General features: G+C 67.1%; 105 protein-coding genes, 13 tRNA genes, 1 other RNA gene and 1 pseudogene (2 of these 120 only partly in view). 45 read left to right on the top strand and 75 right to left on the bottom strand.

Features of this window, described 5'->3' with window-relative positions; translation table 11 throughout:
- The 4 genes from FHY09_RS02710 to otsA all read left to right on the top strand — a co-directional run.
- A protein-coding gene (locus tag FHY09_RS02710; RefSeq protein ID WP_166923862.1) for a TonB-dependent receptor crosses the window boundary here: on the top strand, positions 1–1,549 show its 3' portion. Its footprint begins 887 nt before the window's first position; the window shows 1,549 of its 2,436 coding nt (coding positions 888–2,436); its start codon lies beyond the left edge, outside the window; the stop codon is at positions 1,547–1,549.
- Positions 1,550–1,656: 107 nt separating this feature from the next.
- Positions 1,657–2,415 carry a trehalose-phosphatase gene (gene otsB, locus FHY09_RS02705; protein ID WP_166923859.1) on the top strand — a complete coding sequence of 253 codons (759 nt, stop codon included), beginning with the start codon at positions 1,657–1,659 and terminating at the stop codon, positions 2,413–2,415.
- A 35-nt stretch (positions 2,416–2,450) separates the two neighbouring features.
- Positions 2,451–4,232: a glycoside hydrolase family 15 protein gene (locus FHY09_RS02700; protein ID WP_166923857.1), complete on the top strand. Its 1,782-nt coding sequence runs from the start codon at positions 2,451–2,453 to the stop codon at positions 4,230–4,232.
- Entirely contained in the window at positions 4,229–5,593 is a 1,365-nt protein-coding gene (otsA, locus tag FHY09_RS02695; RefSeq protein ID WP_166923855.1) for an alpha,alpha-trehalose-phosphate synthase (UDP-forming), read from the top strand. The genes FHY09_RS02700 and otsA overlap by 4 nt, the downstream gene beginning before the upstream one ends.
- Positions 5,594–5,630: 37 nt before the next feature.
- Here the strand turns inward: otsA and pgeF are convergent, their stop codons facing one another.
- Together pgeF and rluD are read right to left on the bottom strand one after the other, a co-directional pair.
- Positions 5,631–6,401, bottom strand: coding sequence for a peptidoglycan editing factor PgeF (pgeF, locus tag FHY09_RS02690; RefSeq protein ID WP_166923853.1), 771 nt, complete (start codon positions 6,399–6,401; stop codon positions 5,631–5,633).
- Positions 6,398–7,387 carry a 23S rRNA pseudouridine(1911/1915/1917) synthase RluD gene (gene rluD, locus FHY09_RS02685; RefSeq protein ID WP_166923851.1) on the bottom strand — a complete coding sequence of 330 codons (990 nt, stop codon included), beginning with the start codon at positions 7,385–7,387 and terminating at the stop codon, positions 6,398–6,400. Before rluD ends, pgeF begins: the two co-directional genes overlap by 4 nt.
- Positions 7,388–7,503: 116 nt before the next feature.
- Between rluD and FHY09_RS02680 the strand changes: the two genes are divergently transcribed.
- Complete coding sequence (locus FHY09_RS02680; RefSeq protein ID WP_166923849.1) at positions 7,504–8,388, top strand: outer membrane protein assembly factor BamD; 885 nt, start codon at positions 7,504–7,506, stop codon at positions 8,386–8,388.
- 77 nt (positions 8,389–8,465) lie between these two features.
- Here the strand turns inward: FHY09_RS02680 and FHY09_RS02675 are convergent, their stop codons facing one another.
- From FHY09_RS02675 to sucC, 4 genes are all read right to left on the bottom strand, one after another.
- Positions 8,466–9,380 (bottom strand): hypothetical protein, encoded by a 915-nt coding sequence (locus FHY09_RS02675; protein ID WP_166923847.1) that lies wholly within the window; start codon positions 9,378–9,380, stop codon positions 8,466–8,468.
- 141 nt (positions 9,381–9,521) lie between these two features.
- Positions 9,522–11,156, bottom strand: coding sequence for an NAD+ synthase (locus FHY09_RS02670; RefSeq protein ID WP_166923846.1), 1,635 nt, complete (start codon positions 11,154–11,156; stop codon positions 9,522–9,524).
- A gap of 145 nt (positions 11,157–11,301) precedes the next feature.
- On the bottom strand, positions 11,302–12,177 hold the full coding sequence (gene sucD / locus FHY09_RS02665) for a succinate--CoA ligase subunit alpha (RefSeq protein WP_166923845.1): 876 nt from the start codon (positions 12,175–12,177) through the stop codon (positions 11,302–11,304).
- Between the two features lie 21 nt (positions 12,178–12,198).
- The gene (gene sucC, locus FHY09_RS02660) at positions 12,199–13,368 is read right to left on the bottom strand and encodes an ADP-forming succinate--CoA ligase subunit beta (RefSeq protein ID WP_166923844.1); all 1,170 of its coding nucleotides are present in this window, start codon (positions 13,366–13,368) and stop codon (positions 12,199–12,201) included.
- 306 nt (positions 13,369–13,674) lie between these two features.
- On the opposite strand from sucC, the gene FHY09_RS02655 reads away from it, so the two are divergent.
- Positions 13,675–15,288 carry an ATP-binding protein gene (locus FHY09_RS02655; RefSeq protein ID WP_166923843.1) on the top strand — a complete coding sequence of 538 codons (1,614 nt, stop codon included), beginning with the start codon at positions 13,675–13,677 and terminating at the stop codon, positions 15,286–15,288.
- 66 nt (positions 15,289–15,354) lie between these two features.
- Entirely contained in the window at positions 15,355–16,737 is a 1,383-nt protein-coding gene (locus tag FHY09_RS02650) for a sigma-54-dependent transcriptional regulator (RefSeq protein ID WP_166923842.1), read from the top strand.
- A 28-nt stretch (positions 16,738–16,765) separates the two neighbouring features.
- Here FHY09_RS02650 and FHY09_RS02645 read toward each other — a convergent pair whose 3' ends face one another.
- Together FHY09_RS02645 and FHY09_RS02640 are read right to left on the bottom strand one after the other, a co-directional pair.
- A complete protein-coding gene (locus FHY09_RS02645; RefSeq protein WP_456362682.1) occupies positions 16,766–17,929 on the bottom strand; it encodes a PilT/PilU family type 4a pilus ATPase in 1,164 nt (387 codons plus the stop codon).
- Positions 17,930–18,019: 90 nt separating this feature from the next.
- Positions 18,020–19,057, bottom strand: a complete 1,038-nt coding sequence (locus tag FHY09_RS02640) for a type IV pilus twitching motility protein PilT (RefSeq protein WP_166923841.1) — start codon at positions 19,055–19,057, stop codon at positions 18,020–18,022.
- An 87-nt stretch (positions 19,058–19,144) separates the two neighbouring features.
- Here FHY09_RS02640 and FHY09_RS02635 point away from each other — a divergent pair, with 87 nt between their 5' ends.
- Both FHY09_RS02635 and proC read left to right on the top strand, forming a co-directional pair.
- A complete protein-coding gene (locus tag FHY09_RS02635; protein ID WP_166923839.1) occupies positions 19,145–19,840 on the top strand; it encodes a YggS family pyridoxal phosphate-dependent enzyme in 696 nt (231 codons plus the stop codon).
- Complete coding sequence (gene proC, locus FHY09_RS02630; RefSeq protein WP_166923837.1) at positions 19,837–20,670, top strand: pyrroline-5-carboxylate reductase; 834 nt, start codon at positions 19,837–19,839, stop codon at positions 20,668–20,670. The genes FHY09_RS02635 and proC overlap by 4 nt, the downstream gene beginning before the upstream one ends.
- Here proC and FHY09_RS16410 read toward each other — a convergent pair whose 3' ends face one another.
- Both FHY09_RS16410 and FHY09_RS16405 read right to left on the bottom strand, forming a co-directional pair.
- Positions 20,671–21,075 (bottom strand): LysR substrate-binding domain-containing protein, encoded by a 405-nt coding sequence (locus FHY09_RS16410; protein ID WP_456362681.1) that lies wholly within the window; start codon positions 21,073–21,075, stop codon positions 20,671–20,673.
- Positions 21,076–21,134: 59 nt separating this feature from the next.
- A pseudogene (locus FHY09_RS16405) lies at positions 21,135–21,551 on the bottom strand (LysR family transcriptional regulator); the annotation flags it as partial.
- A gap of 114 nt (positions 21,552–21,665) precedes the next feature.
- Between FHY09_RS16405 and FHY09_RS02620 the strand changes: the two are divergent.
- On the top strand, positions 21,666–22,268 hold the full coding sequence (locus FHY09_RS02620; RefSeq protein ID WP_166923835.1) for a short chain dehydrogenase: 603 nt from the start codon (positions 21,666–21,668) through the stop codon (positions 22,266–22,268).
- A 21-nt stretch (positions 22,269–22,289) separates the two neighbouring features.
- Here the strand turns inward: FHY09_RS02620 and soxR are convergent, their stop codons facing one another.
- A complete protein-coding gene (soxR, locus tag FHY09_RS02615) occupies positions 22,290–22,724 on the bottom strand; it encodes a redox-sensitive transcriptional activator SoxR (protein ID WP_166923833.1) in 435 nt (144 codons plus the stop codon).
- A gap of 73 nt (positions 22,725–22,797) precedes the next feature.
- Here soxR and FHY09_RS02610 point away from each other — a divergent pair, with 73 nt between their 5' ends.
- Positions 22,798–24,162 carry an MFS transporter gene (locus tag FHY09_RS02610; protein ID WP_166923831.1) on the top strand — a complete coding sequence of 455 codons (1,365 nt, stop codon included), beginning with the start codon at positions 22,798–22,800 and terminating at the stop codon, positions 24,160–24,162.
- A gap of 13 nt (positions 24,163–24,175) precedes the next feature.
- On the opposite strand, the gene FHY09_RS02605 is transcribed toward FHY09_RS02610, so the two are convergent.
- The 3 genes from FHY09_RS02605 to FHY09_RS02595 form a co-directional block, all read right to left on the bottom strand.
- On the bottom strand, positions 24,176–26,161 hold the full coding sequence (locus FHY09_RS02605) for an alpha/beta fold hydrolase (RefSeq protein WP_166923829.1): 1,986 nt from the start codon (positions 26,159–26,161) through the stop codon (positions 24,176–24,178).
- A complete protein-coding gene (locus FHY09_RS02600) occupies positions 26,158–27,138 on the bottom strand; it encodes an Lnb N-terminal periplasmic domain-containing protein (protein ID WP_166924361.1) in 981 nt (326 codons plus the stop codon). The genes FHY09_RS02605 and FHY09_RS02600 overlap by 4 nt, the downstream gene beginning before the upstream one ends.
- Positions 27,139–27,291: 153 nt before the next feature.
- Positions 27,292–27,474 (bottom strand): hypothetical protein, encoded by a 183-nt coding sequence (locus FHY09_RS02595; RefSeq protein WP_166923827.1) that lies wholly within the window; start codon positions 27,472–27,474, stop codon positions 27,292–27,294.
- Between the two features lie 271 nt (positions 27,475–27,745).
- On the opposite strand from FHY09_RS02595, the gene FHY09_RS02590 reads away from it, so the two are divergent.
- Both FHY09_RS02590 and FHY09_RS02585 read left to right on the top strand, forming a co-directional pair.
- Positions 27,746–28,885 (top strand): PepSY-associated TM helix domain-containing protein, encoded by a 1,140-nt coding sequence (locus FHY09_RS02590; protein WP_166923825.1) that lies wholly within the window; start codon positions 27,746–27,748, stop codon positions 28,883–28,885.
- Complete coding sequence (locus FHY09_RS02585) at positions 28,882–29,091, top strand: hypothetical protein (RefSeq protein WP_166922928.1); 210 nt, start codon at positions 28,882–28,884, stop codon at positions 29,089–29,091. Before FHY09_RS02590 ends, FHY09_RS02585 begins: the two co-directional genes overlap by 4 nt.
- 16 nt (positions 29,092–29,107) lie before the next feature.
- Here the strand turns inward: FHY09_RS02585 and FHY09_RS02580 are convergent, their stop codons facing one another.
- Positions 29,108–29,839 carry a class I SAM-dependent methyltransferase gene (locus FHY09_RS02580; RefSeq protein WP_166923823.1) on the bottom strand — a complete coding sequence of 244 codons (732 nt, stop codon included), beginning with the start codon at positions 29,837–29,839 and terminating at the stop codon, positions 29,108–29,110.
- Between the two features lie 416 nt (positions 29,840–30,255).
- Here FHY09_RS02580 and FHY09_RS02575 point away from each other — a divergent pair, with 416 nt between their 5' ends.
- The gene (locus FHY09_RS02575) at positions 30,256–31,788 is read left to right on the top strand and encodes a M4 family metallopeptidase (RefSeq protein ID WP_166923821.1); all 1,533 of its coding nucleotides are present in this window, start codon (positions 30,256–30,258) and stop codon (positions 31,786–31,788) included.
- 87 nt (positions 31,789–31,875) lie between these two features.
- Here the strand turns inward: FHY09_RS02575 and FHY09_RS02570 are convergent, their stop codons facing one another.
- From FHY09_RS02570 to FHY09_RS02500, 15 genes are all read right to left on the bottom strand, one after another.
- Positions 31,876–32,043, bottom strand: a complete 168-nt coding sequence (locus tag FHY09_RS02570) for a hypothetical protein (protein WP_166923819.1) — start codon at positions 32,041–32,043, stop codon at positions 31,876–31,878.
- Between the two features lie 241 nt (positions 32,044–32,284).
- A tRNA-Val gene (locus FHY09_RS02565) sits at positions 32,285–32,359 on the bottom strand.
- A gap of 66 nt (positions 32,360–32,425) precedes the next feature.
- Positions 32,426–32,779, bottom strand: coding sequence for a PilZ domain-containing protein (locus FHY09_RS02560; protein ID WP_166923817.1), 354 nt, complete (start codon positions 32,777–32,779; stop codon positions 32,426–32,428).
- Positions 32,776–33,741: a DNA polymerase III subunit delta' gene (locus FHY09_RS02555; RefSeq protein ID WP_166923815.1), complete on the bottom strand. Its 966-nt coding sequence runs from the start codon at positions 33,739–33,741 to the stop codon at positions 32,776–32,778. The genes FHY09_RS02560 and FHY09_RS02555 overlap by 4 nt, the downstream gene beginning before the upstream one ends.
- Positions 33,738–34,403 carry a dTMP kinase gene (gene tmk, locus FHY09_RS02550; protein WP_166923812.1) on the bottom strand — a complete coding sequence of 222 codons (666 nt, stop codon included), beginning with the start codon at positions 34,401–34,403 and terminating at the stop codon, positions 33,738–33,740. Before tmk ends, FHY09_RS02555 begins: the two co-directional genes overlap by 4 nt.
- A complete protein-coding gene (gene mltG, locus FHY09_RS02545) occupies positions 34,400–35,461 on the bottom strand; it encodes an endolytic transglycosylase MltG (protein ID WP_166923810.1) in 1,062 nt (353 codons plus the stop codon). The genes tmk and mltG overlap by 4 nt, the downstream gene beginning before the upstream one ends.
- 84 nt (positions 35,462–35,545) lie before the next feature.
- Positions 35,546–36,907, bottom strand: coding sequence for an aminodeoxychorismate synthase component I (locus FHY09_RS02540; protein ID WP_166923808.1), 1,362 nt, complete (start codon positions 36,905–36,907; stop codon positions 35,546–35,548).
- 95 nt (positions 36,908–37,002) lie between these two features.
- Positions 37,003–38,265, bottom strand: a complete 1,263-nt coding sequence (fabF, locus tag FHY09_RS02535; protein WP_166923806.1) for a beta-ketoacyl-ACP synthase II — start codon at positions 38,263–38,265, stop codon at positions 37,003–37,005.
- Positions 38,266–38,411: 146 nt separating this feature from the next.
- Positions 38,412–38,651: an acyl carrier protein gene (acpP, locus tag FHY09_RS02530; protein WP_166923804.1), complete on the bottom strand. Its 240-nt coding sequence runs from the start codon at positions 38,649–38,651 to the stop codon at positions 38,412–38,414.
- 151 nt (positions 38,652–38,802) lie between these two features.
- The gene (gene fabG, locus FHY09_RS02525; RefSeq protein WP_166923802.1) at positions 38,803–39,546 is read right to left on the bottom strand and encodes a 3-oxoacyl-ACP reductase FabG; all 744 of its coding nucleotides are present in this window, start codon (positions 39,544–39,546) and stop codon (positions 38,803–38,805) included.
- 82 nt (positions 39,547–39,628) lie between these two features.
- Positions 39,629–40,573 carry an ACP S-malonyltransferase gene (gene fabD, locus FHY09_RS02520; protein ID WP_166923800.1) on the bottom strand — a complete coding sequence of 315 codons (945 nt, stop codon included), beginning with the start codon at positions 40,571–40,573 and terminating at the stop codon, positions 39,629–39,631.
- A 129-nt stretch (positions 40,574–40,702) separates the two neighbouring features.
- Positions 40,703–41,485 carry a protein kinase family protein gene (locus tag FHY09_RS02515; RefSeq protein ID WP_166923798.1) on the bottom strand — a complete coding sequence of 261 codons (783 nt, stop codon included), beginning with the start codon at positions 41,483–41,485 and terminating at the stop codon, positions 40,703–40,705.
- 70 nt (positions 41,486–41,555) lie between these two features.
- Positions 41,556–42,533, bottom strand: a complete 978-nt coding sequence (locus FHY09_RS02510; protein ID WP_166923796.1) for a beta-ketoacyl-ACP synthase III — start codon at positions 42,531–42,533, stop codon at positions 41,556–41,558.
- 90 nt (positions 42,534–42,623) lie between these two features.
- Positions 42,624–42,818, bottom strand: coding sequence for a 50S ribosomal protein L32 (gene rpmF, locus FHY09_RS02505; RefSeq protein WP_042613380.1), 195 nt, complete (start codon positions 42,816–42,818; stop codon positions 42,624–42,626).
- A gap of 117 nt (positions 42,819–42,935) precedes the next feature.
- On the bottom strand, positions 42,936–43,448 hold the full coding sequence (locus FHY09_RS02500) for a YceD family protein (RefSeq protein WP_166923793.1): 513 nt from the start codon (positions 43,446–43,448) through the stop codon (positions 42,936–42,938).
- Between the two features lie 115 nt (positions 43,449–43,563).
- Here FHY09_RS02500 and FHY09_RS02495 point away from each other — a divergent pair, with 115 nt between their 5' ends.
- Positions 43,564–44,136, top strand: a complete 573-nt coding sequence (locus FHY09_RS02495; RefSeq protein ID WP_166923791.1) for a Maf family nucleotide pyrophosphatase — start codon at positions 43,564–43,566, stop codon at positions 44,134–44,136.
- 70 nt (positions 44,137–44,206) lie between these two features.
- Here the strand turns inward: FHY09_RS02495 and FHY09_RS02490 are convergent, their stop codons facing one another.
- Positions 44,207–46,048 carry a glycosyltransferase family 39 protein gene (locus tag FHY09_RS02490; RefSeq protein ID WP_166923789.1) on the bottom strand — a complete coding sequence of 614 codons (1,842 nt, stop codon included), beginning with the start codon at positions 46,046–46,048 and terminating at the stop codon, positions 44,207–44,209.
- A gap of 58 nt (positions 46,049–46,106) precedes the next feature.
- Here FHY09_RS02490 and FHY09_RS02485 point away from each other — a divergent pair, with 58 nt between their 5' ends.
- Genes FHY09_RS02485 through FHY09_RS02470 form a run of 4 tightly spaced genes read left to right on the top strand, consistent with a single transcriptional unit; the run spans position 46,107 to position 50,450 of the window.
- Positions 46,107–47,042, top strand: coding sequence for an AAA family ATPase (locus tag FHY09_RS02485; protein WP_456362680.1), 936 nt, complete (start codon positions 46,107–46,109; stop codon positions 47,040–47,042).
- A gap of 3 nt (positions 47,043–47,045) precedes the next feature.
- Positions 47,046–47,996, top strand: coding sequence for a DUF58 domain-containing protein (locus tag FHY09_RS02480; protein ID WP_166923785.1), 951 nt, complete (start codon positions 47,046–47,048; stop codon positions 47,994–47,996).
- Positions 47,989–49,932: a DUF3488 and transglutaminase-like domain-containing protein gene (locus FHY09_RS02475; RefSeq protein WP_166923783.1), complete on the top strand. Its 1,944-nt coding sequence runs from the start codon at positions 47,989–47,991 to the stop codon at positions 49,930–49,932. The genes FHY09_RS02480 and FHY09_RS02475 overlap by 8 nt, the downstream gene beginning before the upstream one ends.
- The gene (locus tag FHY09_RS02470; protein ID WP_166923781.1) at positions 49,929–50,450 is read left to right on the top strand and encodes a Slp family lipoprotein; all 522 of its coding nucleotides are present in this window, start codon (positions 49,929–49,931) and stop codon (positions 50,448–50,450) included. The genes FHY09_RS02475 and FHY09_RS02470 overlap by 4 nt, the downstream gene beginning before the upstream one ends.
- 60 nt (positions 50,451–50,510) lie before the next feature.
- Here FHY09_RS02470 and FHY09_RS02465 read toward each other — a convergent pair whose 3' ends face one another.
- From FHY09_RS02465 to dnaX, 4 genes are all read right to left on the bottom strand, one after another.
- Positions 50,511–50,867, bottom strand: coding sequence for a histidine triad nucleotide-binding protein (locus FHY09_RS02465; RefSeq protein ID WP_166923779.1), 357 nt, complete (start codon positions 50,865–50,867; stop codon positions 50,511–50,513).
- Between the two features lie 55 nt (positions 50,868–50,922).
- A complete protein-coding gene (gene recR / locus FHY09_RS02460) occupies positions 50,923–51,522 on the bottom strand; it encodes a recombination mediator RecR (RefSeq protein WP_166923777.1) in 600 nt (199 codons plus the stop codon).
- 110 nt (positions 51,523–51,632) lie between these two features.
- Complete coding sequence (locus tag FHY09_RS02455) at positions 51,633–51,953, bottom strand: YbaB/EbfC family nucleoid-associated protein (protein ID WP_166923775.1); 321 nt, start codon at positions 51,951–51,953, stop codon at positions 51,633–51,635.
- Between the two features lie 7 nt (positions 51,954–51,960).
- A complete protein-coding gene (gene dnaX, locus FHY09_RS02450) occupies positions 51,961–54,048 on the bottom strand; it encodes a DNA polymerase III subunit gamma/tau (RefSeq protein WP_166923773.1) in 2,088 nt (695 codons plus the stop codon).
- 139 nt (positions 54,049–54,187) lie between these two features.
- Here dnaX and FHY09_RS02445 point away from each other — a divergent pair.
- A tRNA-Ser gene (locus FHY09_RS02445) sits at positions 54,188–54,280 on the top strand.
- 111 nt (positions 54,281–54,391) lie between these two features.
- Here the strand turns inward: FHY09_RS02445 and FHY09_RS02440 are convergent.
- Entirely contained in the window at positions 54,392–54,703 is a 312-nt protein-coding gene (locus tag FHY09_RS02440) for a hypothetical protein (RefSeq protein ID WP_166922926.1), read from the bottom strand.
- A gap of 70 nt (positions 54,704–54,773) precedes the next feature.
- A complete protein-coding gene (locus FHY09_RS02435; RefSeq protein ID WP_166923771.1) occupies positions 54,774–55,091 on the bottom strand; it encodes a DMT family transporter in 318 nt (105 codons plus the stop codon).
- A 168-nt stretch (positions 55,092–55,259) separates the two neighbouring features.
- Here FHY09_RS02435 and FHY09_RS02430 point away from each other — a divergent pair, with 168 nt between their 5' ends.
- From FHY09_RS02430 to ffs, 3 genes are all read left to right on the top strand, one after another.
- Positions 55,260–55,856, top strand: a complete 597-nt coding sequence (locus FHY09_RS02430; protein ID WP_166923769.1) for an NAD(P)H-dependent oxidoreductase — start codon at positions 55,260–55,262, stop codon at positions 55,854–55,856.
- 43 nt (positions 55,857–55,899) lie between these two features.
- Complete coding sequence (locus FHY09_RS02425; protein WP_166924359.1) at positions 55,900–56,463, top strand: TetR/AcrR family transcriptional regulator; 564 nt, start codon at positions 55,900–55,902, stop codon at positions 56,461–56,463.
- A gap of 188 nt (positions 56,464–56,651) precedes the next feature.
- Positions 56,652–56,748, top strand: an RNA gene (ffs, locus tag FHY09_RS02420) — signal recognition particle sRNA small type.
- A gap of 61 nt (positions 56,749–56,809) precedes the next feature.
- Here ffs and FHY09_RS02415 read toward each other — a convergent pair.
- Positions 56,810–57,562, bottom strand: coding sequence for an MBL fold metallo-hydrolase (locus tag FHY09_RS02415; RefSeq protein WP_166923767.1), 753 nt, complete (start codon positions 57,560–57,562; stop codon positions 56,810–56,812).
- Positions 57,562–58,311: a 3-deoxy-D-manno-octulosonic acid kinase gene (locus FHY09_RS02410; protein WP_166923765.1), complete on the bottom strand. Its 750-nt coding sequence runs from the start codon at positions 58,309–58,311 to the stop codon at positions 57,562–57,564. Before FHY09_RS02410 ends, FHY09_RS02415 begins: the two co-directional genes overlap by 1 nt.
- A 20-nt stretch (positions 58,312–58,331) precedes the next feature.
- On the opposite strand from FHY09_RS02410, the gene FHY09_RS02405 reads away from it, so the two are divergent.
- Positions 58,332–59,375 carry a glycosyltransferase family 9 protein gene (locus tag FHY09_RS02405; RefSeq protein WP_166923763.1) on the top strand — a complete coding sequence of 348 codons (1,044 nt, stop codon included), beginning with the start codon at positions 58,332–58,334 and terminating at the stop codon, positions 59,373–59,375.
- Between the two features lie 15 nt (positions 59,376–59,390).
- On the opposite strand, the gene FHY09_RS02400 is transcribed toward FHY09_RS02405, so the two are convergent.
- Positions 59,391–59,792, bottom strand: a complete 402-nt coding sequence (locus FHY09_RS02400; RefSeq protein ID WP_166923761.1) for a DUF6165 family protein — start codon at positions 59,790–59,792, stop codon at positions 59,391–59,393.
- A gap of 439 nt (positions 59,793–60,231) precedes the next feature.
- On the opposite strand from FHY09_RS02400, the gene FHY09_RS02395 reads away from it, so the two are divergent.
- Positions 60,232–61,140, top strand: a complete 909-nt coding sequence (locus FHY09_RS02395) for a hypothetical protein (protein ID WP_166923759.1) — start codon at positions 60,232–60,234, stop codon at positions 61,138–61,140.
- A gap of 405 nt (positions 61,141–61,545) precedes the next feature.
- On the opposite strand, the gene FHY09_RS02390 is transcribed toward FHY09_RS02395, so the two are convergent.
- A tRNA-Ser gene (locus tag FHY09_RS02390) sits at positions 61,546–61,636 on the bottom strand.
- A 164-nt stretch (positions 61,637–61,800) separates the two neighbouring features.
- Here FHY09_RS02390 and FHY09_RS02385 point away from each other — a divergent pair.
- Entirely contained in the window at positions 61,801–62,505 is a 705-nt protein-coding gene (locus FHY09_RS02385) for a protein phosphatase 2C domain-containing protein (protein WP_166924357.1), read from the top strand.
- A gap of 41 nt (positions 62,506–62,546) precedes the next feature.
- Here the strand turns inward: FHY09_RS02385 and dnaQ are convergent, their stop codons facing one another.
- Genes dnaQ through FHY09_RS02370 form a run of 3 tightly spaced genes read right to left on the bottom strand, consistent with a single transcriptional unit; the run spans position 62,547 to position 64,405 of the window.
- Positions 62,547–63,275: a DNA polymerase III subunit epsilon gene (dnaQ, locus tag FHY09_RS02380; RefSeq protein ID WP_166923757.1), complete on the bottom strand. Its 729-nt coding sequence runs from the start codon at positions 63,273–63,275 to the stop codon at positions 62,547–62,549.
- A gap of 4 nt (positions 63,276–63,279) precedes the next feature.
- Positions 63,280–63,735: a ribonuclease HI gene (rnhA, locus tag FHY09_RS02375; RefSeq protein ID WP_166923755.1), complete on the bottom strand. Its 456-nt coding sequence runs from the start codon at positions 63,733–63,735 to the stop codon at positions 63,280–63,282.
- Positions 63,722–64,405 (bottom strand): methyltransferase domain-containing protein, encoded by a 684-nt coding sequence (locus tag FHY09_RS02370; RefSeq protein WP_166923753.1) that lies wholly within the window; start codon positions 64,403–64,405, stop codon positions 63,722–63,724. The genes rnhA and FHY09_RS02370 overlap by 14 nt, the downstream gene beginning before the upstream one ends.
- 12 nt (positions 64,406–64,417) lie before the next feature.
- Between FHY09_RS02370 and gloB the strand changes: the two genes are divergently transcribed.
- Positions 64,418–65,182, top strand: a complete 765-nt coding sequence (gene gloB, locus FHY09_RS02365; RefSeq protein ID WP_166923751.1) for a hydroxyacylglutathione hydrolase — start codon at positions 64,418–64,420, stop codon at positions 65,180–65,182.
- Positions 65,179–66,411, top strand: a complete 1,233-nt coding sequence (locus tag FHY09_RS02360; protein ID WP_166923749.1) for a lytic transglycosylase domain-containing protein — start codon at positions 65,179–65,181, stop codon at positions 66,409–66,411. Before gloB ends, FHY09_RS02360 begins: the two co-directional genes overlap by 4 nt.
- 177 nt (positions 66,412–66,588) lie before the next feature.
- Here the strand turns inward: FHY09_RS02360 and FHY09_RS02355 are convergent, their stop codons facing one another.
- The 14 genes from FHY09_RS02355 to FHY09_RS02290 all read right to left on the bottom strand — a co-directional run bounded on the left by FHY09_RS02355 (position 66,589) and on the right by FHY09_RS02290 (position 76,554).
- Positions 66,589–68,547, bottom strand: a complete 1,959-nt coding sequence (locus tag FHY09_RS02355) for a peptidyl-prolyl cis-trans isomerase (protein WP_166923747.1) — start codon at positions 68,545–68,547, stop codon at positions 66,589–66,591.
- Between the two features lie 178 nt (positions 68,548–68,725).
- Positions 68,726–68,802 (bottom strand) — tRNA-Asp (locus tag FHY09_RS02350).
- 105 nt (positions 68,803–68,907) lie between these two features.
- Positions 68,908–68,984: transfer RNA gene (locus FHY09_RS02345), tRNA-Asp, on the bottom strand.
- 83 nt (positions 68,985–69,067) lie between these two features.
- Positions 69,068–69,144: transfer RNA gene (locus FHY09_RS02340), tRNA-Asp, on the bottom strand.
- A gap of 27 nt (positions 69,145–69,171) precedes the next feature.
- A tRNA-Val gene (locus FHY09_RS02335) sits at positions 69,172–69,246 on the bottom strand.
- 11 nt (positions 69,247–69,257) lie between these two features.
- Positions 69,258–69,530: an HU family DNA-binding protein gene (locus tag FHY09_RS02330; RefSeq protein WP_166923745.1), complete on the bottom strand. Its 273-nt coding sequence runs from the start codon at positions 69,528–69,530 to the stop codon at positions 69,258–69,260.
- A 205-nt stretch (positions 69,531–69,735) separates the two neighbouring features.
- Positions 69,736–72,198: an endopeptidase La gene (gene lon / locus FHY09_RS02325; protein ID WP_166923743.1), complete on the bottom strand. Its 2,463-nt coding sequence runs from the start codon at positions 72,196–72,198 to the stop codon at positions 69,736–69,738.
- Positions 72,199–72,339: 141 nt separating this feature from the next.
- Positions 72,340–73,629: an ATP-dependent Clp protease ATP-binding subunit ClpX gene (gene clpX, locus FHY09_RS02320; RefSeq protein WP_166923741.1), complete on the bottom strand. Its 1,290-nt coding sequence runs from the start codon at positions 73,627–73,629 to the stop codon at positions 72,340–72,342.
- Between the two features lie 125 nt (positions 73,630–73,754).
- Positions 73,755–74,381, bottom strand: coding sequence for an ATP-dependent Clp endopeptidase proteolytic subunit ClpP (gene clpP / locus FHY09_RS02315; protein WP_166923739.1), 627 nt, complete (start codon positions 74,379–74,381; stop codon positions 73,755–73,757).
- A gap of 73 nt (positions 74,382–74,454) precedes the next feature.
- Positions 74,455–75,750, bottom strand: a complete 1,296-nt coding sequence (gene tig / locus FHY09_RS02310) for a trigger factor (protein WP_166923737.1) — start codon at positions 75,748–75,750, stop codon at positions 74,455–74,457.
- 155 nt (positions 75,751–75,905) lie between these two features.
- A tRNA-Leu gene (locus FHY09_RS02305) sits at positions 75,906–75,990 on the bottom strand.
- A 141-nt stretch (positions 75,991–76,131) separates the two neighbouring features.
- A tRNA-Lys gene (locus tag FHY09_RS02300) sits at positions 76,132–76,207 on the bottom strand.
- Positions 76,208–76,321: 114 nt separating this feature from the next.
- Positions 76,322–76,397 (bottom strand) — tRNA-Lys (locus FHY09_RS02295).
- Between the two features lie 80 nt (positions 76,398–76,477).
- Positions 76,478–76,554: transfer RNA gene (locus tag FHY09_RS02290), tRNA-His, on the bottom strand.
- Between the two features lie 444 nt (positions 76,555–76,998).
- Between FHY09_RS02290 and FHY09_RS02285 the strand changes: the two genes are divergently transcribed.
- From FHY09_RS02285 to FHY09_RS02275, 3 genes are all read left to right on the top strand, one after another.
- Positions 76,999–77,427 carry a hypothetical protein gene (locus tag FHY09_RS02285; RefSeq protein WP_166923735.1) on the top strand — a complete coding sequence of 143 codons (429 nt, stop codon included), beginning with the start codon at positions 76,999–77,001 and terminating at the stop codon, positions 77,425–77,427.
- A 298-nt stretch (positions 77,428–77,725) separates the two neighbouring features.
- A complete protein-coding gene (locus FHY09_RS02280; protein WP_166923733.1) occupies positions 77,726–78,448 on the top strand; it encodes a S24 family peptidase in 723 nt (240 codons plus the stop codon).
- A gap of 103 nt (positions 78,449–78,551) precedes the next feature.
- A complete protein-coding gene (locus FHY09_RS02275) occupies positions 78,552–78,809 on the top strand; it encodes a hypothetical protein (protein ID WP_166923731.1) in 258 nt (85 codons plus the stop codon).
- A 15-nt stretch (positions 78,810–78,824) separates the two neighbouring features.
- Here the strand turns inward: FHY09_RS02275 and FHY09_RS02270 are convergent, their stop codons facing one another.
- The gene (locus tag FHY09_RS02270) at positions 78,825–79,289 is read right to left on the bottom strand and encodes an ATP-binding protein (RefSeq protein ID WP_166923729.1); all 465 of its coding nucleotides are present in this window, start codon (positions 79,287–79,289) and stop codon (positions 78,825–78,827) included.
- 5 nt (positions 79,290–79,294) lie between these two features.
- Positions 79,295–80,137: a PAS domain-containing protein gene (locus FHY09_RS02265; protein WP_166923727.1), complete on the bottom strand. Its 843-nt coding sequence runs from the start codon at positions 80,135–80,137 to the stop codon at positions 79,295–79,297.
- 173 nt (positions 80,138–80,310) lie between these two features.
- Between FHY09_RS02265 and FHY09_RS02260 the strand changes: the two genes are divergently transcribed.
- Positions 80,311–80,646: a hypothetical protein gene (locus FHY09_RS02260; RefSeq protein ID WP_166923725.1), complete on the top strand. Its 336-nt coding sequence runs from the start codon at positions 80,311–80,313 to the stop codon at positions 80,644–80,646.
- Positions 80,647–80,694: 48 nt separating this feature from the next.
- On the opposite strand, the gene FHY09_RS02255 is transcribed toward FHY09_RS02260, so the two are convergent.
- Positions 80,695–80,771: transfer RNA gene (locus FHY09_RS02255), tRNA-Arg, on the bottom strand.
- 36 nt (positions 80,772–80,807) lie between these two features.
- Positions 80,808–80,884: transfer RNA gene (locus FHY09_RS02250), tRNA-Pro, on the bottom strand.
- 155 nt (positions 80,885–81,039) lie between these two features.
- On the opposite strand from FHY09_RS02250, the gene FHY09_RS02245 reads away from it, so the two are divergent.
- The gene (locus FHY09_RS02245; RefSeq protein ID WP_166923723.1) at positions 81,040–81,798 is read left to right on the top strand and encodes a Bax inhibitor-1/YccA family protein; all 759 of its coding nucleotides are present in this window, start codon (positions 81,040–81,042) and stop codon (positions 81,796–81,798) included.
- Positions 81,799–81,941: 143 nt separating this feature from the next.
- Here the strand turns inward: FHY09_RS02245 and FHY09_RS02240 are convergent, their stop codons facing one another.
- The 3 genes from FHY09_RS02240 to grxC all read right to left on the bottom strand — a co-directional run bounded on the left by FHY09_RS02240 (position 81,942) and on the right by grxC (position 83,784).
- On the bottom strand, positions 81,942–82,946 hold the full coding sequence (locus FHY09_RS02240) for an isocitrate dehydrogenase (RefSeq protein ID WP_166923721.1): 1,005 nt from the start codon (positions 82,944–82,946) through the stop codon (positions 81,942–81,944).
- A 155-nt stretch (positions 82,947–83,101) separates the two neighbouring features.
- On the bottom strand, positions 83,102–83,491 hold the full coding sequence (locus FHY09_RS02235) for a carboxymuconolactone decarboxylase family protein (protein WP_166923719.1): 390 nt from the start codon (positions 83,489–83,491) through the stop codon (positions 83,102–83,104).
- Entirely contained in the window at positions 83,488–83,784 is a 297-nt protein-coding gene (gene grxC, locus FHY09_RS02230; protein WP_166923716.1) for a glutaredoxin 3, read from the bottom strand. The genes FHY09_RS02235 and grxC overlap by 4 nt, the downstream gene beginning before the upstream one ends.
- Before the next feature lie 140 nt (positions 83,785–83,924).
- Between grxC and FHY09_RS02225 the strand changes: the two genes are divergently transcribed.
- The 7 genes from FHY09_RS02225 (at position 83,925) to FHY09_RS02195 (ending at position 93,236) form a co-directional block, all read left to right on the top strand.
- Complete coding sequence (locus tag FHY09_RS02225) at positions 83,925–85,568, top strand: M48 family metalloprotease (RefSeq protein WP_166923714.1); 1,644 nt, start codon at positions 83,925–83,927, stop codon at positions 85,566–85,568.
- A 124-nt stretch (positions 85,569–85,692) separates the two neighbouring features.
- Complete coding sequence (gene phoB, locus FHY09_RS02220; RefSeq protein ID WP_166923712.1) at positions 85,693–86,382, top strand: phosphate regulon transcriptional regulator PhoB; 690 nt, start codon at positions 85,693–85,695, stop codon at positions 86,380–86,382.
- Between the two features lie 102 nt (positions 86,383–86,484).
- The gene (phoR, locus tag FHY09_RS02215) at positions 86,485–87,822 is read left to right on the top strand and encodes a phosphate regulon sensor histidine kinase PhoR (RefSeq protein ID WP_166923710.1); all 1,338 of its coding nucleotides are present in this window, start codon (positions 86,485–86,487) and stop codon (positions 87,820–87,822) included.
- Complete coding sequence (ppk1, locus tag FHY09_RS02210) at positions 87,819–89,906, top strand: polyphosphate kinase 1 (protein WP_166923708.1); 2,088 nt, start codon at positions 87,819–87,821, stop codon at positions 89,904–89,906. Before phoR ends, ppk1 begins: the two co-directional genes overlap by 4 nt.
- Positions 89,907–89,942: 36 nt before the next feature.
- Positions 89,943–91,466 (top strand): exopolyphosphatase, encoded by a 1,524-nt coding sequence (gene ppx, locus FHY09_RS02205; RefSeq protein ID WP_166923706.1) that lies wholly within the window; start codon positions 89,943–89,945, stop codon positions 91,464–91,466.
- A 119-nt stretch (positions 91,467–91,585) separates the two neighbouring features.
- Entirely contained in the window at positions 91,586–92,725 is a 1,140-nt protein-coding gene (locus FHY09_RS02200; RefSeq protein ID WP_166923704.1) for a glycosyltransferase family 4 protein, read from the top strand.
- Positions 92,706–93,236: a phosphatase PAP2 family protein gene (locus FHY09_RS02195; RefSeq protein ID WP_166923702.1), complete on the top strand. Its 531-nt coding sequence runs from the start codon at positions 92,706–92,708 to the stop codon at positions 93,234–93,236. The genes FHY09_RS02200 and FHY09_RS02195 overlap by 20 nt, the downstream gene beginning before the upstream one ends.
- 75 nt (positions 93,237–93,311) lie before the next feature.
- Here FHY09_RS02195 and FHY09_RS02190 read toward each other — a convergent pair whose 3' ends face one another.
- Complete coding sequence (locus tag FHY09_RS02190; protein WP_166923700.1) at positions 93,312–94,526, bottom strand: M12 family metallo-peptidase; 1,215 nt, start codon at positions 94,524–94,526, stop codon at positions 93,312–93,314.
- Positions 94,527–94,619: 93 nt separating this feature from the next.
- On the opposite strand from FHY09_RS02190, the gene lpxH reads away from it, so the two are divergent.
- The gene (gene lpxH / locus FHY09_RS02185) at positions 94,620–95,357 is read left to right on the top strand and encodes a UDP-2,3-diacylglucosamine diphosphatase (RefSeq protein WP_166923698.1); all 738 of its coding nucleotides are present in this window, start codon (positions 94,620–94,622) and stop codon (positions 95,355–95,357) included.
- Between the two features lie 7 nt (positions 95,358–95,364).
- Here lpxH and FHY09_RS02180 read toward each other — a convergent pair whose 3' ends face one another.
- Positions 95,365–96,576 (bottom strand): M12 family metallo-peptidase, encoded by a 1,212-nt coding sequence (locus tag FHY09_RS02180; protein ID WP_166923696.1) that lies wholly within the window; start codon positions 96,574–96,576, stop codon positions 95,365–95,367.
- Between the two features lie 180 nt (positions 96,577–96,756).
- Here FHY09_RS02180 and FHY09_RS02175 point away from each other — a divergent pair, with 180 nt between their 5' ends.
- Positions 96,757–98,244, top strand: coding sequence for a DUF2235 domain-containing protein (locus FHY09_RS02175; RefSeq protein ID WP_166923694.1), 1,488 nt, complete (start codon positions 96,757–96,759; stop codon positions 98,242–98,244).
- 35 nt (positions 98,245–98,279) lie between these two features.
- On the opposite strand, the gene FHY09_RS02170 is transcribed toward FHY09_RS02175, so the two are convergent.
- The 7 genes from FHY09_RS02170 to FHY09_RS02140 form a co-directional block, all read right to left on the bottom strand.
- Positions 98,280–99,050, bottom strand: a complete 771-nt coding sequence (locus FHY09_RS02170; protein WP_166924355.1) for a ferritin-like domain-containing protein — start codon at positions 99,048–99,050, stop codon at positions 98,280–98,282.
- Between the two features lie 62 nt (positions 99,051–99,112).
- Positions 99,113–100,579, bottom strand: coding sequence for an amidophosphoribosyltransferase (gene purF, locus FHY09_RS02165; RefSeq protein ID WP_166923692.1), 1,467 nt, complete (start codon positions 100,577–100,579; stop codon positions 99,113–99,115).
- A gap of 69 nt (positions 100,580–100,648) precedes the next feature.
- Positions 100,649–101,410: a CvpA family protein gene (locus FHY09_RS02160; protein ID WP_166923690.1), complete on the bottom strand. Its 762-nt coding sequence runs from the start codon at positions 101,408–101,410 to the stop codon at positions 100,649–100,651.
- 40 nt (positions 101,411–101,450) lie between these two features.
- Positions 101,451–102,476, bottom strand: coding sequence for an SPOR domain-containing protein (locus tag FHY09_RS02155; protein ID WP_166923688.1), 1,026 nt, complete (start codon positions 102,474–102,476; stop codon positions 101,451–101,453).
- A 103-nt stretch (positions 102,477–102,579) separates the two neighbouring features.
- Positions 102,580–103,845 carry a bifunctional tetrahydrofolate synthase/dihydrofolate synthase gene (folC, locus tag FHY09_RS02150; protein WP_166924352.1) on the bottom strand — a complete coding sequence of 422 codons (1,266 nt, stop codon included), beginning with the start codon at positions 103,843–103,845 and terminating at the stop codon, positions 102,580–102,582.
- A 52-nt stretch (positions 103,846–103,897) separates the two neighbouring features.
- Positions 103,898–104,542 carry a histidine phosphatase family protein gene (locus FHY09_RS02145; protein WP_166923686.1) on the bottom strand — a complete coding sequence of 215 codons (645 nt, stop codon included), beginning with the start codon at positions 104,540–104,542 and terminating at the stop codon, positions 103,898–103,900.
- Between the two features lie 186 nt (positions 104,543–104,728).
- On the bottom strand, positions 104,729–106,891 hold the full coding sequence (locus tag FHY09_RS02140; protein ID WP_166923684.1) for a S46 family peptidase: 2,163 nt from the start codon (positions 106,889–106,891) through the stop codon (positions 104,729–104,731).
- 287 nt (positions 106,892–107,178) lie between these two features.
- Here FHY09_RS02140 and FHY09_RS02135 point away from each other — a divergent pair, with 287 nt between their 5' ends.
- Together FHY09_RS02135 and tdh are read left to right on the top strand one after the other, a co-directional pair.
- Entirely contained in the window at positions 107,179–108,504 is a 1,326-nt protein-coding gene (locus FHY09_RS02135) for a hypothetical protein (protein WP_166923682.1), read from the top strand.
- Between the two features lie 180 nt (positions 108,505–108,684).
- Entirely contained in the window at positions 108,685–109,719 is a 1,035-nt protein-coding gene (gene tdh / locus FHY09_RS02130) for an L-threonine 3-dehydrogenase (RefSeq protein ID WP_166923680.1), read from the top strand.
- 109 nt (positions 109,720–109,828) lie between these two features.
- Here tdh and FHY09_RS02125 read toward each other — a convergent pair whose 3' ends face one another.
- A complete protein-coding gene (locus FHY09_RS02125) occupies positions 109,829–110,521 on the bottom strand; it encodes a TorF family putative porin (protein WP_166923678.1) in 693 nt (230 codons plus the stop codon).
- A gap of 183 nt (positions 110,522–110,704) precedes the next feature.
- Here FHY09_RS02125 and kbl point away from each other — a divergent pair, with 183 nt between their 5' ends.
- Positions 110,705–111,603 carry the 5' portion of a glycine C-acetyltransferase gene (kbl, locus tag FHY09_RS02120; RefSeq protein WP_166923676.1) on the top strand. It continues 307 nt past the right edge of the window, so 899 of the gene's 1,206 nt are visible here — the first part of the coding sequence; it begins with the start codon at positions 110,705–110,707; the stop codon falls past the right edge of the window.

Below are 111,603 nucleotides of genomic sequence, written 5' to 3'. Positions count from 1 at the left end.
CAACCAGCGCGACACCGAGGGCGCTAACTACTTCCGTTACCCGGACGGGGAAGCCAACTGGAGCGAGGTCTATCCGAACGGGTACCGGCCGGTCTCGCTCGGTGAAAACCGGGATGTGCAGGCCGTGGCCGGCGCGCGCGGCCAATGGGGGGAGTGGTCATACGATGGCAGCGTGGACTTCGGACAGAACGACTTCACCTACCGCCTGCGTGATTCGCTGAACGCCTCGCTGGGCCCCACCAGCCCGACGCGTTTCAAGACCGGCGATTACCGGTTCGCACAGACCGTGGGCAACCTGGATCTCTCGCGCGTGCTGCAGCAGTCCGAGAGCGTTTCGCACACGCTGGGCCTGGGCGCTGAAGTGCGCCATGAGACCTACGAAACCCGCCCGGGCGATCCGGCAAGTTATGCCGCCGGCCCGTTCACCGACCGTCCCACCGGCTCCCAGGCCGGCGGCGGCCTAACGCCGCAGGATGCGGCCGATCTGGCGCGCGATGTCACCAGCGCGTATGCCAGCCTTTCCAGCCAGTTCGGCGAACACTTCTCCACCGACCTGGCCGCACGCTACGAGCATGACGATGATTTTGGCGGGGAACTGACCGGCAAGCTCGGCCTGCGTTACGCGTTCACCCCGGCCTTCGCGCTGCGCGGCGCGGTGTCCAACAACTTCCGTGCGCCGTCGCTGGCGCAGATCGGCTACGAATCCACCTCCACCGGCTACAACGCCGCAGGCCAGCTGGTACAGGGCCGGCTGCTGTCGGTCAACAACCCCATCGCGCGCGGGCTCGGTGCGCAGGACCTGAAGCCGGAGAAATCGCTCAACACCAGCCTCGGTTTCACCAGCCGCATCGGCGAGAGCTTCGACGTCTCGCTGGACCTGTTCCAGATCGACATCGATGACCGCATCGCACTCTCGGAGAGCATCACCGGCGACGCACTGACCAACTTCGTTGCCGGGCAGTACGGCGTGGGCGGTCTGGAAAGCGCGAGCTTCTTCGTCAATGCAGCCGACACCCGCACCCGCGGCGCCGAGCTGGTGGCCAACTGGCGCCACGCCCTGGGTGATGGCCAGCTGCAGCTCACCGGCACCTGGGCCTATGCCAAGACCGAACTCAAGCGCGTGGTCGCCACGCCGTCGGAACTGCAGGCGCTGGACCCGGCCTACGTGCTGTTCGGCGTGGAGGAAAGCAACACGCTGACCGAGGCCACGCCGCGCACGCGCGCCCAGCTGGCCGCCACCTGGGCCAATGATCGCTGGTCGCTGACCAGCCGTGTCAGCCGCCATGGCAGTGCCAAGCGCATCTTCAATTTCGGCGGCGGTTTCGAGCCGGAGCAGACCTACCAGGCCGAGTGGCAGCTGGACGCGGAAGTGGAGTACCGGATCACGCCGCAGTGGAGCGTGGCCGTCGGCGGGCAGAACCTCACCGACAACTATCCGGACCTGTCCAACGAGGACATCTACTACTACGGCAACCTGCCGTATGACGTGCTCTCACCGATCGGCAGCAACGGCGCCTACTGGTACGGACGCGTGCGTTACACGTTCTGAGCCGCGCGGGGCCTGGCCCTGCCACACTCGACAGGGGCCGGGTACGCCGCGGCCCCTGTCTCCAGGCCATGACCGGATGCTCACATCGCCGCTGGCATCGTTCTGCCATGGCCAACGACCTTCCCCTGCGTCCGCCGCCACCGTTGCTGGATGATGCCTGTGCACTGTTCCTCGACGTTGATGGCACGCTGATCGAATTCGCCGACCACCCCACTGCGGTGCGTCTCCTCCCCGAAGTCCGCGAGGCCATTGGCCGCATCAGCGACCGTCTTGAAGGCGCTGTCGCGCTGGTCAGCGGACGCCCGCTGGAACAGCTCGATGCGCTGTTCGCACCGCTGCGGCTGCCTGCGGCGGGGCTGCACGGCCACCAGGTGCGTGATGCCGACGGCACGCTGCATGACAGCCGCGCCGACACCAGCACCAGCGAGTGGCTGCACGCCCTGCACAGCCAGGCCACGCGCTTCGCCCACGGCATTCCCGGCGTTCTGGTCGAAGACAAGGGCCCCGCGCTGGCCCTGCACTGGCGCAGTGCCCCCGAGGCCGGCGAAGACGTCCGCGCCTTCGCCGACCGCCATATCCGCGGGCATGCCCACTACCGCCTGCAGCCGGGCGACCACGTCGTCGAATTCGTCCCCGTGGGCACCGACAAGGGCCGGGCGGTGCGGCGGATGATGCAGTCCCTGCCGTTCCGTGGCCGCCTGCCGGTGTTCATCGGCGATGACCTGACCGACGAATTCGGTTTCGAGGCCGCCAACGCGCTGCACGGCTGGAGCACGCTGGTCGGTGAACGCGATCCCAGCGCTGCCGTGTTCCAGCTGCCGGACATACACAGCGTGCACGGCTGGCTGCGCGAAAATGCCTGGTAGCCGGCCGCCCCACGGCCGCGGAAGAGATAGTGCACATGCCCCAACCCGATCTTGATCTTGGCGTCGTCGGCAATGGCAGCTTCGGCGCCCTGATCGACCCGCAGGCCCGCGTGGTCTGGAGCTGCCTGCCGACCTTCGATGGCGATCCCACCTTCTGTGCCCTGCTCGGCCCAAACCAGCAGGAAGGCGGTGACTTCGGCATCGAGCTGGAGGATTTCGCCAGCAGCGAACAGGCCTACCTGCAGAACACCGCCGTGCTGCGCACGGTGCTCCATGACACGCATGGCGCTGCGGTTGAAATCATCGATTTCGCGCCCCGCTGGCGGCACAACGACCGTTTCTATCGTCCCGTCAGCCTCATCCGCCAGGTGCGCCCGATCGCCGGCAGCCCGCGCATCCGCGTGGTCGCGCGGCCGCTTGCGGACTGGGGCGAGCGCGTGCCGGAGTCCACCTGGGGCAGCAACCACGTGCGCTGGATGCTGCCCAACCACGTGCTGCGACTCACCACGGACATGCCGGTGCGCTTCGTGCGCGAGTCGCTGCCGTTGGTGCTCAACCATCCGGTGCACCTGATCCTGGGCGTGGATGAATCGCTTGACCGCTCCATCAGCGGCTACGTGCAGGACGCCCTGCAGCGCACCACCGACTATTGGCGCGAATGGGTCCGCTATCTGTCCATCCCGCTGGAATGGCAGGACGCGGTGATCCGCAGCGCGATCACGCTCAAGCTGTGCCAGTACGAGGACAGCGGCGCGATCATCGCCGCCATGACCACCTCCATTCCGGAGGCGCCGGGCAGCACGCGCAACTGGGATTACCGCTACTGCTGGCTGCGCGATGCCGCATTCGTGGTGCGTGCGCTCAATCGCCTCGGCGCCACCCGCAGCATGGAGCAGTTCCTCGGCTACATCTTCAATCTCGCCACCCATGACGGCACGTTGCAGCCGCTGTACGGCATCGGCTTCGAGGCCACGCTGGACGAGCACGAGGTGGCCTCGCTGTCCGGTTACCGTGGCATGGGCCCAGTGCGCCGTGGCAACCTGGCCTGGGTGCAGCGCCAGCACGATGTGTATGGCAGCGTGGTGCTGGCTTCCACGCAGCTGTTCTTCGACCGGCGCCTGCAGGATCCGGGCGATGCCCATGCGTTCGCGCGGCTGGAGCCGCTGGGCGAGCAGGCATTTGCACTGCACGATGTCCCCGATGCCGGGCTCTGGGAGTTCCGCGGGCGCACGGAAGTGCACACCTATACCAGCGCGATGTGCTGGGCCGCATGCGATCGGCTGTGCAAGATCGCCGTGCGTCTCAAGCGCAACGACCGCGCCCAGTACTGGCGCGAGCGCGCCGATACCATCCACGACCGCATCATGCGTGAGTCCTACAGCGAAGAACTCGGTTATTTCACCGACACCTTCGGCGGCCACCGCCTCGACGCCTCGCTGCTGCTGCTGGCCGACATCGGGTTCATCGAGGCCCGTGACCCGCGCTTCGTGGCCACCGTGGAGGCCATCGGCCGCGATCTGAAGCACGGTGATGCACTGTACCGCTACGTGGCGCCGGATGATTTCGGCGAGCCGGAAACCAGCTTCACCATCTGCACGTTCTGGTACATCGACGCGCTGGCGGCGATCGGCCGCATGGACGAAGCCCGCGAAATGTTTGAAGCACTGCTCTCGCGCCGCAACCACCTGGGCCTGCTGTCGGAGGACCTCGCCTTCGACAACGGCGAAGCGTGGGGCAACTTCCCGCAGACCTACTCGCACGTGGGCCTGATCACGGCGGCCATGCGCCTGTCGCGTTCCTGGCAGGAGGCGTCATGAGTCGCTTGGTCGTCGTCTCCAACCGTGTCGCCATCCCGGGCGACACACGCCCCGGCGGCTTGGCCGTGGGCCTGCTCGCAGCGCTCAAGGAGCGTGGCGGCGTCTGGTTCGGCTGGAGTGGCAAATCGGTCCGCGAAGACAGCGGCACACTGCACGAGCAGCAGGAAGGCGATATCCGCTACGTCACCATGGACCTGGCCAAGCGCGATGTGGATGGTTACTACAACGGCTTCGCCAACCGCACGCTGTGGCCGCTGCTGCACTTCCGCCTGGATCTGGTCGACTATGACCGCGGCACGCGCGAAATCTACCACCGCGTCAACGCACTGTTCGCCGACAAGCTCGCGCCGCTGCTGCGCGAAGACGATACGGTCTGGATCCACGATTACCATCTGATCCCGCTGGGTGCGCTGCTGCGCGAGCGCGGCATCGGGTGCCGCATCGGCTTCTTCCTGCACGTGCCGATGCCCTCGGCCGATCTGCTGCAGGCCATGCCCGACCACCTGCGGCTGTTCTCCTCGCTGTTCGCCTACGACCTGATCGGTTTCCAGACCCGGCGCGATGCCGACCGCTTCCAGACGTACCTGCGCCTGTACGGTGGGGGTCAGGTGCTGGCCGACGGGCAGCTGGAGGCGCCGGGCGGACGCCGTTTCCGCGCCGCCTCCTTCCCGATCGGCATCGATACCGAACGCATCGCCCAGCAGGCGCGTGCGGCCTCCAACAAGACCGCCGTGAAGGATCTGCGCGGCAGCCTGCGTGAGCGCAAGCTGGCCATCGGCGTGGACCGCCTGGATTACTCGAAGGGCCTGCCGGAGCGTTTCCAGGGCTTCGAACGGTATCTCGAGCGGCACCCGGACCAGCATGGCAGCCTGACCTACCTGCAGATCGCCCCGGTGTCGCGCGGCGATGTCTCCGAGTACCGCCAGCTGCGTGGCCAGCTTGAGCAGATTGCCGGGCATATCAACGGAGGCCATGCCGCACCGGACTGGACGCCGCTGCGCTACGTCAACCAGAACTTCACCCATTCCACCCTGACCGGCTTCTACCGCGCCGCCTCGGTGGGCCTGGTGACGCCGCTGCGCGATGGCATGAATCTGGTGGCCAAGGAATATGTGGCGTCGCAGGATCCGGACGATCCCGGCGTGCTGGTGCTGTCCCTGCTCGCCGGCGCGGCCGACGAACTGAAACAGGCCCTGCTGGTGAATCCGCATGATCTGGACGGTGTGGCCGATGCGATCGCCACGGCTTCGACCATGTCGCTCAAACGCCGCCAGGAGCGCTGGAACGCGATGATGGACCACCTGCGCCGCTACGACATCAACCACTGGCGCCAGAGTTTCCTGGAAGCACTGGAAGCCTGATACGCGCGGCCTGGCAGCCGCGTCGCCGCGCGGGCTGTCAGGCCATCCATGCCAGAGTGGCCATGCGTCCGGTCCGCCGGTCACGGCGGTGCGAGTAGAACCCGGGATCGGCGATGGTGGACAGGCCACCGCCATGGATCTTTGCGCCGTGCACGCCGACCGCCTGCAGGCGACGCCGCGCCAGCGCGGCCAGGTCCACCTTCCAGTGCCCCGCCCGCGTGGCCACGAAGGCCGTCGCGGCACCCGGATCAGGTCCGACGAAGGCCGTCCACACGTCTTCGCCGATCTCGTAATCCGCCGCCCCCGCTGCCGGACCCAGCCAGACCTGCAGCTGTGCAGGCGGGGTCGCCATGGCCGCCACCGTGGCCTCGAGCATGCCGTCGGCCAGTCCGCGCCAGCCGGCATGGGCCGCGCCGATCTCGCTGCCGTCTTCCGCCGCGAGCACCACCGGCAGGCAGTCGGCCGTCAGGATGGCCAGCACCACCCCGCGCTGGCCGGTGACGCTGGCATCGGCCACTGGCTCATCGGCATACGGCGTCGGCGGCGTGTCCACGCGCAGCACGTGCGTGCCATGCACCTGCCGCAGCCAGTGCGGTGCCGAGGGCAGCGCCAGCCCGGCGTGCAGCAGCGCGCGGTTGCGTGCCACGGCGGCCGGATCGTCGCCGTCCGGTGCCGTGCGGTTGCCCAGGTTGAACTGATCGAACGGCGGCACTGAAAAGCCTGCGCCATGGCGTCGCGTGGTCAGCGCGCGGACGCCGCGCGGTGCGGGCCAGTCCGCCTGCAGCAACGGCAGCACAGCTGCACTCACCAGCGGCCCCGCTCACGTTCGGCGAAGGCCGCACTGTCTTCACGCAGCACCTTGATCAGGTGCTGCATGTCCGCCGGGGCGTCGGCACTGGTGCGCACCGCCTCGCCGGTCATCGGATGCACGAATTCCAGCGTCTCGGCGTGCAGCGCCTGGCGCTTGAAACCGCGCAGCGCGGCGACCAGCTCTTCGCTGGCGCCCTTGGGCAGCTTCAGCGAGCCGCCGTACAGCGCATCGCCGATGATCGGATGGCGCAGGTGCGCCATGTGCACGCGGATCTGGTGGGTCCGGCCCGTCTCCAGCCGGCATTCCAGCGCGGTGTGGGCTCGGAAGCGCTCGCGCAGGCGGTAGTGGGTGATGGCCTCCTTGCCATCCTCGCGCACGCCCATGCGCAGGCGGTCGCGCGGATGGCGGTCGATCGGCGCATCGGCGGTGCCACCGGCCACCAGCGCGCCGCTCACCACGGCCAGGTACTGGCGGTGCACATCGCGCGCCGAAAGCTGCTCCACCAGCGCGGTCTGCGCCTGCAGCGTGCGCGCCACGACCATCACGCCACTGGTGTCCTTGTCCAAGCGGTGCACGATGCCGGCACGGGGCAGCGTGGCCACGCTCGGATCCCGGTAGAGCAGCGCATTGACCAGGGTGCCGCTGGAATTGCCGGCGCCCGGATGCACCACCAGGCCCACCGGCTTGTTGATCACCAGAAGGTGCTCGTCCTCGTAGAGCACGTCCAGCGGAATGTCCTCCGGCTCGGAACGGGTCTGGGTTTCCAGCACCGCCGTCAGCGTTGCCACTTCCCCGCCGCGCACCGGGTCGCGACCGCGCACGGGCTCGCCATTGAGCAGCACATCGCCGCTCTTGATCCACTCGGACAGGCGTGAACGGGAATATTCGGGGAACAGTTCGGCCAGCACGGCATCGAAGCGGCGGCCAGCGGAAGTGTCGGGGACGACGGCCTGGCGGGCCTGTTCAGTTGGAGAATCGGACATGTCGGGGGGTGCCTGGAGGACAAAATTGGGGTCCAGACGGCCGGTTTCAGTCGCTGGACAGGACACTAGGCTATCATCGACCCTTCGTATTCCAGCCGCGTCCCGCCTCGACACCCATGATCCGACGCCTCGTCACGCTCTCCGCGCCCGCCCGCCTGACCGCCCTGCTGCTGGTCATGGTCTTCGTTGCAACCGGCTGCGGCCGCAATTCCAAGGGCGACAACCCCGATGAAGGGCAGCCGGTGGAAACGCTCTACCAGAAGAGCCACGCCCTGATGGAGGGCGGCAACTGGAGCGGTGCGGAAACCAGCTTCCGTCGCCTCATCGCGCAGTATCCGTACGGCCCGTACACCGAGCAGGCCATGATGGAAACGGCCTATGCGCAGTACAAGGCCGGCAAGAGCGATGACGCGGTGTCCAGCATCGACCGCTTCATCCGCACCTATCCGACCCACCGCAACGTGGCGTACCTGTATTACCTGCGCGGCCTGGCCAACAGCAACCGCGACACCGTGTTCCTGCGCCGCGTCTGGTCGCTGGACGCCAGCCGCCGCGACCTGTCCACTCCGCGCCAGGCCTACGCCGATTTCAACATCGTGATGGACCGCTACCCGAACAGCCGCTATGCCGCCGACGCGCGCCAGCGGATGATCGATCTGCGCGACATCTTCGCGCAGCACGAGCTGGACAACGCGCTGTATTACCTGCGTCGCCAGGCCTATGTGTCTGCCGCCGGCCGCGCCAACTTCCTGCTGGAAACCTACCCGCAGAGCGCCTATCAGTACGATGCGGTGGCCGTGCTCGGCGAAGCCTATACCCACCTGGGCAACAAGACGCTGGCCGACGATTCGCGTCGCGTGCTCGAGCTCAACCAGCCGCAGCATCCGTGGCTCACCGGCGACTGGCCGAAGTACCCCTGGATGATCCGCAAGCTGAACCCGTTCGCGGGTGAGAAGTCGGCCACCACCGGCCAGCGCAATGCGACGTTGAACCGGAAGTAACGGCTGTCCCCGGCTTCACAGCAGACGCCCCGCCGCAAGCGGGGCGTTTCTGTTTCCGGTTGATCAACGCGCCAGCGTCATAGTCCGACGCGCTCGACGATGCGGTCGATGACGGCATCAGCGTAGGCGGCGTTGGCGGCGTCCCGGCCTTCACCCCCGTGGATTGCATACTGCCCCCTCCGGAATGCCTGCCTGTCGCCCACCTTCCCCGACTGGTAAAACTGGGCGGCGTTGGCCCTGCGCAGTTCCAGCGTCGTAGGGACCTGCAGCCCCTCGGCAGCGCAGGCTTCGCTGTGCAGGACCTCCTCCGCGTCCGCGCGGATGAACAGCCCCCGCACGCCGAGATCATCATTGTCCACGCGTTCGCGCAGATCGCAGTCATCCACCAGCGCGGCCGCATCGGCGTCGACCCGACGCTGGACACCGGGGACCTTCACGACAAGCTTCGCTGCGTCCGCCACGTTACGCTCCGGCGTGTCGGCACTGGGCAGCGGGACCGCCTCATGCATGCCGCGCTTCACCAACGCCACATAGCGGCCCGCATCGGAGCCCATGGGCACCTCCCTGCGCCCCAGTTCACGAAACACGTCCGGCTCGAAGCGTCGGCCGGTCGCCTGGCCGTAAGCAATCTCGCCCAGACAATGCGCCTCGGTGTCCCTGGGATCCAGATCCGGAATGTGGCGTTCGTGGATGCAGGCGTCGATATCCTCCCCTATGGTGCGGCCCGCCCCTCGCGGCACTGCACCCGGGCCCGGGCGTCCGTCCAGGGGATTCGCCGCCACGCTTTTCAGGGTGCCCAGCACGGCAAGGCCAGCGGCGAGCGCCTTCTCAGGGGAGCGCAGCACGCACCGGGCGGCTTGCATCGCGGGGTCCAGGATCGCGTTGGCGATGCGGAGCAGGGTCGGCAGAGGGCTCGCGGTCCATGCCGATCGGCAAGGAGGCGCCGGCCTCGGCACGGTCGTGGTGGGCGGCAGGTGGGCTGCAGGCGTCACGGGACATCCTTCTCGTTCCAGGGGGAGGGCCGGGCGCACGTGTGCGCGGCCCTCCACGCTAGGCGGATCAGGCGAAGGAAAACAACACGAAGACAATGGCCGACGCTGGATCCACGCGAATTCTGCAAGACCCTTCAGATTTCAGCCCGCATACCCGTTGCTGATCGGATACCGTCGCTCACGCCCGAACGCCCGCCGCGATACCTTGGGTCCGATCGCCGCCTGATGCCGCTTCCATTCGCTGATGCGCACCAGCCGCAGCACGCGGTCCACGACCTCGCCCGCATAGCCTGCCGCGATGATCTCCTCGCGCGATTGTTCCTGGTCGACGAAACGGTACAGGATGCCATCAAGCACGTCGTAGGCCGGCAACGAATCCTGATCGAGCTGGTTGTCGCGCAGTTCCGCCGAGGGCGGCCGGCTGATCACCGCCGGTGGAATCACCGGCGCGCCCCCCACGGTGTTGCGCCACTTGGCCAGACCGAACACTTCGGTCTTGTACAGATCCTTCAAGGGCGCGTAGCCACCGCACATGTCACCGTAGATGGTCGCGTAGCCCACCGCGTACTCGCTCTTGTTGCCGGTGGTCAGCAGCAGCCCACCAAACTTGTTGGCCAGCGCCATCAGGATCACGCCACGGCTGCGGCTCTGCAGGTTCTCTTCGGTGATGTCCGGCGTGGTGCCTTCGAACATCGGCCCCAGCGCGTCCATCAGGCCCTTGAACGCCGGCTCGATGGAGACCGCTTCGAGCTTGACGCCCAGCGCGCGGCACTGCTCGGCGGCCAGGTCATTGGACAGGCCTGCGGTGTAGCGCGAAGGCAGGCGCACGGCGGTGACATTCTCCGCGCCCAGCGCGTCCACCGCCATGGCCAGCACCAGGGCCGAGTCGATGCCGCCGGAAAGCCCGAGCCAGACCTTGCTGAAGCCATTCTTGGCACAGTAGTCCTGCAGGCCGCGGGTGACCGCGCGCCATGCCAGGGCGTCCATGCTTTCGTCACCGTCGTCCATCCACAGCAGCGGCAGGAAGCGGCGCTGCTCGCTGTCATAGTCCACCACCAGCCACTGCTCGGTGAACGCGGCCGCAGCCGGGTGAACAGTGCCATCGGCATCAGCCACCACCGAAGCGCCGTCGAACACCAGGGCATCCTGACCGCCGACCACGTTGAGGTAGGCGATCGCCGCCCCGCTGTCGCGCGTGCGTGCGGCCAGCACGGCATCGCGCTGCGCGTGCTTGCCGCGCTCGTACGGCGAGGCATTGGGCACCACCACCAGCTGGGCGCCGTTGGCCACCGTGTCGGCGATCGGTTCGGCGAACCACAGGTCTTCGCAGATCAGCACACCGACCGGCACGCCGTTGACCTCGAACACGCAGCTGCCGCCGTCCGGATCCACATCGAAGTAACGCCGCTCATCGAACACCGCGTAGTTGGGCAGCTCGCGCTTGCGGTAAGTGATGTCCACGCGGCCATCGCGCAGCACGCTCGCGGCGTTGTAGACCACCGGCCCGGCCGGCTGCGGCCAGCCCACCACGGCGGTGATGCCACGGCATGCCTGCGCGATGCGCTCCATGGCCTGCTCGCAGTCGCGCAGGAAGCCCGGGCGCAGCAGCAGGTCCTCGGGCGGGTAGCCGCTGACGGCCAGTTCCGGGAACACCACCAGATCGGCGCCGTGGTCCTCGCGCGCCTGCTCGATCAGGTCGATGATGCGGTCGGTGTTGCCGGCCACCGCGCCCACCGGGAAATCAAACTGCGCCATCGCAATGCGGATCGAAGCCATGAGGTCCAGCCTGTAGTTGCACTGCGCTCATTGTAGGGCCGCGCCCTGCCCGGCTGTGCGAATCGGCATGTCCGCTTCGCGCGCGGCCCAGACGCAGGAAGGCCGCCCGGAGGCGGCCTTCCCTCACCCGCACGTTGCAGGTTGCTTACTTGACCAGCTTGGCGATGGCGGCGCCCAGGTCGCCCGGCGAACGCACCGTGACCACACCGGCCGCTTCCATGGCGGCGAACTTGCCTTCCGCCGTGCCCTTGCCACCGGAGGCGATCGCACCGGCGTGGCCCATGCGCTTGCCGGCCGGGGCCGACGCACCGGCGATGAAGCCCACGACCGGCTTCTTCACGTGGTTCTTGATGTACTCGGCACCGGCTTCCTCAGCGTCACCGCCGATCTCGCCGACCATGATGATGCCCTCGGTCTGCGGGTCTTCGTTGAACAGCTTCAGGCAGTCGACGAAGTTCAGGCCGTTGATCGGGTCACCACCGATGCCGATGCAGGTGGACTGGCCCAGGCCGACTTCGGTGGTCTGCTTCACGGCTTCATAGGTCAGCGTGCCCGAACGGGACACGATGCCGATCTTGCCCGGCTTGTGGATGTGGCCCGGCATGATGCCGATCTTGCACTCACCGGGGGTGATCACGCCGGGGCAGTTCGGGCCGATCAGCACGGTGTCCGCATGGGCACGGGTCAGCACGTTCTTGACGCGCAGCATGTCCAGCACCGGAATGCCTTCGGTGATGCACACGATGACCTTGATGCCGGCCGCGGCCGCTTCCAGGATCGCATCGGCCGCGTACGGCGGCGGCACGTAGATCACCGAGGCGTCGGCGCCGGTGGCCTGCACGGCGTCGGCGACGGTGTTGAAGACCGGCAGGTCAAGATGGGTGGTGCCACCCTTGCCCGGGGTCACGCCACCAACCACCTGCGTGCCGTACTCGACCATCTGGGTGGCGTGGAAGGTACCCTGCTGGCCGGTGAAGCCCTGCACGATCACCTTGGTGTTCTTGTTGATCAAAACTGACATTGGATTTCCTTCGGTGTCGGATCAGGCGGCGTTCTTGACAGCTTCAACGACCTTCTTGGCGCCGTCGTTGATGTTGTCGGCCGGGATGATGGCCATGCCGCTGTCACGCAGCAGCTGCTTGCCTTCTTCCACGTTGGTGCCTTCCAGGCGCACCACGACCGGAACCTTGACGCCCACTTCCTTGACGGCCGCGATGATGCCCTCGGCGATCATGTCGCAGCGGACGATGCCGCCGAAGATGTTGACGAAGATGCCTTCGACCTTGTCCGAGGACAGGATGAGCTTGAACGCCTCGATGACGCGCTGCTTGTTGGCGCCGCCGCCCACGTCCAGGAAGTTCGCCGGCTCGCCGCCGTTGAGCTTGATGACGTCCATGGTGGCCATGGCCAGGCCGGCGCCGTTGACCATGCAGCCGATGTTGCCGTCCATGGTGACGTAGTTGATGTCCAGCTCCGAAGCGGTCACTTCGGTCTCGTCTTCCTGCGTCTTGTCGCGCATGGCGACCAGCGCCTTCTGACGGAACGCGGCGTTGTCGTCGCTGTCGAACTTGCCGTCCAGCGCGTACAGGTTGCCGTCGTCCAGGATCGCCAGCGGGTTGATCTCAACCAGCGCCAGGTCCTTTTCGTTGAACAGGCGGTACAGGTTCACCATGATGCTGGCGAACTGGCCGGCCTGCTTGGCGGTCAGGCCGAGCTTGAAGCCGAAATCACGGCCGTGGTAACCCTGCACGCCTTCGACGAAGTCGACATTGAGCGAGTGGATCAGCTCCGGGGTTTCAGCGGCGACCTGCTCGATCTCCACGCCGCCTTCCGAAGAGGCGATGTAGGTGATGGTCTTGGTGCCACGGTCGACCAGCACCGACAGGTACAGTTCCTTGACGATCTCGCCCGCGGTGGTCACCAGTACCAGGTTGACCGGCAGTTCGACGCCGGCGGTCTGGTAGGTGGCCATCTTGGTGCCGAGCATCTTGGCCGCAGCAGCCTTCACATCGTCGGTGGTCTTGCAGAACTTGACGCCGCCAGCCTTGCCGCGGCCGCCAGCGTGGATCTGCGCCTTGACCATCCAGGGGCCCTGGCCCAGTGCGTTGGCCGCGTCGACCGCTTCATCCGGAGTAGCCGCGACCTTGCCGGCCGGAACGGGAATGCCGTACTCGGCAAGCAGCTGTTTTGACTGGTATTCGTGGAAATTCATGCGTCACCGTGGGAATAGGAACGACCGCACGCATCTCCAAGGCTCCCTTTCGGGCACCGGCACGGACCGCGGCGGGCCCACTATTGTGGCTGACCCCGACGCGTGGCGCAAAGACGTCTGCGATGCAATCCACCCGGACCTGCTTCCGTTCATGGATTTTCGCTGGATTTTCAGTCAGTTGTGAACGAAATATGGCCAACATCCGAAGTGTGGCGGATCCCGGGCGCTTCATGGCCGGCGCGGGCGGGGTCGGCAGGGACGCCGGGGCTGCCTATACTCCGGTACAGCCTGAAGGGGAGTTCCGGCGTGGCACCAACGGCGTCACTGATTGACCGAATCGAGTCCATGCCCAAGCGCGAGCTGTATTTCTTCGCCCTGTACCGGCTGCTGATCGCCACTGTCATCGCCGCGCTGCTGTTCAGTCCGCTTGCCGGTATGGTCGGCGAGCCGTACCACCCGGTGATGGCGGCAGCAGTCTCCGGCACCTACCTGGCCTGCGCGCTGCTGCTCCTGCTGCTGGGGCGCAGCGGTCGCGCCCTGCGCTCCATCGTGCTGCTCGGGGTCGGGGTGGACATCGTCGCCGCCACGCTGCTGGCCCATGCCCTGCCCGGCGCCAGCGCGGGCATTTCCATGTCGCTGCTGTTCAACATCGCCGCCGCCGCGACGCTGCTGCCGCTGACCCTGGGCATGTCGCTGGCACTGGGCGCCAGTGTGGCCACGGTGGCCGAGTATGTCTGGAAACTGCTGGAGGGCGGCGCCCCCACGCGCACCCTGGCCGAGCTGGCGATGTTCGCCACCAGTTACCTCGCGCTGGCCTACATCAGCTTCCAGGTCGCCAACCGCGCCCGGCAGAACCAGCAGCTTGCCAACCAGCGCGGCGACGAGGTGGCCAACCTCTTCCAGATCAACGAACTGATCATCCGCCGCATGCGCACCGGCGTGCTGGTGGTGGATGGCAACAACCGCATCACCCTCGCCAACGAAGCTGCCTCGACGCTGCTGGGCGACGACGAAGGGACCACGGGCGAACGGCCGCAGCGCGGCCGCCTGCCTGCCGAACTGGCGCGCCGGCTGCAGCGCTGGCGGGGTGGCTGGAACCAGGAAGAGACGCCGCTGGAACTGTCCCCGGACCACCCCGAGGTGCAGCCGCGCTTTGCGCGCCTGTTGGCTGGCAGCGACCTCACGCTGGTGTTCCTGGATGACTCCAGCGTGGTGTCACGGCGCGCCGAATCGCTCACGCTGTCGGCCATGGGGCGCTTCTCGGCCAGCCTCGCGCACGAGATCCGCAACCCGCTGGCGGCCATCAACTATGCCGTGCAGCTGCTGGAGGAAGAGGACGCCAACTTCAACGCCAGCGACCGCCGGCTGCTGGAAATCATCCGGCTGCAGTGCCACCGCACCAATGGCATCGTGGAGAGCGTGCTGGGGCTGGCGCGCCGCGAGCGTGCCAACCCGGAGAACGTGGACCTGGTCGCCTTCGTACGACGCTTCGTACTGGAGTACCGGCAGGGTCTCTCGCTGGAAACCGACAGCGTTGAACCGATCATCTCCAGCACCTCCGTGGCCGCCCAGGTCGATCCCCGCCACCTGCACCAGATGCTCACCGCGCTGGTCCACAACGCGCTCAAATACGGGCGCATCGGTGAGCAGCCCGCGCGCGTGCGGCTGCGCGTGGCCCTGCAGGAACGCAGCCCGGTGATCGATGTCATGGATCGTGGCCCGGGCATTCCCGAACCCGTGGTGGCCCAGCTGTTCCGCCCGTTCTTCACCACCTCCGAGCATGGCACCGGGCTGGGCCTGTACATCGCCCGTGAGCTCTGCCGCGCCAACCAGGCACGGTTGGACTATGTACCGGTGCCTGCAGGTGGCGCCTGCTTCCGCCTGACCCTTGCCGCCCCGCACACGCTGCTTTCCGGATGAAACCGCAGCGCTGCGGCGCACGCCGTTGATTTGTCGCCGCCACACCCCTCCGCTATCTTTCATTCCATGAATCCAACCCGTAGTGCCCTTGTCGTCGACGACGAGCGCGACATCCGTGAGTTGCTGGTGCTGACCCTGGGACGCATGGGGCTGCGCATCAATACCGCCGCCAACCTTGCCGAAGCGCGCGAGCTGCTGGCGAGCAATCCGTACGATCTGTGCATCACGGACATGCGCCTGCCCGATGGCAACGGCATCGAGCTGGTGGCCGAGATCGCCCAGCACCATCCACGCACGCCGGTGGCGATGATCACCGCGTTCGGCAGCATGGATCTGGCCGTGGAAGCACTGAAGGCCGGCGCCTTCGATTTCGTCAGCAAGCCGGTGGACATCGCCGTGCTGCGCGGCCTGGTCAAGCATGCCCTGGAGCTCAACAACGCCGAGCGGCCGCAGGCACCGGCCGTTGCCGAGCAGTCCTCGCGGCTGCTGGGTCGCTCGCAGGCGATGGACCTGCTGCGCAGCACGCTGGGCAAGGTGGCCCGCAGCCAGGCACCGGTGTACATCGTCGGCGAATCGGGCGTGGGCAAGGAACTGGTCGCGCGCACCATCCACGAGCAGGGTGCGCGCGGCTCCGGGCCGTTCGTCCCGGTCAACTGTGGCGCCATTCCTTCGGAACTGATGGAGAGCGAGTTCTTCGGGCACCGCAAGGGCAGCTTCAGCGGCGCCCACGCCGACAAGCCCGGCCTGTTCCAGGCCGCGCAGGGAGGCACGCTGTTCCTGGATGAAGTGGCCGAACTGCCGCTGCAGATGCAGGTGAAGCTGCTGCGTGCCATCCAGGAAAAATCGGTGCGGCCGGTCGGCGCCTCCACGGAGGAAGCAGTCGACGTGCGCATCCTGTCGGCCACGCACAAGGACCTGGCCGTGCTGGTGGAGGATGGCCGCTTCCGCCACGATCTGTACTACCGCATCAACGTGATCGAACTGCGTGTCCCGCCGCTGCGCGAACGCCGCGAGGACCTGCCCGAGCTGGCCGGTTCCATCCTCACCCGGCTGGCACGCACCCACGGCCGGCCCACCCCGCTGCTCGCCCCCTCTGCCGTGGAGGCATTGATGCAGTACGGATTCCCCGGCAACGTGCGCGAACTGGAAAACATCCTCGAACGCGCGCTTGCGCTCTGCGATGAGGACAGCATCGGGGCGGCGGACCTGCGCCTGCCGCAGGCGCCCTCCAGGCCCGCCGGCACCACGGCGTCCACGCCACCGATGGAGGCCGTGGCGGACCTGCCCGCAGGCAGTGCCGCCCTGCCCTCCTACATCGAGCAGATGGAACGCACGGCCATCCAGCGCGCGCTGGAAGAAAACCGCTGGAACAAGACCCGTACCGCCGCGCAGCTGGGCATCACCTTCCGCGCGCTGCGCTACAAGCTCAAGAAACTCGGCATGGAGTGAGCGCGCCCGCCACCGGATGGGCGCGCGATCAACGGACCTCGGAAATCTCCACGCCATCCAGGCCCTGCGACAGCGTGCGCGCGTCACCGCCCTGGCTCAGCTTGATGCGCAGGCGCACTTCATTCTGCGAATCGGCATAGCGCAGCGCGTCGTCATAGCTGATCTCCCCGGCCTGGTACAGCTCGAACAGGCTCTGGTCGAAGGTGCGCATGCCCAGCTGCGTGGAGTCCTTCATGACCTCCTTGAGCTTGTGGATCTCACCGTCGCGGATGTAGTCCTGCACCAGCGGCGTTCCCAGCAGGATCTCCATCGCCACCTTGCGCGACTTGCCGTCCGGTGAGGGCACCAGCTGCTGCGCGACCACGCCCTTGAGGTTCAGCGACAGGTCCATCAGCAGCTGGTTACGGCGGTCGTCCGGGAAGAAGTTGACGATACGGTCCATCGCCTGGTTGGCGTTGTTGGCGTGCAGCGTGCACAGCACCAGGTGGCCGGTTTCCGCGAACGCGATCGCATGGTCCATGCCTTCGCGCGTGCGTACCTCGCCGATCATGATCACGTCCGGCGCCTGCCGCAGCGTGTTCTTCAGCGCCGCTTCCCAGCTGTCGGTATCGATGCCGACCTCGCGCTGGGTGATGATGCAGCCCTCGTGCCGGTGCACGAACTCGATCGGATCTTCGATGGTGATGATGTGGCCGGTGGAATTGTGGTTGCGGTGGCCGATCATCGCCGCCAGCGAGGTCGACTTGCCCGTGCCGGTGGCGCCCACGAACAGGATGATGCCGCGCTTGGTCATCGCCAGTGTCTTGATGATCGGCGGCAGGCTCAGCTCGTCCACCGTCGGGATGCGCGTCTCGATGCGACGCAGCACCATGCCGACCTGGTTGCGCTGGTAGAAACAGCTCACGCGGAAGCGGCCGACACCGGACAGCCCGATCGCGAAGTTGCACTCGTGGGTCTTCTCGAACTCTTCGCGCTGCGCCGGTGTCATCACGTTCAACACCAGATCACGGCTCTGCTGCGGCGTCAGTGGCGACTGGGTGATCGGCGAGATCTTGCCATTGACCTTGATCGCCGGCGGCATGCCGGCAGTGATGAACAGATCGGAGGCGCGCTGGTGCGCCATCAGCTTCAGGAAAGAGGTGAAATCGATGGTGCTGGTGGCGGTGCTGGGCGCATTGGCAGGACTGTTCACGGCAGGCTCCGGAAGACGGGAAAGTGGACGCGGGCACAGGGCACGCAGCGTGCGCCACCCGGGGGCGGCACGCGCCACGCAGGCATCGCCTTACTCGAACAGGCGCTTGTCCTTGGCGTACTCGCGCGCCTGGTTGCGCGTGATCAGGCTGCGCTTGACCAGGTCCTGCAGGTGCTGATCCAGCGTCATCATGCCCATCTGCTGGCCGGTCTGGATGGCCGAATACATCTGCGCCACCTTGTCTTCGCGGATCAGGTTGCGGATGGCCGGCGTGCCCACCATGATCTCCCAGGCCGCCGTACGGCCACCGCCCACCTTCTTCAGCAGCGCCTGCGAAATAACCGCACGCAGCGACTCGGACAGCATCGAACGGACCATCGGCTTCTCACCGGCCGGGAACACGTCGATGATGCGGTCGATGGTCTTGGCCGCCGAACTGGTGTGCAGCGTGCCGAACACCAGGTGGCCGGTTTCCGCCGCCGTCAGCGCCAGGCGGATGGTTTCCAGGTCGCGCAGTTCGCCGACCAGGATGATGTCCGGGTCTTCGCGCAGTGCCGAGCGCAGCGCTTCATTGAAGCCGTGCGTATCGCGATGCACTTCGCGCTGGTTGATCAGGCACTTCTGCGAGGTGTGCACGAACTCGATCGGATCCTCGACGGTGAGGATGTGCCCGTACTCGTTCTTGTTGATGTAATCGATCATCGCCGCCAGCGTGGTCGACTTGCCCGAACCGGTCGGGCCGGTCACCAGGATCAGGCCCTGCGGCTGCTGGATCACCTCGCGGAACAGCGGCGGGCAGGCCAGGTCTTCCAGGGTGAGCACTTCGGACGGAATGGTGCGGAACACCGCACCGGCGCCGCGGTTCTGGTTGAACGCGTTGACACGGAAGCGCGCCAGCGAAGGAATCTCGAAGGAGAAATCCACTTCCAGGAACTCTTCGTAATCACGCCGCTGCTTGTCCGACATGATGTCGTACACCAGCGCGTGTACCTGCTTGTGGTCCAGCGCCGGGATGTTGATGCGGCGGACGTCGCCGTCGACACGGATCATCGGCGGCAGGCCGGCGGACAGGTGCAGGTCGGATGCTTTGTTCTTTACAGAAAACGCCAGAAGTTCGGCGATATCCATGAGCGGCTACTCCCCAATAACGGCTTGGACTGGAAGGTTGTTTCCCCGGGGGTCAGTATAGCGCCCTGTCACACCGGAACGCGCCACGTGCCCAGCCCCCTGCCCGAGATCCTGGACAACCTGCACCAGGCGGCCACCGCCGCCGGTCGCCCCGTGCCTGCGCTGCTGGCGGTCTCCAAGACCCAGCCGCCCGATGCCGTCGCCGCGCTCGCCGCGCAGGGCCAGCGCGCCTTCGGCGAAAACTATGTCCAGGAGGCCGTCGCCAAGATCGAGGCGCTGCGCGGGCTGGGACTGGAATGGCACCTGATCGGCCACCTGCAGTCCAACAAGGCCGAGCAGGCCGCACAGGCGTTCGACTGGGTGCAGAGCGTGGACCGCCCCAAGCTGGTGGCCGCGCTGGCCCGCCACCGCCGCCTCGAGCGTGGGCCGCTGAACGTGCTCATCCAGGTCAACATCGATGACGAGAGCAGCAAGCACGGCTGTGCGCCGGGCGAGGTGGACGCGCTGGCGGCCGCCATCCGTGCCGAGCCGACACTGCGCCTGCGCGGCCTGATGGCGATTCCCGCACCGTGGCCGGATCCCGCACGTCGGCAGCAGGCCTTCTCGGCGATGGCGGATCTGTTCGACGCGCTGCGCGCCGGCCATGCGACCGTGGATACGCTGTCGATGGGCATGAGTGCCGATTATCCTGAAGCCATCGCTGCCGGTGCCACCCTGGTGCGCATCGGCACGGCCCTGTTTGGCGCCCGCGCGCGCCCTGCTGACCTGGAGCCTTCCGCATGACCGATTCTTCCATCGCCTTCATCGGGGGCGGCAACATGGCCCGCAGCCTGATCGCCGGACTGGTCCGCCAGGGCACCGACCCGGCGCGTATCCATGTCGCCGAACCCCAGCCCGCCGTGCGCACCGCGCTGGCCGGGGAGTTCGGTGTCAGCGTGCATGCCGAGGCGGGCGCTGCAGCCGCGCAGGCACCGGTGTGGCTGCTGGCGGTGAAGCCGCAGGTGCTGCGCGAGGTCTGCGCGAGCCTGCAGGCACAGGCACAGGCGACCGCACCGCTGGTGATCTCGATCGCCGCTGGCATCACCAGTGCCCAGCTCGAGCGCTGGCTGGGCGGTGCCGTGCCGGTGGTGCGCGCCATGCCCAACACGCCCGCCCTGCTCGGTGCCGGGGTGACCGGACTGTTCGCCACCGCGCAGGTCACTGCGCCGCAGCGCACCCAGGCCGACGCCGTGCTGGCCACCGCCGGACGCACCGTGTGGGTGGACGATGAAGCGCTGATGGATTCGGTCACGGCGGTGTCCGGAAGCGGGCCGGCCTACGTCTTCCTGCTGGCCGAGGCAATGGAAGCGGCCGGCGTGGCACAGGGGCTGCCCGTCGCTGCCGCACGCACGCTGGTGCAGCAGACCCTGCTCGGCGCCGCGCGCATGCTCGATGAGGCCGGCGAACCGGCCGCGGACCTGCGCCGCCGTGTCACCTCGCCCAACGGCACCACGCAGGCCGCCATCGAGGCCTTCCAGGCGGGCGGCTTCGAGGCCCTGGTTGCCGAGGCGCTGCGCGCAGCACAGCGCCGCGGGCAGGCCCTGTCCGCAGCGAACGACGACGACCTGCCCTGATCAACCGCCCGCTACGGCCACGCGCGCGAAACGCGCCAGCACGAACTCGATGAAACACTGCAGGCGTGGCCGCGGCCGGCGCTCCGGCAGGTAGATCAGGTGCATGGCCCGCGGTGCAGGCAGATGCCCGCGCAGCAGCGGCCGCAGCCGGCCGGCGGCAATGTCCGCCGCGAGCAGCGCGGTGGGCTGCAGGATCAGCCCGCCCCCGGCCAGGGCCACCTCGCGCAGGGCTGGCCATCGTTGCTGGTCAACCGGGCCCTGCCCTCCCAGTCGACGCGCGTGCCATCGGCGAACTCCCAGCCATGCCCCCCGCGCCAGGCGAGGTGTCCCAGGCAATCGTGCCCGCTCAGGTCGGCCGGCGTGCGCGGGGTGCCACGGCGCCGCAGATAGGCCGGTGCGGCGCACAGACTCATGGCGTAGGGCTGCAGGGGCCGTGCCACCAGCTCGCGCGAGGGCAGCGGGCCGACCCGGATGGCGGCATCGAAGCCATCCTCGATCAGATCCACCCGCCGGTTGCCGAGGTCCAGTTCGATATCCAGCAGCGGCTGCGCCCGCAACAGCGCAGGCAGCACCGGCGCCAGCACGGCCGTGCCCCAGCTGACCGGGGCGCTGACCCGCAGCAACCCTTTCGGCTGCACCTGCAGACCGGCCACGCCAGCCTCGGCCTGCAGCACCTGGTCCAGCACCTGGCGGCAGCCGTCGAGGTAGACCGCACCGGCATCGGTAAGGCGCTGGCGGCGCGTGTTCCGCTGCAGCAGCACCGTCCCGAGGTGGCGTTCCAGCTGCTGCACGTACTTGCCGACCATCACCGCCGACACCTGGAGCCGCTCGGCGGCGCCGGCGAAGCTGCCGGCATCGGCGACGGCGACGAACGCCTGCATGCACCGCAACCTGTCCATTGCAAACCCCTGGTTCTGGATCTGCGAAGCATACGCGCCTTACGCACGCCGGGTTCCACGTGCAGACTCGGCGGCATTCCCCAACGAGAACCCGCCATGAAGATCCTCATCGTCGGAGCCAGCGGTACCCTCGGCCACGCCGTCGCCGAGCACCTGGGCACCCGCCACGACATCATCCGCGCCGGACGCCACAGCGGCGACGTGCGCGTGGACCTGGCCAGCGACGAAAGCGTGCAGGCGATGTTCGCCACCTGTGGCGCGCTTGATGCGGTCATCGCCACCACCGGTCAGGTGCATTTCGGCCCCCTCGCCGCGATGGATGCGCAGGCCTTCAGCCTCGGCCTGCAGGACAAGCTGCTCGGCCAGGTGCGCCTCGCGCTCGCCGCGCAGCCGCACCTGCGCAGCGGTGGCTCGATCACGCTGACCACCGGCATCATCAGCGCCGAACCCATCCGCGACGGCGCCAATGCAACGGCGGTCAATGCCGCGCTGGAAGGCTTCGTGCGGGCGGCCGCGTTCGAACTGCTGCCGCGCGGACTGCGCATCAATGCAGTCAGCCCGAGTGTGCTGGAAGAGTCCATGGCCAGTTACGGACCGTCTTTTCCGGGCTTTGAACCGGTGCCCGCGCGACGGGTGGCCCTGGCCTACCAGCGTGCGGTGGAAGGCATCCAGAGCGGCAAGGTGCTCACCGTCTGGTAACCGACCGGTTACAGCACGCACTCATTCCCAGCGCTGCCAAGCCCCACCGTCGCGAGCCAGCACGTCGTCGGGATTGGCCAGCCGGCACCGTTTCAACGACAGGCATCCGCAGCCGATGCACCCGGTGAGCTGGTCGCGCAGGAACTCGAGCATGCCGATGCGCGTGTCAAGCTCCTCGCGCCAGCGCGCGGACATGCGCGCCCACTCGGCCTTGGTCGGGGTGCGCCCCTGCGGCAACTCCGCCAGTGCCTCACCCACCGCCTCCAGCGGCATGCCCACGCGCTGCGCCACGCGCACCACCGCCAACCGACGCAGGACATCGCGTGCGTAGCGGCGCTGGTTGCCGGCCGTACGCAGGCTGTGGATCAATCCCTTGCGCTCGTAGAAGTGCAGTGCCGAAACAGCCACGCCGCTGCGCCGCGCCACCTCACCTACACTCAGCTCCTGTGCCGGCATGTGTTGACCTCAACTTTGGTTGAGGTGCGATGCTGCCGATCCCGCTCCGACATTACAAGCTGCCGACGCTGCCATGACTGCTGTTTCCCCGCCGCCCGCCCCCGTGCCTGATGCTGGCCTGTCCGTGCTGTCCCCCCGCTACCGCGCCACCACGCTGGGCATGGTGGCCTTGATCTCACTGGTGGCCTTCGAAGCGCTGGCGGTGGCCGCCGCGATGCCCACCGTGGCCGTCGCACTCGATGGCCTGAAGCTCTATGCGCTGGCATTCGGCGGCGCGCTGGCCACCAGCGTGATCGGCATGACCCTGGCCGGCCGGCTGTGCGATGCGCGCGGCCCGGCCACACCATTGTGGCTGGGCCTGGCGTGCTTCGTCGCTGGATTGCTGCTCGCCGGACTGGCGCCACGCATGGAGATCCTCATTCTAGGCCGCCTGCTGCAGGGCCTGGGCATCGGCGCGATCTCGGTCTCGCTCTACGTGCTGGTCGCCCGCATCTTCCCTCAGGCGCTGCAGCCCAAAGTGTTCGCCGCATTCTCCGCCGGTTGGGTGGTGCCCTCGCTGGTCGGCCCGGGGCTGAGCGGGCTGATCGTGCAGTACCTCGGCTGGCGCTGGGTGTTCCTTCTCGTGCCGGCGCTGGCCCTGCCGGCCGCGCTGCTGCTGCGCCCGGCACTGCGCGACAGCGCGCGGGCACCTGCCGCCCAGCGCGACCCACACGCGGTGGTGCGCTGGGCGGTCGGCGCCGCTGCAGCGGCCCTGTTGCTGTACCTTGGTGGCCAGCGCAGCGGTGTGCAGGCCGTCGCACTGATGGGCGCGGCGCTGCTCGGACTGGTGGTCTGCAGCCAACGCCTGCTGCCCGCCGGCACCCTGCGCCTGCGCCGCGGCCTGCCGAGCGTGATCGCGCTGCGCGGCATTGCCGCCTCGGCGTTCTTCGCGGCCGAGGCCTTCCTGCCCTTGCTGCTCCAGCGCGAGCGTGGGCTTTCCCCGCTGTGGGCCGGGGTGGCGCTCAGCCTCGGCGCGCTGGGCTGGTTCTCCGGTTCATGGCTGCAGGGCCACCAGCGCCGCGGTTGGTCACGCGGCGGCCTGCTGCGCACCGGCACGGCCCTGATGTGCGCCGGGCTGGCGCTCACGGCGGCCACGCTGCTGCCGGCGGTGCCCTTGCCGCTCGCACTGGCCGGCTGGTCGTTGACGGGCTTCGGCATGGGGCTGGTCTACCCCAGCCTTTCGGTGCTGACGCTGTCGATGTCCGCCCCGCACGAACAGGGCGCCAACAGCTCGGCACTGCAGCTCAGTGAAGGCGTGGCGGTGGCCACCACGCTGGCGTTGTCAGGCTCGCTGTTCGCCGCCTTCGTCGGCGGCCACGAACGGCTCGGCTACCTGCTGTGCTTCACAGTGACCGTGGTGCTGTCCGTACTGGGCACCCAGGTGGCGCGCCGCGTCTGAGCACGCAGCCCGCTCAAGGCCTGGCGCCCACGGTATCCACGTCCTCGCGCAGGATCCGTCGCACCTCCAGCACGGCTTGCGGTGTTTCCTGCACGCTGTGCCCGGAGAGGATCACCTCCTCGGACACCGCACCGTCCAGGTGCGCGCTCCAGTACGGCACCAGGCCGTCATCGCCCTGTTGCATCGGCACGCCCGGCTTTCGCTGCGCGATGATCGAGTGGTACTTCAGGCCTGGCTGGATCGGCAAGGCCGCGGCGGCCTTGACGAAGGGATCGTCGGACTTGAGGTTGTCGATGCTGTTGGGCACCTTCAGCCGGGCGTTGCCGTCCTGCTGCGCCTGCGCCTGCTGCAGGGCCAGGAACACATCCTCGAATTTGCCCAGCAGGGTCAACGGCAGCCGCACCAGGCGACCGATCAGCCTCCCCACCCGATTGCCGGCGATGTCGGTCCCGCGGTGCGGCGCGGCGATGAAGATCGCGCGCTCCACCGAGGGTTGCGGCGTGAAATGCAGCAGCGGCCCCAGCTTGGCCCTGACCCGCTGCAGTCGGTCGCCCTTGAGCGGGTACTGGGCCAGCAGGTCGTCCCACAGCACCTCGCCTGAGCTGCTTACCAGCAGTCGTGCCAGCACCCCGCCCATGCTGTGGCCGATGTACACCATGTCCTTCGAAGCGCGTGTGGTGCCGGCCGGATCGAAGTGCTTCAGGGTGGCGTTGAATGCGTTGGCGATCTCAAAACGGTTCAGGGCGATCGGTGCGTTGGTCGGGTAATAGACCTGCCACACCTGGAACTCCCGCCGCAGCTCCTGCTCGCCCATGATCTCGTTGGCCACGTTCACCCAGGCCTCGGGACTGCTGCCGAGCCCATGCAGCATGAAGATGATGCGGCGGTCCGGATCCCACGGCTGCATCAGGTAGATGTGCGGCTCGTTGATCCCCTGGCTGAGCCCGAACAGCGTGCGCAGCGACTGCGTGGCGAACCCGCTCTGCGCCAGCCACAGGCCATAGGCCGCCGTGAAGTTGCCTGCCAATGGCACCTGCTCACCGTGCAGCGCCACGTGCTCGGTGGCCTCCGGCGAATACACGTCCAGCAGCACCTGGCGGGTCTGCAGCACGTCCTCCAGGGTCTCGCCCTTGAAGCGCAGCAGCGCGGTGGCGTTGATCGAGGACATCTCGCTGTACTGCGGCACGCTCTCGTCCTGCGCGCGGGTACCCGCATTCACGGGCGCATCGGCCTGCGGCAACGGCGTGCCCAGTTTCGGTGGATCCATCACCACCACCAGTTCGGCACCGAACCCATCGCGGCGGTAGGTGCTGCGCAGCCCGACGAAGCTGATGGTCGCCGCCGGCACCAGGCGCGTGGGCAGGCTCGGCAGGGACAGGCGCTCATAGTTGGAGGTGATGGTCCAGCGCTCACCGGCCACCGGTGCGTTGTAATCCTCGCCCTCGCGCGCGGAGTGCCGGGCACGCCGGAACACGACCGAGGCGGTCTGCTCCGCAGCATAGTTGTAGTAGTCGCGCACCTGCGTCTGGCGGTCTTCGAACGCGCGGTCGGACGGCGCGCGACCACTGAAGAACAGGTACGCGTACGCATAACGGGCCGCCTCCAGCCATGCATCCACCGCCGCATCGCTCATCGGTTGGGTGTCGGCATGCCGCGGTTTCGGGCTCAACGCCAGCGCGGTCTGCACCCACAGCTCGGCCAGGGTGGACATGCGCTGTTCGGTGCTCACGCCGCGGGTATCGAGCAGGGTGCGCTGGCAGGCCTGCCGGTCCTTGCCGCACTGGTCCGCATCCAGGCCGACCACGCTCAACGTCTCCTGCGAAGCCGCGCTGAGCTTGCCGCTGCTCAACACATCCGCGCGCTTGGTGGTGAGGTAATCGGTGTTGGCCACCTGCTTGACGGTGACCATCGCACAGCCCGAGCCGAGCAGCAGCACCCACACGACCAGCAGCAGCTGCAGCACGCGCAGCGTGGTCTGTAACCTGCCTGTGACTGTCATCGTTCGCGCTCCTGCGCCGTACCGGGAACGCCCCGGCGGATCCATGTGGAAAAATCGACCTCGGACTGCGGTTGCAGCGCGCGCCGGGTGATCCGGCCGCGCGCATGCAACTCGCTGAAATCATGTCCTGGCACCAGGGCTCCCTGCTGATAGGCATAGTCGGCGAAGTAGCCGGAGAGCAGCAGCCGATAATCCAGCGGCAGGTCCGGTGCGATCTGCCGGGCCAGATCGAAGATCAGGGTCGTGCAGTTGCTGGTCAGGGTGTTGTAGAACGCCGGCGCAGCGTCGAGGGCGCGGGCCTGGTCGAGATACGCGGCAAACAGCGCGCGCAGCTGGGCGCGATCCAGCCCCTGCACGCGGTAGAGATAGACATCCTCGCCACGCGCGTTGGTCCGCGTCCGGATGATGTCGGTTTCCTCGGAGGCGACCAGGGTCATCTCAAAGCTGCGGAAAAACCCGCCCAGTGCCGAGAACGATTCGTGGCGCTCCTTGCGGATCTCCACCGAAAAAACGAGGTAACGGCCATCGGCGAACCCGAAGGAAACCAGCGTATGAGCGATCGCCGGACCCATCCAGTAGGACAGCACCAGATCTGCCGAGCGCAGCTGCTCCAGGTCATAACTGCGGCTGACCCAGCGCACGTCATAATCCTGTTCACTGCGCCAGGTGAAATCGCGCACGTTGTCGAGCACCACGTGGCGGCCATCGAACGCGCGTACGTGCAACCGCTGCGCCACGTCGTCCGCCCAGTCACGGTCCTGGCGCGGCTCCAGCAGAGCCCACCCCACGGCGACTGCGACCACGCCCGCCACGAACACACCTGCCAGAATCCTGCCGCCGCGTCGGCCTCCGACCACGCCGACAATGGCCCACAGCGCAAACAGAAGCCACGCCACGGCGCAGCTCCACGCCACCGGCTTCGGACCCGGCAGCTGGTACACCAGTACCCCTGCCACCCAGATTGCCGCAGGCACCATCAGCAGCCCCGCGCCCCACCGTACAACAGCCTTCACTGGCAACCCGCTCCTACCTTTCAGAGGCGCCTAGTTAGCCACAAGCGCGCATGACGCGGAACGATGCCCCTGTTCAGCTTCTGCGACATCCTTGCCGGATCACCAGCACGGAGGCCTTCAATGCGTGCGGCGACGTCCCGTAACCGCCACCTTGTGCCACGGTGCCAGGCCTGCGCGTCCGGCGCGGGCACTGCGCTTGAGTGCCAGGCGCCGCATTGGTGCATCCGGGAGGCCCGGCGGCACGACGGGTGCGTCCATCGACGTCTCGGGCAGGGCAAACAGGCGGGTGATGAGCCACATGGGCCGTCTCCATCGGGCGTGTAGGTCCACGCTAGCCACCGCAGGGCGAGTGGCCCGTGATCCACCAATGACATGTCGATGACCGCGCTGAACCTGCCTTCAGCTGCAGTCGCAGCTGCGAATCATTTGTATTAGCGCTGCCGCATCCGGATAATCGGCGCGCACCGACCGACCGATGCGGCTGACCTCTGCGGCGCCGCGCTCATGGCCGGGCCGTTTCCTGGCCCATCGCCGTTACCACCTCAAGCCATCGCCCGAGGGTTTCTGCTGCATGCAACGCGCCGCCATCAAGACCTGGTTCGTCGTCCATAAATGGACCAGCCTGGTCTGCACCGTTTTCCTGCTGCTGCTCTGCCTGACCGGCCTGCCGCTGATCTTCGCGCACGAAATCGGACATCTCACCGGTGCCGATCCGGACGTTGCGCCGGCCCCGGCGGACGCTACACCGCGTGACCTCGATGCGCAGGTGGAGACGGCCCTGCAGGCGTTCCCGGGCAACGTCCCGCTGTTCGTCGGCTGGGATCCGGATGCGCCGACGATGTACGTCAATACCGGAGCGCGCGCCGACACGCCGCCGCCGCAGATGCAGACCGTGCTGCTCAACACCGTGACCGGCGAACAGGTGCCCGCGCCGCAGTTCAACGAAGGGGTGATGTACTTCCTTTACCGCCTGCACACCGATGTGTTCCTCGGACTGCCCGGCATGCTGTTCATGGGCGTGATGGGGCTGCTGTTCGTCGTGGCGATTGTTTCCGGACTGGTGTTGTACGGGCCGTTCATGCGCAAGCAGCGCTTCGGCACGTTCCGGACCGGTCGCAGCCGTCGGCTTGCCTGGTTGGACCTGCACAACGTGCTCGGCGTGGTGACCCTCGGCTGGGCCCTGGTGGTGGGCCTGACCGGCGCCATCAACACCCTGGCCAAACCGCTCGAGCAGGCCTGGCAGAGCGAACAGCTGGGCGAGTTCGCCGCACGCTACGCCGGCCAGCCGCGCCCGACCGCGTTGTCCTCGCTGCAGGCCGCGGTGGACACCGCCCGTGCCGCGGCGCCGGACATGCGCCCGGCCTACGTCAGCTTCCCCGGCACCGGCGCCAGTGGCGACCATCACTACGGCGTTTTCATGCAAGGCAACACCCCGCTCACCGAACGCCTCTACCGCCCGGTGCTGGTGGACGCGCGTGACGGCTCACTGACGGCCCAGCCGCAGCTGCCGGGCTACATGACGGTGCTGCTGCTCAGCCAGCCGCTGCACTTCGGCGACTACGGCAAGCTGCCGTTGAAGATCCTCTGGGCGCTGCTGGACCTGCTGACCATCGCCGTGCTGGTCAGCGGCCTGTACCTGTGGGTGAAGCGCGGCAGCACGGCCACACGCGTGGCCGAGATCGAGCGCGCACAGACGCAGGAGCTCGCATGAAGGGCCGGCGCAACATTGCCCCGCGCACGCGCCTGGCGCCCAGCGGCAGCCCGTTCACCGCGCCCGCGTGGATTGCCGCGCTGAGCGTGGTAGGCCTGGTCAGCGCGCTGCTGGGTGATGGCGTGTTCGATTTGATTTCCTGGGCGGTCTTCACGGGCCTGATCGGCCTCTGCGCCTGGGCATGGATCAAGCGCGACAGGCGCTGAGGCGGCCAGGCCTGCGTCAGCGCTCGCACACCAGATTCACTGCCATGCAGTTGTCGACATAGTCGTTCCAGAACCCGGCAGGATGGCGGGCGATGTCTTCTTCCAGGACCTGCGGCGCGTGCCACACCACGTGCCGGAAACCCGCGGCAGAGAGCGCCTCATCATACTGCCGGCGACTCCAGCGGTAATTGATGACCCGTGCCGGCGGCGATCCGGGAAACTCCAGTTCAAGCCGCGCCCCGCCCGGCCACGGCTGCTCATCGACGACCTTCACCCGGTAGGCCGAATAGTCGCCGCGCGCGAGCCGATAGTCCGGGTTGAATGTCTGCACCACCAGCCGTCCTCCCGGCTTGACGTGCCGTGCCACGGCGCTGGCCATCGCCGCCAGTGCACCCGGCGAGTCGGCGTAGTTGAACAGCCACGCCGCAAGCACGATGTCGAACGATCCGATGTCCGCCATGTCCATGACATCACGGACATGGAAGACCATGTCGTCCTTGTTGTGCGCTGACAGCGCGCGCGCGAAGTCGATCATGCCCCGTGACTGGTCCACGCCGACCGCGCTGCGAGCGCCGCGACGCAGGAACTCGCGACCGTAGTAGCCCGAGCCACAGGCCAGATCGAGCACGTCTCGCTGGTCCAGGGCGCCGGCGAGCTGCAGCAGGGTACGTACTTCGATCGGTCGCGTTGGCGAGCTGCTGGCATAGGCGACGTACTGGTCGACCATGCGGTCGTATCGTGCAGTCATAAGAGCTTCCTTCCACTGGTCAACGCGATGTTCTTAGACGCTAGCTATCGGACCGAGCCGGGGTGAAGAGGCGAACACGACGCGGGAGCGAAATCTGCAAGCGTCAGAGTCGTCACCTTGGCCCGTCCGCGTTCGTGTCGTGGATGCCATGCGCCCCCACCACGGGCCCCCTGCCTGATTTCGGAACGTTGTGTCAGAGAACATCCCGGCATGTATCTAGGAAATGACGCGTCAACCCGCAAAGCGTGCTGAAAGCGTCGTATTGGGACGCTAATTGCGGCTGCTGTCGCTTCACGCACAGTGGCTCTCGCCCGCTTCCAGTACGGATGCTGAGGCTGTCGGGCCGTAGGAAGTCGGATGGCTGTGCGACGAGTCCGCTTCGCGACCGACGTCCCTCATGAATGGAGTGTTTACCCATGACATCGTCAAGCCGGTACGCAGTTTCCTTCCTCGCCCTTTCCATTGCCGCGCTCATCGCGCTGCCATCTACCGCGGCACAGCGCGTGAAACTCACCACGCCCGATGCGGCAACGGCCCGCTCGGCGTCCTTCGCTGCAAGCCCGTCAGCCCTGGTGCCGATGATCGATCTCGAGCCCGGCACCTCACTGCGCCCGCTCAGCACGAACCCGCGCGCTGATGGCGGGCGCCACGAACGGCTCCAGCAGGTCCATCAGGGGGTGCCGGTCTTTGGCGAGCACATCATCATGACCACGACGGCCGATGGCGCGCTGCGCCACCTGTCCGGTACGGCCGTGCGCGCGATCAGCGCCGATATGCCCAGCGTGGTCCCCAAGCTGGATGCGGACCAGGCCGCCGTCATCGCCATGGGTGCGCTGCCCTCGCCGTTGGCAGCCGATGCCGACATCCAGGACGAGCGCCGCGAGCTGATGGTCTACCTTGATGCCCAGGACACCGCACGCCTGGCCTGGGTCGTGGACTTCTTCGCCGACGGCGAGCATCAGCGGCCGACCCGACCAGTCACGGTCGTGGACGCACACACGGGGGAGATCCTTGCGCAGTGGGACGCACTGACAACTGCCCGTGAGGGCACTGGACCCGGCGGCAACGCCAAGACCGGGCAGATCACCTACGGCGTGAACGCGCCGTTTCTGGACGTGAAGCGCGTCGGTACGGTCTGCTCGCTGGAGAACGCGAACGTGTTGACGTACAACCTCAATCACCGAACCCTGCGGCCGAAAAAGCCCCACGCGTTCACCTGTCCGCAGAACACAGTCAAAGCGATCAATGGAGCATTCTCCCCGCTCAACGATGCCCATCACTTCGGTAACGTCGTGTTCGACATGTACACCCAATGGCTGGGGACGCCACCACTGACCTTCCCGCTCAGGCTGCTGGTGCACTACGGCAGGAACGTGGAAAACGCCTTCTGGAACAACGGCACCATGCGATTCGGCGATGGCGGCTCCCGGTACCATCCCCTCGTGTCGGCCGACATCACCGCCCACGAAGTCTCACATGGCTTCACAGAGCAGAATTCCGGGCTCATCTACAACGGCCAGCAATCCGGTGGCATGAACGAAGCGTTCTCGGACATCGCAGGGGAAGCGGCAGAGTTCTTCAACACAGGGAAGAACGATTTCCTCGTGGGCGCTGACATCTTCAAGGGGGCCGGTGCGCTGCGCTACATGGAGGATCCAACGCGCGATGGGCGCTCCATCGCGCATGCGAAGGATTTCCGCGAGGGGATGGACAACCATTTTTCTTCCGGTGTCTACAACCGGGCGTTCTTCCTGCTGGCCAACCGCGCAGGGTGGGATGTGAGGAAGGCCTTCGTGGTGTTCGCTGCAGCCAACCGTGATTACTGGACGCCCAGAAGCACGTTCAACTCGGGAGCCTGTGGCGTGGAGGCGGCGGCGCTCGACCTGGGCTATCCCACCGGTGATGTCGCCGCGGCGTTTGCCGAGGTCGGCGTGGCGTGCGACCGCTGAGCGCGCCGTGCAGGTAACGCCACGATGCAACGCAGGGCATGAGTGCTATGCCGGTGGGCTATCGCCTCATGCCCGCGTTGTTTGGGTTCAGTTGCCGTCGCGCTGGTTCTGCCGTTCGGCCTTCTGGGCTTCACCCTGTGCGCCGGCGTCATGCTGCTCGCCCTTCTGGGTGTACCAGATGATCGAGGGACCGGCCATGGCCAGCACGCCCAGGACCAGGGCCACGATCACGATGGTGCGGGTACCTTTTTTCATGCGGAATCTCGGGTAGGGCCTGCGGTGGAATCGGCCGGCCCGGACCGGGTCGGCGACAGGCCCAACTTAGAGCGGCCGATGTGCATGGGCCGTGTTGACCGTGGCGGTGGAGGCGGCGTCGGGATTCGGATTGATCCTGGCTGCATTGGGTGACCCGTCGGCCGTCGCTGCGCCGCCCAGCCCCCTTCAAACCGGACATACGGAAAAACCCCCGTTTCCGGAGGCTTTTCTGATTTGATCATGGTGGGCGGTACAAGGTTCGAACTTGTGACCCTTGCCGTGTGAAGGCAATGCTCTACCGCTGAGCTAACCGCCCGATGCTGCTGAGCCGCTTATTATAGGGGCTGCGCGAACATCGTCAACACTTTTCACGCGCCCGGTGTCACATCGTCGCGGTCGGCTTTTCCGAGCTGGTCATGCCGGCCAGCAGGGTCTCGATCCGATGCCGGACCGCCTCGCCTTCCTGGCCATCGGCCAGCTGCACGCCGATGCCCGCAGGCCGGTTGCCCTGCGCGCCGACCGGCGTGACCCAGATCACCTTGCCCGCCACCGGCAGGCGCTCGCTGGATTCGGGCAGCGTGAGCAGCAGGAACACTTCATCGCCCAGGAAATACCGCTTGGGCGTTGCCACGAACACACCGCCGTTCTTCACGAACGGCATGTACGCGCTGTACAGCCCCGCCTTGTCCTTCACCTGCAGTGACAGGATGCCCTGACGGGCGTTGGTGGCACTCATCGATTTCCCCTTGCGTGCGGACGCTCGTTGACCTTGTTCCAGGCCAGCAACAACTCCACCACGGCCAGGTCTGCGCGTACGGTGGTACGCAGCAGATCACGTGTCCGGTTGGCGGCGTCGAACCAGGCTGCCAGCTTGTGCAAACGCTCGGGCGCGGTCAAGGCGCTTTCGCTGGCCTGCGCCAGCGCCAGCTCCGCGGCGAAGCGCAGGCGCAGGGCGGCCTCGTCATCCGCGCACCACTTCTGCGCCAGTTCCACGGCGCTGCCCCGGCCCTGCGCAAGCTGCTCCAGCTGCGTGGCCACCTCGCGTCGAAGTGCAAGCCCGCCAGTGCGCAGCCACTGATCGGCCAGCCCCGGATGGCCACGTGCAGCCTCCAGCGCATCGACCGCCTCGTCCCGGGAATGCCCCTGCTGTTCAAGCCATGCCAGCGATTCCGCACGCGGGGGCAGCTTGAACTCCAGTTTCTGGCAGCGGCTGCGCACGGTCTGCGGCAAGCGCGCCGGATCGCTGCTGACCAGCCACAGGTAGCGGCCCGGTTGCGGTTCTTCCAGCGTCTTCAGCAGTGCGTTGCAGGCGGCGCGGTTGATGGCATCGGCCGGATCGACGATGACCACCTGGGCCACCCCGTATTGCGGCGTCAGCGCGAGCTTCTGTCCGATCTCGCGCACCTGTTCGATGACGATCTCGGTCCGCAGCTTGTCCCCGCTCTTGTTCGGAATGAAGGAGATGTACTGCAGGTCCGGATGCGTACCGGCTGCCAGCAGCTGCCGCGTGCGCTCGGGCTGGGCGCCCTGCATCAGCACGTGCTCGGCCAGCGCCTGGGCGACCTGCAGCTGGCCCAGGCCCGCTGGCCCGCAGATCAGCAGCCCGTGCCCGAGCCGACCGGCCTGCAGGGCGGCGATCGTCTGATCGAACGCCCGTTGCTGCCACGGTGAGAATCCTGCGGTGGCGGAGGTGTTCATGCGGCCGTTTCCTGCTGCAGCCACTGCTCCACATGCGCCACCACATCGGCGGCCACGCGCGCCTGGGCCTGCGCCGCGTCCACCAGGGCGAAGCGTCGGGGGTCCTGCGCGGCACGGTGGCGGAAGACGCCGCGCACGCGCTGGAAGAAATCATCGTGCTCGCTTTCGATGCGGTCGGGAAACAGGTCGCGGCTGCTGGCGCGCGCGCGTCCCACGGCCACATCGACATCCAGCAGCAGGGTCAGCCCGGGCAACACGCCCACCGCACGCTGTTCCAGATCGGCGATCCATGCCGGGTCCAGCCCGCGTCCGCCGCCCTGATAGGCATAGCTGGAATCGGTGAAGCGGTCGGTCAGCACGAAGGCGCCCCGTTGCAGCGCGGGCTGGATCACCTGGCGCACATGCTGCGCGCGTGCGGCGAACACCAGCAGCAGCTCGGCCTCGGCGCTGAGCGGTTCGCCGGCGATGTCCTCATCGGGCTTGAGCACCAGCCCACGGATGCGTTCGGCCAGCGGTGTACCCCCCGGCTCACGCGTCAGCAGCACCTCATGGCCATGGGCCCGCAGACACTCGTGGATGGCGTTGATGGCGGTGGTTTTTCCCGCACCCTCGCCCCCTTCCAGGCTGACCAGGCGCGGGTGGCGGATCAGGGTGCCGCTCATTGCGCCGGCCCCTGCTGCGCACGACGCTGGCGCAGCTGCTGCAGGTAACGGGCCACCGCCGCGTTGTGTTCTGCATAGGTGGCCGAGAAGACGTGCGCGCCGCTGCCATCGCCCACCGCCACGAAATACAGCGTGTTGCCTTCGGCCGGTTGTGCGGCGGCCATGAGCGCGTCGCGGCTGGGCATGGCGATGGGCGTGGGGGTCAGGCCGGCGCGCGTATACGTGTTGTACGGCGTGTCGGTGGTCAGGTCCACCCTGCGGATGTTGCCGTCGTAGGCCGAGCCGATGCCATAGATCACAGTCGGGTCGGTCTGCAGGCGCATGCCCAGCTTCAGCCGCCGCGCGAACACGCCGGCGATCTGCGGACGTTCGCTGGCCAGCGCGGTTTCCTTTTCGATGATGGAGGCCAGGATGAGCAGTTCGTAGGGCGAATCGACCGGCAGGTCATCGCTCCGTGACGCCCAGGCCTGCGCGAGCGCCTCCTCCATGGCGGCATGCGCGCGCTTGAGTACGTCCAGATCGGTATCGCCGCGCTGGTAGACATAGGTTTCCGGCAGGAAGCGGCCTTCCGGGTGCTGCCCACCGAACCCCAGCGTCTGCATCAGCGCCGCATCGTCCAGCCCGTCGGTGGTGTGCACCAGCGGTTGCGCGCGCTTCAACGCCGCGCGGACCTGGCGCATGTTCCAGCCCTCCACCAGCGTGACCCGGTGCTGCAGTACGCGGCCGGCCCGCATGCGCGAAAGCAGTTCCCGCGGGGTGAGCGAGGCATCCAGCGCATACTCGCCGACCTTCAGCTTTCCCGCAGCATCCAGCTGACGGGCCAGCAGCTGCCACTGCGTGTCCTGGCCTTCGTCCACGCCGGCCGCGCGCAGTTTGCCGAGCACGGTCGTGAAGCCATCACCGCTGGCGATGACCACGCTGTCTTCGCTGGGCGTGAGCGGCTGATCGGCGAAGCGGGTCTGCTGGTAATAGAACCATGCGCCCACTCCGGCCACGATGGCGGCCAGCAGGACCAGCACGGCCGCCACCGACAGACATCCGCGCTTGGCTGACGCCATGGAGTACCTCGAATAAGAAACCAGGAACAAAGGATACCGTGAACGCCCTCCCCTCGCGCCGTGCGCGGCAGGGCCCTGCGCCGCTCAGGGCTGCCCGAGCGCGCGCAGCAGTCCGCGCGCCTTGGCCCGCGTTTCATCCAGTTCCTTCTGCGCGTCCGAATCCACCACGATCCCCGCGCCGGTGCGGAAAGTCACCTCGTTGCCCGACACCTCGGCGGTGCGGATCAGGATGTTCAGGTCCAGGTCGCCATCGCGGTTGAGCCAGCCGAACGCACCGGTGTAGGCGCCGCGCGGCACCTGTTCCAGCTCGCCGATGATCTGCATGCAGCGCACTTTCGGACAGCCGGTGATGGTGCCTCCGGGGAACGTCGCGGCGATCACCTGCCCCGGCGTGACCGCCTCGCGCAGCTGGCCGCTGACATTGCTCACGATGTGGTGGACGTGCGCATAGCTTTCCACGCTCATCAGCTCGTCCACCACCACGCTGCCGGGCGTGCAGATGCGGCCGAGATCATTGCGCTCCAGGTCGATGAGCATCACGTGCTCGGCGCGTTCTTTGGGATGGCCGACCAGCTCGCGGATACGCGCGGCATCGTCATCGCCCTCGAACCGCGGCCGGGTTCCGGCGATCGGCCGGGTCTGCGCGTGGCCGCTATGCACGGACACCAGGCGCTCCGGCGAGGAACTGACCACGTGCCGGCCGTGGCCGGAAAACAGGCCCGCGAACGGTGCCGGGTTCGCGCGGCGCAACTGCGCGTACAGGGCCTGCGGGCTGACCGGGGCGGCGAAGCCCGCACGCCAGCGGCGCGAAAGATTCACCTGGAACACGTCGCCCGCATGCAGGTAATCGATGACCCGGTGCACGCCATCGGTGAATCGCTGCGGCTCGTCCTCGCTGACCTCCATCGGGGGCACCCAGCCCGCGCCGGGTTCGGGAAGCGAGGCGGTGGCCAGCGCGAGCAGGGTGTCCAGCAGCGCCTGCTCGCCATGCTCGGCGATCACGAAGCTGGCGTTGGCCTGGTGGTCGTGCAGGACCGCGGCCGGACAGCGCAGCGCCAGCGCGGTGGGCTGCCCGTCCGCGCGCGGGCGCGCGGGCAGTACGGTCTCGATCTGGCTGGCCACCTCGTAGTCCAGCAGCAGCGCCCAGCCACCGCGGAACGGGAGGCGGTGCAAGCCCCCCTGGGGCAGCCGTTCGGCGGCCCATGCGGCATCCAGGGCCTGCAGGAAACCACCGGGGCAGGCGTGGCCCTGTTCGTCCCGCACCACCCCGTCCGCCTCCAGACGCAGGGCTTGGCCAGTGGCCGCCAGCAGAAGACTCCAGCGCCCCTGTGCCGTGCCGGAGGCGGTGGATTCCATCAACAGGGGAAAGCGCCCCGGGTCTTGCTGCTGCAGCGCAAGCAGGTCGATGGGGTGTGGCAGCGGCTGGATCAACGGGGCGTGGCTCATTCCGCCCATATTAGTCGTTCACACATGCGAACGCCGCCCTGCGGCGGCGTTCGATGCAGCATCCGGTGGAGGGAGCGGCGCTCCCCCCGGGCGCGTCAGATGCGCTTGAACACCAGCGTGCCGTTGGTGCCGCCGAAGCCGAAGCCGTTGGACATCACTACGTCCACCTTGGCCTCGCGCGCCACATTGGGCACGTAATCCAGGTCGCAGCCCTCACCCGGCTGCGCCAGGTTGATGGTCGGCGGAATGACGCCGTGCTGCAGCGCCAGCACCGAGAAGATCGCTTCCACGCCACCGGCGGCGCCGAGCAGGTGCCCGGTCATCGACTTGGTGGAGCTGACCAGCATCTTGTACGCGTGCTCGCCAAAGGCCGTCTTCATCGCCATGGTCTCGCCCAGGTCGCCCAGCGGCGTGGACGTGCCGTGTGCGTTGAGGTAGCCGACCTGGTCCGGGTTGACGCCGGCATCCTTCATCGCCGCCGCCATGCATCGGGCCGCGCCTTCGCCGCTCTCGGCCGGGGCGGTCATGTGGTACGCATCCGAACTGGCGCCGAAGCCGGCCAGCTCGCAGTAGATCTTCGCGCCGCGCGCCCTGGCGTGCTCGTATTCCTCGAGGATGAGGATGCCCGCGCCGTCGCCCAGCACGAAGCCGTCGCGGTCCTTGTCCCACGGCCGCGAGGCGGCGGTCGGATCATCGTTGCGGGTGGACATGGCCTTCATCGCGCAGAAGCCACCGAGTGCCGTCGGCGAGGAGCCGCGTTCGGCGCCACCGGCGACCATCACGTCGGCGTCGCCGTACTGGATCATGCGCATCGCCGTGCCGATGGAGTGATTGGACGTGGCGCAGGCCGAGACCGCCGAGAACGAGGGGCCCTTGAGGCCGGCGATGATGCTCAGCTGGCCCGGCAGCATGTTGATGATGGTCTTGGGCACATAGAAGGGCGAGATCTTCTTCCCTTCATGGAACTCGATGGTCTGTTCTTCGATGCCCAGCAGGCCACCGATGCCGGCGCCGATGATGGCCCCGATGCGCTCGGCGTTGCCCTCGTCGATCTGCAGGCCCGCGTCGGCCAGCGCCATGAACGCAGCGCCGAGGCCATAATGGATGAACGGGTCCATCTTGCGCGCATCCTTGGCGGACACGCGGTAATTGCCGAACAGCGCAGTGTCGGCGGTGATGTCGAATCCCTTGACCTCACCTGCGATCTTGGTGGTGAACCGGTCCAGGTAGACGTCTGAAACGTTGGTCAACGGACCGATGCCCGAACGGCCCTCGGTGATGCCCTGCCAACTGCTGGCCAGATCATTGCCAAGAGGCGAAACCATGCCCATTCCGGTGACGACGACGCGACGCTTCATTGCATTCTCCTGACCCGTGATGGTTCGGGTGAGACGCGGCAGTTCGCCGCGTACGACAGCTCAAATACACGGGGCCGCATGCGCGGCCCCATGGGATGCGGTGTGGGGTGACGGACGGGCCGCCACCACCCACCAGCCGCCAGACATCAGGCCTTGATGTGCGCCTTGATGTAGTCGATCGCCGCCTGCACGGTGGTGATCTTCTCGGCTTCTTCGTCCGGGATCTCGCACTCGAACTCTTCTTCCAGCGCCATCACCAGCTCGACGGTGTCCAGCGAGTCAGCGCCCAGGTCATCGACGAACGATGCGCCGGTGGTGACTTCTTCTTCCTTGACGCCAAGCTGTTCGACGACGATTTTCTTGACGCGTTCTTCGATGGTGCTCATGGGGTATTGCTCCAGATGGAGTGGTGGTTCAAAAAGACGTCACCGCGCTGCGGTGACCGTTGGATAGTGTAGTAGAAACCGGCGGCGCCTTGCATTCTTAAAAAAATACCGCCGGATCAATCACTTGCAGCGCAATCCGTGCGCCCTGTGGTTACGGCATGTACATTCCGCCGTTCACGTGGAGGGTTTCTCCGGTGATGTAGTTGGCCGCGGGGCTGGCCAGGAAGGCCACCGCGTGGGCAATGTCCTCCGGCGCGCCGAGACGTTCGAGTGAGATGTCACCGATCAGCGCGGCACGCGCCTCCTCGGGCAGCGCCTTGGTCATGTCGGTGTCGATGAAGCCGGGCGCCACCACGTTCACCGTGACCCCGCGCGAGCCGATCTCCTTGGCCAGCGATTTGGAGAAGCCGATGATGCCTGCCTTGGCCGCCGCATAGTTGGCCTGGCCGGCGTTGCCGGTCACCCCCACCACGGAGGCGATGTTGATGATGCGGCCCTTGCGCGCCTTCATCATCCCGCGCATCACGGCCTTGCTGGTGCGGAACACGCTGGTCAGGTTGGTGTCGATGATCGACGCCCAGTCCTCTTCCTTCATGCGCATCAGCAGGTTGTCGCGGGTGATCCCGGCATTGTTGACCAGGATGCTGATGGCCCCGAATTCCTTGGCGATGTCGGCCAGCACGGCCTCCAGCGCAGCGGCATCGGTCACGTCCAGTGCGCGGCCGTGACCGCCCTGGCTGGCCAGGCGCTCACCGATCGCCGCCGCGCCGGCGGCGGTGGTGGCGGTGCCGATCACCGTGGCGCCCTGGGCGGCCAGCAGATCGGCGATGGCCGCGCCAATGCCGCGGCTGGCACCGGTCACCAGTGCGATTTCACCCTGCAGGGGCTTGCTCATGTTGGAATCCTCGAAATGAAGCGGTCGCCCGCATGCAAGGCCACGCGCAGGCGCGCAGCTGATGGGGACAACGCAGAAAGGGTCAGGCCGACCACGCGGCGCGGGCCGATTCGAAATCCGCTGGCGTTGCCAACGCGCGGCTGTCCAGCGACTTGTCGATCCGCTTGACCAGGCCGGTGAGCACCTTGCCCGGGCCACATTCGGCGATGCGCAGCACGCCGCGGGAGGCCAGCGCCTGCACGCAGCCGGTCCACTGCACCGGCTGGTAGAGCTGCTGCACCAGCGCGGCGCGGATGTCGTCCACGCTGTCATGCACCTGTGCATCGACGTTCTGCACCACCGGCCGCTGGGGCACGCGCCAGGACAGGCCGGCCATGGTTTCGGCAAGGCGGTTGGCCGCTTCGCGCATCAGCGGCGTATGCGAAGGCACGCTCACCGCGAGCTTGACGGTCTTGCGCACGCCCTTCTCGGTCAGCAGCGCCAGCGCCCGGTCCACCGCGTCGGCATCGCCGCCGATCACGATCTGGCCCGGAGAGTTGAAGTTCGCCGGCACCACCACCTGGGACCCGGCTGCCTGCTCGCAGACCTCCAGCACCAGCGCATCTTCGGCACCGAGCACGGCGGCCATGGCGCCCACGCCGGCCGGCGCGGCGTCCTGCATCAGCTGGCCGCGCAGGCGCACCAGATGGGCCCCGTCATGCAGGCTCAGCGCATCGGCGGCGACCAGTGCGGTGTACTCGCCCAGGCTGTGGCCGGAAAGCACCGACGGCTCCACGCCACCGGCTGCCCGCCAGGCACGCCACACGCCGATGCTGGCGGCCAGCAGGGCCGGCTGGGTGTACTCGGTACGGTTGAGCATCTCCTCCGGCCCTGCCTGGGACAACGCCCACAGGTCGACGCCGGCGCCCTCGGATGCTTCGCTGAAGGCTTCGCGCACCTGCGGGTGGAGCTCGGCCAGCTCGGCCAGCATGCCCACCGACTGGGAGCCCTGGCCGGGGAAAACGAACGCAAGAGTGGGATCGGTCACGCAATCATCCGCTGGTTGAATCGAGGCGGGCCATGATAAAGGCGAACAGCGCTGGTCGTCTGTACGTGCGCGTATGCACGCCTGCACGCCATGCGCGGCGCTGACCCGCACGCAGGACGCCGCAGCCGCTCAGGTCAGCAGTTCGAGGATGTCCAGCTGCCCGTCGGCGAGCCAGTCCAGACATACCGCCGCCACCATCAGCAGGCCCAGCGTGGTGGCGCCGTGCACGATGAGGATGGCGTGCGCCAGGGCACGCGCCGAACGCCCGAATTTCAGGCCCGCAGAGGCCAGTCCGCGCAGGCGGCCGGTCACGGCATGCGCATGCGCGCGCACCGGGGGGCGCACACCATCCATCACCTCGGCCATCATCGCCTGCAGCTGTTCAGGCCGGTCGGCGTAGTACTTGGCCACCCCGTAGCCGAACATCAGCCAGTCGCGCGCCTGGGCCTGGGCCAGATCCATCACTTCCAGCGGGTCTTCTTCGAAATCGATGAAGCCCACCTGCTCGCCATCCCAGGTCAGGTTGCGCGGCAGCGGCTGGCCGAAGTACGCGCCACGCGCGTGCGCCCGGGCGATCGCCTGCATCGCCGCGCTCACCAGGCGGTCGCGCCCTGCCGGGTCGGCTTCACGCAGGCAGGTATTGAACGAGGAACCATTGTCGCCGAGCACCAGCGCCGCGCGGCCGCTGCCGATCACCACCGGCACGTTGACCCCCTGCGCGTGCAGTTCGCCAAGACGGCGTGCCTCGGTCTGGCGGGCCGCATCGCCGCCCCGGTGCGGCGGCGGGCGCAACGCATCGAGATGGTAGCGGCGGGCCACGAAGTTGAGCATGCCCAGTGCAAGCGCGCGGCTGCCTGCTCCGTACTGCTTGAGCCAGGCGCGCTGGCCTTCGATCACGATCGGTTCGACCACGGGAATCCTCCATACGCACAACGGCCCCGAAGGGCCGCAGTGAGAGAAACATGATGACTTCAGGGTGCCATCAATACCGGATCAGGGCCGAACCCCAGGTGAAGCCGCCGCCGAAGGCTTCCAGCAGCAGCAGCTGGCCACGCTGCACGCGTCCGGAACGCACCGCCGCGTCCAGTGCCAGCGGTACCGAACCGGACGAGGTGTTGCCGTGCTTGTCCACGGTCACCACCACCTGGTCCATCGACAGCTCCAGGCGCTTGGCCGTGGCTTCGATGATGCGCAGATTGGCCTGGTGCGGGATGAGCCAGTCAAGGTCGCCCTTGGTCAGCGCGTTGGCTTCCAGGGTCTCATCGACCACCGAATCCAGCGCCTTGACGGCGTACTTGAACACATCGTTGCCTTTCATCTGGATCGCGCCGGTGGTCCTGCCGTCCTCGCCGAAGCCGGCCGAGATGCCCACCGGATTCCACAGCAGTTCCTTCTTGCTGCCGTCCGAGTGCAGATGGGTGCTCAGGATGCCGGTTTCCTCGTCGGCCTTGAGCACCACCGCACCGGCACCATCACCGAACAGCACACAGGTGGTGCGGTCGGTCCAGTCGACGATGCGGGTCAGCGTTTCCGCACCGATGACCAGCACATGGCGGGCATCTCCGGCGCGGATGAATTTGTCGGCCACGCTCAACGCGAACACGAAACCCGAGCAGGCGGCGTTGACGTCGAAAGCGGGGCACCCGACCGCACCGAGTCTGGCCTGGATCAGGCACGCGGTGGACGGGAAGATGAGATCCGGCGTGGTGGTTCCCACGACGATCATGTCCAGCTGGCTGGCCTCGATGCCAGCGGCTTCCAGCGCACGCAGCGCGGCCTGGTAACCCAGATCGCTGGTGGTCTGGCCGTCCGCGGCGATGTGCCGCTCGGTGATGCCGGTGCGTGAAACGATCCACTCGTCCGACGTCTCGACCATTGTCTCCAGGTCGGCGTTGGTCAGCACTTTCTCCGGCAAATAGCTACCGGTGCCCGCGATCCTCGAGTAGATCCGCTTGCTCATCGACATTCCTGTTGCGCGGGTGGCGCCTGCGCGCGGCCCGGGAAGAAACGGCAAAGGCCGCTGCCGTGGTGGCAGCGGCCCTCACGCAGATCAATCTTCTTCGACGGAAGAAGTCTTGGTCTGGATGACCTTCTTGCCACGGTAGAAGCCGTCGGCCGTGATGTGGTGACGCAGATGCACTTCGCCCGTGGTCGGGTCGGTCGACAGCTGCTTGGCGCTCAGGGCGTCGTGCGCACGGCGCATGCCGCGGCGGGACGGGGTGACACGGGATTTCTGCACAGCCATGGGATTGCTCCAAACTCGGTTCGATTTGCTTCGTCGTTTCGTCGCACAGGACGCCAGCGTCCAGCACACTTTTCGCTTTCGCCGCAGCCGCCGACGATACCCGGCTGCTGATCACGTTCAATCTTTCTTCTTGAGACCTGCCAGCGCCGCGAACGGGTTGACCTTGTCCGTTTCTTCCTTCGGCGGGGCCCAATGCTGGTCCACCGCCTCGCCATCGGGCGACAGGGGGACCACGGGTACCGCCAACACCAGTTCGTCTTCCACCAGCTCGAGCGGGCTCAGCTGGCCATCTTCCGGCACCAGCCAGGCTTCATACCCTTCCGGCAGCGAAGACTCCTCGTCCTCGTCGCGGATCAGGCCGAGCCGCTGCACCACGTGCACCGGCAGCAGGAAACGCTGCATGCTGCGCTGACAGGTCAGCGGCAACGCGGTGTCGATGATCAGTTCGACATAGGATACCCGCAGGATCTCGTCGCGACCGAATTCGAGTGAATAAACGCACTCTCCTTCGGCATCGGCGACCAACCCCTGCAGGCGAGTCATATCAGCTAGAGCGACGCGGCCGTCGAAGCGACGTTGCGCTCCGACCATGCGCCAGGCATCCAGCGTTTCGGGCACGTTGGCGGACATAAGCCGCCGAATGTTAGGAGGACCGGGGCGATCTGTCAAATGGCGGCGCCTGCCGGGCTTGCCGGGCGCCCCCTGCCAAAGCCAGACTGCCTGCCCGAACGCCACGGATGATGCCATGTTCCCCCTGTTGCTGGCCTCCACCTCGCCTTACCGCCGCGCCCTGCTGGAGCGGCTGGCCCTGCCCTTCCACGCCGAGCGCCCGCAGGTGGACGAGACACCGCGCCCCGACGAGGCCCCGCGGGCACTGGCCCAACGCCTGGCGCTGGCCAAGGCCCAGGCCGTGGCGGCGAGCCATCCGGGCCATTGGGTGATCGGGTCCGACCAGGTCGCCGACCTCCAGGGTCGCCCGTTGGGAAAGCCAGGCGACGTCGAGGGTGCCCACGCGCAGCTGGCCGCGATGTCCGGTCAACCGGTGCAGTTCCATACCGCACTGTGCCTGACCGACGGCGAGCGTGTGCTGCAGGCCTGCGACCTGACCACAGTGCGTTTCCGGCCGCTGCAGCGCGCGGAGATCGTCCGTTACATCGACGCCGAACAGCCCCTGGACTGCGCCGGCAGCTTCAAATGCGAAGGCCTGGGGATCAGCCTGTTCGAGTCGATCGAAAACCGCGACCCCACTGCCCTCGTCGGACTGCCCCTGATCGCCCTCTGCGCCCTGCTTCGCGAAGCGGGCTTCGCCGTCCCGTGAACGGCTGAAGAAGAATTGGCGGGAACGGTCGCGTGCTGCGCCGTCCCCTTTGCTCCAGCGTTCGTGTCCTTCAACGCTCGCGGACGACGAACGGTTGTTCCTGCCAGGTTTCAACACTGCCGTCGTGGCCGTACAGGCGCAGGCCCAGCCAGTGCCTGCCCGGCTCCAGCGCGGTGGTGTCGATATGCGCATCGAAGCCTACGCGGGGGTGTTGTGGATCGGTGGACTGCGGCCAGGTCGGCCGGATGTCGAAGGCACGCCCGTAGACCGCGTCGCCGACCGGGCGGCCATCGAGCAGCACTTCCACCCGCGACAGGCCCACGCCGTCCTTGAACGCCCAGCCTTGCACGTCCACCCGTCCCTGCACCTTCTGATGCGCCACGGGGGCATCCACGTAGGCCATCGCCGGTGTCACGCACGGTCCGGCAGCACGCTCTGCCGGCAGCCGGAACAGCAGGAAACGCTGGTAACCGTGGTCGCCGCTGATCACCCGCGGCGGCGGCAACGGGCCCACCTGTGCGCAGACGGCGTGATAGCGGTCCAGCAGTTCGCGGTAACGCTGGTCGCTCGGGGAAAGCACCAGCAGCATCGGCGTGCTGCGCTGGCCCTGGTGCAGCAGCTGCCACAGCCCCAGCTGCACACTGCGGCCATGCTTGTCGTTGAGCGGATGCGGCAGCACCTGGATGTCGGGGTCGCCAAGCTGGAAGCCGAGCTCGGCGCCCACCTTGAAGTTGCCCGCCAGCACCTTCGTGCCTTCCGGCATCTGCTGCAGTTCCTCGCGTACGCCGTCCGCCAACGGCTTCCAGCCGGCGAAATTGCGCGGATAGTACTTGTAGCCCGCAAGCTGTTCGCGCAGCGCCGGCGAGGACGCCATCAGGTAATAACTGAAACCAAGGGCCAGGCCGATCCCGGCCATCCACCATGTGGCCCGGCGCAGCCAGCGCGGCCATCCATTGAGGATCACCGGCACCGCCACCAGCAGGGCCAGGTAGCCCGGCAGGGGCCAGTGGAAACTGATGCGTTCGACGTCGGTGAAGAAGCCCAGCGCGAAGATGCCCAGCGTCGACACCCCACCGATCAACCCGAAGTAACGCCACTGCGCACGCGCGCCACCTCCGGCACGGGTGCCCGCCAGCGCCACTTTCCACATGGCCAGGCACAGCAGCGGGGTCACCATCATCGGCTGGATGACCAGGAACCACAGGCCACGCCATTCGAAATCCCACGGATGGCGCTCGACGACCTGGAATTTCAGGCCGGCATCATGGTTGTCCGAATTCCATGCCAGCAACGGCACCCAGGCCAGCACGCCGACCGCTAGTGCCACCCACACGCGGGGGTCCTTGAGCATGCGCCGTCCCTGCGGCAGTGCCAGCAGGGCGATGAAGCCGACGCCGATCACGCCGATGAAACGGTAATGGCTCAGCGCACCGATCAGCAGTCCCAGCGAGAGTTTCAGCGCCGCACTGGCATCCACGTCGCGCAGCAGCCGCGCGCCGGCGTCCAGGCACAGCACCGCCGCCATGGCCATGGGCACGTCCGGCACCGCCAGCATGCCCAGAGTGGCCGACAGCGGCATCAGCAGGGTCAGGCTGCCGGCCTGCCAGCCGGCCACGTTGCCGAACCAGCGCGTGGCGATGCGCGTCACCGCCCACGGCAGCCATGCGCCGATCGCCAGGAACGGCAACCGCAGCGCCAGCACGTGCTCGCCGCCCAGCTCCACGCCCAGCCGCGCCAGCCACGCCGTGAGCCCTGGCAGGTCCGAATAGGCAGCCGCCAGGTGCTGGCCCTCCTGCCAGTAGAAGGCCTCGTCGACGAACAACGGCAGGCGCGCAGCCACCACCAGCTTCAGCGCGGTGACGGCCGTCCATAACCACAGAAATATCGTGCGTGCGCGTTGTTCGCCCTGCATTGCTCTATAGAATCGAAAGGAGACCGAGACAGAGACGACGATGGAATCTTCGCCCCGCATGACCGGAATCCTAACCGATGAACTGCGTGAAGCCCTGCGTGCGGCCCAGGAACAGGTCAACGCGCTGGTGCTGGGAAAGCCCCATGAAGTCCGCCAGGCCTTCGTCGCCGTGCTTTCCGGTGGACACCTGCTGATCGAGGATCTGCCCGGCCTGGGCAAGACCACGCTGGCCCATGCGCTGGCCTCCAGCCTGGGACTGGGCTTCCAGCGCGTGCAGTTCACCTCCGACCTGCTGCCTGCCGATGTGCTCGGCGTGTCCATCCTGGATCCGGGCAGCCGCCAGTTCGCTTTCCATCCGGGTCCGGTGTTCACCCACGTGCTGCTGGCCGATGAGATCAACCGCGCGCCGCCGCGGACGCAGAGCGCACTGCTGGAAGCGATGGCCGAGCAGCAGGTCACCCTTGATGGCCAGACCCACGCGCTGCCGGACCCGTTCCTGGTGATCGCCACCCAGAACCCGGTCGACCTGTCGGGCACCTTCCCCCTGCCCGACTCGCAGCTCGACCGCTTCCTGCTGCGGCTGGCGATGGGGTACCCCAGCGCGCAGGCCGAACGCGAACTGCTGCGGGGCGCCGACCGCCGCGACCTGATCGCGCAGGCGCGCCCGCAACTGGACCCGGCGCAGGTCCGCCAGCTGCGTGACGCCGTGCAGCAGGTGCACGCCAGTGACGCCCTCGTGGACTACGTGCAGGCGCTGGTGGCCCGCAGCCGGCAGCATGCTGGCGTGCGCGTGGGACTTTCGCCGCGCGCCGGTCTCGCGCTGCTGCGTGCGGCCAGGGCGCATGCGCTGCTGCTCGGTCGCGGCCACGTCGTGCCCGAAGACGTGCAGACGCTGTTCATCGGTGTGGCCGGGCATCGGCTGGTCGGTGAGGCCGAGTCGACGTCGGGGCCGGCGCTGGCCCGCGCGATCCTGCAGACCGTACCGGTGGACTGACGCATGGCGTTGCAGGGGGGAGCCCAACGCCTGCTGGCGATGGCGCAGCCGCGCCATCCCGCACCGCTGCCGCAGCGGCTGGACCGTCGGCGCATCTATGTGCTGCCCACGCCCTTCGGCCTGTTCGTCGGTGCGCTGCTGGCGGCCATGCTGCTTGGCGCGCTGAACTACAACAACAATCCGGCCCTGCTGCTGGCGCTGCTGCTGGCCGGGGCAGCGATCGCCAGCACGCTGAGCGCGCACCTGGCGCTGGCCGGGCTGACGCTGGAGTCGCTTTCCGCCGAGCCCGTGCCGGCCGGCCAGCCACTGCGCCTGCGGATGACGCTGTCCCAGCGCGAACATCGCGACCGCCCCGGCCTGCGCGTGGATCACCAGGCGTCGCGGGGCTGGATCCATGTGCCCGCCGAGGGCCGGGTGGAAGCACAGCTGAACCTGCCTACCGAACACCGCGGGTGGCTGGACCTGGAGCGCATCCGCGTCTCCACCACCCAGCCACTCGGCCTGGTGCGCGCCTGGGGCTGGTTCTGGCCGGAGCACCCCCTGCTGGTATACCCGCATCCGGAAGTGCAAGGGCCCGGACTGCCCGAGCGCGGCAGCGACCCCCTGCACAGCCGCCTGGATCCGGCCGGCGAAGAACTGCACCAGCTGCGCGCCTACCGCAGTGGTGATGCCCGCCGCAGCATTGCGTGGAAGCATTCGGCGCGCCGCGACACCCTGCTCGTGCGAGAGTACGAAAAACCGGTCGGCATGGAGGTGGTCCTCGAGTGGTTCGATCTGCCGGCACTGCAGACCGAACGCCGCATCGCGCGTCTGGCGCGCTGGGTTGACCTGGCCGAGCAGCAGGGCCGTCGCTATACGCTGCGACTGCCCGGCCAGCCCCCGCTGGGGCCCGGCCTGGGCGCGGCCCACCACCACGCCTGCCTGCGGGCCCTGGCGCTGCTTCCGCATGGCTGAGCCGCCCATCCTGCTCGACCCCCATGCACGGCGCTGGACACTGGCCAGTGCCGCGCTGGCGCTGCTGCCCTTGCTGCTGCAGCTGCCGACCCAGCTGGCCACGGTCATCGCCGCCAGCGCCCTGCTGACCGCGGCGGTCTCGCGCCGCGGCCTGCTGCCGGTGCCGGTGCGGCTGTTGCTGGTACTTGCCATGCTGGCGCTGATCTACCTGCAGCTGGGCGCGCGCCCGGGCCGCGACACCGGCTGCGCCCTGCTCGCCGCGATGCTCGCCATCAAGACCAGCGAGCTGCGCAGCCTGCGCGATGCCCGCAGCCTGCTGGGCTTTTCGCTGTTCGCCCCGTTCGCCGCGTTCCTGCTCGACCAGGGTCCACTCACCACGGCGCTGGGCGCACTCGCCGCCGTGTGTGCCCTGCTGGCCCTGCAGCGGCTCGCCCAGGCCGAAAGCCAGGCCAGCAGGCCGCCCCTGCGCCAGCAGATACAGGGCGTGGGCCGGCTGTTGCTGCTGGGGCTGCCGCTGGCCCTGGCCACCTTCTGGCTGTTCCCGCGCCTGGCCGAACCGCTGTGGGGCCTGCCCGAGCGCGCGGTGGGCACGCCCGGGTTGTCCGATACGCTCGAACCCGGCCAATGGCTGGACCTGATGGCCGACGACGCACCGGCCTTCCGTGTGCAGTTCCAGGGACCTGTGCCGACGGCGGCGGAGCGCTACTGGCGCGGCCCGGTGATGAGCCGCTTCGACGGGCGGCGCTGGGAGATCGACCGCAGCGCGGAACGTGCGGCGCTGCCGGCCATCCGGCCGCGCCCGGTGCAGTGGCGCTACACCCTGGACTACGAGCCGACCGAGCGTCGCCAGCTGGTCGCGCTCGACCTGCCCAGCACGGCCCCGGCGGGAACCCGCCTGACCGCCGATCACAGCCTGCTCAGCGATCTGCCATTGGCGTCGCTGACGCGCTGGACACTGCAGTCTTCGCCGCCGTTGGCGTATGCCGCCGACCTCGGCGAGTATCAACGCCGGCAGGCCCTGCAGCTGCCCGAAGGTTTCAATCCGCGCACGCAGGCGCTGGCACGGCGATGGCGCGCGGAGGTGGGCAACGACGATGCCGCCCTGATCGAACGCACGCTGGCATGGATCCGTGCCGAGTTCACCTACTCCATCGATGCCCCGCTACCCGGGCGCGATACCGCCGACGATTTCCTGTTCGAGCAGAAGATCGGCTTCTGCGAGCATTACAGTTCGGCGTTCGTGATCCTGATGCGCAATGCCGGCATCCCGGCGCGCGTGGTGACCGGGTTCGCCGGCGGCATCCGCAACCCCATCGGCGACTATTGGGTGCTACGGCGCATGGATGCCCATGCCTGGGCCGAAGTGTGGCTGCCGCAGCGCGGCTGGGTGCGCGTGGACCCCACGGCCGCCGTGGCGCCCGAGCGCATTCTGGATACGCTGGAAGATCAACTGGGAGCCGAAGGTGGCGCAGCGGCGGGCGGCTGGACCCAGACCGGCCAGGCGCTGGACTGGCTGCGGCGTGGCTGGAATGATCTGGTGCTTTCCTACGATGCCAAGCGCCAGCGCGCGTTGTTGCGGCCATTCGGCGTGGATGCACTGGACAGCGGACAGCTGGCGGCGGTCCTGGTGGTGCTGGTTGGCGCGGCGCTGGGCGTGATGGCCTGGCTGCTGGCACGCGGCGAACGCGAGCGCGATCCCCTGCTGCGTGCGTGGCACCACCTGGGGCGCCGTTATGCGCGGCTGGGCCTGGGGCGTGAACCGTCCGAGCCGGCGCAGGCCTGGGCCGAACGCGTGCATGCGAAGCGGGCCGATCCGCAGCTGCTCGCGCTCAGCGCACGTTTCGTCGCCGCGAGGTACGCTGGCGCACGTGACGACCCCGCTTCATTACGGGGCGACCTGCGCAGGCATCGCCCGACTTCCGGAGCCCCATCATGAACATGAAACTTCTGCTTCCCCTGGCCGCGTCGCTGGCGCTGGCGGCCTGCGCCACGGCCCCCAAACCGCTGCAGGGCGAGTTCAGCACGGTCACCCCGCGTGATTCGGTCGCCAGCCAGCAGGTTGGCGCCCCGGTGCGCTGGGGAGGTCGCATCATTGAAACGATGCCCGGCCAGGGCCAGACCTGCTTCCAGCTGATCTCCCGTCCGCTCAACGCCAGTGGTCGCCCCACCACGGCCTCCACCGATGCCAGCGATGGCCGCTTCGTAGCCTGCCGCGCCGGCTTCTACGACCCGGCCGTGTTCGAGGAGGGCCGCGATGTGACCTTCATCGGCCGCGTGGACGGCTTCGAGAACGTCAAGATCGGTGACTATGATTACCGCCTGCCCAAGCTGGCGGCGGATGTCATCTACCTGTGGCCGGAACAGCGGCAGGTGGACGTGGTGCCGTACCCGTACGGTCCGTGGGGCCCGGGCCCTTGGGGTCCGTGGGGCTATGGCCGCTGGGGCTGGTGGTAAGCCTTCTGCGATGACACACAACGCCGCCTCCGGGCGGCGTTTTTTCTGCGCGGCGCGGACTCAGTGGGCGGCGCCGAAATGTCCCAGCGGTGCGCCGGCCAGCAGGTGCATGTGGATATGGAACACCGTCTGCCCGGCATGCTCACGGCAGTTCATCACGATCCGGTAGCCGTCCTCGGCCAGTCCTTGCCCGCGCGCATAGGTGGCGGCGGCGAGGGCCAGCTTGCCGATCAGATGCGCCTGCTGCGGCTGCAGATCGTCCAGCGTGGGGATGACCTCGTTCTTCGGGATGAACAGCACGTGCACCGGCGCCTGCGGGGCGATGTCCTTGAAGCCGAGCACCTCGTCATCTTCGTAGACGATGGTCGCGGGAATCTCGCGGCGGATGATCTTGCTGAAAAGGGTCTCGGTGCTCATGGGTCCTCTCGCTCGGGGCAGGCACTGGCCCGTGGCCGGCCTGACAGGTGATGGATCAATCCTTTACTTCGTTGCGCGTCCCGAAGGCATGGGACAAGGTGCCGCGGTCGACGAACTCCAGCTCGCCGCCCAGCGGCAGGCCCTGCGCCAGGCGGCTCGGCCGCACGCTCCGGGCACGCGCCAGCTGCGCCAGATAATGCGCGGTGGCTTCGCCTTCGACGGTGGCGCTGGTAGCGATGATCACTTCCTCCACCTCGCCGTCGGCCAGGCGCCTGTCCAGCGTTTCAAGGCCCAGTTCGCGCGGACCGATGCCATCCAGTGGCGACAGCCGGCCCTGCAGCACGAAGTACACACCGCGGAAGCCGGTCGCGTTCTCGATCGCCAGGCGGTCCGCCGGGGATTCCACCACGCACAGCTGGCTGCGCTCGCGGCTGCTGTTGAGGCAGGTCGGGCAGACCTCGGTTTCGCTGAAATCGCGGCACTGCGCGCAATGCCCGATGCGCTGCACCGCCTGCGACAGCAGGTCGGCCAGCTTCTGTCCGCCTTCGCGCTCGCGCTCGAGCACGTGATAGGCCATGCGCTGGGCGGTCTTCTGTCCCACGCCCGGCAGCACCCGCAACGCATCGATCAATTGTTCAAGCAGGGGGGCGGCCATGGTTCGCGCTTCGGGTTGTACCGGGGCCAGGCCCGGGGAGAACGGAAGGCGCGGGGACACGTCTCCCGCGCCTGGCGTGCGGCGGAGCGCGGCGGCTCCGCGGCACGGGATCAGAACGGCAGCTTCATGCCCGGCGGCAGCTGCATGCCGGCGGTCGCCGCGCCCATGCGCGACTTGGACTCGCCGTCGATCTTGTTGGCCGCATCGTTGAACGCGGCGGCGATGAGGTCTTCCAGCATTTCCTGGTCGCCCATCACCGAGGGGTCCAGGCGCACCTTGCGGCACTCCTTGGCACCGGTGAGGGTGACGCTCACCATGCCGCCGCCGGCGGTGCCGGTGGCTTCGAGCTTGGCGATTTCTTCCTGGGCCTTCTGCAGGTTTTCCTGCATCTTCTGGGCCTGCTGCATCATCTGGGCGATATTGCCGCGCATAGTGTGCTTACTCTTCGAATGGACGGATGGAATCAGTGACCAGGCGCGCGCCGTGCTGCTGGATCAGCAGCTGCACTTCCGGGTCGGCCATGAACGCGGCTTCCGCCGCCTGCTGGCGCTCGCCACGCTGACGATCGGCGCGCTGGTGCAGGGTCTCGGCCGAGGCCTCCGCGGTTTCCACCACGATCTTCGGCGTCTGGCCCAGGGCCCTGCCCAGCACGTCCGCCAGCGCAGACAGCGCGCGTTCGGAACTCAGGTACTCAAATCCGGGCGACAGCGCCAGTTTCAAGACCCCACCGCGGCAACTGATGAACGAGGCGTTGGCAGCCAGCTGGCGCGAGGGGCCGGACAGGCCGCTGCGTGCCACCAGCTCCAGCCAGTCGTCCACGGTGGCCAGCTCGGTGGCATCGGCCAGGCCTGAGGCCACCGCGGCGTCGCGCGGTGCGATGGCGATGCCCTCGGTGGCGAACGCTGGCGCGCGTTTCGGCGCCGGCTCCGCAGCGGCGTGCGCTGCCGGTGCAGGGGCGGCGTGCCATGGCGCCACCATCGCGGCATCCGGACCGGCCAGCTCGGCGGCGAGCGCATCGTCACGTTCGCGCGCGTCATTGTCGGCCGCGTCGGTGGCCCACGGCGGCAGGTCCTGGTCCGCCGCGTCCCTGGCCGTGGTCAGCGCGCCAGCCTGCACCGGCGGCGGCGTAGGTTCGGGGTCTTCGACCGGTTCCTGCACGGGTTCCGGCGGCGGGTCGCGTACCGGCTCCGGTGCAGGCCCGGGGACCGGCGCCGGTTCGTTGTCGGGCGTTTCGACCGGTGCTTCGTCCGGTGCACGCACCGGCTCGGGCGGAGGCGGATTGATCGGTGCTGCGGTAACAGCCGCCGTGTCTGCCGGCGCAGTGCGCGCTGCTGCACGCGATGCACCTGCTGCAGCCACCCCGGCCGCGCCGGCGCCACTGCCCTGCGCACCCGCGCCGGGCAGCGCGCCCTGGCCACCTTCGACCGCACCCGGTACGGCGGGCACGCCGGCGGCCGGACGGAACGCGAGCATGCGCAGCACCGCCATTTCAAAGCCTGCGCGCGGGCTCGGCGCCAGCGGCAGGTCACGGCGTCCGTTGAGCGCCATCTGGTACCAGAGCTGCACGACTTCAGGGCGCAGGCGCGCGGCGAAGCCGACCACATCCATGCCCTCGGTCGTACCGGTGCCGGGCACCAGCTGCTGGATCTGGATGCGATGCAGGCCTTCGGCGACCGCCTCCAGCACGCCACTCCAGTCCGGCGAGAACTCGGCCAGCGCGGCCACCACCTGCAGCAACCGAGGACCGTCGCCTTCGGCCAGCGCATCGAGCATGGCGGCCACCTGGGTACGGTCGACCGTGCCGAGCATGGTGCGCACCACGTCCTCGCGCAGCGCACCGCCGGCATAGGCAATGGCCTGGTCGAGCAGCGACAGCCCGTCGCGCAGGCTGCCGTCGGCCGCCTTGGACAGCTGCACGATCGCGCTGTCGTCGGCTTCGATTTCCTCGGCCGCCAGGATGCGTGTCATCTGGCCCTGGATCTGGTCTTCGTCCAATCGCTTGAGATTGAACTGCAGGCAGCGGCTGAGCACGGTGACCGGCAGCTTCTGCGGATCCGTGGTGGCCAGCAGGAACTTCACATGCTCCGGCGGCTCTTCCAGCGTCTTGAGCAGCGCATTGAACGCCGCCTTGGAGAGCATGTGCACTTCGTCGATCAGGTAGACCTTGTACTTACCGCGCGAGGGCATGTACTGCGCGTTCTCGATCACTTCGCGCACATCATCGACGCCGGTGTTGGAGGCGGCGTCGATTTCCAGCAGGTCGATGTAGCGCCCGGAATCGATGTCCAGGCAGGCCGGGCACTGGCCGCACGGATCGGCGCTGGTGCCCTGCTCGCAGTTGAGTGACTTGGCGAAGATGCGCGCGATCGTGGTCTTGCCCACGCCGCGGGTACCGGTAAAGAGGAACGCGTGATGCACGCGGCCGCTGTCCAGGGCGTTGCTGAGCGCGCGGACCACGTGTTCCTGGCCTACCAGCTCGGCAAAACGCTTCGGACGCCACTTGCGGGCAAGGACGAGATAGGACATCAGGCCACCGTCTTCATCAGGACGTCCATTGTGCCATGCCTGTCCAGCCCCTCCCCCGTGACGAGAGTGCTTGTGTCGCGGCGCTGGGCCGGATAGACTCTGCGGCCCCTGCAACGACAGCGTCGTGGCGGGGAAATCCGGAGAGGTGTCCGAGTGGTTGAAGGAGCACGCCTGGAAAGTGTGTAAGCGTCTAAACCGCGCTTCGGGGGTTCGAATCCCCCTCTCTCCGCCAGACAAATGAAGAAGCCGCCCTGTGGGCGGCTTTTTTATTGGTCGGACGTAGGAGCGGCAAAGCCGGAACAGCCCGGATCTTCGATGCCCCCCACGGCACGCAGCCGCTCCGTCAATCCCCCGAGCCATACAGCAGCGCGATATCGCGGTGGTGCGACTCGCACGCGTCCCCCTCCTGCTTAACCACCGCGCGCTTGGAGTCCAGCACCACCCGGCACCCATTGGCAAACGCGTATTCCCGGTCACCATTGGACAGCGTGGCCTGTACCGGCACCTCGTCCATCGGGCGCTCAGGCGCAGTGCCCTGCGGCGGAACCGCCGCCGCCTCAGCCGGTTTCGCTTCAGGGCTGGTGACCGCTTCCGGCTGACCACCGCAGGCGCTCAACAGCAGCGCAGGCACCACGCCATACAGGACTCGCTTCATTGCATCACCGTTGTCTGGAAGATGATCAAGACTCTGCCGGGCAGCGTGATAAACCGGAGTCAACAGCGCGTCAGTGGCTGGCAACTTTCATCAGCACCAGACCGCACACGATCAGCATCGCCGCAGCGATGCGCATGGCACTGACCTGCTCGCCCAGGAACACGATCCCCACCACGAACGCACCGACGGCACCGATGCCGGTCCAGATCGTATAGGCGGTACCGAGGGGCAGCGTACGCATGGCCAGCGCCAGCAGCCAGAAGCTGGCGATCATGCCGGTCACGGTGATGATCGAAGGCATGAGCCGGGTAAAGCCGGCGGACTGCTTCATGGACACAGCCCAGACGATTTCCAGCAGGCCAGCAAACAACAGACAGATCCAGGCCATCAGGGCCCTCCTTTGACGGGGGCCGGGTCGTCCCGGGCGGGAGGTCCCGCAGCGCGGGGAAGGTCGTCCTTCTGGCTTGCAGTCTAACAACCCCAGAGCGCGCTCGTCGCTTGCGCAACCTACCTTACGTAGGTTACTAATAGTAACTTCACTTGACGGATGACTGCCATGCGCACCCTGATCGTTGTTTCCCACCCTGAACCAGCCTCCCTCACCCACGCCATCGCGGACCAGATCGCCGATGGCATCCTGCAGGCCAGTCCTGCGCATACTGTCGAAATGGCGGATCTGGCGGCCGAAGGCTTCGATCCACGCTTCAACACAGCGGATATCGCCCGGTTCGAAAACCGCGCTGCCGCGCCGACCGATGTACTCGCTGAACAGGCACGCCTGGATCGCGCCGACGCGCTGGTGATCGTATATCCCATCTACTGGTGGTCCTTCCCTGCCCTGCTCAAGGGCTGGATCGACCGCGTGTTCACACAGGGCTGGGCCTACGAGGACAACCCGGAGGGCAAAGTCATCAAGAAACTCCAGAACCTCCGGGTTCACCTGGTCGCCAACGGCGGCGCCGATCAGGCGATGATCGATCGCCACGGCTACGGCTTGGCGATGACCACGCAGATCGACCATGGCATCTTCGATTATTGTGGCGCACGCGTCCTCAGCTCCCGCCTGCTGCTCGCCTCAGACCCGGGATATCCCGCCGCCCACCTGGAGACTGCACGCCGCATCGGACACGACATCGCATTGAACGAGGATTGACCGCGTGCCCACCCCCACCGCCCCGTCCGATCCCCGCCGCCGCATGCCGCGCGAAGCACGCACGCGGCAGCTGCTCGATGTTGCGTGGCAGCTGATCGGCAGTGAAGGCACCGATCAGCTTACGCTGGCGCGGCTCGCTGAAGCCGCCGGTGTCACCAAGCCGGTCGCCTATGATCATTTCGGCACACGCAATGGACTGCTGGCGGCACTGTACGAGGACTACGATGTCCGGCAGACACGCCTGTTCGACGCCGCCGTGGACGCCGCGCGTGCCACCCTGCAGGAGAAGGCGCAGGTGGTGGCGTCCAGCTATGTGGAGTGTGTGCTGACGCAGGGACAGGAGATCTCCGCCGTGGTTGCCGCGCTGGGGGGGTCGGCGGAACTGCTGGAAGTGAAGCGTACGTATCAGCACGCGTTCATCCAGAAATGCCGTGACATTTTCGCACCGTTCGCAGGACCGCGTGGCCTTGCCACGGCCAGCCTGTGGGCAATGCTGGGCGCAGCCGATACGCTTTCCCAGGCGGCCCTCGACGGCGACATCGGCCGTGTCGAGGCCAGCGATGAACTGCTGCAGATCATCCTTGGCCTGGTCGCCCGCACCCACTGAATCGCACGTCATCCCGCACACACCCCATTACGGCGCGGCGCTATCGCTCCTTCCCTGCATGCGCTAGAATGCGCGCCTGCCGTCGCTCAGTCGATGCGCAGCCCGGCCAGGGTTTCCGGCGCATCGTGCGCTGCTTCCGTTGACCGTCGATGGGTCGCCTTGCAGCCACCCACGTCTCTATGGCGGCCCCGTCGGCCCCTCGCGACGCTAGATCGAAAATCCCGCCAGGGCCGGAAGGCAGCAACGGTATCGATCGACGCGGGCGCCGAGGTCAGCCGGCGGGGCCGCCACCCTTCTGATGATGCCTTCCAGCGGTCACATCGCCCGGCGCGCCGTCGCGCGCTCGTCAGCTGACCTGCGCGGCGGTGGGGCTGGCCAGCGCCACGCATTCGCCCGGCATCGCCACGCGGTGGCCGCGGGCGCGCAGCGCCTCGCCATCGGCCGCGCTGGCGTAGTGGTAAAGCATCATCCGCGCCTGGAGTTCCACGCTGTATTCGCGCTCCAGGTCGTCCACACCGGTATGCGACGGATTGCCGTGCAGTCCGCAGTCGTGAGCGATCAACTCGTTGTCACCGGCAAAGCGCGCCAGCATTTCAGGGATCGGGCGGGTATCGCCACTCCAGGTCAGCGCCCCCTGCAGCCGCAGGCCATAGGCGGTTTCCGGCCAGTGGTGGCGGACGGGAAACGCTTCAAGCCGCACACCCTCGTGCCAGAAGCCCTCTCCGACCACGATCAGCTGGAACGCATCCCAGAAGTTCGCACCGCCCTCGGCCAGCACGTTCGGGTAATCGCCCACGCGCCGGTGCAGCAGCGGCACCAGCGGCGCCGGCACGTACAGCCGCACCTTGCCCAGCGGCGAGGGGTTGAAGTACGCATCCACGAACAGCCGTTCAAAGCCCGCCACGTGGTCCAGGTGCACATGGGTGACGAACAGCGCGCGCGGGCGCTGGCCATACTGCGCAAGGAAGGCGGTGAGCCCCTCAGCGCCGCAGTCGATGGTCAGCCACGGCTGGCCTGCGCGCTCGATCACCGCCATCGGCGAACCGAGTTCCACCGCCGACGCATTGCCGACGCCCAGGAAGCGCAACGACCAGTCCATCACGTGCCGCGGTCCCACGCCATGTCGTAGGCACGCCGCAGCCGGGCGAAATCCTTCTCTACATCATCCACGCTGCGTTCGCCACGCAGCTTCAGCAGCGAGCGCAGCAGGCGCTTGAGATTGCGCTCGCGCCACGCAGTCGCAGGAATCCGCTGCACGCCCCGGTCGAAATCGATCAGCCAGCCACGGCCGTTGCCATCAAAGAGAATGTTGTGCGCGTTGAGATCGGCGTGGTCCAGTCCGGCGCGGTGGAAACGGGCGATCAGCCGGCCGGTTTCCTCCCACGGAGCGCCGCGCCCCGCCACCTGGGCGCGGTCGGCCAGCGAACGCACCTGCTCGATGCGCTCCATCAGGATCGCGCAGCGGTAGGTCAGCCCTTCACGCATGTAGAACGCGGCGATCGGACGCGGCACCGGCAGCTGCAGCGCGCGCAGCGTGCGCATGAGCCGGAACTCGGCAAAACTGCGGGTATGTTGTGAGCCACGCCAGATATACTGGTCATTCACCAGGCGGGCCACCAGGCCACCACGCCGGTAATGGCGCAGCACGCTGGCACCGAACGGCGCATCGACGAACCAGGCACTGCCGCGCCCGCCCTCGGCCACCGGGCGTGCCCGGTCCCCCCAGTGCTGGGCGGAGAACAGCGAGGCATCGGCTTGCCGCAGCCGTTCGCGGTCGAACAGAATGGCACCCATGCCACGTCCATCGCGGCAAGGCGTCAGCGCTTCATTGGCGTCGAATGCGACCATTCCTTCGAGTCTAACAACACATGGCACCAACGTCCTCTTCGCTGTGCTTCCTGCGCCTGTCAGCGCTGGGGGACGTCACCCATGTCATGCCGCTGCTGCGCACCGTGCAGGCCGCGCGCCCCGGTGCATCGATCCACTGGATCATCGACAAGGCGGGCCTGAAACTGCTCGATGGCCTGCCGGGCGTGACCTTCCATGCCTACGACAAGAAGACCGGCCTGGCAGGCATGAAGGCGCTGCGCGGCACGCTGCCGCCGGGGCGCTTCGAGGCGCTGCTGCAGATGCAGGTCGCCTTCAGGGCCAACGTGCTTTCGGCGTTCATCCCGGCCGAGCGGCGCATCGGGTATGACCGCAGCCGCTCGAAGGACCTGCATGGGTTGTTCATCAACGAGCGCATCCCGGACCGTCCCGGCATCCACGTGCTGGATGCCATCGGCAGTTTCTGCGAACCGCTGGGCATGCGGCAGACGCAGGTGCGCTGGGACCTGCCCGTGCCGGAGGATGCGCACGCGTGGGCGCGCGCGCAGTGGGAGGACGATGGCCGTCCCGTGCTCATGATCTCCCCCTGCTCCAGCCATGTGCGCCGCAACTGGTACGCCGACCGCTACGCCGCCGTGGCCAACCATGCCACCGCACGCGGCTGGCGGGTGGTGTTGTGCGGTGGCCGCAGCGACCTCGAACGCGGCATGGCCGACGCCATCCAGGCCCAGCTGGCGCAGCCCGCACTGGACCTGGTGGGCAAGGACACGCTCAAGCAGCTGCCGGCCCTGCTCGCGCGTGCGGCCCTGGTGATGACGCCGGATTCCGGGCCGATGCACATCGCCAATGCGATGGGCAGCAAGGTGCTGGGCCTGCATGCGGCCAGCAACCCGCACCGCAGCGGGCCGTACTCGGACCGGCGCTACTGCGTGGACCGCTACGACGACGCGGCGCGCCGCTTCCTCGGCAAGCCGGCAACCGAACTGAAATGGGGCGCGAAGGTGGAATTCGACGGCGTGATGCAGCTGATCACCGTGGACGATGGCATCGCTGCGTTCGAGCGCTACGTGGCCGACCACGGCTGAGCGCAGGCAATTGCCTCAGCCGCCGGTGTAATCCTTGTACGATTTTTCTTCCACATAGGCCGATCCAAGGGCGATGTTGATCGCCTTCTTGATCCGCGCCCGCTCGTCGTTGCGCAGATAGACCGTGCGCGCCAGATCGATGAAACCGGCATCGAACTCGCCTGCCTTGTCCTTCAGGCGGATGGCATCTTCGGTATCCCACAAGGTCTCGTTGACCGCCTTCAACTCGGCCCGCAGCGCCGCGATGTCACCGCCGGCGGCTGCGTGGCCCATCCACGTCTGCTCCAGTGCGGACAGCTCGGCACGCACGTTGGCCAGCTTGGCCGGATCGCTGATGCGCTCGGACTTGATCTGCAGGATGGAAATCTTGTCGAGCAGCTCGCCGTAGGCGACGGGAACGAGGATTTCAGCGGTCATGGGCGGACTCCGTGGAAGCAGGTAGCGATGATAGACCACCCTCTAACTTTCTTGCCCGCGCTGCCCTGTCAGTTATCCGGGTTCGAGGGCGAATCCGTTGAGGTCGGCCGGACGACCCGCGCATGCCCGGAGGTGCGCGGGCTGCCGACAGCGCGCCGGAGCCCCGGCACAAGGCACGCCATGCTGTGCACAGGCAGCCAGGTCACACGGGCTCTGGGTGTCCTGCACGCAAACGCGTAGACAATGCTGCGAGAAAAATAGGAGTGGCGCTGGCTGACGGCTGGCATGCTGCAAGCTGTTGATTCACGCAGATGGAGTTTCCCTCCGTACCCATCAGATCCTTCTGGTCAAATCAGGCCACATGCCTTTCTAGCCCTAATCTATTTCCAGCTAGATTTGCGCGGCCTGTCACAACCAACTTGAACAAAATGGAATGAGGATGAAGCACAAGTCTACCTTGCTTCTCATGCTTGGAGTAATGGCTCCCACCTGCTTCATGGCGTATTTTGGCCAAGAACATAGCAGCGCCCGCGCAACCGGCCAGAGACTGGAACATTCCAACGCTGAAGCTTTTTCATCCACGGGCAAACAACACCGCGCCCTCTTAGTGGAAGGCTCGATTGAAGCGCCCGAACATCAGATTGATCCCACGGTTTTTCGACCACTTGGCCCAAAGGCGTACCAGATCTCGAGACTGGATGATGCCCGCCCTCCTGGCGATGCCATTGCCTACGTCCAGAACCTCATACCCCGGTCGGAAGCTGGCGATTCGTTGGCAACATTCAACATTTACCTCGCCCTGACTGATTGCCAGAATTACCTGACGAAGGATCCTTATCGCATGGCCGCGGTGGAGGTGCCAGGAGATGCAATGCTTGCAAACCTCGAGAAAATCGAACGGAAAATCTCAGAGTGTGCGCCACTTTCGCTTGAGCACGAGATCACCCAGAAAAAATGGCTTGAGATTGCGGCCCGGCAGGGATCGATTGAAGCGAAGATATATTACTCGATCAACCCCAATTCCATCATTGGTGATGGCGCGGAAAGGTTGGCGAATCCGATCAAGGTGGACGAATGGAAGGAAAGATCGCTTCTCTATCTGAGAGAATCCGCCGGCACTGGAAATCTGGATGCAATCGCCCGCCTCTCCAGCGCCCATGAGAATGGAATCATCGCCGAACACAGTCCGGTACTGGCCTATGCCTATGCACTCACAGCGAACAGGATCAAACCCGATTCAGTCGGACGCGCGTGGATACAGAACATGGAAGACACTCTCTCAAATAGAGAGCGTGAAACTGCAGCATCGCTCGCTCGCAGCATCTATCGATCCTGCTGCACCCTTTGAAATGAAACAATGATAACGATTGCCATGAAAACGTTTTTCAAAATTTCAGGAGTCGCAGCAGCCGTCGTCCGTGCGGGCTTGGACGCCGCCAGGAGGCGGCAGTGGCGGTGGCGGTGGCGGTGAAAGCGGCAACACCGGCAGTGGCGGCCGAGGCACGAACCTTGGCGGGTCGGGGGGCTGCGTCAGGAACTGCACCGGCACAGTCACGGTGAAGCCATTCCGTGAGAATCCCCGATAGCTCACCTCAAGGTTCGGTGCTGGCTGCGCAGTAACGGCCAACCCGCCGATCCAGCCAGAAGAAAAGGTGAGCTGAGGGGGCCGTGCACGACCTCTTGCCAAGCAGCTGGGCGAGCGCACAAACAGAAACGCCCGCAAGTCATTGACTGGCGGGCGCTTCGTTCAATCTGGCGGAGAGGGGGGGATTCGAACCCCCGAGGCGCTATAAACGCCTGCCTGATTTCGAGTCAGGTACATTCAACCGCTCTGCCACCTCTCCGTGTTCCCCGGCGAACCGGGGACGCGCATGATACGGCGCCACGCGAACTTTCACAAGCCATCGGCAGCAGGAAGATGACACTGCGCTGACCGTGGTGCTTGCCCGATGTCCGGTGCGCGCCGATGATGCCCTCCTCCCCTGTAGTGACCCCCACGCGCGCACCCATGATCGAGTTCGGACACCTGACCCATCCCGGCCTGCGCCGCTCGCTCAACGAGGACACTTACTACGGTGACGGCGAGATGGCGCTGTGGCTCGTGGCCGATGGCATGGGGGGTCACGCCAGCGGGGAAGTGGCCAGCGCACTGGCGCGCGAGACGATCGTGCGCGAAGTCCGCCGTGGCGTCACGCTGGTACAGGCCATCCGCACGGCCGATGAAGAGATCATCCGCGCCTCCCGCCGGCGCAACGCGGGCCTGCCGATGGGCACCACGGTGGTCGCCCTGCGCGTTCAGGGCAACCGCTACGAAGTGGCATGGGTCGGCGACAGCCGGGCATATCTCTGGCGCGACGGCCAGCTCGCGCAGCTCAGCCAGGACCACAGCGTGGCCCAGGAAATGGTCGCCCAGGGCGACCTGACCGCCGAGCAGGCGCGGGCGCATCCGCACCGCAACGTGGTCACCCAGGCGTTGGGAGTGACCGACCCGGTGCACCTCAATGTGGCCACGACCACCGGAGAACTGCGTCCGGGCGTACAGCTGCTGCTCTGCACCGATGGCCTGACCGAAGAAGTGGACGACCGCGCGATCGGCCGCACGCTCGCCTTCGATGACGCCAGCGCGCAGGAGTGCGTGGACATGCTGGTGGCCGCCGCACTGGACGGCGGCGGCTCGGACAACATCACCGCCGTGCTCGTGCGCTGTCACTGAAGACCCGCACCGGCGCTACCCGTCCAGCCGGGCCAAACGGCTCAGGCGACGGCCGATTCCTCCACCCGCTCGCCGTCCCACAGCGCATGGCCCGCCTTCTTGCGCAGCCGTTCCAGCCGCGCTGCATGCGCTTCCAGTTCCGAAGGCGTGGCCTGCACGCGGGGACGGGGCAGCAGTCGCGCCGGATCGAAGGCCATGCCCGCCCCTGCCCCGCCCTCGCCTGCATCGGCCGGCGCAAAGCCGATCTCGTCCTGGCCCGACGTCAGCGCGATGTACACATCGCCGAGGATCTGCGCATCCAGCAAGGCGCCGTGCAGCGTGCGGTGGGAATTGTCCACGCCCAGCCGCTTGCACAGCGCATCCAGGGAGTTGCGCTGGCCGGGGAAGCGCTCACGCGCCAGCGCAAGTGTATCGATGACCGTGCAGCGGTCGGTCAGCTTTCCGTACTGCGGCCCCAGCAGGGCCAGCTCGTTGTCGAGGAAGCCGACGTCGAAGGCCGCGTTGTGGATGATCAGCTCGGCGCCGTCGATGTACTCCAGGAACGCGTCGGCGACCTGGGCGAACTGCGGTTTGTCGGCCAGGAACTCCAGGGTCAGCCCGGTGACTTCCTGCGCACCGGGTTCGAACTCGCAGTCCGGCTTGAGGTAATGATGGAAGTTGTTGCCGCTGGGCCGGCGCTTGAACAGCTCCACGCAGCCGATTTCGACCACGCGGTTGCCCTTCTGCCAGGCCAGGCCGGTGGTTTCGGTATCAAGGATGATCTGACGCATGGGCTCAGTTTACCGCCGCGCCCGTGCTGCGCACACGCACCGCGGCATCGCGCGCGAGCTGGTCCACGCGCTCGTTGTCCGGATCACCGGAATGTCCCTTCACCCAGCGCCAGTCGATCTGGTGGCGCAGCGTGGCCGCATGCAGGCGTTCCCAGAGCTCACGGTTCTTCACCGGCGACCCGCCGGCGGTTTTCCAGTTCTTGCGGATCCAGCCGGGGAGCCATTCGGTCAGGCCCTGCCGCACGTACTGGGAATCGGTGTAGAGCACGATCTGGCAGGGTTCGGACAGCGCCTCCAGGCCGGAAATGGCCGCCATCAGCTCCATGCGGTTGTTGGTGGTGTTCGGTTCGCCGCCGCTCAGCTCCCGCTCGTGCGCCTTGTAGCGCAGCAGGGCCGCCCAGCCGCCGGGGCCAGGGTTGCCGAGGCAGGAGCCGTCGGTGTGTACTTCAATGGTTTTCATTCGGGTCCAGAAGGGATCTTGTCATCCCCGGCGCGGCCAGCGGCGCACGCCAGCGGACCTGCAGGGGGGTGGGGCCGGGCAGCGCCAGGGTCCGTTTCTCCACGGCGAACAGACACGCTGCACGCAGCGGGGCCAGCCTGGCGTGGCGGGCGGGCGCGGCGTGCCATACCGGGCCGATGTAGCGCGATACATCGCACTCCAGCCCGAGCCGCTCCATCAGCTGGCGCAGCCGCTGCGGCGTGCGCACCACCATGCCGTGGCGCCGCCAGTGGACGCGGAACGGACTGAAGGGGTTGAGCGTGGTCAGGAACAGGCGTCCGCCGGGCATGAGCACACGCTCGCACTCGGCCAGCAGGTCGGCCGCGTCGGCGGCAGTGACATGCTGCAGCACGATGGCATTGACGCTCTCATCGGGCAGCGGCAGGGGCAGCGTGCAACGCGCGTCGCCGGCGTACCCCGCGGCGGCGCGGTGCAGGCGCAGACCGCGCCCGGTGAGCTGTGCGCCTTCCAGCCAGCGTGCGGTCGGTGCCATCCACAGCCACGGCTGGGTCGGCAGCGCCGAAAGCCGGGGCAGCAGGAGCTGCTGCTCCAGCCGGTACAGCCCTTGCGCCGGGTCGCTGTCGAACCACGGATCGAGGGTTGCTTGACGGGGGCTGTGCAGCGCGGGCATGTTCCCAATTCTATGCGACTCATCGCCCTGCCCGCATTCGCCGACAATTACATCTGGTGCCTCATCGATGACGAGGGTGCGGCGGTGGTGGTCGATCCCGGCCAGGCCGCGCCCGTGCTGGCGGCGATGGACGACGGGCTGCGTCCCCAGGCGATCCTGCTCACCCACCACCACGATGACCACATCGGCGGCGTGGCCGAGCTGCAGGCCCGCCTGCCCGGGGTGCGCGTGGTCGCACCGCACGAAGAACGCATCCCCATGGCCACTGAACGGGTCGGTGAAGGTGAACGCGTTCAGGCACTGGGGCGGGTGTTCCACGTAGTATCCGTGCCCGGGCACACCCGCAGCCATGTCGCGTTCCACACTGATGCACATCTTTTCAGTGGAGATTCGTTGTTCAGCCTGGGCTGTGGACGCCTGTTCGAAGGTACGCCCTCCCAGCTGGTCGCGACAATGCGGCGGCTGGCCGCTCTGCCTGCGCATCTGCTCCTGTGTTGCGCACACGAGTACACCGTGTCAAATGCCGTCTTCGCGCGGCATGTCGACCCCACCAACGCTGCCCTCCGGCAGCGCCATGAGGAGGCCCTGGCCATGCGCCGCGATGACCGTTCCACCCTGCCGACCACGCTGGCAGCCGAGCTTGACTGCAATCCGTTCCTGCGGACCCACACCCCTTCGATCCGTTCCGCGGTCGCCGCCCATCTGGGCCGTGCGCCAGTAGACGAGGTCGATGTCATGGCCGGATTGAGGCACTGGAAAGACGGCTTCCGCGCATGAGGCGCCGAAGTCTGCCGCTGGCCCTGGGCATCCTGCTGGGGCTCGCCGGGACCGCCGGGGCGCAATCGCTGGGTGCGGGGCTGGGCCAGAACCTGGCCGGTGCCTCCGCGCTGCCGCTGGATCCGGGCGCGCTTCCTCCCGCGACATTGCGCAATGGCCAGGACATCTTCGCCAGCTTCCGCGACGGCCTGGCCGAACCGAGCTGCGATGCCGAAGCCACCAGCCCACGCTGGCAGAAGCAGTTCGCTCACGCCCCTGCGCGCCTGGCGAACCAGAACGATGACGCGCTGGTGCTGTTCGGGTACGTGGTCGAGGAGCTGCGCAAGGCCAGCCTGCCGACCGAGTTCGCACTCATCCCCTTCGTGGAGAGTGGTTACCGCCCCAACGCACGCAGCGCGGCCGGCCCGACCGGGCTGTGGCAGTTCATCGCCACCACGGCCCGCAACCATCGCGTGCCGATGAGCGAAGGCTACGATGGCCGCCTCTCCGCAGTGGATTCCACCCAGGCGGCGGTGCGTTACCTGAAGACCCTGCATGGCATGTTTGGCGGCGACTGGCGCCTGGCGACCATGGCCTACAACTCGGGCGAGTACCGCGTGCTGCAGGCCCTGCGCAAGGGCGGCATGAACGCGACCAATGCCCGCCCTGCCGAGCTGCCGGGACTTTCGCCGGTTACCCACGCTTATGTGGAAAAGCTGCATGCCCTGGCCTGCGTGCTGGAGAGGGCTGAAGAGCAGCCGGCGGTCATGGCCTCGCTGGACCGGACCGTGCCCGTGCTGAAGACCCACACCCTGCCCGCAGGCACGAGCGTGGAGCAGTGGGCGGCACAGCGTGCGCTGGACCCGGCCCGCATTGCACGGCTGAACCCGGCCGCTGCCGTCGGCAGCCGGCGATCGCAGTCCAGCGCGGTGAACCTGCTGGCGCCGGCCAGTGCGGCCCTGGTGGGCCCTACGGAAGCCTCTGCCAGTGCCCTGGTGGCCCAGCAAGCACCTTCGCCGGATGAGGCGCCTGCGACCGCTCGTGCGCCGGCCGCACCGGCGCCGGTGGCCAGCCGCGCGGTGGCCTCGGCGGACCGCCCGCGCAACCGTCGCCATACCGTCCGCGATGGCGAGTCGGCGTGGACCATCGCACGCCGCTACGGCATGCCGGTCACGGCGCTGCTGAACCTCAACGGCCTCAACGGCAAGAGCATCATCAAGCCAGGCGCCATCCTGCGCATCGAAGACTGACAGCGCCGCCCGGGCAGCGGGACGGTCCAGCACCCCGGGGTGGTCGCAGGCGCCTGGCGCGCATTTGACCCGATCTGCGCCTGGCAAGCGCCTTCCCGCATCGTCTCCCGTACAGAAAAGGCCCGGCATCGCTGCCGGGCCTTTTCTTGTGCAGACCGCCTGCGCGGTCGTGTGCCGTCAGAGGTTCGCTTCGGTGGTCTGCACCAGGTAGCGCTTGCGGGTGCTCTTGATGAAGGCATCGGCCGCGGCCATGCCATCGAGCTGGCTCAGCTGGTCGCGCAACTGCTTGCGCTGCTCCGGCGTAACCTCTTCCAGCTTGCCCGGGGTGACCTTGTTGACCGCGAACAGGACCACGCGTCCCTGCACGTCGATCTTGCCGTAGCTCGGCTTGCCTTCGGCAGGCACCGCGGCGCTGAAGACCGCCGCATTGATCTCCGGCGTCGGCACCGGCTGGGTGCGCGGCAGGCCCGGCAGCGGGCTGACCTGCAGATTGTCACTGGCGGCAAGACTCTGCAACGTCGCCCCGCCCTTGAGCTTGGCCAGCAGGGCGTCGGCCGTCTTGTCGGCCGCCTGGCGCTGGCGATCGGCACGGATCGCGGCAATCACCGCATCACGCGCCTTGTCCAGCGGCATGGCCTGCTCGGGCGTGTGCTCGGCCACGCGGATGACCACGCTGTGGTTGCCGGCAGCATCCAGCTCGATCGGATCGCTGGCGGTACCGTCCTGCACGAGGATGTCGGAGAACGCGGCGCGCTGCACGGCGGGATTGGCAGCAATGCCGGTGGCGTTCTGGCGCGTGAACGGCCCCACGGTCTGCAGCGGCAGCTTCACCGCCGCGGCGGCCGCGGCAAGGTCGGTCGGGCTCTTGTTGACCGCATCGACCACGCGTCCGGCCAGCTCGGTGTAACCCCGCTCACTGTCGGCCTTGACCTGCTCGGCAAGCAACTGGTCCCGCACTTCCTCAAACGGCTTGCCTTCCCCGCCGCGCACTTCGCGCACCTGGATCACATGGAAGCCGAAATCGGTCTTGACCGGCCCGATGATGTCACCGGCCTTGGCACTGAAGACGGCGTCCTCGAACGGCTTCACCATCGCCCCGCGCTCCACCCAGCCAAGGTCACCGCCCTGGGCCTTGGAGCCGGTGTCGTCGGAGTTGGCGCGGGCCAGCGCGGCGAAGTCGGCGCCTGGCGCCTTCGCTTCAGCGGCCAGCTTGGCCGCCTTGGCTTCGGCACCTTCACCGGTATTGATCAGGATGTGCGAGGTCAGGCGCTGGTCCGGCGTGGCAAAGCGCGCCTTCTCATCGGCATAGCGCTTGCGCAGGGTGGCTTCGTCCGGCGCCGCCGGCGCCGGCAGTGCCCGGCCATCGATCTCCACGTATTCCAGCGTGACCGCCTCCGGCTGGCGGAAGTCGCGGGCGTGGCTGTCGTACCACTGCTTGATCTGCGCATCGGTGACCGCTGCGGTGTCGGCAGCCGGCTCGGGCAGGGTCGCCAGTTCCACATCACGGGTTTCGCCCAGCAGCTTCAGCAGGCGATCGGTCTCGGCGTTGGTGACGAAACCGGAACTCTGCAGCGCGCTCGGAATCACCGACTGCTGCAGGCTGGTGCGGACCAGATCTTCGAACATCGCCGGCGTGCGCGGCGGATTGCCACTGGCCAGCGCGATGCGATAGGTATCGCCATTGAACTTGCCATCCGGGCCGAGGAACGACGGGATGGTGGCGATGTAGTCGCGCACTGCGGCGTCACCGATCACCACGCCCGCCTGCTCACCGGCGAGGCGGACGACCTGCTCGTCCACCAGCTGGTCCAGCACCGTCAACTTGTTGTCCACACTCTCGAAGGCCCGTGGGTCGAAATCGTCACCCTGCTGCTGGCGCACGCGTGCACGCTCCTGCTCGAAGCGTTCGCGGAACTCCTGCGAGGTGATTTCGTGGTGCGTCCACAACAGGCGGACCGGCCACCAGGACGGAGCGGAGGACCACCATTTCGGTGGTGCGGACACCTTGGCCACGTTCTGCGCACCGACGCCACCGAGGTAGCTGTTGTCGATGACGAACAGGAACGGAATCATCAGCAACCCGAGGATCACGGTGACGATCCAGCCCGAGGTCTTGTCGCGAAGTTTCTGCAGCATGGGAAGGATTCAAGGCCTGGTGGCGAGCCCGGCAGTGTAACCCGCTTCACCGTGCGCTCCAAAAGGTGAGCGCGGCACGCCCAGCTCTCTGTCCCCCTGCACTGGACCGGATGCGGCCATCCCCGGTCAGCAGGCCATGAAAAAAGCCCCTGGTTTTCACCAGGGGCTTTCACTTTCATGGCGGAGCGGACGGGACTCGAACCCGCGACCTCCGGCGTGACAGGCCAGCATTCTAACCAGCTGAACTACCGCTCCGCGTCGAAACTTTGCAGGCGCCCAGTATATCCGAAGATCTCCAGGAAACCCAGCCTCGTGAACACTTTTTTCAAAGTTTTTTCACGGAGACTTAAGAAGATGCAATGGCGGAGCGGACGGGACTCGAACCCGCGACCTCCGGCGTGACAGGCCAGCATTCTAACCAGCTGAACTACCGCTCCATAGTGCAAACTTCCCTGTTTTCTACCCACCGGAGCGGGTAGAAAACAAAGCCTCCAGGTAACCCCGGAGGCCTCGTTGAAACTGGCGGAGCGGACGGGACTCGAACCCGCGACCTCCGGCGTGACAGGCCAGCATTCTAACCAGCTGAACTACCGCTCCATATTTCAAACGTTTACTGCGGTGCTGTGGTGGGTGCTGAGGGTTTCGAACCCCCGACCCTCTCCGTGTAAAGGAGACGCTCTACCACTGAGCTAAGCACCCCAGCGAGCCGCTTAGTTTACAGCATCCTTCAGGGCCTTGCCAGCCTTGAACGACGGATTCTTCGAAGCAGCGATCTTGATCGTGTCGCCGGTCTTCGGGTTGCGGCCGGTACGGGCAGCGCGGTCGCGCACCTGGAAGGTACCGAAGCCGACCAGCGTCACTGCGTCGCCGCCCTTCAGGGCCTTGGTGACGGCAGCAACGACCGCATCGACGGCGCGGGCGGACTCGGCCTTGGTCAGGTCAGCGGTCTCGGCGACGGCGTCGATCAATTCAGTCTTGTTCATTCTTTGAAGCTCCTTAAGCGGACGTTCCGCGGATTAGCCAGTGAAGCGATCGCCCGATCGTGCTCGGACGTTCGCAGTGAGGACCGGTTCGTCGAATTCGGTGCAAGCTGATTCGCGAGTGCTGCTTTTATACCAGCGGCCCTACACCCGCGCAAGGTGAAAACCCAATAACCACGCGGGTTTTCAGCCTTTCACGGATGATCGCTCAGTGCTTGACGCGGGTATTGGAGGTCGGTTTCGCCTTGCTGCGGACGGCCACACGGGGTGCGGCACGTTTCACTTTCTTCGGTGCGAGCGGACGTTCCAGCGCGATGTCCAGCACCTGCTCGATGTACTTGACGGGGACGATCTCCAGGTCGCGTGTGACGTTGGCCGGAATGTCGGCCAGGTCCTTGCGGTTCTCCTCCGGGATCAGCACCGTGCGCACGCCGCCACGCAGTGCCGCCAACAGTTTCTCCTTCAGACCGCCGATGGCCGTGACGCGGCCACGCAGCGTGATCTCGCCGGTCATCGCCACATCGGCGCGTACCGGCACCTTGGTGAGGATGGACACCAGCGAAGTGACCATCGCCGCGCCGGCACTGGGGCCGTCCTTCGGCGTGGCCCCGTCGGGCACATGCACGTGGACATCCTGCTTCTGCAGGAAGGCCGCATCGATGCCGAACTGCACCGCACGCGAGCGTACGACCGACAGCGCTGCCGACGCCGATTCCTTCATCACATTGCCGAGCTGGCCGGTCAGGATCAGCTGGCCCTTGCCCGGCACCAGCGTGGACTCGATCTGCAGCAGATCACCGCCCACTTCGGTCCACGCCAGGCCCGTCACCAGACCGATCTCGTTTTCTTCCTCGGCACGCCCGAAATCGAAGCGGCGCACGCCCAGGTAGTTGTCCACGTTGCTGCCGTCAACCACGACCAGCGCGCTCTTCTTGAGCTTGCGGCCCTTGGCCGCCTTGGGCTTGGACAGGCCTTCCGGACCGGCCAGGGCGATCTCCTTGACCACCTTGCGGCAGATCTTGGCGATCTCGCGCTCGAGGCTGCGCACGCCGGACTCGCGCGTGTAGTAGCGCACGATGTCCTGGATGGCCGCCTCCTCGATCGCAAGCTCCTCCGGCTTCAGGCCGGCCGCCTTGATCTGCTTGGGCACCAGGTAGCGCATGGCGATGTTGAGCTTCTCGTCCTCGGTGTACCCGGGGATGCGGATCACTTCCATGCGGTCCAGCAGCGGGCCGGGGATGTTGAGCGAATTGGAGGTCGCCACGAACATCACTTCGGACAGGTCCAGGTCCACTTCAAGGTAGTGGTCGTTGAACGCGTTGTTCTGCTCCGGATCCAGCACCTCCAGCAGCGCCGAGGACGGATCGCCGCGGAAGTCCATCGACATCTTGTCGATCTCGTCCAGCAGGAACAGCGCGTTCTTGCTGCCGACCTTGTTGAGGTTCTGCACGATGCGACCGGGCATGGAACCCACGTACGTCCGCCGATGACCGCGGATCTCGGCCTCATCGCGCACGCCGCCCAGGCTCATGCGCACGAACTTGCGGTTGGTGGCCTTGGCGATGGACTGGCCGAGGGAGGTCTTGCCCACGCCCGGCGGTCCCACCAGGCACAGGATCGGACCCTTCATCTGCTTCACCCGCGACTGCACCGCCAGGTACTCGAGGATGCGGTCCTTGACCTTCTCCAGGCCGTAATGGTCGGCGTCCAGCGTGTCCTGGGCGACTTTCAGGTCCTTGCGCACCTTGGTGCGCTTCTTCCACGGCACGCCCAGGATCCAGTCGAGGTAATTGCGTACCACGGCGGCTTCGGCCGACATCGGCGACATCTGCTTGAGCTTGCCCAGCTCGGCCTTCGCCTTGGTCTCCACCGGCTTGGGCATGCCGGCCTCGGCGATCTTGCGCGCCAGCTCCTCCAGCTCGCCCGGCGCGTCATCCAGGTCACCCAGTTCCTTCTGGATCGCCTTCATCTGTTCGTTGAGGTAGTACTCGCGCTGGCTCTTCTCCATCTGCGATTTGACGCGGCCACGGATGCGCTTTTCCATCTGCTGCACGTCGATCTCGCCGTCGACCAGACCGACCAGCATCTCCAGGCGCTCGCCGACCGGCAGGATCTCGAGCAGGCGCTGCTTGTCCGCCAGGCGCACGCTGATGTGCGCGGCGATGGTGTCGGCCAGCCGTGCCGGTTCGTCGATGCCGGCCAGTGTCTGCAGCAGCTCCGGCGGCAGCTTGCGGTTGGTCTTCACGTACTGCTCGAACAGCGACATCAGCGACCGGGCGATCGCTTCGATCTCACGCGCTTCGCGGCCGTCGGCGGCCTCGATCTCCACGGCGTGGCCGTACAGCGCGCCGTCACGCTCGTCGACCTGGCTGACCTGCACGCGCGACAGCCCCTCGACCAGCACCTTGATGGTGCCGTCAGGCAGCTTCAGCAACTGCAGGACCTGGGCCAGCGTGCCGACCTGGTACAGATCGGCCTCCTGCGGATCGTCGGTCTCGGCGGACTTCTGTGCCAGCAGCAGGATGCGCTTGTCCGCGTCCATCGCCTGCTCCAGCGCATGCATGGACTTGTCGCGGCCCACGAACAGCGGAATGACCATGTGCGGGAACACCACCACATCGCGCAGTGGCAGCACCGGCAGGTCAAGGGTCTCACTAGGGGAACTGGCCATGGGGGCTCCAGGAATAGAGGGATACATCGCCGGCGCATGCTTGGGCCGGCTACAAAAAAGCCGATGGCCCCGTTATGGGGCCATCGGCGTTCGGATGCAAGATGCAGGCTGGGTAACGTTCCGATCAGTCGATCGAACCGTTCACTCGGCGCCGGCTGCCTTCTGTTCAGGTGCCGCTGGCGTCTGGTAGATCAGGTACGGATCGGACTTGTGCTCGATCACCGACTCATCCACCACGACCTTGGTCACGTTCTCCTGCGACGGCAGGTCGTACATCGTATCCAGCAGCACCGATTCGACGATCGTGCGCAGGCCACGTGCACCCGTCTTGCGCTTCAGTGCCTTCTTGGCAATGGCCGAAAGCGCATCGGGACGGAACTCCAGCTCGACGTTTTCCATCTCGAACAGCTTCTTGAACTGCTTGGTGATGGCGTTCTTCGGCTCGGTGAGGATGGTGATCAGGGCGGCTTCATCCAGCTCTTCCAGCGTCGCCACCACCGGCAGGCGACCGACGAACTCCGGGATCAACCCGAACTTGATCAGGTCCTCGGGCTCCACTTCGGCCAGCAGCTTGCCGATTTCCTCCTTGCGCTCGGTGCTCTTCACCTTGGCACCGAAGCCGATGCCACCGGCGTCGTTGGAGCGCTGCTGGATCACCTTGTCGAGTCCGGCGAACGCGCCGCCGCAGATGAACAGGATGTTCTTGGTGTCGACCTGCAGGAATTCCTGCTGCGGATGCTTGCGACCGCCTTGCGGCGGCACGCTGGCCACGGTGCCTTCGATGAGCTTGAGCAACGCCTGCTGCACGCCTTCGCCGGACACATCACGTGTGATCGACGGGTTCTCGCTCTTGCGCGAGATCTTGTCGATCTCGTCGATGTACACGATGCCCTGCTGCGCCTTCTCGACGTCGTAATCACACTTCTGCAGCAGCTTCTGGATGATGTTCTCCACGTCCTCGCCCACGTAACCGGCTTCGGTCAGCGTGGTGGCGTCGGCCATGGTGAACGGCACGTTGAGCAGGCGCGCCAGCGTTTCGGCCAGCAACGTCTTGCCCGACCCCGTGGGTCCGACCATCAGGATGTTCGACTTGGCCAGTTCGACCTCGTCGTTCTTCTGACGGCTCTCGATGCGCTTGTAATGGTTGTACACAGCCACGGCCAGCGTCCGCTTGGCGCGGTTCTGCCCGATCACGTACTGATCCAGGACCTCGAGGATCTCACGCGGCTTCGGCAGCGAACTGCGCGCCGACTGGGCCTTCTCCTCGAGCTCCTCACGGATGATGTCGTTGCACAGCTCCACGCACTCATCACAGATGAATACGCTCGGCCCGGCAATGAGCTTGCGCACCTCGTGCTGGCTCTTGCCGCAGAAGGAGCAGTACAGAATCTTGCCGCTGTCCGTGGAACGACCCTGGCGGTCTTCGCTCATGCTTCGCTTACCTGGTTACCCCACCCGTGAGACGGGGGTTCAATTCGAGAATAGCACAGGGCCGGGAGGGTACCAGACCCGCCCGACCCTGCCTGTACAGTCGGAGATCGACTGGCGTACGGTCATCAACCTGCCTGGATCGAATCATCCGGACGACGCTCAAGCACCTGGTCCACCAGGCCATACGCCTGCGCGTCGACAGCGCTCTTGAAGTTGTCACGCTCGGTATCGCGCGCGATCGTCTCCAGCGACTGGCCCGTGTGCTTGGCCAGGATCTCATTCAGGCGCGAGCGCAGGGTCAGGATTTCACGGGCATGGATATCGATGTCCGTGGCCTGGCCCTGGAACCCGCCCAGCGGCTGGTGGATCATCACCCGCGAGTTCGGCAGCGCATAGCGCTTGCCTGCCGCACCGGAGGCAAGCAGCAGCGCGCCCATCGAGGCGGCCTGGCCGATGCAGATCGTGGACACATCCGGCTTGATGTACTGCATCGTGTCGTAGATCGCCATGCCGGCCGTCACGACGCCACCGGGCGAGTTGATGTAGATGCTGATGTCCTTTTCCGGGTTTTCCGCTTCAAGGAACAGCAGCTGCGCCACCACCACGTTGGCCATGTGATCGTCGATCGGCCCCACGAGGAAGATCAGGCGCTCTTTCAACAGCCGCGAGTAGATGTCATAGGCGCGCTCACCACGGGCGGTCTGTTCGACCACCATGGGAACCATGTTCAAGGCTTTGGCTCGATTATCCATCACGTGAGGCACCTGTCTTGGGGGTGTAACGCCCCCGCACCGGATGGCACGGGGGACAACATCGCTGCAGCGATCAGCCGCGGATCGCGTCCTGGAAGGACAGCTTCTCCTCGGTGTGCTGGGCGCGCTCGGCGATCCAGTCGATCACCTGCTCTTCCATCACGCGGTTCTGCAGACCCGACATGAGCTGGGGATCATTGCGGTACATCTCAATGACCTGCTCCGGCTCTTCGTAGGTCGACGCGATCAGACGCATCGTTTCATTCAGGCGCGACGGCTCCAGCTTGAGGTCGTGGCTGCGGGCGACTTCGCCCACCACCAGGCCCACCAGCACGCGCTTGGCCGCTGCCTCCTTGAAGCCTTCATGGGCATCGGCCGGCACCTGGCCCGGATCGCGGCCGCTGCGGCGGATCTGCTCGACCTGCTGGGCCAGCATCGCACGGGCTTCGTTTTCGACCAGGCGCGGCGGCATCTCCACCGAGCCATAGGCAGCGATCAGCTGCTCGCCCACTTCGCGGCGCAGACGGTTCATCAGGGCGCCCTTGAGCTCGCGCTCCAGATTGGCGCGGATGTCCTTGCGGAACTGTTCGGTGTCGCCCGCCTTCACGCCGAAGCTCTTGATGAACGCGTCATCGACGTCCGGCAGCGCCTCTTCCGAAACGCCGGCGACCTTGACCGTCACCTGCACGTTCTTGCCCGCCAGCGCAGGCACGCGCCAATCGGCCGGGAACTCGACGTCAAGCGTCTTTTCTTCGCCGGTGGCCAGGCCGGCCAGGCCCTTCTCGATGGTTTCGAACATCATGCCCTGGCCCAGGATGATGCTGCCCTTTTCCACGCCTTCGGCCGGCAGGCGCTCATCACCAACCTGCGACCAGGTCTCGACCGCGACCAGGTCGCCGTCCTTGGCACCACGGGTGACCGGCACCCAGGTGCGGCGCTGCTGACGCAGGTTTTCGATCATCTGGTCGATGTCGGCGTCTTCGATCTCAGCGGTGTGGCGCACGACGGTCAGCTTGGACACATCGATGTCGCCGAAGTCCGGCACCAGCTCCACGGTGGCCACGAACGACAGGTCACCCTGCTCGCCCTGGTCGATGCGCGGGCTGCCCACGATGCGCAGCTCATGCTCACGCACGGCGGCATCGAAAGTCTCGCGCAGCAGGCCACCGGTGATCTCCTCGCGGACCTGCTTGCCGAAGCGCTGCTCGATCACCTTGGCCGGCACCTTGCCCGGACGGAAGCCCTTGATGCGCGACGTGCGCGAAATCTCGCCCAGCCGGCCGTTCACCAGCGTCTGCAGACGGTCCTCCGGCAGCGAGAAGCTCAGGCGGCGTTCCAGGTTGCCGGTGGATTCGATCGAAGCTTGCATGTTGACTCCTGCCACCGGTGACCCCTGGCCGCCGGCACGATGTGATGGATGAATCGGTTGTTGGGACACGGCGTCAGAGGCCCGCAGGCCCGCCGCAGCCCTTTAGTTTGGCCGATAACGGGCAGCGCTGCCAGCGCGCCGCGGGTGGGCCGGGCTGGTGCGAAAGGGGGGACTCGAACCCCCACGCCTTGCGGCACTGGAACCTAAATCCAGGGCGTCTACCAATTCCGCCACTTTCGCGCACTACAGCGCCTATTGTCGCAGGCCCAGCGACCGCTTGGTAGAGCGTGCGTCGACCGCACCGGGTTCGCGCGCCGCCGCAACTCATGCCCGCCAGCCTGACAAGAAAAAAGCCACCCGGCGAACCGGGTGGCTTTCGTCTGGTGGGCCGTCAAGGATTCGAACCTTGGACCTATTGATTAAGAGTCAACTGCTCTACCAACTGAGCTAACGGCCCGAAATCGGGGGGCAAATTATCACCCGGCACCGCCATTGCACGCAAGGACTTTTTTTGCAGCACTGCCCCGCGGGAAAGAAAAAAGCCACCAGGCGGGACCTGGTGGCTTCTGTCTGGTGGGCCGTCAAGGATTCGAACCTTGGACCTATTGATTAAGAGTCAACTGCTCTACCAACTGAGCTAACGGCCCCGAAAACTAGACGACAAGTTTAAAACGCTTTTCGCCTTCCTGCAACATCAATGCATGCTTCGATGCATTGCTTGAATCAGTGGGGTGGCTGAGGGGATTCGAACCCCCGACCACCGGAATCACAATCCGGTACTCTAACCAACTGAGCTACAGCCACCACTGAAATCTGCACACGCCACCACTCGGGTGCCGGTGCCTGAAACCATGCTCTGCGGCCCGTCCTGAAGGATGTGCCCGCTGAAGCGAGTCCGGCATTCTCTAGGAGTCGCGGAGCGATTGCAAGCTTTTCATCGCACCGGGTCGGCTGTCCCGGCGATGCAACGGTTGTCCGGAAGGACTGCACTGTCGCCTATCGCACGTGTAGCCCGTAGCGGCCGGCACGCATTTCGCGCGTCTCCCTGCGCATCCCCGCGGCCTCCTGCGTCGAGCTGTGCCAAGCGCTGAAGCGTCGGACTTCTCCGTACGGAAGCGTAGGAAATGCACGTTGTTAATAGTTGCAGCGAATCGACCTGGCAGATCGGGAAGGCGTCACCAATCACCGTTTGAAGCGGTGACCTGCGCCGTGGCAGCGTGGAAGAACCCCACTCCCACTGAGCCAACCATGAACCGACACCTCCCTTCACATCTGCGGCGACAATTGAGACGGTCAGCACAGCGCCATGGCCGGACCCTGGCCCAGGAAATCGTGCTGCGGCTGGAGCACACGCTGCGCAGCGAAACGCTGGACGCCAGCCATGTGCTCGTCCGGATGATCGTTCAATCCCGGGAACTCGACTCGCTCATCAGATCGCTGCTGCGGGAACGGCATGAACTCTCTCCGGCCCGGGTGTCGTCGGAGGCGCAGGCACCTGGCTGGCTGGACGGCGGCAGCACGATGCATCCGCGGCTGGTCCGAGGTGAATACGACGCGCTCATCGCCACGCTGGATGCACGCCGCGCCAATCTCAGCCGTACGTACTTTCCGTTGATGAAGGCCGCCAACAGAGGCCTGCCAGCGCCTCCCGCCGTCGTCGCACTGGTAGGTCTCTGACAGACGCTTTCTTGTTTTCCGATGGCGATCGAGGCAACTCCCTGCATCGGAGCAGGCCGTGGGGTGCAGCGGGATCAGGGCATCCGGCGATAGCTGCGCCCAAGCGGCTACGAGATGCTTGTGGCGGGCCAAGTGCAGGGCACGCCGGTGCCCCGGCAACCCGCCCGGGCGGATCATCGGGCCACGGCGCCCGTTATCGGCACGACGCTGTCATCGCCCGATCATATGCCCCAAGAAATAGGGGCAGCAATACATCAACGAGCTATGCCGAAACGGCGCCGCTGGAAACAATCCATCTATGAACAAGCTGGTCGCCAACCTCCGCCACCTGATGCGGGTGCACATCATCAGCGAGAACCAGCTGTCGCGTAACACCGGCGTGCCCCAGCCCACCATCCACCGTATCCTGGCAGGACGTGTCGCGGATCCGCGCGATGGCACCCTGCGTCCGCTGGCAACCTGGTTCGGGGTCACCGTCGAACAACTTCGCACCGACCTGCCCGACCCCGCCGATGCAGCCGAAGGCGACAGCCCCTATCGGATCGACCCGTCAACCGGCATGGCAATCCGTGAACGGCCGCGCGACATCGCCATCGCCGAAGTTGCGATCTCGGCGATCGTCTCGGCATCCGGACCCGAGGTCGCCGTCGTCGACACCGGGCGCTGCCTGCCCTTCCCGGTGACATGGTTCGAGCACCATCCCGTCGCCGCTGCAGATGTCCGTGTCATCACCGTTGAAGGCGACAGTATGGAGCGCACGCTGTTCCATGGTGATCGCATCGCCATCAATCTACGCGATACCCGGATCACCGATGGGCGGGTCCACGTCATGGTGACGGGGGGCCCCGCACCGGCGGTCAAGGTCAAACGTCTTTTCACGCTGTCCAATGGCAATGTCCGCATCGTCAGCGACAACCCTGACAAGGAACGCTACCCCGATGAACTTCTGGGCCCGGCCGAGCTGACCAATGTGCTGGTGGTTGCGCGCGTGCTTGACCGCAGCGGGCCGGCAGACCTCTGAGCCCGGATGCCCCGGTGCGGGGTTGCAGGATGCATTCGACGGCGCGAAGATCGGTGAGGGCGGACCGCGCCAGCGAACGACAGGATGTCCCACGATGGACCCGATGACCCACGCACCTGAAGCCGCACGGCCCCGTTTCTCCGCGGTGGCGCCGTACCTCTACCTGGCCGCCGTCGTGGCCTCCACCGTGAGCGTGATGCTCTACCAGTCAGCCTCGCGGCCTGTCGCTTGGGCTGTCGCGGCCGCGCTGGCACTTGGCGCGGTGCTCGCCTGCCCGGCAGTCCGCCGGGTGCGCTGGTATTTCCTCAGCGGCATCACTGCCGTTGTGTGGTCCGGATTGCTGCTGTTCGCTGTCAACTGAGCCCTCGTCGAAGCCTCAGCGGGTCGCTGCGGCGTCCACGCGCGGCAGCGCCAGCTCGAAGCATGCGCCCTGCCCCACGCCCGAGGTCACGGTCACGAAGCCGCCTGCCTGCGTAACCGCACTGTGCACCTGGGGCAGCCCCAGGCCGGAGCCTTCGCCCAAGGGCTTTGTAGTGAAGTAGACATCGAACACGTGCGCCAGCACGTCCTCGCCCATGCCCATGCCCGTGTCAGCAACCGTGAGCGTAAGGTAGTCCCCAACGACGCGGGAGAGGGTTGCGTCTTCACGGGAGACAGAACGGTGACCGGTTGTGACCATGACGCTGTCGTCCGGTCCGCAGGCATCGCGTGCGTTGATCACAAGGTTCAGCAGCGCACGCTCGATCGTGTTGCGATCAACCCTGGCACAACAGGCCGAGTCGTCTGCTTCCACGACCAGGCGCGCCTTGGCACCCACCGCCTGTGCCAGCAACGGCGTCATCCCGTTCACCAGCTCACTGAGATCAACCGCCTCCGGCCTGTACGGGTATTCCCTGGCAAAGCCGAGCAGGCGCTGACACATGTCCGTGCCTTGCTGAAGGGACTTCTCGGCAATCCGCATATAGCCAAGTCCTTTCGCGCCAGGCTCCTTGCCAGCGAGTACAAGATCGAGGGCGGACACGGCCGCCTGCAGTGAGTTGTTGAGGTCATGGACCACGCCCGCCAGCGCTGTCCTACCGCTTCACCCTTCTGCGCCTGCGTGGCGATCAACTCGGCCGCCTGCTGCGCGGCAAGCGCAAAGCGGTGCCCCACGGCGGCTTCTTCATGCATGGCTTCCAGCTGGCGATAGGCCGCGGTCGAAGCCAGCAACTGGGACTCGGTCGACGCCTGCGTCGGCTCCCGTCCGGCATCGCCGCCGGGTGCGATGGCGCTCGCCGGCCCGGTCATCCCCGCGCGCAGCGGCGAAGAAGCTTGCAGGACCTCCGCTGCCCGTACTGCCCGGTTGCGCGCCGTTACATCGGTGCTGACCGCCAGAACGCCCACCATCCGATCCTGCTCGAACAGTGGGCAGACGCGGACACGCCATTGGCGCGGTTCACCGGCGAAGTCCGGACAGGCGGCCTCGAAATTGGTACGTTCGCCACGGAGCGCACGTGCGATCGCATTTTCTACAACGACTTGGGCAGACCCGGGCCACAGCGCGGTCCACGCACGACCGATGACATCCGAGGGATCGCGCGCCTGCCAGAGCACCAGGCCATTGGCGTTTACCGCCGTGACCGATCCGTTGAGGTCGAGTTCCTTGACGCACTCACCCGAAAGGGCAAGAAGCTGCTGATAACGGTCCATCGACACTCAACGTGAACGTGTCAGGCCATTGTCTCACGTGACCCTGATGCCAACGGTCCATCATCCGAACCGCGGTCGATTGGCGATGAATGGTTCATTGCGCCGGACGTCCTGGTCCGAAAACCCCGTCATGTCGCACGTCCCTACCGGCCATTCACGCGCCATGACGGAAGGTGAGCTACCCCCGCTTCGCCGCCGCAGCTTCCATGGTCGACACTGGACAATTCAAGATCCTCTCCTGCAAAGGCGAACTACAGCCCGATGGGCGGTTGATGACCGTGTACGCGTTGACCGTCCTGTGCAACAGCTGCACGCAGATCACCGATGTCGCGCGCGGCGAGCTCGAAACCGTGTCACTGGGCACGGTCATTACCTGTGAGCACTGCGGCAAACGTCAGGCGGTCAGCAACGCGAGCATCATCCGCAGCCCCTCGGACCTGCCCGGCGCGCAGCATGCGGCGGACAAGCGGGACGCGCGCGCGCGAGTCCCCGGTGCCCAGATGCGCTGACAGCGCCTGGCGGACACTCATGCGGGGTGAGAAGGCAGGGTGATCCACTGGCGCGCCCGACAGGAATCGAACCTGTAACCGCCGGCTTAGAAGGCCGGTGCTCTATCCAGTTGAGCTACGGGCGCTTGGGCGGTGGGCCGTCCATCCGGCGATGGCCGGAATGGTCGGGGTAGAGGGATTCGAACCCCCGACATCCTGCTCCCAAAGCAGGCGCGCTACCAGACTGCGCTATACCCCGAACGGCCCGCTCGTCGCGTGCAGCAACGAGGGTCGGCAATTGTGGGCGCCGGCACCGCAGACTGTCAACGCGTACGCCGCTTGAGCAGGTACACGGCAGCCCCCCGACCCGTGCGTTATGCTGGCTGCCTATCATTTTCCCGCACGGAGATCTGCATGCGCAGCGGCAACCCGGCTCTTTCCGAGTCCACTTTCCTTGATCTCGCCAGCGGCACCGTTTCGGCGCGCAGCGGCGAGGCAATGACCCTCAATGGCACGGTCAACAAGACCGGGCTGCTGCTGCTGCTGGCCGTGCTGACGGCAGCGTTCGCGTGGAGCCAGTCGATCAATGCCGCCGGCGAGTTCACCCCGGCCGGTTCGCTGTATGCCATCGGCGGCGCGGTCGGCGGCCTGGTGCTGGCGCTGGTCACGGTGTTCAAGAAGGAATGGGCCCCGGTGTCCGCTCCCGCCTATGCGCTGGTCGAAGGCCTGTTCCTGGGTGCCATTTCCGCCATGTTTGAAATGAAGTTCCCGGGCATCGTGTTCCAGGCCGTGATGGCCACCTTTGGTACCCTGGTAACGATGCTGGTCGCCTACCGCACCGGCATGATCAAGGCGACCGAGAACTTCAAGCTCGGCGTCGTGGCGGCCACCGGCGGCATTGCGGTGGTGTACCTGGTGTCGATCGTGCTGAGCCTGTTCGGCATCAACATGCCGATGATCCACGACTCGGGCTGGATGGGCATCGCCTTCAGCGTGTTCGTGGTGGTGGTCGCCGCGCTGAACCTGGTCCTTGACTTCGATTTCATCGAGAACGGCGTGGAACACGGCGCGCCGAAGTACATGGAGTGGTATGGCGCCTTCGGCCTGATGGTGACGCTGGTGTGGCTGTACGTGGAGTTCCTGCGCCTGCTGTCAAAGCTGCAGCAGCGCTGAGTTTCTCCTTGCATGCCGGATGGAAGGGCGCCGATCGGCGCCTTTCCTTTTCCGGGGTCCGGACGCCATCGCTGTCCCGCCCCCTGAACGCATCAGGGCGCCCGGAGGCGCCCTGATGGCCGAACAGGTAGCGCAGTGACCCCTTACAGACGGCTGGCGATCGCCTTGGCGAAGCCCATCGTGTTGCCAGTACCACCAAGATCGCCGGTCAGCGAGTCCTTGGCTTCCAGCGTGGCGACGATGGCCTTGCGCAGACGCTCGGCATTGTCGGTCTGGCCGAGATGGTCAAGCATCTGGGCGGCGGCCAGCAGCAGCGCGCACGGGTTCGCCTTGCCCTGGCCGGCAATGTCCGGCGCCGTACCGTGCACGGCTTCGAAGATCGCCGCGTCCTTGCCGATGTTGGCGCCCGGGGCCAGTCCCAGGCCACCGACCAGACCGGCGCACAGGTCGGAAATGATGTCACCGAACAGGTTCGTGGTGACGATCACATCGAACTGTTCCGGGCGCATCACCAACTGCATGCAGCAGTTGTCGACGATCATTTCCTGGAACTCGATGTCCGGATACTCCGCGGCCACTTCACGAGCGACATTCAGGAACAGGCCCGAGGTCGACTTGATGATGTTGGCCTTGTGCACCGCGGTGACCTTCTTGCGGCCGGTGCTGCGGGCCAGTTCGAAGGCGTAGCGCACGATGCGGTCCGAGCCCTTGCGGGTGATGCGCGTGCCGGAGAAGGCGGTCTCGCCATCGGCAGACACTTCCTGACCCTCGGCCAGGTAGGCACCCTCGGTGTTCTCGCGGACGGTGACGAGGTTGACACCCGTGAAGCGCGACTTGGTGTTCGGGAACGTGTGCGCCGGGCGGACATTGGCGTACAGGTCGAAATGACGGCGCAGGCTGACGTTGATCGACGTGAAACCGCCGCCGACCGGCGTGGTCAGGGGGCTCTTCAGCGCGATCTTGTTGCGCGCGATGGATTCCAGGGTAGCGGCCGGCATCAGGTCGCCATGCTTTTCCAGCGCCACCAGGCCCGCGTCGGCCTCTTCGTACTCCAGACCGGTGTTGAGCTGGTCAAGCACGAACAGGGTGGCGTCCATGATCTCCGGGCCGATGCCATCGCCGCGGATGACCGTGATTTTCTGCGTCATTGATCGATATTCCGAACAGAAGGGGGGAAACGCCGTCCGGAGGGGCCCGGAACGCCGGCGAGATGAAGTTTCACCCGCAATTATGCCCGAAGCGGCCAGATCCCCCCAAATTAGACGATAGTCCCGGAAAGGCCGGGCCTATCGTCGTGCCGGGCTCAGTGCGCGTGAGCGTCCGGAGCGGCGGCGCCGTCTTCGAGTTGGTCGAGGAAATCAACGGCTCGGCGCAGATGCGGGATCACGATCGAGCCACCGACCACCAGGCCGACCGAAAAGGTTTCGAAGAACTCGTCCCGGCTGACGCCTGCAGCCTTGCACTGGGCCACGTGATAGCTGATGCAGTCATCGCAGCGCAGCACCATGGACGCTACCAGGCCCAGCAGTTCCTTCGTCTTCACATCCAGCGCGCCCGCCTGGTAGGTCTGGGTATCCAGCGCGAAAAACCGGCGCACGACCTGGTTCGGCTCGGCCAGGATCCGCTCGTTCATCTTCTTGCGGTAGGCATTGAACTCGGCCAGGCGGTCGCCGCTGTCGTCCACCCCGCTCATGCCTGTCCCTGCCCGGCCAGCAACGGCTCCAGCCTGCCCTCGCGGTGCAGCGCCATCATGTCGTCGTACCCACCGACGTGGACATCACCGACAAAGATCTGCGGCACGCTGGTCCGACGGGTGCGGGCCATCATCTTCTCGCGCTCGGCGGCGTCCAGGTCGATGCGGACTTCGGTCCACTGCTGGCCTTTGCTCTTGAGGAAGTTCTTGGCCGCCACGCAGTACGGGCACACGGCAGTGGAATAGATGGTGATGGCAGGAGCGCCGGCAGCAGGGGTGTCAACTTGGCTCATGGGAAACTCCACGACGATTTGATTGTCCGACTATGGTAGCGGTGTGCACGTATTTCCATTGCATGGCTGCAACACTGTGGTTTAACAATTGATTTCCGCCCGACCTGCCACGCTGGGCGGTACCGCCCGAGGATTCCCGCTTGCGCCTGCTGCTGCTCTCCGCCGCCCTCACCCTGGCCCTGGCCGCGCCCTTGGCGCAGGCGCAGGATTCGCTGCCGGACATCGGTTCGTCGGCCGGCGAGCTGCTTACGCCGGCGCGCCAGGCCGAGTATGGCGGCATGATGCTGCGCGAGCTGCGCAACTATGGCTATCTGCTGGATGATCCGCTGGTCAACGACTGGCTGCAGACGCTGGGGACCCGGCTCGGGGCCAACAGCGCCCAGCCGCGGCAGCCCTACACCTTCTTCATGATGCGCGACCGGCAGATCAACGCCTTCGCCACGCTGGGCGGCTACATCGGCATGAATGCCGGACTGGTGCTCACCGCCGAGCGCGAGGATGAGGTCGCCGCCGTGCTGTCCCATGAGATCGCGCACGTGACCCAGCAGCACGTACTGCGTGGCGTGGAGCGTGCGCAGCGCGACCAGATCCCGATCCTGCTGGGCATGCTGGCCGCGATCGTGGCGGCCCAGCAGGCCGGCGGCAACTCTTCGGGCAATGCCACCATGGCCGCGATCACCTCCGGGATGGGGCTGATGCAGCAGCGGCAGATCGACTACACGCGTGCCAATGAGTCCGAAGCCGACCGTCTGGGCATCCGCACGCTGGCGCGCAGCGGGTATGACGTGGATGCGATGGCCGGCTTTTTCGAGCGCATGAGTGCATCCATGCGCGGCAATTCGGGCGGCTACAACGTGCCGGATTTCCTGCGCACCCACCCGGTCAACACCACCCGCATCAGCGAGGCCAAGGCACGCGCGGAGCAGATGAAGAAAGACACCGTGGTGCTGACCACGGAGGTGCCGGGTGGCGTACGCACCGAGCGGGTGGATCCACAGGATCCGAGCCTGGCCGAAACCACCGCACGGCGTTACAACCCGTTGCTGCCGCCGGGCATGCAGATCGACGCCGGGCGCCCCGACCGCGGTGCCACCGGCCAGTTCGACTGGGCGCGCGAGCGCCTGCGGGTGCTCAGCGCGCCCACACCGGCCGAGCTGACCCGCGAGTACCAGAGCCTGGCGCGTGCGCGGGCGCAGGGCCTGACCCCGGCACAGCGCTACGGCAAGGCACTGGCCGACCTGGCGACCGGCACCACCGGGGCCGCCACCGCGGCACGTGAACTGGCGCTGCTGCACGACGCCGACCCGGGCAATCTCTGGGTGGCGCTGGCACTGAGTGAGGCGCAGTCGCGCTCAGGCCAGCGCGAGGCCGCCAACGCACGCTTCGAGGCCCTGCTGGCGGCGCAGCCCAACAGCCTTCCGATCGCGCTCACCTACGCCCAGGTCCTCAACGAGCAGGGAGGCCGTGCGGCCGGGCAGCGCGCGCAGGCCATGCTGCGGCCGCTGTTGTCACAAAGCAGCAACGATCCGGTCCTGCAGCAGCGTTTCGCGCGTGCCAGCGAACTGGCCGGCGACACCCTCCGCGCCAGCGAGGCCTATGCCGAAGCCGCCTACCTGAGCGGCCGCCCCGAGCAGGCTCTGATGCAGCTGCAGGCGCTCAAGCAGGCGCAGGGCCTGGACTACGTGACCCGCGCCCGCGTGGAGGCGCGGATCGAGCGCATCACCCCGACCGTGCTGGAGATGCGCCGCCAGGGTGTCAACGATCCGGAGTTCGAACGACGCTGATCGCGGCCCATCCACGTGCTTGCCGACAGGAACTGTCATCTTCACGGCCACCAGGTCACAAACCTGTCATCAAATCGTAGTCTACTGAGCTCATTCCCGAGCTGATGAGCATGACGGTAGCCACGTGCAGAAACGCATCCTGATCGTCGACGACGAACCCGCGATCCGCGAAATGGTGGCCTTTGCCCTGCGCAAGGGTGACTACGAGCCGATCCATGCCGGCGACGCCCGCGAGGCCCAGACGGCCATCGCCGACCGTGTTCCCGACCTGATCCTTCTGGACTGGATGCTGCCCGGCACCAGCGGCCTGGACCTGGCCCGACGCTGGCGCAAGGAGGCCCTGACCCGTGACGTGCCGATCATCATGCTCACCGCGCGCGGCGAAGAGAACGACCGGGTGGGCGGGCTTGAGGCCGGCGTGGACGATTACGTGGTCAAGCCGTTCTCCGCCCGCGAGCTGCTGGCGCGCATCCGCGCGGTGATGCGGCGCGCCCGCGACGACGACGAGGACGGCAGCGTGGCCGTGGGCGTGGTGCGCATCGACGGCGCCGCGCACCGGGTCTTCGCCAACGAACAGCCGGTGCCGATCGGCCCGACCGAGTACCGCCTGCTGCACTTCTTCATGACCCACCCCGAGCGCGTCTACACCCGCGCCCAGCTGCTGGACCATGTATGGGGCGGCAGCGTGTACGTGGAAGAGCGCACGATCGACGTGCACATCCGGCGCCTGCGCAAGACGCTCGAACCGTTCAATGCAGAGAACATGGTGCAGACCGTGCGCGGTGCGGGTTACCGCTTCTCCACCGCCACCTGAGCCCGCCTGGGCGCCGGCCCCGGCGCCGCGGCCCGGGTGCTGACGTTGATGCTATAACCGGGATCACCCTGCCGGGTCGTCCGCTTCACTGAAGAGAGTGCAATGCCGCGTCATATCCGATCTGCCTGGTTGAAGACCCTGGCCTCCCTGGCGGCGGTGCTGCTGTTGGCGGGCGTGGTGGGGGGGGTGACCGGACATCTGTGGATGGCGATCGCGTTGACGGCGATCGGCTCGCTGGCTTGGCACTACTGGCGGCTGCGGCGCGTGCTGGGCCGGCTGACCGCACGCCAGCGCTGGGAGATCGGCGACAGCACCGGGGTATGGAACGAGCTGGACCGCGTGGTCCATCGCAACCAGCTGGAGATGCGCGCGCGCAAGCGACGCCTGCTCGACATGCTGCGCAGCTACCGCGCCGCTGCTGCCGCGCTGCCCGACGCGGTGGTGGTGCTGGACCGCAACAGCCAGCGCGTGCAGTGGTTCAACGAGGCGGCCACCACGCTGCTCGGCCTGCATCATCCCGGCGACCTCGGCCAGGCGCTCGTGCAGCGCCTGCAGCCGATGCCGCTGGCACACTGGCTGGCCGGCGGACGCAACGCCGAACCGATCCTCGATGTGCCCTCGCCCATGGATCCGGCGATCCGCCTGAACCTGCGGCTGATCCCCTACTCCGCCGACCACTGGCTGCTGATCGCCCGCGATGTGACCAAGCTGCTGCGGCTGGAACAGGTGCGTCGGGACTTCGTGGCCAACGTCTCCCATGAACTGCGCACGCCCTTGACGGTCGTGCACGGCTACCTGGACATGATGGACCCGGAGGATTTTCCCGGCACCGGGCCGATGCTGGAAGAAATGCGCCGGCAGAGCGGGCGCATGGCCCAACTGGTGGAAGACCTGCTCACGCTCTCGCGGCTGGAATCACAGGACGCGGGCGAATCGGAGACCGTGGCCATGCAGCCGATGCTGGCAACGCTCCGGCGCGAGGCCGAGGCCCACAGCCAGGGGCGCCACCAGATCAGCGTCACCGACCTGGCCGGCATCGACCTGCTGGGGACGACCAAGGAACTGCACAGCGCCTTTTCCAACCTGGTCACCAATGCGGTGCGCTACACGCCGGTCGGCGGCCAGGTGACGGTGGAATTCGCCCGCGAAGGCGACGGTGCGGTGCTTTCGGTGCGCGACACCGGCTACGGCATTCCGGCCAACCACCTGCCGCGACTCACCGAGCGCTTCTACCGGGTCTCCAGCAGCCGCTCGCGCGAAAGCGGTGGCACCGGGCTGGGCCTGTCCATCGTCAAACACATTCTCGGCCTGCACCATGCCCGCTTGGACATCCAGAGCGAGGTCGGCAAGGGCTCCACCTTCTCCTGTCATTTCGATGCCGACCACGTGCGTGCGCGTGAGCCGGCCGCCCATCCCGACGCGGACGACCGACCCTCATGAGCACCCCTGGATCCTTGCCCGTTGCCGCCCGGCCCGACGTCGATCCCCTGCGCGATCCGTCGCTGTACCTCAACCGCGAACTGTCCCAGCTCGATTTCAATTTCCGCGTGCTGGCGCAGGCGCTGGATCCGCAGGTACCGCTGCTGGAGCGGTTGAAGTTCATGTGCATCTCCTGCACCAACCTGGACGAGTTCTTCGAGATCCGCGCCGCCGCGGTCCGCCATGCCCAGGAGTACGGCCTGCCACCGGCGCCCGATGGCATGAGTCCCCAGGTCATCCTCAATGCCATCCATGACCGCGCCGCACAGCTTGTGGACCAGCAGTACCGCTGCTGGAACGAGGTGCTGCGCCCGGCCCTGGGCCAGGCCGGCGTGGCCGTGCTTGGCCGCCATTCCTGGGATCACCGCCAGCGGCGCTGGCTGCGGGCGTACTTCCGCAACGAGATCATGCCGGTGCTCTCGCCGCTGGGGCTGGACCCGGCGCATCCGTTCCCGAAGATCCTCAACAAATCGCTGAACATCGTGGTGGTGCTCAAAGGCACCGATGCCTTCGGCCGCGCCGGCCACATGGCCATCGTGCGTGCGCCGCGCTCCCTGCCCCGTGTCATCCAGCTGCCGGAAAAGCTGGGCGGCGCGCAGACCTTCGTGTTCCTGTCCTCGGTGCTGTCCACGTTCGTCGGTGAGCTGTTCCCGGGCATGGAGGTGCTGGGCGCCTACCAGTTCCGCGTGACCCGCAATTCCGAACTGGTGGTGGACGAGGAAGAGGTGGAGAACCTCGCGCTGGCCCTGCGGGACGAGCTGGTGGACCGCGGCTACCGGCCGGCGGTGCGCCTGGAGATCGCCCACGATGCGCCGCGCGAGATCGTGCGCACGCTGCTGCAGAACTTCGGCCTGCCGGAGAACGCGGTGTACCGCATCGACGGTCCGGTCAACCTCAACCGCATCAGCCAGCTGTACGACCTGCTCGCGCGGCCGGACCTGAAATATCCCCCGATGACCCCGCGCACGCTGCGCGACAGCGATGGCATCTTCGAGATCGTCGCGCGCCAGGACGTGCTGCTGCACCACCCCTTCGATGCGTTCACCGCCGTGCTGGACCTGATCAAGCAGGCGGCGGTGGATCCGAACGTGCTGGCGATCAAGCAGACGCTGTACCGCACCGGCAAGGATTCGCTGATCGTCGAAGCGCTGATCCTCGCCGCCCGCAATGGCAAGGATGTCACCGTGGTGGTGGAGCTGCGCGCACGCTTCGATGAAGAGGCCAACCTCGGCCTGGCCGATCGCCTGCAGGAAGCGGGCGTGCAGGTGGTCTACGGCGTGGTGGGGTTCAAGACCCACGCCAAGATGCTGCTCATCGTGCGCCGCGAGGGCCGCAAGCTGCGCCGCTACGTGCACCTGGGGACCGGCAATTACCATAGCGGCACGGCCCGCGCGTACACCGACATCAGCCTGATCACCGCCGATGCGGATATCGGCAACGATGTGCACCTGTTGTTCCAGCAGCTCTCCGGGCTGGCGTCCAAGGCACGTCTCAAGCGCTTGCTGCAGTCCCCGTTCACCCTGCACAGCGGGGTACTGGAACGCATCGAACGGGAGACACAGATCGCGCTGGCGGGGCGCCCGGCGCGCATCATCGCCAAGATGAACGCCCTGAACGAACCGCAGGTGATCCGCGCCCTGTATGCCGCATCGCAGGCGGGGGTGAAGATCGACCTGATCGTGCGCGGCACCTGTACCCTGCGGCCGGGCGTGCCCGGTGTCTCGGACAACATCCGCGTGCGCTCGATCGTCGGCCGTTTCCTGGAGCACAGCCGCGTGTACTGGTTCGGCAATGACGGGGCGCCGGAACTGTTCTGCGCCAGCGCCGACTGGCTGGAGCGCAACCTGCTGCGCCGGGTGGAGACAGGCTTCCCGATCCTGGACCCGGCGCTGGCCCGACGCGTCTACCGGGAGGTTCTGCAGAACTACCTCGATGACAACCTCGGGGCGTGGGAACTGCAGGCCGATGGCAGTTACCGCAAGCTGGAGCCACCGCACGGCGTGCCGCCCCATTCGGCGCAGATGGCGCTGTTGCAGGGGCTGTAACGCGCGCCTGCCCCGCCTTCGGCTACCATGCCGTCCATGCCCCATACCACGACATTTCCGACGCTCCAGGACGGCGAACTGCTGGCCGCCATCGACCTGGGTTCCAACAGTTTCCACATGGTGATTGCCCGCTACACGCTGGGGCAGCTGCGTGTGGTCGATCGCCTGCGTGAGACGGTACGCATGGCCGATGGCCTGGACGGCAAGGGGGGTCTGGCGGCTGACGCCCGGCAGCGCGCGCTGGAGTGCCTGGCACGTTTCGGCCAGCGCATCCGTGACCTGCCCCCGCACCGCGTGCGGGCCCTGGCCACCAACACCGTGCGCCAGCTGCGTTCGCCGCAGGCGTTCCTGATGCCGGCCGAAACCGCGCTCGGCCATGCGATCGAAGTGGTCAGCGGTCGCGAGGAAGCGCGCCTGATCTATCTCGGCGTGGCGCACGCACAGCCCCCCAAGGCCGGCCAGCGTCGGCTGGTGATCGATATCGGCGGCGGGTCCACCGAGTTCATCATCGGCTCGGGCATGCAGACACTGGAACGCGAGAGCCTGCAGGCCGGCTGCATCGCCAGTACGCGGCGATTCTTTCCGGGCGGCAAGCTCAGCCGCAAGCGCTGGAAGGATGCGCTGGCCGAGATCGGCCGCGAGTTCCAGCCCTTCGCCAGCAAGTACCGCGCGCTGGGCTGGGACGAAGCCCTGGGCTCGTCAGGCACGCACAAGGCGATCAGCGAGATCTGCGCCACGATGAAGCTCAGCAAGGGGGCCATCACCGCCGAAGCCCTGCCGCAGCTGCGCGACGAACTGCTGAAGGCCAAGCGGATCGAGGATATCGTGCTGCCCGGGCTGGGCAATGACCGCCGCCCGATCATCGCCGGCGGGGTGCTGGTGCTGGAGGCTGCGTTCCAGGCCCTCGGCCTGCAGAAACTGCTGGTGAGCAAGGCGGCCATGCGCGAAGGCATCCTGCATGACATTGTCGGGCGCGCCGGCGAGAACGATCCGCGCGACGAATCCGTCGCTGCGCTGACGCAGCGCTACGGCATCGAAATCGCACAGGCCGACCGCGTGGAACAGACCGCGATGGCCCTGTTCGACCAGGTGCAGGCCGCCTGGCGGCTGGAAGCCGATGACGCGCGCATGCTCGGCTGGGCCGCGCGACTGCACGAGCTGGGCCTGATGATCGCGCACAGCGGTTACCACGTGCATGGCAGCTACGTGCTCGAGCATTCGGACATCGCCGGGTTCTCGCGGCAGGAACAGCACATGCTGGCCGCGCTGGTCCGCACGCACCGCCGCAACGTGCCGAAATCGGCCTTTGACGCGCTGCCCGAGCGACTGGCGCTGCCCGCGCGCCGCCTGGCCGCGCTGCTGCGGCTGGCGGTACTGATCAACCGCGCCCACGAATCCACCCCGCTGCCTGCGCTGGAACTTTCCGCGGAGGAGGAGCGCCTGTCGCTGATCGTGCCACAGGCCTATATCGATGCCCGCCCCCTGCTGCGGGCGGACCTGATCGGCGAGACCGAAAGCATGGCCGGCCTGGGCATGCAGTTCCGACCGTTCGTGGCCTGAGCGCGGCACCGGTCCCGGCACCCGCAGGGGCTGCCGGGGGGCCGGTCATCTGGCGGACGCAACGCCGTCATGCAGGGGACACGGGCGGGGGCGAGCATGGCGCAAACGGGAGACCTGCCATGCGCTATGCGATCGTCACCGAGACCTACCCGCCGGAAGTCAACGGCGTGGCCCTGACCGTCCACAGCCTCGAGATGGGCCTGCGCCAAGCCGGGCATGAGGTCGACCTGATCCGTCCACGGCAACCGGCCGAGCCTGCGGCCCTGGACGGCAGCCTGCGCACGGCCGGTGCCGCTCTGCCGCGCTATCCGGGCCTGCGCTTCGGCCTGCCCTCGCCGTTCCGGCTGGCACGCCACTGGCGCCAGAACCGCCCTGATGCACTCTACATCGCCACCGAAGGTCCGCTGGGCTGGTCCGCACTGCGCTGCGCGCGGCGGCTGGGCATTCCGGTGGCGACCGGCTTCCATACCCGTTTTGATGCCTACCTGCCTGATTATGGGGCGGCCTGGCTGCAGGACACGGCGCTGCGCTGGATGCGCCGCTTCCACAACCAGGCCGATGCCACCCTGGTCCCTACCCGCGAACTGCAGGCCACCCTGACCCATGAAGGGTTCGAGCGCGTGCGCCTGCTCGCCCGCGCGGTGGACAGCCAGCAGTTCGATCCTGGCCGCCGCGACAATGCCCTGCGCACCGCCTGGGGGGTGGCGCCGGACAGCCTGGCGGTGATCCACGTCGGTCGCATTGCCGCGGAGAAGAATCTCGGACTGGCGGTGCGCGCGTTCCGGACGCTGCAGCGGCAGCATCCCTCGGCGCGTTTCGTGCTGGTCGGCGATGGTCCGGCGCGCGAAAAACTCGAAGCCGAGCACCCTGACTTCGTCTTCTGCGGCGTGCAGCGCGGCGATGCACTCGCACGGCATTTCGCCAGTGGCGATCTGTTCCTCTTTCCCAGCCTCAGTGAAACCTTCGGCAACGTGACACTGGAAGCAATGGCCAGTGGCGTGGCCACCGTCGCCTTTGATTACGGCGCGGCACGTGAGTACCTGCGTACGGAAGAAAACGGGATCGCCGTGAACGATGATGATCGGTTCGTGGGCGCGGCACAGCGGCTGGCCGATGACGCGGCACTGCGGCGGCGCCTGGGCGGGCAGGCTGCGCGTGACATGAAGCGCCTCCACCCGCAGCAGGTGGTGGCCGAGTTCGATGCCCTGCTGGAAGAACTGGCCCTGGCCCGGAGGCCGCATGCGCAGCACGCCGCTTGACCTGATCGGCCGCGAGACGCGTTGGTGCCGACGCGCGAACCATTTCTGCCGCCGCCGTTCGGTGCGCGCGCTGTTTGCGGCCATCAGCCGACTCGGTGATGGCGTGTTCTGGTATGTGCTGATGGGCGCGCTGGTGCTGCTTGACGGCCTGCAGGGCCTGGCGGCGAGTGCGCACATGGCCGCTACCGGCGTGGTCGCCCTGTTGATGTACAAGGGCCTGAAACGTTGGACGCGACGGCCCAGACCCTACAAGGCCGACCTGCGCATCCGCGCCTGGGTGGCGCCGCTGGACGAGTTCAGTTTCCCCTCCGGCCACACCCTGCACGCGGTCTCGTTCACCCTCGTTGCCCTGGCCCATTACCCTTGGCTGGCCCCCTTGCTGGTGCCTTTCACGCTGTGCGTGGCCGCCTCGCGCGTGGTGCTCGGCCTGCACTACCCCAGTGACGTGCTTGCCGCCACTGCGATCGCCTGCGGCCTGGCCGCCGCGAGCCTGGCGTGGTGGCCCCTGTGACAACGCTGCGTCCCCCGGCGGCTGCCTGCGTAGCCGCCCCTGCCCTGGAAGCGAGGGCGGCTGCGCCTGTACGCATCAACGCGTCGCGGCGACGCGGTCTTTGTTCTCCTTCAGGGTACGGGTGTTGTCCGCCCTCCAGTCGCCCATCGGTGCTCCGTTGTAATACCGGTTGGGGCTGGAATAGTAGTTCAGCCGGCGGCACCCGCCGGCACATTCATAGGCCAGGATCGTGCGCCAGCGATCTCCCTGAGAAGGTTGATGGCGATAGCCATGGTTGTAGCCGTTTCCCGGGGCCACCTCGATATCGTGCGTGGCGCCCATGACATGCGCGATCTCATGGGCGAACGTGTAGTAGCCCACCATGCAGCCATGATTCACTGCCACGAATCCCTGCGAAGCCAGGCCGCACGATGAGCCATCGGCCGTCACCAGCACCGGAACGTCCCCGCCCACCTGGTCGCGGAAGGCGTGGATCAGGTCGAACCGCCCATCGCCCTGGCGGATGAAACTCGAAAGATCGTTGACGATCGTGGTTTCTCCCTGCGCACCGTAGGCCAGGCCACCGAGCTGCACACGCAGGTCGATGCCGCTGTTGATGTAGCCCTGGTTGGATTCTGCGACCGCCAGATGAACCTTGTTGCGGACGTTTTCATCTCCTCCCAGCACGTCCCTGACCGTTCGGGTCGCCATGACCGCCACGCGGATGACGGTCGGCCCTGCACGGTTGGCTGTGCCGGATTCCATGGACGGAGTGAGCGGTCCGGCCGCAGCGCCGGCGCCAGCACCAGCGGGGTGATCCGGCGGCAGCTGCGCCTCGTCGATCTGCACAAGCGCATGCCCATCGGCTGTGGGGCTGAGGGTGTAGAGCTGGCCGCCGTGGCGGACGGATGCCGTCAGTGAGCGGCCGGAGCGCACGACGATGACCGTGTTGGCGGGGTCCAGCGCGTGCGGGCCTGACTCCTTCGCGTCCAGTGCGCCGCTGCCGATCTGGCCGTACCAGATCTGGGTGCCATCATCGAGTGATTCGAGGCGGTCTCTTGCAGCCTGGACCGGGGTTCCGAAGATCTCCATCTCCAGGGTGTCCTGCTCGATGGCGGCGGGATGGGCATCGACACGCAGGACTGCGGCGGTCGACGGCGAGGCTGTGAGGGTGGCGAGGATGGGTGAGGCGGCAGCCTCCGCACGGGTGAACAACTGCGACGGGCTGAACAGCGGCGCGGCAGAGACCGCAGGGGCGGCCGAGATGCCGAGCAGGGCGAGGGTCACGGCAGACGGCAGGCGTATTTTCATTTTGGACCTCCATTGGAGTTTGATCTGGACGTCGTCCAGAAGATCCCCTGCCCCTTGGACTCGGCCTGGGCAGGAGCGGGCTAGAATGGTCAGATGACCACGCTATTCATTTCCGATCTGCATCTGGACGCCAGCCGTCCTGCCATCACCGGGCTGTTCCTCGCGTTCCTGCGCGAAGAGGCAATGCATGCCGATGCGCTGTACATCCTCGGTGACCTGTTCGAGGCATGGATCGGCGATGACACGCCTTCGACGGCCGCCGATGAGGTGGCGCTGGCGCTGCACGCCGTGCATGCGGCCGGCGTGCCTGTGTACTTCATCCGCGGCAACCGTGATTTCCTGGTGGGTGAGCACTACGCACACCGGGCCGGCATGCATATCCTTCCCGATCCGTCGGTGATCGATCTGTACGGCACGCCTGTCCTGTTGCAGCATGGCGACCTGCTGTGCACCGACGACCTGCCTTATCAGCAGTTCCGGGCGCAGACGCGTGATCCGGCCTTCCAGGCCCAGTTCCTCGCACAACCCCTGGCGGCTCGCATCGCCTTCGCCCAGAAAGCGCGCGAGGCCAGTCAGAGCCGGCAGGTCGCGATGAAGGGGGACGACGCCGCACAGTTCGAGACGGTGACGGATGTCGCCCCTGCCGAGGTTGCGGCGACGTTCGCACGTTACGGCGTGCGCACGATGATCCACGGTCATACCCATCGTCCGGCCCTCCACACGCTCGAGGTGGAAGGCCGGCCTTGCCGCCGCGTGGTGCTGGGCGACTGGTATACGCAGGGGTCGGTACTGCGTGTGACCCCCGACGGCATGCAGTTGCAGTCCCTGTAGGCACATCTCAGCGGAACCCGGCCAGCGTGCCGCGTGTGATGTCCAGCACGCGGCGGTTGTCCGCTTCCGCAGCATTGCCGACCGGCACCCCCTCGTACTGCAGCGACGGGCTGGACCAGTACGGAATGCGGTGACACCCGGTCGGGCAGTCGTATGACATCACCGTGCGCCAGCCCAGTGCTCGCGGGGGCTGGTACCAATAACCGTGTCCGAACGGATAAGGGGCCGTGGCGGGATCGCGGCGGACATCATGGCGCGCACCGCCCAGGTGGCCGATTTCGTGCGCGAACGTGAACTGACCCGTGGCGCAATCGGTAAGCACAGCGGCAAAGGCGGTGGCCGCCGTTGCACCGATCTCCGCGGCTTCACCACATGACCCTGCTCGATCCAGCAGGAGAAGGCCGACGTCTGCCGCTATCTGGTCACGTAGCCCATGGAGGTCATCCAGGTAACCGTCAGCAGGGTCCACCAGGCGGCGCACGTCCAGCGACATGTTGCGGGTTTCGGCGTAGCTGCTCTGCTGGAATGCGGCCAACTCCAGGTGCATTGCCAGGCCGCTGTTGCGGTAAGTAAGGTTCGACTCGGCGATGGAGAGCTCGGCCAGGGCGTGCAGATCCCCGGGATAGCCGGCGGCGGCCTCGGTGCTTGCGGCCACCAGCACGCGGATCACGCTCGGAGCCGATGCGGATCTCCCTGCCCGATGGGGCTGCGCCGCCACCGCGGCCCCCACCTGCCCATGGGCCGGTGGCAAAAGGCGCTCGTCCACGAGGATCAGCAGATGCTGTCCACCGTGCAGGGGTACCAGCCGGTACAGCCGGGCGTCCAACCGGAACGCGGCGGTCAGCCCCCGCGCGCTGAGGATGGCCGGAGCGGTCGCGTGGCCGTCAGCCGTACGTGCGCGCAGCAGCAGATTGCCGGTAGGCAGCACGGCGCGGGCATCGTGCTCGAAAGAGACCGCCTGCCCGTCGACCCGCAGCGACACACCGGGCTGCTCCGCGCGCAGCTGCTCTGCGTCCAGACTCACCTGCCACGCGGCCGCCACGAAGGGACGTGCAACGAATTCCGCTACCTTCGGCGTCTCCAGCATAGTGGTGAGAGGCTGCGGCAGAGAGGCCTCATCACCGCCTGCCGCCAGCGCCACCGGCACCCCGGCCATGGCTGCAAGGACGACGGTGCGCAACGCGGCGGCCCATGCGCGCGCCTGCCACTCAGCCGCCATGGTGCTCTCCGTTCTTGCACGCCGTTCGTGCAGGTACATGACACTGCTGCGAGCCCGCAGACGCCATCGGGCGGATACCGGAGGCGCCGTGAGGTTTCGGTAGGGCTCCCGCCGGCATTACGCCCCCATGCGAAGGGCACGCATCCCGCGCTATCTTTCAGGCAACGGCCGGAGACCGCCATGCCCCCTCGCACCGCTGACCCGGACACGCCGGCGTCGGACTCGATCCTGCACATCGGCCTGTTCTTCGATGGCACCCGCAACAATGTGCACAACCTCGCCGCGCGGGCTGACGGCGCGGGGGGCGTGCTGCCGCCGGTGCCGCTGCCGGTCGCCGGGGCCGCCGCCGCGGCCGACGCATCGCCCTTCCAGTCGCCCGTCACCAGCAGCCGTGACCACGCGCCGACCCACGTCGCCCGCCTGCACGGATGCTATCCGGACAGGCGGCGTTCGCAGACGGCGGGACCCTCCATTGCGATCTACACCGAAGGCACGGGCACGCGCGACGGCCGTCCCGACGACCTGATCGGGCTGGCGTTCGGTACCGGCCCCACGGGGGTCCTGGCCAAGACCGATCGCGCGCTGGGGGTACAACTGCCCGCCGCGCTCGCGGCGCTTGCGGCGCAGTGGCGGCACCCGCTGCGGGCGGTGGAGGTAGACCTGTTCGGCTATTCACGCGGTGCGGCATCGGCCCGGGACGCCGCGAACCGGTTGTCCGACTGGTCTTCGGCGCAGTGGCTGGGGCTGCTGCGGGAGGCCGGACTGTCGATTTCCGCGGACTTTGCCTTACCTACGCCGGTGATCCGCTTCATCGGACTGTTCGACACGGTGCTTGCCGTGCGCGGGGGTGCCGGCAGCCGCCCGCCGCGCATGCGCCTGGCGCCGGGCGTGGCGCGCAAGGTGCTGCATCTGGTGGCACGCGATGAACACCGCCTGCACTTTCCCCTGACCACGGTGGCACCCGAGCACGAGGAGCGCGCATTGCCCGGCTCACACGCGGATATCGGCGGTGGCCAGGAGGCACCGCAGGAGGGACCCAAGCTGCTGACCCGGCCACGCAGCGAGCCGATCCTGAGGCATGGACTTGCTGAATTCGCCACGCCGCCGCTCGCCCTGCTGCAGGCTGCGCCGGCCTTCCGCCAGGCGCAACAGGATGCACGCGACTGGCGGCAGCGGCTGGGGCTGGATGCCACGCGGATCAGCGTGGCCGTCTGGCATCAGTGGGTGCGTCTGCGCCGCGCCGGCAGCACCAGTGCCCTGCCGACGCCGACGCTGCATGTGTATGCCGGCGTGGTGCTGGCGCGCCCGATCGACCGCCACTATCCCCTCATTCCACTGCGACTGATGCATGCCGCTGCGGCCAGTGCCGGCGTGGGCTGGGATCGCGCGCCGGGTACCGTTGCAGGGTGGGCCGTGCCCTCCGGCCTGCAGTCCATCGCGGACGCCCTGATGGCGGGCCGGACGCTGGACGCCGCCTCCGAACGGCAGCTGCGCCAGCACCATCTGCTGCAGTCGGCCCACTGGAACTTCGATGTGCTGGGAGACACGGCCCTGGCCTATGCGTCCGGGAACGGACTGCGTGAGCTGCCCTATCGCCCGGGCCCCGGCCTGTTCTACATCAACCAGCCCACGCACGATGGGCAGCGCGAGGTGCTGGCCAACGTGTGACAGGCCCCGGCCCGGTCAGCGGAAACCGGTGCCCGTCACCCCGCCTGTTCGACCAGGTCCGCCAGTTCGTCGGCATCGAAGCCGGCCAACAGCCGCGCCTCGAGGTTGAACGGCCCATGCAGGTAGCCACCGGCGTATTCCACCAGCAGCTCCTTGAAGCGCTGGCGCGGCTCGACACCGGCACGCTCGCAGTACCAGCGGTACCAGCGCGAACCGGCTGCCACGTGGGCGACTTCCTCGCGCAGGATCACCTCCAGCACATCGGCGGTCTCGTCATCGCCGTGCGCGCGCAGCTTGTCGATCATCAGCGGCGTGACATCCAGGCCACGCGCTTCCAGCACGCGCGGTACCAGCGCCATGCGCGCCAAACCGTCGTGCGCGGTCTTGCTGCACATCTCCCACAGGCCGTTGTGTGCCGGAAAGTCCGCGTAGGCATGGCCGTGAGCGCGCAGGCGCTCATGCAGCATCAGGAAGTGCCGTGATTCGTCGTCCGCACAGCTGACCCAGTCGGCCAGGAAGGCGGCCGGCAGCCCCCGGAAACGGTAGACCGCATCCCAGGCCAGGTCGATGGCATTGAGCTCGATATGCGCGATGGCATGGATGAACGCCGCACGGCCGCCTGCGCTGCCGAGGCGTCGGCGCGGCACCTCGCGCGGCAGCACCAGGTGCAGGTGCGCCGGACGACCCGGCATGCGGATCGGCTCGGGCGGCGGCGCGTCGGCGGCCACCTTCAGCTGGCCACGCCGGAAGGCAGCAGCATGGGCCTGGGTCAGCGCGACCTTGCGCAGGGGATCGGCTTCGGCCATGCACTGCTGCGCGGCACGCAGCAGGTCACCGTCCACATCGGGCACCTGCACAGCGCTCACGCTCAGGCGCGGCGCTTGTGCTTGGCATCGTCCGAACGCAGCTGCTGGATGCGCTCGAAATAGCCCGGTTCGATTCCGGTCGGATAATGGCCATTGAAGCAGGAGGAATCGAAGTTCTGCAGCGCGGGATTGCCATCGCGCACGGCCGCTTCCATGTCCTCGATATCCTGGTAGATCAACCAGTCACAGCCCAGGTGCGCTTCGATCTCTTCCACGCTCCGGTTGTGCGCCACCAGCTCCTCGGCCGCCGGCATGTCGATGCCATAGATGTTGGGATAGCGTACCGGGGGCGCGGCGCTGGCGAGGTAGACCTTGCGCGCACCGGCATCGCGTGCCATCTGCACGATCTGCTGGCTGGTGGTGCCGCGCACGATGGAATCGTCGACCAGCAGCACCACGCGGTTGCGGAATTCCAGGTGGATCGGATTGAGCTTGCGGCGTACCGATTTAACCCGTTCGCCCTGCCCCGGCATGATGAACGTGCGGCCGATGTAGCGGTTCTTGATGAAGCCTTCGCGGTACTTCACGCCAAGCGTGTTGGAAATCTCCAGCGCCGCATCGCGCGAGGTGTCCGGGATCGGGATGACCGTATCGATGTCGTGGTCCGGGCGAAGGCGCAGGATCTTCTCGCCGAGCTTGATGCCCATGCGCATGCGCGCCTTGTGCACCGAGACGTTGTCGATCATCGAATCCGGCCGCGCGAAATACACGTACTCGAAGATGCACGGGGTGTGTTCGGCCGGCTCGGAGCAGATCTCCGAGAACAGCTCGCCGCGCGCGGTGATCACCAGCGCCTCGCCCGGCTGCACGTCACGCACGCGCTGGAAGCCCAGCACGTCCAGCGCGGACGACTCGGAGGCCACGATGTACTCATCGCCCTCGGCGTGGCTGCGCTTGCCCAGCACCAGGGGACGGATGCCATGTGGATCACGGAAGGCCACCAGGCCCAGGCCCAGCACCACGCTGACCACCGCATAGCCGCCCTTGCAGCGCCGGTGCACGTGCGAGACCGCACGGATGGCCGCTTCCGGGGACAACTGGCGCTGCGCGTCCAGTTCGTAGGCGAAGACGTTGAGCAGCACTTCGCTGTCCGAATCGGTGTTGACGTTGCGGCGGTCGGCCTCGAACACCTGGCGGCGCAGGTCTTCGGTGTTGATGAGGTTGCCGTTGTGCGCCAGCGCGATGCCGTACGGGGAGTTCACGTAGAACGGCTGCGCCTCGTCCATGCCTTCGGAACCGGCCGTTGGATAGCGCACATGAGCGATGCCCACCCGCCCTTCCAGGGTGGACATGGCACGTGCGTCGAACACATCGCGCACCAGGCCGTTGGCCTTCTGCACACGCAACCGCGTGCCATCGGCCGTGGCGATGCCCGCCGCGTCCTGTCCGCGATGCTGGAGGACGGTCAAGCCGTCATAGAGCTGCCCGGCCACGTTCTGGTTGCCGACGATTCCGACGATGCCACACATGTTGCGTAATCTCCGCTGGGCTGCGCCCATCTACAGGGATGTTGGCCGTGCCTGGCCGGGGGAGCCGCCTCAGGGGACAGCGGCAGGATCTGGGCGCTCCGGCGCCGACTCGATGTTCGCGGGCAGTGCCGGGGCTGTTGCGTGCTCGTCCGCCGCGCCCCTGGCCGGGTCCACGTTACGCGGCCATCCGCGTCCCGCCACCACCTCGCCGAGGATGCCATTATCGCCTGTCGCGCCCGGCTTGCCCAACAATGCTTCGATCGGCAGCGCCGTGCCTGCCGCAGGCGCGGACCCCGCGCCGGGCAGCACGCCTTCCAGGCCGTTGGGCAGGCCGTTGGGCACCATCTGCTGCAGGGTGCCCATGGGGCGGGATACGTCCGGCAGCTGGGCCCCCATCCACCCCACCACCGGCTGCAGCGCAGGCCGCAGGTGGGACTGCTGCCACTCCGGCTTGCTGCGCAGTGGCGTCATGTCACCGATCAGCAGCAGGACAGCGGCGATCAGAGCGCCACGCAGCACGCCCAGCCCGCCGCCGAGCATGCGGTCGACGCCGCCGAGCATGGTCATTCTGAGCCCGCCGCGCAGCAGCATGCCGATCAGGCTGACGGCCACCAGTGAAACCACGAAGACGGTGACGTAGCCGCCGAACAGGTGCAGCGTTCCCGGTGCCTGCGGCGCGGCGAACCAGCGCCCGGCGGCCGGCCCGAACTGGAATGCCGCCCAGCCGCCCAGCACCCAGGACAGCGTGCCGACCACGATGCCCACAAAGCCACGGAAGAACCCCAACAGCGTGGACAGCGCGATGAACCCCAGCAGGACGACGTCGATCATCGACGTGGTCCTTGCAGTCCTGCCAGCGGGGTCGTGGCCATCAGGGGTGCGGACGGACCATGCCGGCGACGCCGACACGCGACGCCACCTGGGCCTTGAGTTGATCCGCCTCGGCACGACTGGCCACCGGTCCCACACGGACCCGGTGCAGCACGCCCTTGTCCGTACGGACCTGCTCGACGAACGCGCTGAAACCGGCGCCGCGCACCTTGTCACGCAGGGCGTTGGCGTCATCGGCCTTGCCGAACGCTCCAAGCTGCACTGCAAAGCCCACGCCACTGGCGGCAGGTGCGGCCGGCGTCTTCGGTTCGGCCTTGGCCTCCACCTTCGGCTCGACCGGCTTGGCGACAGGCTTGGGCTCAGGCTTGGGCTCAGGCTTGGGCTCAGGCTTGGGCTCAGGTTTCGGTTCGGGCTTGGGCGCGGGGGCGGGGGCCGGCGTGGCCGGCAGCGGGTGGGTCTGCACGACCGGAGCCGGTGCGGCGGGCGTGGTCGGCGGGGCGGTTGTCGACGCCGACGGCGGTGCCGCCACGGCCGGGGCTGCAGCCGCATCCAGGGTGATCACTTCGGCCTTGACATCGTTGCGGACTTTCACCGCCTGCAGGCGTGCGGACTCGGCCTGCGCGCGGTCAGCGAATGGACCGACGCGGACCCGCCAGGCCGGCGTACCGTTGATCACCGTCTGCTCGCTGAAACCGGGCAGCTGCGCGCCCTTCAGATGCGCGATCACCGCATCGGCGTGCGCCTGGCTGGCATAGGCACCGAAGGTGACCGCGTAGTTGCCTGCGGCTGCGCCGGGACCGGCACCGTCGGCCGGCACGCCGCCGGCCGGAGTCTCGCGCACGGGCGCGGCCGTGGTCTGCAGGCCGGTGCTGCCACCGGCCGGCGCCGCGAGCGGCAGCTCACGGGTCTCGAACTGGGCATTGGCCGGCTGCCCGGGGACCTCGATGGCCACATCCTGCACGGCGCTCTCGCGCGGCGGACCGGTCACCAGCATCGGCAGGAACAGCACAGCCAGGGCCACCAGGACGATGGCACCGATCAAACGATGTTTCAGGGACGTATCCACGGAAGGCAGGCAGCAGGTGGGGATTGTCCGGGATTATACGGGCGTCCCGGCGGCAGGCGTCGCTGCGGGATGAACCTGCAGGTAAACGCAGGCCGCAGCGCCGTCAGTGCGCCTGCAGCCAGGCCAGTGCCTGGCCAGCGGTGTGGAACGAGCCGAACACCAGCACGCGGTCGCCGCGCGCAGCGCCCTGCAGCACCTGCTCAAGGGCGGTAGGGACGTCGACCACCTGCGCGGCGCCCGCCAGGTCCGGCCCCAGTCGCGCCGACAGCGCCGCCGCCGTTTGCCCGCGGGCCCCGGCAAGGCCTGCCAGCGTCCACGTATCGATGGTGTCGGCCAGCGCGGCGGCGACCCCGGCGGCATCCTTGTCCTGCAGCGCGGCATAGATGGCATGGGTGCGCCCCGGGACCCCCTCGGCGCGCAGCGCGCGGCACAGGGCCGCCGCCGCCTGCGGGTTGTGGCCCACGTCCACCAGCACCTGCACGCCATCGCGTTCGAAACGCTGCAGGCGGCCTTCGACGTGTGCAGCGGCGATGCCCTGCGCCCACGCCGCGCGCGGAACCGGACGGTCCAGCGCGCGCAGCGCGGCGATGGCGGCACCGGCATTGGCCAGCTGCACCGGCCCGGACAGCCGCGGCATGGGCAGCTCCAGGCGCAGGCCCACGTCGCGCCACCGCCAGCGCGCGGCATCAATGGGTTCGCACAGGTAATCACTGCCCCCGCGGATGGCATTGGCTCCAAGACGGTAGGCACGCGCCAGGACGCTGGACGGTGGATCGGTCTCGCCGAGGATCACCGGCTTCCAGCCGCGGATGATGCCGGCCTTCTCCGCGCCGATCGTTTCGCGGTCGCTGCCCAGCCAGTCGGCATGGTCGATGTCCACGGTGGTGATCACCGCTACGTCCGGTTCGACGATGTTGACGGCATCCAGGCGTCCGCCCAGCCCGACTTCCAGCACCGCCAGGTCCAGGCCGGCCTGCGCGAACAGCAACAGGGCCGCCAGCGTGCCGTACTCAAAATAGGTCAGCGTGGTGTCTCCACGCACGGCCTCGATGGCAGCGAAGGCGGCCACCAGCGCCGCATCGGACGCCTCCTCGCCGTTGATGCGCACGCGTTCGTTGTAGCGCAGCAGATGCGGCGAGGTGTAGGTGCCCACCTTCCAGCCGGCGGCCCGCGCGATCGACTCGATGAAGGCGACGGTGGAGCCTTTGCCGTTGGTGCCGCCCACAGTGATCACCCGCCCCGCCGGCGCCGCCAGGCCCAGCGCGGTGGCCACGCTGCGCACGCGCTCCAGGCCCATGTCGATGGAGGCCGGATGCTGCTGTTCGATATGGGTCAGCCAGTCGGCCAGGGTCGCGGGCAGTGCGGTCACGGTGGGACGTCCAGTCATTGCAGTGTTCGGTAGGGTGAACGGGAGAAGCGGCTCAGAGCGCGCGGTGCTTGGCTTCGCCGAAGAACGGCGTGTGATGGGCGCAGTCGTTCAGACGCACCACCTCCAGCTGCTCCACGTCCGGGCCTTCGAGCAGATTCAGGGTGGTGGGCGCCTGGCGGAACGACCACAGCCGGCTGATGGGCAGGCCGAGGATGCGGCACAGGATCACCCGGTTGACCGCATCGTGCGCGACCACCAGCAGCGTGTCGTGCTCGCCGAGGCCTTCGGCCGCGCGTGCCAGGCCGCGCCAGCTGCGGTCCAGCACCAGGCGCAGCGATTCGCCACCGGGCATCAGCACCGTATCGGGCTCCTCGCGCCAGGCACGCAGCCGCGAAGGATCCTTCTCGTGGATTTCGCTGGCCAGCAGGCCCTCCCACTCGCCATGCGCGATCTCCTGCAGTTCCGGCTCGGTCAGCAGCTGCGCGGCACGTTCGGGGCCCAGTGCGAGCTGCGCGGTGCGCTGCGCGCGGGACAGTGGGGAAGCCACTGCACGGGTGATCTCGACCGAGCGCAGCCGCTCGCCCAGGGCCTGTGCCTGCGATTCGCCGACAGACGACAGCGGAATATCAATCTGGCCCTGGTAACGGCCTTCGGCATTCCATGGCGTTTCGCCATGACGGGCAAGCAGGATGCGCATGCGGATACAGGTCCTTGGGGGGAGGAGACCGCCGTTCCACGGGGCGTGGAAACACGGGTCGCCCATGATACCCCGCGACCGGATTGCGCCGATGGGACATGAAAAAACCCCGCAAGTCACCTCGCGGGGTTCTGGCGTTGCTGCACCCTGTGCGCCGCCGGGAACGCGGCGCGCGGGCCGCCTGGCTCAGTTGGCCAGGCCGAGCTCCTTCAGCAGCTGCGGCGCCGGGGCCACTTCCTGCATGATCCACTGCATGTAGCGGCTGTCGACGGCGATCATGCGGGTCATGACCGGATCGAACACCCAGTTCGAGCTCACCGATTCCCAGTTGCCATCGAACGCCAGGCCGACCAGCTTGCCGTGCGCATCCAGCACCGGCGAGCCCGAATTGCCGCCGGTGATGTCCAGGTTGGAGAGGAAGTTCACCGGCACCGAGCCGATCCGCTTGTCCTCCAGCCCGCCATAGCGCTTGGCCTTGACCGCATCAAGCAGGGCCTTCGGCGAGTCGAACGGGTCTTCGCCGGTTTCCTTGGCAACGACCCCTTCCAGCGTGGTGAACGGGGTGTAGTTCACGCCGTCCTTGCCATAGCCCATGACGTTGCCGAAGGTGATGCGCAGCGACAGGTTGGCGTCAGGGTAGACGAACTCGCCCTGGCTCTTCTTGTAATCGGCCACGGCCTGCAGGTAGGTCGGACGCGCCGTCAGCGATTCGCCCTCGCGGATCTTCTTCTGCTCTTCCTGCTTCAGCAGCGCGGGCATGGCGGCCACGGCGTACTGGATGGCCGGATCGGTGCTGGCTTCGAAGGCGGCGCGATCGGCGTTGAACCACGTCAGGCGGGCGTCGAGGCTGCCCAGGCCGGTGCCACCGAGCTTGCTCACCAGCGACTTGACCGCCGCAGCATCGCTGCCGCCGAGCCAGCTGTTGAGCACGGCGTTGTCACGCTGCGCGGCCGGCAACGCCACGTACTGGTCCAGCCAGTAGGTCTGCAGCTGCTGGTCCATCGCCGCCACGTAGCGCCGATCCATCTGCTTCAGGCCACCTTCGATGGTGGTCAGGTCGCGCTGCTGGTAACCGGCTTCGCGTTCTGCATCCGGCTTGGCCTTCTCGATCGCCAGGCGGTACAGCGTGATCGCCGTGCCGACGGCGGCGGTGGTGTTGAACTGCCCCACGAACAGGTCACGCTCGCGCGTGGCCTTGCTGGTTTCCAGGTGCTTGACCAGCTGCGCATGCGCGGCCAGCGCCGGGCGGCCCGCCGCGCCCTGCTTTTTCAGCCACGCCAGCACGGCCGCTTCCTCGGCCTGCTTCTGGCCGGCCGCATCGATGCGCTTGAAGCCCTCCAGCTGGCCGGCGTAGTTCTTGGCCACATTGTTCATGCTGGCCGCCGTGGCGGCGTATTTCACCTTGATGTCCGGGTCGGCCTTGCCGGCGTCGGCGATCATCTTCAGCACCGCGTTGTAGTGACGGGCCACGGTCGGGTAGGTGAAGCTGGCGGTTTCGTTGAACTCGCTGGCCAGCGCGTAGCGGTTGGTGCGGCCCGGGTAGCCGGCCACCATGACGAAGTCGTCGGCGCCCAGCGGCTGGTCGGCGAACGTCAGGAAGTGCTTGGGCTGGTAGGGCACGTTGTCGGCGGAGAACGCGGCCGGCTTGCCGTCCTTGCCGACATAGGCGCGGTAGAAGGAGAAGTCACCGGTGTGGCGCGGCCACATCCAGTTGTCGATATCGCCACCGAACTTGCCGACGCTGCCCGGGGGCGCGTAGACCAGCCGCACATCGCGGATTTCCAGGTTGCGGAACAGGCGGTAGGTGTTGCCGCCGGAGAAGCTGTACAGACGGCAGCGGAAGCCGGCGTCAGCCTCGCACGCGGCGACCTGCGCCTTGTCGAAGGCCTCCAGCGCGCGGCTGCGGGCCAGCGCGTCCTTGCCGGCCGCCGCGATGGCGGCCTTGGCCTGGTCGGTGACGTCGGTGATCTGATCCAGCACGTAGACACGGGCGTTGGGGCCGGCGCTCAGTTCATCCTTCAGGGCAGGTGCGTTGAAGCCGTCCTTGATCAGGTTGTTCTGCGCGGTGGAATTGAGCTGGATCGCGCCGTACGCACAGTGGTGGTTGGTGACCACCAGGCCATTGGGGGAAACGAAGCTGGCGGTGCAGCCACCGAGCGCCACCACGGCACCCATCGGATCGCCGGTGAGGTCGGCCAGCTGTTCCGGAGAGAGCTTCAGGCCGGCCTTCTGCAGCGGACCGGCGATCTCCGGCAGCTGCTGCGGCACCCACATGCCTTCGGCGGCCTGGGCGACCTGGACCAGACCGAGACTGGCGACGATGGAAAAAGCGAGCAGGTTCGAGCGCATGCAGCGGCCCTTGGAGAATGGAGCGTTGATTCTAGCCCGTGCAGAAAGCGCCGCCGACACCTCCCTTATCAGGCCGCCTCGCCCGCCCGCGTGTCCTGTCGTTGAAAGCCGCGCCGTACCGGGCGACCTACCCTGCTCTCCCTCACGATCCCGGCGATTCCTACATGTTTGTTGCAGGTCCTGGCACACCCGCCGTCCCGGCCCCTTCCCCGGGCGCTTCCCCCCCACGCCTGGCGCGAACCGCGCCACCGCCCGCAGGCGCCGCCAGTTCACGGCCTCCCTCGCGCGTGTCCAATGCCGCGCCCGGCACCTGCCTGGGCAGGGTCCAGGCCCAAGCCCGCGCGTTCGAGAATCTGAACAGGCAACCGCAGGCACAGCGGATGCTGACCACGCGGCCGGCGCAGATCATCTCGAAACGGGACGGCGCGCACCTTATTCCAAGTCGCTCGCCGCTTCGGCCCGGGTCGCGCCCCGCCATGCAATCCGCGGCCGCGGAGGCCTTCAACACCGAGGCGTGCTGTCTCAGGTTCCAGCCCGAGCATGAAAGGAAAGCCGTCTTTCTCACGCTGCTGTGCGAACTGCAAGCGCTGGACGCAGAACACCGCGTCAACGGCTTCGACACCCTGCTGTGCGTTCTCTCCATGGTTCCCGAGGCGGACCGGTCGGGCTTGATGCCGCGGCTCCAGCAGTTTGCAGAGAAGCTGCCCTTGCCTCGTTCGCGGGCGGCGCTTTCTTCCCTCGCCGAATCCGCTTCTCTTCATCCGGCGATGTCGGTGTTCACGACGCGTGTGCGTGCATATCACTTCCTTTTATCCACGCAGTGGCTCGAAGCGGCGCCGCCCGAGGATCGCCCTGCCCGTCTGGGGAGGCTGGTCGATCTGTTGGCCCAGCAGCCGGAGCCGGCACGCGCGGCGGCATTGACTTCGCTTCTGGAGGCATCAGAGCGGGGACCGACGCCGGAGAGCGACTTGCCGGTCCTGCTCGACGCTCTTTACTACGTCCCGGAGTCTGATCGGACGCCTCTGGTCGACGCGCTCCGGCAGAGAGCCGATGAACAGGGCACTGCCATTGGGAAAAACTGGTCGTCCTTCGCGTCCTGGCTGAACGCGCTGCCCAGCGACGACCGCGCAGCGCGCTTCACGGCCCGCCTGGACCGCGCCGTCCAACTGGCGGGGGCTGAGCGCGCACGCTGCCTCAGCGATCTGTCGGACAGCGTGGTCTGGCTGCCGGAGCGTGAAAGACCGTCCGTCTTCTTCAGGCTGACCCAGGCGGCGTCTTCCTTGGCCGACACCGACCGTGTCAGCTGCATGACCCTGCTTGCCGATCAGATCGTCGGCCTGCCTCCGGCCACATGGGCCCCCGCCCTGCTGGCCCTGGTCAACATGGCGCGCGACGTGCCGACCGGACCACGGCAGCGGCTGCTCCAGACCTGGTCGCCTCTGCCCGGGGAGTCCATGGCGCGCTTCGAGGCGTGCATGAGGGAAGACGCGAGCCCGGCTGCATCCGCAGACGCCGCCAGGGCGTTGGCCGCGGCCCGCGACGCACTGGCCCGTCTGACGGAGCAGACGGCGACGGAAGTCGCGCGGATCGATCGGACACAGACGCGGGCCTAGCGCCTCCGCCGGGCGCGTGCCGCTGATGGATGGCGCAGCCCCTGCCCGCCAGAAAATCAAAGCGTGCCTGGGCTGGGGACCGGACCCTGAGGCCTTCAGGGGCAATCCGCACTGCAACATGGTCCCTGCCCCGACGCCTTTATACTTCGCTCCCTCTTTCCCCCTGCGAGTCCCGCCGCGATGGCACAAACAATGAAAGCCCTGGTCAAGCGTGAAGCCGGCAAGGGCATCTGGATGGAAGACGTGCCGGTGCCGAGCCCGGGCCCGAACGAGGTGTTGATCAAGCTGGAAAAGACCGCGATCTGCGGAACCGACCTGCACATCTACCTGTGGGACGAATGGAGCCAGCGCACCATCACCCCCGGTCTGACCATCGGCCACGAATTCGTCGGCCGCGTCGCGGCGCTCGGCAGTGCCGTCACCGGCTATGAGATCGGCCAGCGCGTCTCGGCCGAGGGCCACATCGTCTGCGGTCACTGCCGCAACTGCCGCGGCGGTCGCCCGCACCTGTGCCCCAACACAGTCGGCATCGGCGTGAACGTCAATGGGGCCTTCGCCGAATACATGGTGATGCCGGCCAGCAACCTGTGGCCGATCCCCGACCAGATCCCCTCGGAACTGGCTGCATTCTTCGACCCCTACGGCAATGCGGCGCACTGCGCGCTGGAGTTCAACGTGATCGGCGAGGACGTGCTGATCACCGGGGCAGGCCCGATCGGCATCATCGCCGCAGGCATCTGCAAGCACATCGGCGCACGCAACGTGGTGGTCACCGACGTCAACGATTTCCGCCTGAAACTGGCGGCCGACATGGGGGCCACCCGCGTGGTCAACGTGGCCAACCAGTCCCTGAAGGAGGTCATGAAGGACCTGCACATGGAGGGTTTCGATGTCGGCCTGGAGATGAGCGGCAACCCGCGCGCCTTCAATGACATGCTCGACTGCATGTACCACGGCGGCAAGATCGCGATGCTGGGCATCATGCCGAAGGGTGCCGGCTGCGACTGGGACAAGATCATCTTCAAGGGCCTGACGGTCCAGGGCATCTACGGCCGCAAGATGTACGAGACCTGGTACAAGATGACCCAGCTGGTCCTGTCCGGCTTCCCGCTCGGCAAAGTGCTCACGCACCAGCTGCCGATCGACGACTTCCAGAAGGGTTTCGACCTGATGGAAGAAGGCAAGGCCGGCAAGGTCGTGCTCAGCTGGAACTGATCCGCTTCCGGATCGGTGTTGCGAGCAACGAAAAAGGCGCCCGTGGGCGCCTTTTTCATGCCTGTTCCAGTCGCTGGGGCAGCGCACCCGGCCACACCCCAGGCTCTGCTTACTGCCCGATGGCGACGGTGAACACCACGCGGTTGTCCGCCAGCTTGCCGGAGTTGTCGCGGCCGTTGCCGTCGGTGCCGTGGTAACCCAGGCCAAGGTTGAACAGGCCGAACTGGCGACTGACGCCAATGTTGAAATCGGTGTAGTCCTTGGCGATGCCCTGCTCGAACGTGCTGCGCCCCACATTGGCGGCCAGGGTGAATTCCTGCGGCAGCGCCCACTCACCACCCACGCCGTAATACCAGCCGTCGGTGCCGCTGTTCCACACGTCATTGGAATAGGCGACGGTGAGCTTGTACTGATCGGCAAAGGTGGTGGTGGTGATGAGCTCGTTGTAGTTGAGCTCGCTGGCACCGAGGTAGGTGTAGCGGTTGAGCAGCACGTCGATGTTGACGCTGTCGGTGACATCCACGCCGTAGCCGATCAGGTAATCCAGTTCGGTGCTCGGGTCGCCCGGACCGAAGTCCACGCCCGAACCCCATACGCCGGCATACAGGCCGACCGGGCTGGTGTAGGTGAAGCCTGCCTGCAAGGTCGGATCTTCGTCAGTCTGCGAGACGCCGCGGAAGACGTAATCCGAAACGGCCGTGACGTTCCAGCTGTAAGGCGAGTCGGCCTGCTGGGCGCTGGCAGCGAATGACGCCAACGAAAGGAGCGCAGCGGTGGCAAGAGGACGGATGGCGTGCTTCATGGGCGTCTCCGGGGAAGGGCAAGGTCTGGCGCGTTGCGTCGACCGGCGCGCCAGAAGCGACCGGTTCACGGTTTTTTAACCTGTTTGATATTGCAACGCAACACATGGATGCCCGGCAGGCGCCGCCGCGTGTCGTGGCGGGGAGGGTAAAATCGGGGTTTCCGTATCGATGTGCCGCCTGCCATGACCGACGCCTCCCCTGCCCTGACCCGCCATTACGCCGACGAACTCGAGGCGATCCGCGCCCAGGGTCTGTTCAAGTCCGAGCGGATCATCACCAGCCCGCAGTCGGCCGAGATCACCCTGGAAGACGGGCGCACCGTGCTGAACTTCTGCGCCAACAACTACCTCGGGTTGGCCGACCATCCGGACCTGATCCAGGCCGCCAAGGATGCGCTGGACAGCCACGGCTTCGGCATGGCATCGGTCCGCTTCATCTGCGGCACCCAGGACCTGCACAAGCAGCTCGAAGCACGGATCTCCGAATTCTTCGGCAAGCAGGACACCATCCTGTACGCGGCCTGCTTCGACGCCAACGGCGGGCTCTTCGAACCGCTGCTCGGTGAGCAGGATGCGATCATCTCCGACAGCCTCAACCATGCCTCGATCATCGACGGCGTGCGCCTGTGCAAGGCCAAGCGCTTCCGCTATGCCAACTGCGACATGGCCGATCTGGAAGCGCAGTTGCAGGCCGCCGATGCCGCCGGATGCCGGACCAAGCTGATCACCACCGACGGCGTGTTTTCGATGGATGGCTTCATCGCGCCGCTGGATGAGATCACGGCGCTGGCGAAGAAGTACGGCGCGCTGGTGCACATCGACGAGTGCCACGCGACCGGTTTCCTTGGCGCGACCGGCCGCGGCTCGGCCGAAGTGAAGGGGGTCCTGGACCGGATCGACATCATCACCGGCACGCTGGGCAAGGCAATGGGCGGCGCGCTGGGCGGCTTCACCACCGCCAGCGCCGAGGTGATCGAACTGCTGCGCCAGCGTTCGCGCCCCTACCTGTTCTCCAACTCGCTGCCGCCGCACGTGGTGGCTGCAGGCATCAAGGCCTTCGAGATGCTCGCCGCCGCCGATGA

This window comes from Xanthomonas sp. 60 (genome assembly GCF_011761925.1).
Note: the sequence above shows the minus strand (reverse complement) of the source record. Positions and strands in the feature narration are given on the sequence as shown.

What these genes read in the sequence shown, in the direction of transcription:
- purF (WP_166923692.1), bottom strand. Translation starts at nt 100,579, where the DNA reads ATGTGTGGCATCGTCGGAATCGTCGGCAACCAGAACGTGGCCGGGCAG.
- FHY09_RS02425 (WP_166924359.1), top strand. Translation starts at nt 55,900, where the DNA reads ATGCCGCGCGAAGCACGCACGCGGCAGCTGCTCGATGTTGCGTGGCAG.
- FHY09_RS02145 (WP_166923686.1), bottom strand. Translation starts at nt 104,542, where the DNA reads ATGCGCATCCTGCTTGCCCGTCATGGCGAAACGCCATGGAATGCCGAA.
- otsA (WP_166923855.1), top strand. Translation starts at nt 4,229, where the DNA reads ATGAGTCGCTTGGTCGTCGTCTCCAACCGTGTCGCCATCCCGGGCGAC.
- FHY09_RS02430 (WP_166923769.1), top strand. Translation starts at nt 55,260, where the DNA reads ATGCGCACCCTGATCGTTGTTTCCCACCCTGAACCAGCCTCCCTCACC.
- tdh (WP_166923680.1), top strand. Translation starts at nt 108,685, where the DNA reads ATGGCACAAACAATGAAAGCCCTGGTCAAGCGTGAAGCCGGCAAGGGC.
- FHY09_RS02410 (WP_166923765.1), bottom strand. Translation starts at nt 58,311, where the DNA reads ATGGTCGCATTCGACGCCAATGAAGCGCTGACGCCTTGCCGCGATGGA.
- FHY09_RS02620 (WP_166923835.1), top strand. Translation starts at nt 21,666, where the DNA reads ATGAAGATCCTCATCGTCGGAGCCAGCGGTACCCTCGGCCACGCCGTC.
- FHY09_RS02280 (WP_166923733.1), top strand. Translation starts at nt 77,726, where the DNA reads ATGAACAAGCTGGTCGCCAACCTCCGCCACCTGATGCGGGTGCACATC.
- FHY09_RS02555 (WP_166923815.1), bottom strand. Translation starts at nt 33,741, where the DNA reads ATGAACACCTCCGCCACCGCAGGATTCTCACCGTGGCAGCAACGGGCG.
- FHY09_RS02585 (WP_166922928.1), top strand. Translation starts at nt 28,882, where the DNA reads ATGAAGGGCCGGCGCAACATTGCCCCGCGCACGCGCCTGGCGCCCAGC.
- proC (WP_166923837.1), top strand. Translation starts at nt 19,837, where the DNA reads ATGACCGATTCTTCCATCGCCTTCATCGGGGGCGGCAACATGGCCCGC.
- FHY09_RS02670 (WP_166923846.1), bottom strand. Translation starts at nt 11,156, where the DNA reads ATGGCTTCGATCCGCATTGCGATGGCGCAGTTTGATTTCCCGGTGGGC.
- gloB (WP_166923751.1), top strand. Translation starts at nt 64,418, where the DNA reads ATGCGACTCATCGCCCTGCCCGCATTCGCCGACAATTACATCTGGTGC.
- sucC (WP_166923844.1), bottom strand. Translation starts at nt 13,368, where the DNA reads ATGAATTTCCACGAATACCAGTCAAAACAGCTGCTTGCCGAGTACGGC.
- ppx (WP_166923706.1), top strand. Translation starts at nt 89,943, where the DNA reads ATGCCCCATACCACGACATTTCCGACGCTCCAGGACGGCGAACTGCTG.
- FHY09_RS02475 (WP_166923783.1), top strand. Translation starts at nt 47,989, where the DNA reads ATGGCTGAGCCGCCCATCCTGCTCGACCCCCATGCACGGCGCTGGACA.
- FHY09_RS02495 (WP_166923791.1), top strand. Translation starts at nt 43,564, where the DNA reads ATGTTCCCCCTGTTGCTGGCCTCCACCTCGCCTTACCGCCGCGCCCTG.
- FHY09_RS02285 (WP_166923735.1), top strand. Translation starts at nt 76,999, where the DNA reads ATGAACCGACACCTCCCTTCACATCTGCGGCGACAATTGAGACGGTCA.
- FHY09_RS02580 (WP_166923823.1), bottom strand. Translation starts at nt 29,839, where the DNA reads ATGACTGCACGATACGACCGCATGGTCGACCAGTACGTCGCCTATGCC.
- FHY09_RS02370 (WP_166923753.1), bottom strand. Translation starts at nt 64,405, where the DNA reads ATGCCCGCGCTGCACAGCCCCCGTCAAGCAACCCTCGATCCGTGGTTC.
- FHY09_RS02330 (WP_166923745.1), bottom strand. Translation starts at nt 69,530, where the DNA reads ATGAACAAGACTGAATTGATCGACGCCGTCGCCGAGACCGCTGACCTG.
- FHY09_RS02540 (WP_166923808.1), bottom strand. Translation starts at nt 36,907, where the DNA reads ATGAGCCACGCCCCGTTGATCCAGCCGCTGCCACACCCCATCGACCTG.
- FHY09_RS02200 (WP_166923704.1), top strand. Translation starts at nt 91,586, where the DNA reads ATGCGCTATGCGATCGTCACCGAGACCTACCCGCCGGAAGTCAACGGC.
- fabG (WP_166923802.1), bottom strand. Translation starts at nt 39,546, where the DNA reads ATGAGCAAGCCCCTGCAGGGTGAAATCGCACTGGTGACCGGTGCCAGC.
- FHY09_RS02455 (WP_166923775.1), bottom strand. Translation starts at nt 51,953, where the DNA reads ATGCGCGGCAATATCGCCCAGATGATGCAGCAGGCCCAGAAGATGCAG.
- otsB (WP_166923859.1), top strand. Translation starts at nt 1,657, where the DNA reads ATGGCCAACGACCTTCCCCTGCGTCCGCCGCCACCGTTGCTGGATGAT.
- FHY09_RS02510 (WP_166923796.1), bottom strand. Translation starts at nt 42,533, where the DNA reads ATGAGCAAGCGGATCTACTCGAGGATCGCGGGCACCGGTAGCTATTTG.
- FHY09_RS02575 (WP_166923821.1), top strand. Translation starts at nt 30,256, where the DNA reads ATGACATCGTCAAGCCGGTACGCAGTTTCCTTCCTCGCCCTTTCCATT.
- FHY09_RS02175 (WP_166923694.1), top strand. Translation starts at nt 96,757, where the DNA reads ATGCCCCCTCGCACCGCTGACCCGGACACGCCGGCGTCGGACTCGATC.
- FHY09_RS02235 (WP_166923719.1), bottom strand. Translation starts at nt 83,491, where the DNA reads ATGAGCGGGGTGGACGACAGCGGCGACCGCCTGGCCGAGTTCAATGCC.
- FHY09_RS02605 (WP_166923829.1), bottom strand. Translation starts at nt 26,161, where the DNA reads ATGACAGTCACAGGCAGGTTACAGACCACGCTGCGCGTGCTGCAGCTG.
- FHY09_RS02590 (WP_166923825.1), top strand. Translation starts at nt 27,746, where the DNA reads ATGCAACGCGCCGCCATCAAGACCTGGTTCGTCGTCCATAAATGGACC.
- FHY09_RS02160 (WP_166923690.1), bottom strand. Translation starts at nt 101,410, where the DNA reads ATGATCGACGTCGTCCTGCTGGGGTTCATCGCGCTGTCCACGCTGTTG.
- FHY09_RS02640 (WP_166923841.1), bottom strand. Translation starts at nt 19,057, where the DNA reads ATGGATATCGCCGAACTTCTGGCGTTTTCTGTAAAGAACAAAGCATCC.
- lpxH (WP_166923698.1), top strand. Translation starts at nt 94,620, where the DNA reads ATGACCACGCTATTCATTTCCGATCTGCATCTGGACGCCAGCCGTCCT.
- FHY09_RS02265 (WP_166923727.1), bottom strand. Translation starts at nt 80,137, where the DNA reads ATGGACCGTTATCAGCAGCTTCTTGCCCTTTCGGGTGAGTGCGTCAAG.
- soxR (WP_166923833.1), bottom strand. Translation starts at nt 22,724, where the DNA reads ATGCCGGCACAGGAGCTGAGTGTAGGTGAGGTGGCGCGGCGCAGCGGC.
- FHY09_RS02385 (WP_166924357.1), top strand. Translation starts at nt 61,801, where the DNA reads ATGATCGAGTTCGGACACCTGACCCATCCCGGCCTGCGCCGCTCGCTC.
- FHY09_RS02195 (WP_166923702.1), top strand. Translation starts at nt 92,706, where the DNA reads ATGCGCAGCACGCCGCTTGACCTGATCGGCCGCGAGACGCGTTGGTGC.
- dnaX (WP_166923773.1), bottom strand. Translation starts at nt 54,048, where the DNA reads ATGTCCTATCTCGTCCTTGCCCGCAAGTGGCGTCCGAAGCGTTTTGCC.
- FHY09_RS02650 (WP_166923842.1), top strand. Translation starts at nt 15,355, where the DNA reads ATGAATCCAACCCGTAGTGCCCTTGTCGTCGACGACGAGCGCGACATC.
- phoR (WP_166923710.1), top strand. Translation starts at nt 86,485, where the DNA reads ATGCCGCGTCATATCCGATCTGCCTGGTTGAAGACCCTGGCCTCCCTG.
- FHY09_RS02270 (WP_166923729.1), bottom strand. Translation starts at nt 79,289, where the DNA reads ATGACGCCGTTGCTGGCACAGGCGGTGGGTGCCAAGGCGCGCCTGGTC.
- FHY09_RS02490 (WP_166923789.1), bottom strand. Translation starts at nt 46,048, where the DNA reads ATGCAGGGCGAACAACGCGCACGCACGATATTTCTGTGGTTATGGACG.
- acpP (WP_166923804.1), bottom strand. Translation starts at nt 38,651, where the DNA reads ATGAGCACCATCGAAGAACGCGTCAAGAAAATCGTCGTCGAACAGCTT.
- rnhA (WP_166923755.1), bottom strand. Translation starts at nt 63,735, where the DNA reads ATGAAAACCATTGAAGTACACACCGACGGCTCCTGCCTCGGCAACCCT.
- mltG (WP_166923810.1), bottom strand. Translation starts at nt 35,461, where the DNA reads ATGGCGTCAGCCAAGCGCGGATGTCTGTCGGTGGCGGCCGTGCTGGTC.
- FHY09_RS02170 (WP_166924355.1), bottom strand. Translation starts at nt 99,050, where the DNA reads ATGGCCGAAGCCGATCCCCTGCGCAAGGTCGCGCTGACCCAGGCCCAT.
- recR (WP_166923777.1), bottom strand. Translation starts at nt 51,522, where the DNA reads ATGGCCGCCCCCCTGCTTGAACAATTGATCGATGCGTTGCGGGTGCTG.
- sucD (WP_166923845.1), bottom strand. Translation starts at nt 12,177, where the DNA reads ATGTCAGTTTTGATCAACAAGAACACCAAGGTGATCGTGCAGGGCTTC.
- FHY09_RS02600 (WP_166924361.1), bottom strand. Translation starts at nt 27,138, where the DNA reads ATGGTGCCTGCGGCAATCTGGGTGGCAGGGGTACTGGTGTACCAGCTG.
- FHY09_RS02680 (WP_166923849.1), top strand. Translation starts at nt 7,504, where the DNA reads ATGATCCGACGCCTCGTCACGCTCTCCGCGCCCGCCCGCCTGACCGCC.
- tmk (WP_166923812.1), bottom strand. Translation starts at nt 34,403, where the DNA reads ATGAGCGGCACCCTGATCCGCCACCCGCGCCTGGTCAGCCTGGAAGGG.
- FHY09_RS02560 (WP_166923817.1), bottom strand. Translation starts at nt 32,779, where the DNA reads ATGAGTGCCACCAACGCCCGTCAGGGCATCCTGTCACTGCAGGTGAAG.
- FHY09_RS02610 (WP_166923831.1), top strand. Translation starts at nt 22,798, where the DNA reads ATGACTGCTGTTTCCCCGCCGCCCGCCCCCGTGCCTGATGCTGGCCTG.
- FHY09_RS02415 (WP_166923767.1), bottom strand. Translation starts at nt 57,562, where the DNA reads ATGGACTGGTCGTTGCGCTTCCTGGGCGTCGGCAATGCGTCGGCGGTG.
- FHY09_RS02360 (WP_166923749.1), top strand. Translation starts at nt 65,179, where the DNA reads ATGAGGCGCCGAAGTCTGCCGCTGGCCCTGGGCATCCTGCTGGGGCTC.
- FHY09_RS02400 (WP_166923761.1), bottom strand. Translation starts at nt 59,792, where the DNA reads ATGACCGCTGAAATCCTCGTTCCCGTCGCCTACGGCGAGCTGCTCGAC.
- FHY09_RS02240 (WP_166923721.1), bottom strand. Translation starts at nt 82,946, where the DNA reads ATGACGCAGAAAATCACGGTCATCCGCGGCGATGGCATCGGCCCGGAG.
- FHY09_RS02485 (WP_456362680.1), top strand. Translation starts at nt 46,107, where the DNA reads ATGACCGGAATCCTAACCGATGAACTGCGTGAAGCCCTGCGTGCGGCC.
- FHY09_RS02245 (WP_166923723.1), top strand. Translation starts at nt 81,040, where the DNA reads ATGCGCAGCGGCAACCCGGCTCTTTCCGAGTCCACTTTCCTTGATCTC.
- FHY09_RS02500 (WP_166923793.1), bottom strand. Translation starts at nt 43,448, where the DNA reads ATGTCCGCCAACGTGCCCGAAACGCTGGATGCCTGGCGCATGGTCGGA.
- FHY09_RS02405 (WP_166923763.1), top strand. Translation starts at nt 58,332, where the DNA reads ATGGCACCAACGTCCTCTTCGCTGTGCTTCCTGCGCCTGTCAGCGCTG.
- FHY09_RS02595 (WP_166923827.1), bottom strand. Translation starts at nt 27,474, where the DNA reads ATGTGGCTCATCACCCGCCTGTTTGCCCTGCCCGAGACGTCGATGGAC.
- FHY09_RS02140 (WP_166923684.1), bottom strand. Translation starts at nt 106,891, where the DNA reads ATGCGCTCGAACCTGCTCGCTTTTTCCATCGTCGCCAGTCTCGGTCTG.
- FHY09_RS02465 (WP_166923779.1), bottom strand. Translation starts at nt 50,867, where the DNA reads ATGAGCACCGAGACCCTTTTCAGCAAGATCATCCGCCGCGAGATTCCC.
- tig (WP_166923737.1), bottom strand. Translation starts at nt 75,750, where the DNA reads ATGCAAGCTTCGATCGAATCCACCGGCAACCTGGAACGCCGCCTGAGC.
- ppk1 (WP_166923708.1), top strand. Translation starts at nt 87,819, where the DNA reads ATGAGCACCCCTGGATCCTTGCCCGTTGCCGCCCGGCCCGACGTCGAT.
- dnaQ (WP_166923757.1), bottom strand. Translation starts at nt 63,275, where the DNA reads ATGCGTCAGATCATCCTTGATACCGAAACCACCGGCCTGGCCTGGCAG.
- FHY09_RS02395 (WP_166923759.1), top strand. Translation starts at nt 60,232, where the DNA reads ATGAAGCACAAGTCTACCTTGCTTCTCATGCTTGGAGTAATGGCTCCC.
- clpP (WP_166923739.1), bottom strand. Translation starts at nt 74,381, where the DNA reads ATGGATAATCGAGCCAAAGCCTTGAACATGGTTCCCATGGTGGTCGAA.
- FHY09_RS02125 (WP_166923678.1), bottom strand. Translation starts at nt 110,521, where the DNA reads ATGAAGCACGCCATCCGTCCTCTTGCCACCGCTGCGCTCCTTTCGTTG.
- FHY09_RS02275 (WP_166923731.1), top strand. Translation starts at nt 78,552, where the DNA reads ATGACCCACGCACCTGAAGCCGCACGGCCCCGTTTCTCCGCGGTGGCG.
- lon (WP_166923743.1), bottom strand. Translation starts at nt 72,198, where the DNA reads ATGGCCAGTTCCCCTAGTGAGACCCTTGACCTGCCGGTGCTGCCACTG.
- fabF (WP_166923806.1), bottom strand. Translation starts at nt 38,265, where the DNA reads ATGAAGCGTCGCGTCGTCGTCACCGGAATGGGCATGGTTTCGCCTCTT.
- FHY09_RS02470 (WP_166923781.1), top strand. Translation starts at nt 49,929, where the DNA reads ATGAACATGAAACTTCTGCTTCCCCTGGCCGCGTCGCTGGCGCTGGCG.
- FHY09_RS02355 (WP_166923747.1), bottom strand. Translation starts at nt 68,547, where the DNA reads ATGCTGCAGAAACTTCGCGACAAGACCTCGGGCTGGATCGTCACCGTG.
- FHY09_RS02435 (WP_166923771.1), bottom strand. Translation starts at nt 55,091, where the DNA reads ATGGCCTGGATCTGTCTGTTGTTTGCTGGCCTGCTGGAAATCGTCTGG.
- FHY09_RS02190 (WP_166923700.1), bottom strand. Translation starts at nt 94,526, where the DNA reads ATGAAAATACGCCTGCCGTCTGCCGTGACCCTCGCCCTGCTCGGCATC.
- clpX (WP_166923741.1), bottom strand. Translation starts at nt 73,629, where the DNA reads ATGAGCGAAGACCGCCAGGGTCGTTCCACGGACAGCGGCAAGATTCTG.
- rpmF (WP_042613380.1), bottom strand. Translation starts at nt 42,818, where the DNA reads ATGGCTGTGCAGAAATCCCGTGTCACCCCGTCCCGCCGCGGCATGCGC.
- grxC (WP_166923716.1), bottom strand. Translation starts at nt 83,784, where the DNA reads ATGAGCCAAGTTGACACCCCTGCTGCCGGCGCTCCTGCCATCACCATC.
- FHY09_RS02440 (WP_166922926.1), bottom strand. Translation starts at nt 54,703, where the DNA reads ATGAAGCGAGTCCTGTATGGCGTGGTGCCTGCGCTGCTGTTGAGCGCC.
- rluD (WP_166923851.1), bottom strand. Translation starts at nt 7,387, where the DNA reads ATGTCCGATTCTCCAACTGAACAGGCCCGCCAGGCCGTCGTCCCCGAC.
- FHY09_RS02700 (WP_166923857.1), top strand. Translation starts at nt 2,451, where the DNA reads ATGCCCCAACCCGATCTTGATCTTGGCGTCGTCGGCAATGGCAGCTTC.
- FHY09_RS02180 (WP_166923696.1), bottom strand. Translation starts at nt 96,576, where the DNA reads ATGGCGGCTGAGTGGCAGGCGCGCGCATGGGCCGCCGCGTTGCGCACC.
- FHY09_RS02480 (WP_166923785.1), top strand. Translation starts at nt 47,046, where the DNA reads ATGGCGTTGCAGGGGGGAGCCCAACGCCTGCTGGCGATGGCGCAGCCG.
- FHY09_RS02570 (WP_166923819.1), bottom strand. Translation starts at nt 32,043, where the DNA reads ATGAAAAAAGGTACCCGCACCATCGTGATCGTGGCCCTGGTCCTGGGC.